96 protein-coding genes and 4 pseudogenes (2 of these 100 cut by a window edge) are annotated in these 115343 nt (G+C 68.6%); 42 read left to right on the forward strand and 58 right to left on the reverse strand.

The annotated features are described in order from the left end of the window. The 6 genes from ACP26O_RS29325 to ACP26O_RS29350 form a co-directional block, all read left to right on the forward strand. Window positions 1-557, forward strand: the 3' portion of a protein-coding gene (locus ACP26O_RS29325; RefSeq protein ID WP_105830626.1) for an amino acid ABC transporter permease. It extends 100 nt beyond the left edge of the window; only the last 557 of its 657 coding nucleotides appear in the window; its start codon lies off the left edge, out of view; its stop codon occupies window positions 555-557. Then, complete coding sequence (locus ACP26O_RS29330; protein WP_011660484.1) at window positions 554-1300, forward strand: amino acid ABC transporter ATP-binding protein; 747 nt, start codon at window positions 554-556, stop codon at window positions 1298-1300. The genes ACP26O_RS29325 and ACP26O_RS29330 overlap by 4 nt, the downstream gene beginning before the upstream one ends. 8 nt (window positions 1301-1308) lie before the next feature. Continuing rightward, window positions 1309-2607: an NAD(P)/FAD-dependent oxidoreductase gene (locus tag ACP26O_RS29335; RefSeq protein ID WP_175664726.1), complete on the forward strand. Its 1299-nt coding sequence runs from the start codon at window positions 1309-1311 to the stop codon at window positions 2605-2607. 541 nt (window positions 2608-3148) lie between these two features. Continuing rightward, window positions 3149-4633 carry a benzaldehyde dehydrogenase gene (locus ACP26O_RS29340; RefSeq protein ID WP_175664725.1) on the forward strand — a complete coding sequence of 495 codons (1485 nt, stop codon included), beginning with the start codon at window positions 3149-3151 and terminating at the stop codon, window positions 4631-4633. Between the two features lie 14 nt (window positions 4634-4647). Continuing rightward, window positions 4648-5775, forward strand: a complete 1128-nt coding sequence (locus ACP26O_RS29345) for an NAD(P)-dependent alcohol dehydrogenase (protein ID WP_175664724.1) — start codon at window positions 4648-4650, stop codon at window positions 5773-5775. 167 nt (window positions 5776-5942) lie between these two features. Continuing rightward, complete coding sequence (locus ACP26O_RS29350) at window positions 5943-7112, forward strand: helix-turn-helix domain-containing protein (protein ID WP_175664723.1); 1170 nt, start codon at window positions 5943-5945, stop codon at window positions 7110-7112. A gap of 321 nt (window positions 7113-7433) precedes the next feature. Here the strand turns inward: ACP26O_RS29350 and ACP26O_RS29355 are convergent, their stop codons facing one another. After that, entirely contained in the window at window positions 7434-8618 is a 1185-nt protein-coding gene (locus tag ACP26O_RS29355; protein ID WP_175664722.1) for a sugar transporter, read from the reverse strand. A 193-nt stretch (window positions 8619-8811) separates the two neighbouring features. Between ACP26O_RS29355 and ACP26O_RS29360 the strand changes: the two genes are divergently transcribed. Next, complete coding sequence (locus ACP26O_RS29360) at window positions 8812-9486, forward strand: HAD family hydrolase (protein WP_006753754.1); 675 nt, start codon at window positions 8812-8814, stop codon at window positions 9484-9486. Between the two features lie 120 nt (window positions 9487-9606). On the opposite strand, the gene ACP26O_RS29365 is transcribed toward ACP26O_RS29360, so the two are convergent. Beyond that, a complete protein-coding gene (locus ACP26O_RS29365; protein ID WP_166723829.1) occupies window positions 9607-9849 on the reverse strand; it encodes a DUF6566 family protein in 243 nt (80 codons plus the stop codon). A gap of 210 nt (window positions 9850-10059) precedes the next feature. Between ACP26O_RS29365 and ACP26O_RS29370 the strand changes: the two are divergent. From ACP26O_RS29370 to ACP26O_RS29390, 5 genes and pseudogenes are all read left to right on the forward strand, one after another. Continuing rightward, a pseudogene (locus ACP26O_RS29370) lies at window positions 10060-10266 on the forward strand (MgtC/SapB family protein); the annotation flags it as partial. Further along, complete coding sequence (locus ACP26O_RS29375) at window positions 10263-10601, forward strand: hypothetical protein (protein WP_006753757.1); 339 nt, start codon at window positions 10263-10265, stop codon at window positions 10599-10601. The pseudogene ACP26O_RS29370 and the gene ACP26O_RS29375, both read left to right, overlap by 4 nt. Then, on the forward strand, window positions 10598-12817 hold the full coding sequence (locus ACP26O_RS29380; RefSeq protein WP_175664721.1) for a VTT domain-containing protein: 2220 nt from the start codon (window positions 10598-10600) through the stop codon (window positions 12815-12817). Before ACP26O_RS29375 ends, ACP26O_RS29380 begins: the two co-directional genes overlap by 4 nt. After that, window positions 12808-13617: an endonuclease/exonuclease/phosphatase family protein gene (locus tag ACP26O_RS29385; protein ID WP_105832414.1), complete on the forward strand. Its 810-nt coding sequence runs from the start codon at window positions 12808-12810 to the stop codon at window positions 13615-13617. Before ACP26O_RS29380 ends, ACP26O_RS29385 begins: the two co-directional genes overlap by 10 nt. A 12-nt stretch (window positions 13618-13629) precedes the next feature. Next, a complete protein-coding gene (locus ACP26O_RS29390; RefSeq protein ID WP_175664720.1) occupies window positions 13630-14118 on the forward strand; it encodes a phage protein NinX family protein in 489 nt (162 codons plus the stop codon). Window positions 14119-14191: 73 nt separating this feature from the next. On the opposite strand, the gene ACP26O_RS29395 is transcribed toward ACP26O_RS29390, so the two are convergent. Genes ACP26O_RS29395 through ACP26O_RS29415 form a run of 5 tightly spaced genes read right to left on the reverse strand, consistent with a single transcriptional unit; the run spans window position 14192 to window position 22437 of the window. Continuing rightward, window positions 14192-15631, reverse strand: a complete 1440-nt coding sequence (locus tag ACP26O_RS29395) for a hypothetical protein (protein WP_175664719.1) — start codon at window positions 15629-15631, stop codon at window positions 14192-14194. A 26-nt stretch (window positions 15632-15657) separates the two neighbouring features. After that, window positions 15658-15945 carry a PAAR domain-containing protein gene (locus tag ACP26O_RS29400; RefSeq protein WP_175664718.1) on the reverse strand — a complete coding sequence of 96 codons (288 nt, stop codon included), beginning with the start codon at window positions 15943-15945 and terminating at the stop codon, window positions 15658-15660. Between the two features lies 1 nt (window position 15946). Beyond that, on the reverse strand, window positions 15947-17422 hold the full coding sequence (locus ACP26O_RS29405; protein WP_426356430.1) for a hypothetical protein: 1476 nt from the start codon (window positions 17420-17422) through the stop codon (window positions 15947-15949). A 1-nt stretch (window position 17423) separates the two neighbouring features. Then, on the reverse strand, window positions 17424-18842 hold the full coding sequence (locus ACP26O_RS29410; protein ID WP_175664716.1) for a hypothetical protein: 1419 nt from the start codon (window positions 18840-18842) through the stop codon (window positions 17424-17426). Further along, window positions 18832-22437 (reverse strand): type VI secretion system Vgr family protein, encoded by a 3606-nt coding sequence (locus ACP26O_RS29415; protein WP_175664715.1) that lies wholly within the window; start codon window positions 22435-22437, stop codon window positions 18832-18834. Before ACP26O_RS29415 ends, ACP26O_RS29410 begins: the two co-directional genes overlap by 11 nt. Before the next feature lie 413 nt (window positions 22438-22850). On the opposite strand from ACP26O_RS29415, the gene ACP26O_RS29420 reads away from it, so the two are divergent. The 7 genes from ACP26O_RS29420 to treY are packed head-to-tail and all read left to right on the forward strand — an operon-like array spanning window position 22851 to window position 40889. After that, window positions 22851-26252, forward strand: a complete 3402-nt coding sequence (locus ACP26O_RS29420; RefSeq protein WP_175664714.1) for a maltotransferase domain-containing protein — start codon at window positions 22851-22853, stop codon at window positions 26250-26252. Beyond that, complete coding sequence (gene treS, locus ACP26O_RS29425; protein WP_175664794.1) at window positions 26252-29662, forward strand: maltose alpha-D-glucosyltransferase; 3411 nt, start codon at window positions 26252-26254, stop codon at window positions 29660-29662. Before ACP26O_RS29420 ends, treS begins: the two co-directional genes overlap by 1 nt. Beyond that, window positions 29659-31860 carry a 1,4-alpha-glucan branching protein GlgB gene (gene glgB, locus ACP26O_RS29430; RefSeq protein WP_175664713.1) on the forward strand — a complete coding sequence of 734 codons (2202 nt, stop codon included), beginning with the start codon at window positions 29659-29661 and terminating at the stop codon, window positions 31858-31860. Before treS ends, glgB begins: the two co-directional genes overlap by 4 nt. Window positions 31861-31894: 34 nt before the next feature. Further along, complete coding sequence (gene glgX / locus ACP26O_RS29435; protein WP_175664712.1) at window positions 31895-34009, forward strand: glycogen debranching protein GlgX; 2115 nt, start codon at window positions 31895-31897, stop codon at window positions 34007-34009. A gap of 9 nt (window positions 34010-34018) precedes the next feature. Continuing rightward, entirely contained in the window at window positions 34019-35890 is a 1872-nt protein-coding gene (gene treZ, locus ACP26O_RS29440) for a malto-oligosyltrehalose trehalohydrolase (RefSeq protein ID WP_175664711.1), read from the forward strand. Next, window positions 35887-38118, forward strand: coding sequence for a 4-alpha-glucanotransferase (malQ, locus tag ACP26O_RS29445; RefSeq protein WP_175664710.1), 2232 nt, complete (start codon window positions 35887-35889; stop codon window positions 38116-38118). Before treZ ends, malQ begins: the two co-directional genes overlap by 4 nt. Then, entirely contained in the window at window positions 38115-40889 is a 2775-nt protein-coding gene (treY, locus tag ACP26O_RS29450; RefSeq protein WP_175664709.1) for a malto-oligosyltrehalose synthase, read from the forward strand. Before malQ ends, treY begins: the two co-directional genes overlap by 4 nt. A gap of 91 nt (window positions 40890-40980) precedes the next feature. Here the strand turns inward: treY and arsH are convergent, their stop codons facing one another. The 5 genes from arsH to ACP26O_RS29475 form a co-directional block, all read right to left on the reverse strand. Then, on the reverse strand, window positions 40981-41703 hold the full coding sequence (gene arsH, locus ACP26O_RS29455) for an arsenical resistance protein ArsH (protein WP_105832405.1): 723 nt from the start codon (window positions 41701-41703) through the stop codon (window positions 40981-40983). Window positions 41704-41723: 20 nt separating this feature from the next. Next, the gene (gene arsB, locus ACP26O_RS29460; protein WP_175664708.1) at window positions 41724-42794 is read right to left on the reverse strand and encodes an ACR3 family arsenite efflux transporter; all 1071 of its coding nucleotides are present in this window, start codon (window positions 42792-42794) and stop codon (window positions 41724-41726) included. Between the two features lie 66 nt (window positions 42795-42860). Beyond that, window positions 42861-43355 (reverse strand): arsenate reductase ArsC, encoded by a 495-nt coding sequence (locus ACP26O_RS29465; RefSeq protein ID WP_175664707.1) that lies wholly within the window; start codon window positions 43353-43355, stop codon window positions 42861-42863. Window positions 43356-43377: 22 nt separating this feature from the next. Further along, window positions 43378-43713, reverse strand: coding sequence for an ArsR/SmtB family transcription factor (locus tag ACP26O_RS29470; RefSeq protein ID WP_175664706.1), 336 nt, complete (start codon window positions 43711-43713; stop codon window positions 43378-43380). Between the two features lie 127 nt (window positions 43714-43840). Continuing rightward, the gene (locus ACP26O_RS29475) at window positions 43841-44092 is read right to left on the reverse strand and encodes a hypothetical protein (protein ID WP_175664705.1); all 252 of its coding nucleotides are present in this window, start codon (window positions 44090-44092) and stop codon (window positions 43841-43843) included. Window positions 44093-44225: 133 nt separating this feature from the next. Here ACP26O_RS29475 and ACP26O_RS29480 point away from each other — a divergent pair, with 133 nt between their 5' ends. After that, window positions 44226-45473, forward strand: a complete 1248-nt coding sequence (locus ACP26O_RS29480; protein ID WP_175664704.1) for a phosphatidylserine decarboxylase family protein — start codon at window positions 44226-44228, stop codon at window positions 45471-45473. 67 nt (window positions 45474-45540) lie between these two features. On the opposite strand, the gene ACP26O_RS29485 is transcribed toward ACP26O_RS29480, so the two are convergent. From ACP26O_RS29485 to ACP26O_RS29505, 5 genes are all read right to left on the reverse strand, one after another. Beyond that, window positions 45541-45750 carry a hypothetical protein gene (locus ACP26O_RS29485; protein WP_105832399.1) on the reverse strand — a complete coding sequence of 70 codons (210 nt, stop codon included), beginning with the start codon at window positions 45748-45750 and terminating at the stop codon, window positions 45541-45543. Between the two features lie 270 nt (window positions 45751-46020). Further along, window positions 46021-46362 carry a DUF1488 domain-containing protein gene (locus tag ACP26O_RS29490; protein WP_011660510.1) on the reverse strand — a complete coding sequence of 114 codons (342 nt, stop codon included), beginning with the start codon at window positions 46360-46362 and terminating at the stop codon, window positions 46021-46023. 3 nt (window positions 46363-46365) lie between these two features. After that, the gene (locus tag ACP26O_RS29495) at window positions 46366-46914 is read right to left on the reverse strand and encodes a type 1 glutamine amidotransferase domain-containing protein (protein WP_011660511.1); all 549 of its coding nucleotides are present in this window, start codon (window positions 46912-46914) and stop codon (window positions 46366-46368) included. A 241-nt stretch (window positions 46915-47155) separates the two neighbouring features. Then, entirely contained in the window at window positions 47156-47521 is a 366-nt protein-coding gene (locus ACP26O_RS29500) for a DUF3022 domain-containing protein (protein ID WP_012372653.1), read from the reverse strand. Between the two features lie 91 nt (window positions 47522-47612). Next, window positions 47613-48032, reverse strand: a complete 420-nt coding sequence (locus tag ACP26O_RS29505; RefSeq protein WP_175701350.1) for a hypothetical protein — start codon at window positions 48030-48032, stop codon at window positions 47613-47615. A 144-nt stretch (window positions 48033-48176) separates the two neighbouring features. Between ACP26O_RS29505 and ACP26O_RS29510 the strand changes: the two genes are divergently transcribed. Both ACP26O_RS29510 and ACP26O_RS29515 read left to right on the forward strand, forming a co-directional pair. Beyond that, window positions 48177-48533: a DUF3175 domain-containing protein gene (locus ACP26O_RS29510; protein ID WP_011660514.1), complete on the forward strand. Its 357-nt coding sequence runs from the start codon at window positions 48177-48179 to the stop codon at window positions 48531-48533. 42 nt (window positions 48534-48575) lie between these two features. Then, a complete protein-coding gene (locus tag ACP26O_RS29515) occupies window positions 48576-49901 on the forward strand; it encodes a cation:proton antiporter (protein WP_175664702.1) in 1326 nt (441 codons plus the stop codon). Between the two features lie 5 nt (window positions 49902-49906). On the opposite strand, the gene ligD is transcribed toward ACP26O_RS29515, so the two are convergent. From ligD to ACP26O_RS29570, 11 genes are all read right to left on the reverse strand, one after another. Beyond that, on the reverse strand, window positions 49907-52705 hold the full coding sequence (gene ligD / locus ACP26O_RS29520) for a DNA ligase D (protein WP_175664701.1): 2799 nt from the start codon (window positions 52703-52705) through the stop codon (window positions 49907-49909). A gap of 24 nt (window positions 52706-52729) precedes the next feature. After that, window positions 52730-53737: a Ku protein gene (locus ACP26O_RS29525; protein WP_175661213.1), complete on the reverse strand. Its 1008-nt coding sequence runs from the start codon at window positions 53735-53737 to the stop codon at window positions 52730-52732. A 57-nt stretch (window positions 53738-53794) separates the two neighbouring features. Continuing rightward, a complete protein-coding gene (katE, locus tag ACP26O_RS29530) occupies window positions 53795-55903 on the reverse strand; it encodes a catalase HPII (protein ID WP_208446710.1) in 2109 nt (702 codons plus the stop codon). A 160-nt stretch (window positions 55904-56063) separates the two neighbouring features. Further along, window positions 56064-56450 (reverse strand): DUF3022 domain-containing protein, encoded by a 387-nt coding sequence (locus ACP26O_RS29535; RefSeq protein WP_006753988.1) that lies wholly within the window; start codon window positions 56448-56450, stop codon window positions 56064-56066. Next, complete coding sequence (locus ACP26O_RS29540) at window positions 56447-56608, reverse strand: DUF1328 family protein (protein ID WP_006498332.1); 162 nt, start codon at window positions 56606-56608, stop codon at window positions 56447-56449. The genes ACP26O_RS29535 and ACP26O_RS29540 overlap by 4 nt, the downstream gene beginning before the upstream one ends. 54 nt (window positions 56609-56662) lie before the next feature. Continuing rightward, window positions 56663-56845 (reverse strand): DUF3008 family protein, encoded by a 183-nt coding sequence (locus ACP26O_RS29545; RefSeq protein ID WP_011660519.1) that lies wholly within the window; start codon window positions 56843-56845, stop codon window positions 56663-56665. 69 nt (window positions 56846-56914) lie between these two features. Beyond that, entirely contained in the window at window positions 56915-58354 is a 1440-nt protein-coding gene (locus ACP26O_RS29550; RefSeq protein WP_165754626.1) for an RNA polymerase factor sigma-54, read from the reverse strand. Between the two features lie 392 nt (window positions 58355-58746). Beyond that, the gene (locus ACP26O_RS29555) at window positions 58747-59055 is read right to left on the reverse strand and encodes a hypothetical protein (RefSeq protein ID WP_006753985.1); all 309 of its coding nucleotides are present in this window, start codon (window positions 59053-59055) and stop codon (window positions 58747-58749) included. Between the two features lie 49 nt (window positions 59056-59104). Beyond that, window positions 59105-59416, reverse strand: a complete 312-nt coding sequence (locus ACP26O_RS29560; RefSeq protein ID WP_012372661.1) for a hypothetical protein — start codon at window positions 59414-59416, stop codon at window positions 59105-59107. Beyond that, entirely contained in the window at window positions 59413-59670 is a 258-nt protein-coding gene (locus ACP26O_RS29565) for a hypothetical protein (RefSeq protein ID WP_105832392.1), read from the reverse strand. Before ACP26O_RS29565 ends, ACP26O_RS29560 begins: the two co-directional genes overlap by 4 nt. Window positions 59671-60043: 373 nt before the next feature. Continuing rightward, complete coding sequence (locus tag ACP26O_RS29570; RefSeq protein WP_011660522.1) at window positions 60044-60349, reverse strand: hypothetical protein; 306 nt, start codon at window positions 60347-60349, stop codon at window positions 60044-60046. Between the two features lie 151 nt (window positions 60350-60500). Between ACP26O_RS29570 and ACP26O_RS29575 the strand changes: the two genes are divergently transcribed. The 5 genes and pseudogenes from ACP26O_RS29575 (at window position 60501) to ACP26O_RS29595 (ending at window position 64250) form a co-directional block, all read left to right on the forward strand. After that, window positions 60501-60752: a hypothetical protein gene (locus ACP26O_RS29575; protein WP_175664699.1), complete on the forward strand. Its 252-nt coding sequence runs from the start codon at window positions 60501-60503 to the stop codon at window positions 60750-60752. 94 nt (window positions 60753-60846) lie between these two features. After that, window positions 60847-61278, forward strand: a complete 432-nt coding sequence (locus ACP26O_RS29580) for a CBS domain-containing protein (protein WP_011660523.1) — start codon at window positions 60847-60849, stop codon at window positions 61276-61278. A gap of 90 nt (window positions 61279-61368) precedes the next feature. Continuing rightward, a complete protein-coding gene (locus ACP26O_RS29585; protein WP_006753979.1) occupies window positions 61369-61851 on the forward strand; it encodes a PRC-barrel domain-containing protein in 483 nt (160 codons plus the stop codon). A 253-nt stretch (window positions 61852-62104) separates the two neighbouring features. Then, window positions 62105-63404, forward strand: a pseudogene (locus tag ACP26O_RS29590) (MFS transporter). A gap of 63 nt (window positions 63405-63467) precedes the next feature. Continuing rightward, window positions 63468-64250 carry a substrate-binding domain-containing protein gene (locus tag ACP26O_RS29595; protein WP_175664698.1) on the forward strand — a complete coding sequence of 261 codons (783 nt, stop codon included), beginning with the start codon at window positions 63468-63470 and terminating at the stop codon, window positions 64248-64250. 24 nt (window positions 64251-64274) lie between these two features. Here ACP26O_RS29595 and dctA read toward each other — a convergent pair. The 3 genes and pseudogenes from dctA to ACP26O_RS29610 all read right to left on the reverse strand — a co-directional run bounded on the left by dctA (window position 64275) and on the right by ACP26O_RS29610 (window position 67584). Further along, window positions 64275-65605, reverse strand: a pseudogene (gene dctA / locus ACP26O_RS29600) (C4-dicarboxylate transporter DctA). Between the two features lie 52 nt (window positions 65606-65657). Further along, on the reverse strand, window positions 65658-66593 hold the full coding sequence (locus ACP26O_RS29605) for a LysR family transcriptional regulator (RefSeq protein WP_175664696.1): 936 nt from the start codon (window positions 66591-66593) through the stop codon (window positions 65658-65660). A gap of 97 nt (window positions 66594-66690) precedes the next feature. Then, complete coding sequence (locus ACP26O_RS29610) at window positions 66691-67584, reverse strand: LysR family transcriptional regulator (RefSeq protein WP_175664695.1); 894 nt, start codon at window positions 67582-67584, stop codon at window positions 66691-66693. Between the two features lie 220 nt (window positions 67585-67804). Here ACP26O_RS29610 and ACP26O_RS29615 point away from each other — a divergent pair, with 220 nt between their 5' ends. Beyond that, entirely contained in the window at window positions 67805-68068 is a 264-nt protein-coding gene (locus ACP26O_RS29615; RefSeq protein WP_175664694.1) for a DUF4148 domain-containing protein, read from the forward strand. Between the two features lie 47 nt (window positions 68069-68115). After that, complete coding sequence (locus ACP26O_RS29620; RefSeq protein ID WP_175664693.1) at window positions 68116-69330, forward strand: MFS transporter; 1215 nt, start codon at window positions 68116-68118, stop codon at window positions 69328-69330. 85 nt (window positions 69331-69415) lie between these two features. Here ACP26O_RS29620 and ACP26O_RS29625 read toward each other — a convergent pair whose 3' ends face one another. Continuing rightward, complete coding sequence (locus ACP26O_RS29625; protein WP_175664692.1) at window positions 69416-69892, reverse strand: response regulator; 477 nt, start codon at window positions 69890-69892, stop codon at window positions 69416-69418. A gap of 233 nt (window positions 69893-70125) precedes the next feature. On the opposite strand from ACP26O_RS29625, the gene ACP26O_RS29630 reads away from it, so the two are divergent. After that, entirely contained in the window at window positions 70126-70788 is a 663-nt protein-coding gene (locus ACP26O_RS29630; RefSeq protein WP_175664691.1) for a UdgX family uracil-DNA binding protein, read from the forward strand. After that, the gene (locus ACP26O_RS29635; RefSeq protein ID WP_426356431.1) at window positions 70785-72230 is read left to right on the forward strand and encodes an NRAMP family divalent metal transporter; all 1446 of its coding nucleotides are present in this window, start codon (window positions 70785-70787) and stop codon (window positions 72228-72230) included. The genes ACP26O_RS29630 and ACP26O_RS29635 overlap by 4 nt, the downstream gene beginning before the upstream one ends. A gap of 135 nt (window positions 72231-72365) precedes the next feature. On the opposite strand, the gene ACP26O_RS29640 is transcribed toward ACP26O_RS29635, so the two are convergent. The 7 genes from ACP26O_RS29640 to ACP26O_RS29670 form a co-directional block, all read right to left on the reverse strand. Next, the gene (locus ACP26O_RS29640; RefSeq protein ID WP_006754835.1) at window positions 72366-72977 is read right to left on the reverse strand and encodes a DUF892 family protein; all 612 of its coding nucleotides are present in this window, start codon (window positions 72975-72977) and stop codon (window positions 72366-72368) included. A 59-nt stretch (window positions 72978-73036) separates the two neighbouring features. After that, a complete protein-coding gene (locus ACP26O_RS29645; RefSeq protein WP_175664689.1) occupies window positions 73037-73648 on the reverse strand; it encodes a DUF4142 domain-containing protein in 612 nt (203 codons plus the stop codon). A 27-nt stretch (window positions 73649-73675) separates the two neighbouring features. Further along, on the reverse strand, window positions 73676-74533 hold the full coding sequence (locus ACP26O_RS29650) for an SDR family oxidoreductase (protein ID WP_175664688.1): 858 nt from the start codon (window positions 74531-74533) through the stop codon (window positions 73676-73678). Between the two features lie 130 nt (window positions 74534-74663). Further along, window positions 74664-75230: a hypothetical protein gene (locus ACP26O_RS29655; RefSeq protein WP_175664687.1), complete on the reverse strand. Its 567-nt coding sequence runs from the start codon at window positions 75228-75230 to the stop codon at window positions 74664-74666. 88 nt (window positions 75231-75318) lie between these two features. Then, window positions 75319-75618, reverse strand: coding sequence for a DUF2795 domain-containing protein (locus tag ACP26O_RS29660; protein ID WP_011660539.1), 300 nt, complete (start codon window positions 75616-75618; stop codon window positions 75319-75321). Between the two features lie 37 nt (window positions 75619-75655). After that, window positions 75656-76684 carry an SDR family oxidoreductase gene (locus tag ACP26O_RS29665; RefSeq protein WP_175664686.1) on the reverse strand — a complete coding sequence of 343 codons (1029 nt, stop codon included), beginning with the start codon at window positions 76682-76684 and terminating at the stop codon, window positions 75656-75658. Between the two features lie 27 nt (window positions 76685-76711). Beyond that, a complete protein-coding gene (locus ACP26O_RS29670) occupies window positions 76712-77116 on the reverse strand; it encodes a BON domain-containing protein (RefSeq protein WP_175664685.1) in 405 nt (134 codons plus the stop codon). A 241-nt stretch (window positions 77117-77357) separates the two neighbouring features. Between ACP26O_RS29670 and ACP26O_RS29675 the strand changes: the two genes are divergently transcribed. Next, entirely contained in the window at window positions 77358-78674 is a 1317-nt protein-coding gene (locus ACP26O_RS29675; RefSeq protein ID WP_011660542.1) for a glycosyltransferase family 4 protein, read from the forward strand. Then, window positions 78674-79720: a UDP-glucuronic acid decarboxylase family protein gene (locus ACP26O_RS29680; RefSeq protein WP_175664793.1), complete on the forward strand. Its 1047-nt coding sequence runs from the start codon at window positions 78674-78676 to the stop codon at window positions 79718-79720. The genes ACP26O_RS29675 and ACP26O_RS29680 overlap by 1 nt, the downstream gene beginning before the upstream one ends. Window positions 79721-79788: 68 nt before the next feature. Here ACP26O_RS29680 and ACP26O_RS29685 read toward each other — a convergent pair whose 3' ends face one another. Then, on the reverse strand, window positions 79789-82095 hold the full coding sequence (locus tag ACP26O_RS29685; RefSeq protein ID WP_175664684.1) for a hybrid sensor histidine kinase/response regulator: 2307 nt from the start codon (window positions 82093-82095) through the stop codon (window positions 79789-79791). A gap of 140 nt (window positions 82096-82235) precedes the next feature. Between ACP26O_RS29685 and ACP26O_RS29690 the strand changes: the two genes are divergently transcribed. Together ACP26O_RS29690 and ACP26O_RS29695 are read left to right on the forward strand one after the other, a co-directional pair. Beyond that, on the forward strand, window positions 82236-82943 hold the full coding sequence (locus ACP26O_RS29690) for a PIG-L deacetylase family protein (protein ID WP_175664683.1): 708 nt from the start codon (window positions 82236-82238) through the stop codon (window positions 82941-82943). Then, complete coding sequence (locus tag ACP26O_RS29695; protein WP_175664682.1) at window positions 82922-83845, forward strand: glycosyltransferase family 2 protein; 924 nt, start codon at window positions 82922-82924, stop codon at window positions 83843-83845. Before ACP26O_RS29690 ends, ACP26O_RS29695 begins: the two co-directional genes overlap by 22 nt. 17 nt (window positions 83846-83862) lie before the next feature. Here the strand turns inward: ACP26O_RS29695 and ACP26O_RS29700 are convergent, their stop codons facing one another. Further along, window positions 83863-85230: a sigma-54-dependent transcriptional regulator gene (locus ACP26O_RS29700; RefSeq protein WP_011660547.1), complete on the reverse strand. Its 1368-nt coding sequence runs from the start codon at window positions 85228-85230 to the stop codon at window positions 83863-83865. A 353-nt stretch (window positions 85231-85583) separates the two neighbouring features. Between ACP26O_RS29700 and ACP26O_RS29705 the strand changes: the two genes are divergently transcribed. Next, entirely contained in the window at window positions 85584-86657 is a 1074-nt protein-coding gene (locus ACP26O_RS29705) for a sigma-54 interaction domain-containing protein (RefSeq protein WP_175664792.1), read from the forward strand. Window positions 86658-86706: 49 nt separating this feature from the next. Here ACP26O_RS29705 and ACP26O_RS29710 read toward each other — a convergent pair whose 3' ends face one another. The 11 genes from ACP26O_RS29710 to ACP26O_RS29760 form a co-directional block, all read right to left on the reverse strand. Beyond that, complete coding sequence (locus tag ACP26O_RS29710) at window positions 86707-87657, reverse strand: glycosyltransferase (RefSeq protein WP_175664681.1); 951 nt, start codon at window positions 87655-87657, stop codon at window positions 86707-86709. Then, a complete protein-coding gene (locus ACP26O_RS29715) occupies window positions 87647-88723 on the reverse strand; it encodes a glycosyltransferase family 9 protein (protein ID WP_175664680.1) in 1077 nt (358 codons plus the stop codon). The genes ACP26O_RS29710 and ACP26O_RS29715 overlap by 11 nt, the downstream gene beginning before the upstream one ends. Continuing rightward, window positions 88720-89721 carry a glycosyltransferase family 2 protein gene (locus ACP26O_RS29720; protein ID WP_175664679.1) on the reverse strand — a complete coding sequence of 334 codons (1002 nt, stop codon included), beginning with the start codon at window positions 89719-89721 and terminating at the stop codon, window positions 88720-88722. The genes ACP26O_RS29715 and ACP26O_RS29720 overlap by 4 nt, the downstream gene beginning before the upstream one ends. Then, window positions 89718-91463, reverse strand: a complete 1746-nt coding sequence (locus ACP26O_RS29725) for a carbamoyltransferase family protein (protein WP_175664678.1) — start codon at window positions 91461-91463, stop codon at window positions 89718-89720. Before ACP26O_RS29725 ends, ACP26O_RS29720 begins: the two co-directional genes overlap by 4 nt. A gap of 3 nt (window positions 91464-91466) precedes the next feature. Then, window positions 91467-92669, reverse strand: coding sequence for a glycosyltransferase family 9 protein (locus ACP26O_RS29730; protein ID WP_175664677.1), 1203 nt, complete (start codon window positions 92667-92669; stop codon window positions 91467-91469). Further along, window positions 92666-93277, reverse strand: coding sequence for a D-glycero-alpha-D-manno-heptose-1,7-bisphosphate 7-phosphatase (locus ACP26O_RS29735; protein WP_175701351.1), 612 nt, complete (start codon window positions 93275-93277; stop codon window positions 92666-92668). Before ACP26O_RS29735 ends, ACP26O_RS29730 begins: the two co-directional genes overlap by 4 nt. After that, on the reverse strand, window positions 93268-94017 hold the full coding sequence (locus tag ACP26O_RS29740) for an SDR family oxidoreductase (RefSeq protein ID WP_105832425.1): 750 nt from the start codon (window positions 94015-94017) through the stop codon (window positions 93268-93270). Before ACP26O_RS29740 ends, ACP26O_RS29735 begins: the two co-directional genes overlap by 10 nt. Before the next feature lie 187 nt (window positions 94018-94204). Next, window positions 94205-94732, reverse strand: a complete 528-nt coding sequence (locus ACP26O_RS29745) for a hypothetical protein (RefSeq protein WP_105787588.1) — start codon at window positions 94730-94732, stop codon at window positions 94205-94207. Next, window positions 94674-97475, reverse strand: a complete 2802-nt coding sequence (locus ACP26O_RS29750; RefSeq protein ID WP_425101076.1) for an ABC transporter transmembrane domain-containing protein — start codon at window positions 97473-97475, stop codon at window positions 94674-94676. The genes ACP26O_RS29745 and ACP26O_RS29750 overlap by 59 nt, the downstream gene beginning before the upstream one ends. Before the next feature lie 47 nt (window positions 97476-97522). Next, entirely contained in the window at window positions 97523-98371 is an 849-nt protein-coding gene (locus ACP26O_RS29755; protein WP_175664675.1) for a BON domain-containing protein, read from the reverse strand. 274 nt (window positions 98372-98645) lie between these two features. Further along, on the reverse strand, window positions 98646-99011 hold the full coding sequence (locus ACP26O_RS29760) for a hypothetical protein (protein WP_011660559.1): 366 nt from the start codon (window positions 99009-99011) through the stop codon (window positions 98646-98648). Between the two features lie 293 nt (window positions 99012-99304). On the opposite strand from ACP26O_RS29760, the gene ACP26O_RS29765 reads away from it, so the two are divergent. Further along, window positions 99305-100891: a PAS domain-containing hybrid sensor histidine kinase/response regulator gene (locus ACP26O_RS29765; RefSeq protein ID WP_175664674.1), complete on the forward strand. Its 1587-nt coding sequence runs from the start codon at window positions 99305-99307 to the stop codon at window positions 100889-100891. A gap of 76 nt (window positions 100892-100967) precedes the next feature. On the opposite strand, the gene ACP26O_RS29770 is transcribed toward ACP26O_RS29765, so the two are convergent. From ACP26O_RS29770 to ACP26O_RS29795, 6 genes are all read right to left on the reverse strand, one after another. Next, complete coding sequence (locus ACP26O_RS29770; protein WP_012372709.1) at window positions 100968-101300, reverse strand: ferredoxin; 333 nt, start codon at window positions 101298-101300, stop codon at window positions 100968-100970. Between the two features lie 28 nt (window positions 101301-101328). Next, the gene (locus ACP26O_RS29775) at window positions 101329-102534 is read right to left on the reverse strand and encodes a zinc-dependent alcohol dehydrogenase (protein WP_105832369.1); all 1206 of its coding nucleotides are present in this window, start codon (window positions 102532-102534) and stop codon (window positions 101329-101331) included. Between the two features lie 299 nt (window positions 102535-102833). Next, the gene (locus tag ACP26O_RS29780) at window positions 102834-104372 is read right to left on the reverse strand and encodes an FAD-dependent oxidoreductase (RefSeq protein ID WP_175664673.1); all 1539 of its coding nucleotides are present in this window, start codon (window positions 104370-104372) and stop codon (window positions 102834-102836) included. A gap of 293 nt (window positions 104373-104665) precedes the next feature. After that, window positions 104666-106090 carry a PLP-dependent aminotransferase family protein gene (locus tag ACP26O_RS29785; protein WP_175664672.1) on the reverse strand — a complete coding sequence of 475 codons (1425 nt, stop codon included), beginning with the start codon at window positions 106088-106090 and terminating at the stop codon, window positions 104666-104668. A gap of 546 nt (window positions 106091-106636) precedes the next feature. Further along, window positions 106637-107092 carry a DUF1269 domain-containing protein gene (locus ACP26O_RS29790; protein WP_175664671.1) on the reverse strand — a complete coding sequence of 152 codons (456 nt, stop codon included), beginning with the start codon at window positions 107090-107092 and terminating at the stop codon, window positions 106637-106639. A gap of 163 nt (window positions 107093-107255) precedes the next feature. After that, window positions 107256-107708, reverse strand: a complete 453-nt coding sequence (locus ACP26O_RS29795; RefSeq protein WP_006755571.1) for a phosphate-starvation-inducible protein PsiE — start codon at window positions 107706-107708, stop codon at window positions 107256-107258. Between the two features lie 523 nt (window positions 107709-108231). Between ACP26O_RS29795 and ACP26O_RS29800 the strand changes: the two genes are divergently transcribed. From ACP26O_RS29800 to ACP26O_RS29820, 5 genes and pseudogenes are all read left to right on the forward strand, one after another. Then, window positions 108232-109302 carry a Dyp-type peroxidase gene (locus tag ACP26O_RS29800; protein WP_426356432.1) on the forward strand — a complete coding sequence of 357 codons (1071 nt, stop codon included), beginning with the start codon at window positions 108232-108234 and terminating at the stop codon, window positions 109300-109302. After that, complete coding sequence (locus tag ACP26O_RS29805) at window positions 109295-110110, forward strand: family 1 encapsulin nanocompartment shell protein (protein ID WP_006755574.1); 816 nt, start codon at window positions 109295-109297, stop codon at window positions 110108-110110. Before ACP26O_RS29800 ends, ACP26O_RS29805 begins: the two co-directional genes overlap by 8 nt. Before the next feature lie 100 nt (window positions 110111-110210). Beyond that, window positions 110211-110480 carry a hypothetical protein gene (locus ACP26O_RS29810; protein ID WP_175664669.1) on the forward strand — a complete coding sequence of 90 codons (270 nt, stop codon included), beginning with the start codon at window positions 110211-110213 and terminating at the stop codon, window positions 110478-110480. A 508-nt stretch (window positions 110481-110988) separates the two neighbouring features. After that, a complete protein-coding gene (locus ACP26O_RS29815) occupies window positions 110989-113847 on the forward strand; it encodes an AAA family ATPase (protein WP_426356433.1) in 2859 nt (952 codons plus the stop codon). Between the two features lie 99 nt (window positions 113848-113946). Next, window positions 113947-115343 (forward strand): annotated as a pseudogene (locus tag ACP26O_RS29820) (FdhF/YdeP family oxidoreductase) (it continues 890 nt past the right edge of the window).

Below are 115343 nucleotides of genomic sequence, written 5' to 3' on the forward strand. Positions count from 1 at the left end.
TCGGGTTGCTGCTCGCGCTGATGCGCGTGTCCGACAACCGCGTCGTGTCGAACACGGCCGCAACTTTCATCAACGTGATTCGCGGACTGCCGATCATCGTTCAGCTCTTCTATATCTACTTTGTGCTGCCCGATCTCGGTGTGCAGTTGTCCGCCTTCCAGGCCGGGTTTATCGGCCTCGGTATTGCGTACTCGGTGTATCAGGCGGAGAACTTCCGCGCGGGCATTCAGGCGATCGATCACGGGCAGATCGAAGCGGCGCAGTCCATCGGCATGCGCGGCACGATGATCATGCGGCGCGTGGTGCTGCCGCAAGCGTTCCGGATCGCGCTGCCACCGTACGGCAACACGCTCGTGATGATGCTCAAGGATTCGTCGCTCGCCTCGACGATCACGGTCGCCGAAATGACGCGTGCCGGGCAGCTCATCGCATCGTCCACGTTTCAGAACATGACGGTTTTCACGCTGGTCGCGCTGCTATATCTCGGACTCAGCCTGCCGCTCGTCTATGGATTGCGGCGGCTCGAACGCCGCCTTGGACTGAAGGGAAAACGATGATCAAGGTCGACTCGATTCACAAGCGATTTCACGATCAGCACGTGCTGAAGGGCGTCAGTCTGAATGTGGAACGCGGCCAGGTGGTATGTCTGATCGGTCCATCGGGCTCGGGCAAATCCACGCTATTACGCTGTATCAACGGGCTGGAACGGCATGACGCCGGAGAGATCACCGTCGAGGGTCGCACCGTCGACGCAAAATCGAAACAGATCCACGAACTGCGCGCGCAGGTCGGCATGGTGTTCCAGCGTTTCAATCTGTTTCCGCATCGCACGGCGCTGGAAAACGTGTTCGAGGGTCCCGTGTTCGTGAAGAAGCAAGCGCGCGCTCAGGCACGCGAGCACGCGCGGCATCTGCTCGACAAGGTCGGGCTTGCGCATCGTATGAACGCGCATCCGGCGGAACTGTCGGGCGGACAGCAGCAGCGCGTGGCGATCGCGCGAGCGCTGGCCATGGAGCCCAAAGCGATTCTCTTCGACGAACCCACCTCGGCGCTCGACCCGGAACTGGTCGGCGAAGTGCTCGGCGTGATGCGCCAACTGGCCGACGACGGCATGACGATGATCGTCGTCACGCATGAAATGGCGTTTGCGCGCGAAGTGGCCGACCGTGTGTGTTTTCTTCACGACGGCGCGATCCATGAAGAAGGCAGCGCGGCCGAGTTGTTCGACCGTCCCCGCCATGCCCGCACGCGCGAGTTTCTCGGCAAGATGCCCGCGCTTGCCGAAGCGCCCCGGATTTGAAGACCATCATGAACCTGGCTGAAGTTGAAGTCGCAAAGCCGTTGCCGCCCTCGCTGTGGGCAGCGACGGCGGAACCCGCAGTTGTAACGCCTCGGCTCGATAGCTCGACGGTCGTAGACGTGACGATCGTCGGCGCCGGCTATACCGGGTTGTCGACGGCGTTGCATCTGGCGGAGCAGGGCTTGCGCGTCTGCGTGATCGACGCCAACGAGCCCGGCTGGGGAGCGTCCGGCCGGAATGGCGGCCAGGTTATTCCCGGCCTGAAATACGATCCCGATGAACTCATCCGACGCTACGGTCCACACGACGGCAACGCGCTCGTGCAAATGGCGGGCGGTGCTGCTGATACGGTTTTCGATCTGGTCGCGCGCCACGGCATTCGCTGCGATGCAACGCGCGCGGGCTGGATTCAGCCGACCCATTCGCACAAGCTGCTGAAGACGCTGTACGCTCGCGCAGGACAGTGGGAAGCGCGTGGCGCGCCGGTCGAGTTGCTCGACCGTGCGCAGGTATCGAAACGGCTCGGCACTGACGCGTTTGTCGGCGGCTGGGTCGATCGGCGCGCAGGCAGCGTGCAACCGCTGAGTTATGCACGCGGCCTTGCGCGCGCGGCGCAAGCGGCGGGCGCTGAGATTCATGGCGGGACTCGCGCCGCGGGCGTCGAGCGCGGCGCGAACGGATGGCGCATTCGCACGGCGCATGGTCCGGTCATCGAGTCGAAACAGGTGCTGCTCGCCACCAACGGCTATACCGACGGACTCTGGCCGCGACTGGCGCAATCGGTGATCGCGGCAAACAGCTTCATTGTCGCGACGAAGCCGCTGGCGGACGATGTCGGCGCAACGATTCTGGCGGGCGGCGAAGTAGCTTCCGATTCGCGGCGTCTGCTGCTGTACTTTCGCAAGGATGCGGATGGACGTTTGCTGATGGGCGGGCGTGGACCTTTTCGCGACCCTCGCAGCGCCGGGGATTGGGTGCATCTCGAGCGTGCGGCCCAGTTGATGTTTCCACACATCAAGGACATCGAGTTTGAATTCCGATGGGCTGGTCGCATCGCCATCACACGCAATTTTTTGCCGCACGTGCACGTGCCGGCAGAAGGCATGACTATCGCTCTCGGTTACAACGGACGCGGCATTGCGATGGCGACAACGCTCGGGAAGCATCTGGCCGCTTTAATCGGCGGGACGACGCGCGGATTACCGCTTCCGCCGACGTCGATTGAGCCAGTTCCATTTCACGCGTTGCAGCGGCTCTATATCAGTGCGGGAGTGGCGTGGTATGGACTGCTCGACGCGCTGTCATGAGCGCTCCGATTGATAAACGGCGCGCTGACGCGCGTCGTTTGGTGACAGTGCTGGAACTGGCGGCCAATGCCGACGCCTGCCGCGCTTGCCAAGCGACGACGGTGCTCGCTGGAGCCCATTGTCGATGGTTGCCGCGATGGCGATGATACGCACCGAGCTTGCCGGGTCGAGCGCGTTGCCGTCGATGCGCGGGAATGCCTGCCACGCCTGAAGTGCGGTGGGTCTCGTCAAACCAGTGCTACCGAGGCAGGCGATTTGCCCGTTTTTGCCCGTTGAGTCTTGTCAGACACGACGCAAGTACCGCTTCACCACCAACCCCCACCGCGTCATCAGCCAGCGTGCACAACAACCCGCGCAACAACTGTCCAGTTTCCGCACACATAATCACAAACGCCCCACGCTCCGCGCAGCCCCGCCGGGTGGGAACAAACCCGTATAGCCCCGTTTCGCCGCCCCTGCCTACCCTCGCCCGCATGCCGGTCAACCCCCAAGCGCCCAGCAACGCCCGATCCGGCCGATCCGAATTTCCCCAGGAGCGTAAATGGATAGCAGCACCAGCACCACCACCAACACCGCCCTCTTCGACACCGACGTCTGGCGCGGCAAGACATTCAACGGACGCTGGCACCCGAGCGCACACGCCGCCGACGTGATCGAACCGGCGACCGGCAACACGCTCGGCCGCGTCGGTCTCGCCGACGGCGCAGCCATCGCCGACGCATCGGCCGCCGCGCATCGCGCGCAGCCCGCATGGTTCGGCCTGCCGTACGACGAGCGCGCGGCGGTCCTGCGTCGCGCGGCGGCCGTCGCCGAAACGCACTTCGACGCAATCGTCGACTGGCTCGTGCGCGAAAGCGGCTCGACGCGCGCGAAGGCGTCGTTCGAAACCTCGGTCACGATCAAGGCACTACATGAAGCGGCCGGGTTGCCGTCGCGCGCGGCCGGCGAGGTGCTGCCGTCGGCGGCCGGCCGGCTGTCGCTCGCGCGTCGCCGCCCGCGCGGCGTGGTCGGCGTGATCTCGCCGTTCAATTTCCCGCTGTACCTCGCGATGCGCGCGGTCGCGCCGGCGCTCGCGCTCGGCAACGCAGTCGTGCTGAAGCCCGATCCACGTACCGCCGTGTGCGGCGGCGTCGCGATCGCGCGCGTGTTCGAGCTCGCCGGCTTGCCGGCAGGCGTGCTGCACGTGCTGCCCGGCGACGGCGCGGCCGGTGCCGCGCTGGTCGCCGACCCGCATGTCGCGATGATCCAGTTCACCGGCTCCACCGCGGCCGGGCGCAAGGTCGGCGAAGCGGCCGGCCGCCATCTGAAGAAGGTGTCGCTGGAACTCGGCGGCAAGAATTCGCTGATCGTGCTCGACGATGCCGATCTCGACCGCGCGGTCGCGAACACCGCATGGGGCGCGTATCTGCATCAAGGCCAGATCTGCATGGCAACCGGCCGCGTGCTGGTGCAGCGCGCGATTCACGACCGCTTCGTCGCGAAGCTCGTCGAGAAGGCGCAAAGCCTGCGCGTCGGCGATCCGGCCAGCGGCGACGTCGGCCTCGGCCCGCTGATCAACGCCGCGCAACGCGACCATGCGGCGCGCGTGGTCGACGCGGCTCGTCGCGCCGGCGCACGCGTCGAGACGGGCGGCGGCCATCGCGACCTGTTCTTCGAGCCGACCGTGCTCAGCGGCGTCGCGCCGGGCAATCCGGCGTTCGACGAGGAAATCTTCGGGCCGGTCGCGATCGTCGTGCCGTTCGATACCGACGAAGACGCGATCGCGCTCGCGAACCGCACCGAATACGGGCTGTCGATGGCGATCCTGTCCGCCGACGTCGGCCGCGCGCTGAGGATCGGCGAGCAGCTGAATACCGGGCTGCTGCACATCAACGACCAGACGGTCAACGACGAAGTGATCAACCCATTCGGCGGCGTCGGCGCATCGGGCAATGGCTCGAGCATCGGCGGTGCGGCAAACTGGGAAGAATTCACGCAGTGGCAATGGCTGACGATCAAGGGCGAAGCGCCGCTGTATCCGATTTGACGAGGAAACCGACCATGTACACCGAAAACGATACGCGCGCCGTCACCGCGGCCGTCGCCCGCGCCGCCGGCGCTCCCTTCTCGATCGAACCGGCCCGGATCCGCGCGCCGCGCGGCGACGAGGTGCTGGTGCGCGTCGTCGCGACGGGCCTGTGCCACACCGACCTGATCGTGCGCGACCAGTACTATCCGGTGCCGCTGCCGGCCGTGCTCGGTCATGAAGGCGCCGGCGTGGTCGAGGCGGTCGGCCCGAACGTGAAGACGCTCGCCGCCGGCGATCACGTCGTGCTGACCTACGGCGCGTGCGGCCATTGCGCGTCGTGCGTCGGCGGTCACGGCGCGTATTGCCGGCAGTTCTTCGCGCTGAACTTCGGCGGTGCCGATGCCGACGGACAGACGGCCCTCCGCGACGCAGCCGGCGAACCGCTGCACGATCATTTCTTCGCGCAGTCGTCGTTCGCGAGCTACGCGCTCGCGCGCGAGAACAACGCGATCAAGGTGCCGAAGGAAGCGCCGCTCGAACTGCTCGGCCCGCTCGGCTGCGGCATCCAGACCGGCGCGGGCGCGGTGATCAATTCGCTCGCGGTACGCACGGGCAGCAGCTTCGCGAGCTTCGGCGCCGGCGCGGTCGGGATGAGCGCGGTGATGGCCGCGCGCATCGCCGGCGCGACGACGATCATCGCCGTCGACATCGTGCCGTCGCGGCTTGCGCTGGCGCTGGAGCTTGGCGCGACGCACGCGATCAACAGCAAGGAAGTCGACGTCGTCGGCGCGATCCGCGAGATCACCGGCGGCGGCGTCGACTACGCGCTCGAATCGACCGGGCTGCCGGCCGTGCTGTCGCAGGGGATCGATGCGCTCGGCTCGCGCGGCACGATGGGCGTGGTCGGCGCGCCGAAGCTCGGCACGAAGGCCGAATTCGACGTGAACAGCCTGCTGCTCGGCGGCCACACGATCCGCGGGATCGTCGAAGGCGACAGCGTGCCGCAGACCTTCATTCCGCAACTCGTGCAGTTGCATCTGCAAGGCCGGTTCCCCTTCGACCGGCTGGTGAAGTTCTATCCGCTCGAGCAGATCAACCAGGCCGCCGCGGACAGCAGCAGCGGCATCACGCTCAAACCGATCCTGCGGTTGCCGCATTGAGCGCGGGGCGCCGCCGGCGGCACCCCGATGCAAATCGGCGGCACGCGGCGTGCACCCTTGCACGGCACGACGATACCCCGCTTCGGGCGCCGGGCTATATTACGCATTCGCGCGACACGCCGGCCGGCATGCCCGGCCCGGCCATTCGACCCACATGGAGCGCATGTGTGAATACAGCCCCTGAATCTCCTGCACGGCTGGTCGACCTCGACCGGCTCCGCGCCCGGTTCGCGGCGGGCGAGCCGCTGCCCGAAACGGCTTTGCCGGCCAGCGTCGCGCGCTCGTGGCTGCGTTCGCGCGACGCCGGGCTGCGGCCATGGCAACACGCCCGCTATGAAATGCAGCGCGAGCTCGACGAATCGCGCGCGGACCGGCGGCTCTACCGTTGCGTCGCGCAGGAGATCGAGCCGCTGTGGGCGGCGTTCGGCGGCCGCGATTGGACGATCTTCTGCGTCAATCCGCGCGGCACGATCGTGCATGCGCGGCGCAGCCCGCAATGCGACGACGCGCTGCTGACGCCGATCGTGGCCGGCCGCCGGATCGTCGAACCGAACATCGGCACGACCGCGCCGAGCTGCGTGATTCACGATGGCGCCGAGGCCGTCGTCGCGGGCGCCCAGCACTATCTCGACGAGTTCTCGCGGGTATTCTGCCTCGCGGTGCCGCTGGTCGGCCTCGACGGCGAAGTGATCGGCGCGCTCGACATCACCGGCATCGGCCGGCGCAACGTCATGCAGCTGCGCGAGCAGTTCCGGCACGCGGCGCTGTCCGCCGAGCAGCGGCTGTATGCGATGTTGCGCGACTGCCATCTGCTGCAGGTCCAGCACGATCCGCGCTGGCTCGGTACGCCGCTCGCCGGCGTCATCGCGCTCGACGGAGCGGGCCGCGTGCGCGCGGTGAGCCGGCTTGCCCGGCAGATGCTCGATCTCGCGCCCGCAGGGCCGGTCGTGCCGTACGACCTGCGGCAACTGTTTCCCGGCGCGACGCCCGCGCAACAGCGTCGTTTGCTGACACCGGCGCGCACGCCGCAGCGAATCGCGCGCGACGATGGTAGCCACGTATGGGTGCGCACGCTGCGCGCGCCGCTCGATCGGGCGACGATGGCGCGCCACGCCGATGTGCTCGATGACGCCGCCGATGTATGCACCGCCGCGCCGGCCGCGAGCCCGCAGGCAAGCCTGCGCGAACAGTCGCTCGAAGCGATCCGCCGCGCGCTCCGCGAACACGACGGCAATGTGTCGGCGGCCGCGCGACAACTCGGCATTTCACGCACGACGCTGTACGCGAAGCTCAAGCGGCTCGAAGCTGCGGGGATCGGGACTGACGGGCTGCATTGACGCGGCGTAGAACGTGCGGCCGTGCGGCGTGCGGTGTGCGGTGTGCGGTGTGCGGCGTGCGGTGTGCGGTGTGCGGTGTGCGGCGTGCGGCGTGCGGCGTGCGGCGTGCGGACGATAAGCATGAAACGATGGCGGCCACGCCATCGCCCGGCCCAATTCCTTGCGAACCCGATCGCCGCCGGCGCATCCCCCGCCGCGAATGGCTTACTCGGATCGCCGCCGGTTCATCGCGCACCCGCCGCCGCGATCGTCGAGCACGACAGGTCAATGCCGCCATGGCGGCGTGATCGTCAATCGCCTGCGCGACGGTGAATCGGCCCGCTACGCCACCGCCCGCCGCTCATGCAGCCGCAACGCGGCCCACGCGATCCCGGCCGAGAAGATCCCGACCACCCCGCCGAACGTGCCGATCCACGGCAGCCCGAACGCGCCGGCGATATGGTTGCCGAGCAGCGCGCCGGCGCCGATCCCGACGTTGTACAGCCCGGAAAAGATCGACACGGCGAGATCGGTCGCCTCGGGCGCCAGCTTCAGCACCCACGCCTGCATCGCGAGACCGAAGCAGACGATCGCGCCGCCCCACACCAGCGTGTGAACGGACAGCGTGACGATGTTCAGCGCGCTCGGGAACAGGATCAGCAGACAGGCCGACAACGCGATGATCGACGCGATCAGGAAATCGGCCGGCCGCTCCGGAAACACGCGATTGAAGCAGAGCGCGGCCGGCACGCCGGCGACGCCGAACAGGATCAGCACGTAGGTAATCCGGCTGCTGCTCGCATGATTGACGCTCTGCACGAACGGCTCGATGTACGTATACGACGTGAAGTGCGCGGAGATCACCAGCACGGTGATCGCGTACAGCGCCACCAGCGCCGGCTTGCGCAGGAACGTGCCGATGCTCGCGAGCGAGCCGGCGCCCTGGCTGGGGAGCGTCGGCAGCGTCATGCGCAGCGCCAGCAACGCGACGGCCGCCGCGCCGCCGATCACGAGGAACGTGACACGCCAGCCGAGCGCCTCGCCGATCACGCGCCCGAGCGGAATGCCGGCGACCATCGCGGTCGCCGTGCCCATCGCGAGCAGGCCGAGCGCGCGGCTTTTGCGGTCGCTCGGCGCGAGCCGCACGGCCAGCGGGACGGAAATCGACCAGAACACCGCGTGCGCGCACGCGATGCCGAGCCGGCCGAGCATCAGCACCGTGAAATTCCACGCGACGCCGGTGACGACATGGCTGCCGATGAACACCAGCAGCGCGCAGCTCAGCAGCTTGCGGCGCTCGACGTGACGCGTGACGAACGTCAGCGGCAGCGACACGACGGCGACGGCCCACGCGTAGATCGTCAGCATCAGGCCGACGGCGGTCGGCTGCATCTGCAGGCTGTCGCCGATCGCGCTCAGCAGCGCGACGGGCACGAATTCGGTGGTATTGAAGATGAAGGCAGTGAGTGCCAGGGCCAGAACGCCCCACCACGACTGTTCGGAACTGACGGCGTCCGGGGTTGCCATACGGGAATTCGACGAAGGTTGGTGGCGCGGGCAGCCGGCCCGGCGCATCGGCGCGATTGTACCAGCGGCGCTTGAAACGCCGCTCCCGGCCGCGATGCGCGAACACGGCAATGACACGGCCGTGCGCCGATAATGTGTCGAATCCACTTTCCCCGAACGAATCGCCCGAACGCCATCGGGCCAGGAGATTTACATGCGCATTGAAACGTCATTTCTGTTCGATCTCGACGGCACGCTCGTCGACAGCGTCTATCAGCACGTGCTCGCGTGGAAGGAAGCGCTCGATGCCGAGGGCATCGAGCTGTCGGTGTGGCGCATCCACCGCAAGATCGGGATGAGCGGCGGCCTGTTCCTGAACCAGCTGCTGCGCGAGACGGCCGGCGACATCGACGCCGAGCGCGTCGAGCGGCTCGCGCGGCTGCATGCGGCCGCGTACCAGCGGCTGCGCGCGCAGGTCCGGCCGCTGCCGGGTGCGCGCGAGCTGCTGGCCGCGCTGACGAATGCCGGCATTCGCTGGGCGATCGCGACCAGCGGGCGGATGGAAACCGCCGCGATCAATCTGGAGGCGCTCGGCGTCGATCCGGCGAAGAACGTGGTTGTCACGCGCGACCAGGTGAAGTACGCGAAGCCGGACCCCGACCTGTTCCTGACCGCCGCCGCGAAACTGAACGTGCCGATCGAACATACGGTCGTGGTCGGCGACAGCATCTGGGACATGCTCGCCGCGAGCCGCTGCCGGGCGCTCGGCGTCGGGCTGCTGTCGGGCGGTTACGGCAGCGACGAGCTCGAACGCGCGGGCGCGCTGCGCGTGTATGACGATCCGGCGGATCTGCTGTGGCATCTGGATGAGATCGCGGCGCGGCCGTAACGCCTGAATCGTCCGCCTGACCCGCATCGGCCGGGTCTCCGCGCGCGCCTTCCCCGACTTCCCTCCCGTCGGGCACGCGTCTCCACGCCGGAGGCGCGTGCCAACACGGTGCCGGTGCGGTCAGTCGTCGTCCACGCGCTTGTCGACCAGATAGCGCCCGCGCTCGACGCCCGCCCGCAGCGCCTCGTCCTCGGTCAGCCATTCGGGGCCGGCCGGCTCCGGTACGTACAACTCGATGCGCGCGCCGTCGACATACACCTGCACCTCGTCGTCCCACGCGCCGCGCGCGTTGCGGCGCGCCCATACGCGAATCTCGTGGCCCCGATATGGGTCGCGAACCTGTGCGTCCTGCTGATGTTGCATCCTGGCCCCCTGTACTTATCTGCGATGAAGATGCAAAAAATGCGCGCCGCATGATCGCCGCGCGCGCCGCCGGCCCCGCGCGCACGCGGCGTGCCCGGTATCGGCCGATCCGGCACGGGGCTTGCGTCCCTATTGAGCAGCGAACCGGACACCAAACCGCGTATCAAACCACTCTAGTACGCCAAACAAGAGGAGGCCACGATGATCGACACGCGGCACGACACGCTCGGCACCGGCCGCGTGCGCGTGAAGCGATTCATCGTCCCGCAGTTGAACGACGATCCGGGCACGGGTCACATCCCGGTGTCGTTCTCGCGCACGAGCGGCGCGGAATTTGCGGCGATCTGCGCGGCGCTGCAAAACCTCGCCGGCGTACGGACCTGTCGCCCCGATACTTCTTCAAGGAGTTTTGCGTGACTCAGACCGACCTGCTCTCCTACCTCGTAACGAGCCAGCTGACGGCGCGCATGCGCGGCGGCGCGTGGATGACGGCCAGCCAGACGGTCGGCGCGCTGCGCGCGTGGCTCGCGTGCCATCACGCCGAATGCGGCTGGCTCGACCGGATCAGGATCGCGGACGCATCCGCCACGATTGCGCAAGGCATCTACGAGATCGCGTGCGCGTATGGCGATCCGGACAGCGGCGAACGCATCCGGCTCGACGCCGATTCGCCGGAACTGCAGGCGCTGCGCGCGCGTTGCGACGTGCTGCTGCAACGCATCGACGGCGACCGGGACGTCGACGCCCGATGATCGTGCCGGGACGCATGACGCGCGCCAGCGTCGCGACGGCCCGCTCCGATGGCGTGACAGCCGACCCGTCGCGCATGGACGAGCCGCTGCGCCACGGGCTGCTCGAGCACGGGCGCAACTGCGACACGATCCGCCACGCGGACCGCTTCGCGATGCTGGTGGACGGCGACGCGTATTTCGCGACGCTGCGTGCCGCGCTGCTGCGGGCGCGCCATACGGTCTTCATCGTCGGCTGGGACGTCGACAGCCGCATGTACCTGCCGCCTGCCGACCCCGGCGACGGCCTGCCCGACACGCTCGCCGCGTTTCTGCACGCGCTGGCATCGTCGCGGCACAACCTGCGCATCTACGTGCTCGCGTGGGACTTCGCGATGATCTATGCGCTCGAGCGCGACTGGCCGCCGGTCTATCGCGCCGCGTGGCGCGCGCATCGCGGCATCCGGTTCCGGCTCGACGACACGCATCCGCGCGGCGCATCGCATCACCAGAAGCTCGTCGTGATCGACGATCGACTGGCGTTCGTCGGCGGGCTCGACCTGACGCGCGCACGCTGGGATACGCCCGCGCATGCGGCCGACGATCCGCGGCGCCGCGACGCGCACGGGATGCCGTACGGGCCGTTTCACGACGTGCAGGCGATGTTCGACGGCGACGCGGCCGCCGCGATCGGCAAGCAGGCGCGCGCGCGCTGGTTCAATGCATGCGGGCGTCCGATCGCGATCCGCGCGCAGCGGCATCTCGATCGTGAGGAAGACGTCGATCCGTGGCCGCCCGATGCGCGCGTCGACCTGCGCGACGTGCGGCTCGGCATTGCCTACACGGCGCCGCGCCACCGCGATCGCGAACCGGTGCGGCAGGTGTCCGCGCTCGTCGAGGACACGATCCGCGCCGCGCGCCGGCACCTGTATATCGAGAACCAGTATTTCACCGCGGCGGTGGTGCGCGAAACGCTGTCCGAGCGGCTCGCCGATCCGGAGGGGCCCGACGTGACGGTCGTCGCACCGCGCGTGCAGAGCGGCTGGCTGCAGGAAGCGACGATGGGCGTGTTGCGCGCGCGGCTGCATGGCACGCTCAAGGCCGCCGACCGCTTCGACCGTTACCGGCTGCTGTATCCGCATGTCGACGGGCTTGGGGACGCATGCGTGAACGTGCACAGCAAGATCGCGATCGCCGACGACGAATGCATCGTGATCGGCAGCGCGAACCTCAATAACCGGTCGATGGTGCTCGACACCGAATGCTGCATCGCGCTCGTCGCGGCCGGCGAGCCGCGCATCCGTACCGCGATTGCCAGCCTGCGCGACCGGCTGCTGGCCGAACATCTCGACACGACGCCGGCCGAGGTTGCCGCCGCGCTCACGCATGACGAACGTCCGAATACCGTGCTCGACCGCTTGCGCGACAAGCCCGGCCGCACGCTGCGCACGCTCGAGCCGGTCGTGACGCCGCAACTCGACGCGCTGGTGCCGGTCAGCGCGCGGCTCGACCCCGAGCAGCCGATCGAGCCGGACCGGTTTGTCCGCGAGTTCGTGCCACGCGAGCAGCACCGCGTGCTGACCGCGCGCTTCTTCGTGCTCGGCGCGGCCGTGCTGCTGGTCGCGGCGCTCGCGCTCGCATGGCGCTTCTCGCCGCTCGGCAAGGAACTGAACATCGCGTCGCTCGCGCGAATGGCCGCTCACGCCGCGCAGCTGCCCGGTGCGCCCGCGCTGCTGCTGGCCGGCTACGTGATCGCGGCGACGCTGTCGGTGCCGATCACGCTGCTGATCACGGTGACGGGCCTGGTGTTCGGCGCGTGGCCGGGCTTCGCGTATGCGGCGCTCGGCACGATGGCCGCCGCCGCCACGACGTACGGGATCGGACACTGGCTCGGGCGCGACGCGGTGCGCCGGCTCGCCGGCGCGCGCGCGAACCGGCTCAGCGAACACCTCGGCCGGCGCGGCGTAGTCGCGATGGCCGTGCTGCGGCTGCTGCCGATCGCGCCGTTTACGATCGTGAACCTGGTCGCCGGCGCATCGCACATCGGCCTGCGCGACTATCTGGTCGGCACCGCGATCGGGATGCTGCCCGGTATCGTGCTGACCGTCACGTTCGCGCACCAGCTGACCGCCGCGTTCAGCCATCCGGGGCCCGGCGCGTTCGCGTGGCTCGCGGCGATCGGCGCCGTGCTGGTCGGCGTGTCGGTGCTGCTCGTCAGGGTGCTGCGACGATGGCGCTGAGCGTGCAACCGGCCCCGCCGCCGGACATCGTCACGTCCGACGGGCCGCCCCCCGCCGCGCCGGGCGGGCGCGACCTGCGGATCGCGACGTACAACATCCGCGGCGGCTACGGCAAGTGGCACACACGCGCGGCCCACCGGATCGCGCAGGTGATTCACGAACTCGACGCGGACGTGATCGCACTGCAGGAAGTGCCGCTCGGTGGCACGCACGCGCCCGACGTGCTCGCGCACCTGCGCGACGCCACCGGCATGCACGCAGTGGCCGGCCCGACCATCGACACCCCCGAGCGCCGCTACGGCAACGCCGTGCTGTCGCGCTGCCCGATTCGTGCGGCGCGCACGCTGGACCTGTCGTTTCACCAGCGCGAGCCGCGTGGCGCGCTCGATGCGGACATCGACAGCAGCGCGGGCATGATCCGCGTGGTCGCGACCCATCTGGGGCTGTCGGCGAGCGAGCGCAGCGCGCAGGTGCAGCGGCTACTCGCCGCGTTCGACACCGGCGCGATGCCGGTGATCCTGATGGGCGACATCAACGAATGGTTCGTGCGCGGCCGCGCGCTGCGGGCGCTCGTCACGCGGTTCCGGCGCGCGCCGGCGCCGCGTACGTTCCCGACGCTGTATCCGGTGTTCTCGCTCGACCGGATCTGGATCCATCCCGGCGAGTGGCTCGTCGACGTGAACGTGCATCGCAGCATGCGCGCGCGGCGTGCGTCCGATCACTACCCGCTCGTCGCGCGCATGCGTGCGACGCCGGGCACGCCGCTTGCGCGACGAGCGCCCCACCCTGACGAAACCTGACGGAGCTTGCCGATGCGAACCGACGAACTCGCCGGAACCGCCCTCGATTACTGGTGCGCACGCGCGTTGTGCGCGGATGATGAAGACACGCTGTGCTTCACGGCCGTCGACCCGAAGGTGATTCTGACCGGCGCGTGTGATGCGTTGCGACGCCTGGACGCGCATTTCGCGCCGTCGGCGTCGTGGGCCGATGCGGGTGCGGTGCTTGAGCGCGTGGCCGACCTGCGGATCACGCGGCGCGGCGATGGCGTCGAATGCGACGCCAGCTTCGTCGACGGCCCGTCGACCTGCGCGGCACGCGCGCCGGACGTGCGCACCGCGGTGCTGCGCGCGTTCGTGCGGGCGCGCTTCGGCGACGAGGTCGACGCTCCGCCGTCGTTCGCGCATCGGATCGAGCATGGGGCGGCGGTGCGCTACGACCCTGGGGTGCCGATTCCGGAAGCGGACGATGATGCGGCGACGGGAGACAGTTCGGATATTCGGTCGATTCCGCGGATGTGAAGGGTGGGTCGTGGGGGCGAAGTATCGCGACGATGTCACGCGTTTGTAAAACTGACAGCGCCCGGGGCGCGAGTTACCCGTAGTCGCGCAAAACCTCGTTCGTGTAGAGGCGCGGCCCCAAATAGATGCGCCACGCAAAACTCAGCAAGGCCAAGATACCGATCACAATCGTAAGCACCGTCTCAAAGGTGTCCCACCTCTCGTGGGGTGACATCAGGATCGTGAACGTCCACACGCCCATGCAGCCGACCAATTCGGTCCGCGGGAACAACGAATAGTCATAGGCGGATTTCCACGGTACGTCCACCGCCGGTTTATCCTTGACGACGACATTCAGCGCAGCGCCGTTCGGCCTCGGTAGTGCGACGAGTTGCGCGCCTTGACCAAAATGCGCCATCTTCGCCGCCAGCGCCTGAAGGAACCACCGTGCGACGGGTGCCTGCGGACCGACTGCCGAATCGAGTGCATGTTTCTCCACTTTCAGCTCGGTTTCCTTCACGGCTCCCAGTGTCGCGTGCAGCGCCAGCCCCTTGAGGCGTCCATACCAGAAATGACGGATCCGCTCATGCGGCACCTGTTCCGCCGCGAGCAGCAGTGCAAGCGCCTTGTCCACTTCGTCGGCATCCGCGACGATCTGGCGCAACAGCCACGCCTGGCATTTCAGTTGCGGTTTTTCCTGCATGAGCGCAGGGGAACCGAGCAGCAATGCGACCGCCGCCTCGGAAGTGTCCGGCTGAACCTCGGGTGCCGCGCCGTTGAGATGCCAAGCCAGCACCAACCGGTATTTGGGGCTCGTGGCGGGTGCGAATGAGTCCGCATACGCCGTGTCGGGGTCACCCTCGAACCAGGTATCCGCGAATCCCGGATCCTTATCGTTGCTCAACCACCTGATGCGCGGTTTCCCCGGTAATTGCAGTTGCGCCCAAACCGCCTGCACGTCGACATACGATTCGGCACGTTCGCATTGCATCACGATGTCGAACGAGCCGCCGCGCATCGCGTGGGCCAGCCGCGCCGCCAGTGGCGTCAGCAGCCTTTCGATCACCGCCCGCTCCCGGGACACGCCATCGGCTCCTTCGATACCATCAAGCCGCATCACCCTGCCGGGATTTTCCGGCGGGCTGCCCTCGAGCTTTAACATGCGTTCCGCAAGATCCGGCTCCGGCGCAAGAATGACGCTATCGAGAACGGCCACGCCCGAACGGACCTTCCGTTTCCATCGCGTGAGCAGATGCCAGCGCACTGTGTTCTTGATCGCCGCTTCAAACGCACGGCTGTCGTACATCGACGCATAGAGCACACAGCTGACCGCAATCCAGAGCACGAACGGAGCGACTAGTGCAGTTCGCAAGAAGTCGTCCGAGACAATCGGCTTTTCGTTTGGCGACGTCGCGACCGTGCCGGCCACGAACGCGAATTCGATCAGGAAAAACAGTGCGACATATAGCCAGACGGGAGGCGGTTTGCCGGCCGACCACTCGTCGCGAACAGGCGGTGCCCAGTGGAATTTCATCGTGCCTCCATCAAGAGCACGTTACGTTATTCAACAGTCCAGTCGCGCCGCGACGCGACCAGTCGGGGCGGCGGCGTGCAGGCACACCGGCAGAGGTCACCTTCCAGCGCATGCTGCTTGCCGGCGACATCATCCGCTCGTGGGGTCGAGCCGTCAGATTCGATATGACCAACGGTGTTGCACGCCGGGCATCGAACCCTCGCACCCAGGTAGCTCAGCTTTCGGTCGTCGAGGCCGATGTCGTCGAGACCGTCGAGCACGACGCCATTCGCGGTGGTCCGGTCATGCTGGAAGATGCAGGCGCGTTCGGTCATGTCACACGCCAATCCATTCCCAGTCGGCGTCATCGCTGGCACCTTTCACTGCTGGCATCGGGTGCCCGTACCGCAAGGTGACGATACCCGCCAGGTCGTAACGAGTGGAATTCCAGCTCTCGCGCACGCGCGGAAGCCACCGGCCACTACGCGGACATACCGCGCCCGGCTTGCAGAACTGTCGAGTCTCGTCGACGATGTCGAACGAGTACTGGGCAACCGGTGTCGGTGCGCTGCCTTCCCATAGCCATTGCACCGGGCCGTCGAGCTCGATGCCATCGGCTGTAGCCATCAACATCTTGACGTTGTCCGTAGTCGCAATATCGCCGGCCTTGAACGGCTTGAGCTGGAGACTGCGATAAGCACCGCCGCCAGTCGTTCGCACGGCTCGGTACAGGCCGTCCTCCGTGAACGTCTCGCCGGGATTGACCGGATGGGACGACATCGTGGCTCGGTGCGTTGCCTCCCATTGGTCACGCTCCTGTGGAGTCGAGGGGTAGTCGTGGTCGAAAGTTATATGGCTTTTGATTGGCTTAAAGTCTACTTGCGTTGAAAGACCCCATCCGTTCCCTTCGTACTCGATTCTCATAAAGGCAATCCCTGAAAATTCGTATTGTCCTTTCTCCGCCCTGTAATCCGGCGTTGTTTCTATTTTTAGAACCTTGTCTTGCCCTGGGTGTAGGGTAACAATTCCATCCGGAAACTCACCTCGGTTAACCAGTTTCTTGCCACCCAGCCCAAATGCCCACGATTTGGCACTCTCTTCAATACTGCCGCGCTGACTTAATTTTCCAACAGCACCCACCCCCAAGCGCCCACCAATAGCTGTCCCGTCCCACATGTCCGGTGTCTTGAATCTAATCCAGCGGGTTCCAGAATTAATAAACCTGACCGAAACAATGTAGCGATCGCCCTTGCTCTCGATACCTACAGCCGAGAAGTCCAACTTAATGATCTTTTGACCATCCGAGCGCGCCTGATCAGATAGTCTGAACGGCGCATCAAACACTTGACGTCTGAGACGCTCTGGAATCAGACGCAATGAGCCCGATCTCCGGATGGCTTTCCCTTCGTCCAGACAGACAACGCTGAAAGTTGCGGCAGGATCATGCGTTTCTGGCCCGCCGCTCTGAATATCCGCGCGACATAAGGCGCGAGCCACGTCGTTCAGTTCCAGCACATCACTATTTTTCAAGCCGAGAGCAAAGACCCCCACGCCCGTATGTGGATCGTCATTAATGGTGTCTCCTTTCGCAAAATAGAATTTTCCATCACCGTCGAAAGTCATCTTTCTCGAACCATATTGAAGACCGCCGGACCAAGAAAGAGAAAACGCGCCGGGGCTCACTGAATTGCTGTCGAGATCACTCGCCATCACGCGGCTATTTCCCATCGATACAATGGTCAACAACAATGTCAGCGTTCGCACGATGTTGGAGTACTTCGCTCCTTTGCACGACAAAAGTAATCTGCGCATGTCATGCACCGATCCATTCCCAGTCGGCGTCGCCGCCGGCTCGTTTCACTTCCGGCATCGTGTCCCCGCGCCGTAGGGTGACGATATCCGCCAGCTCGTAGTGGACGGAGTTCCAGCCCTCGCGCACGCGCGGAAGCCATCGGCCACTACGCGGACATACCGCGCCCGGCTTGCAGAACTGCCGAGTCTCGTCGACGATGTCGAACGAATACTGCTTGACCGGCGCTGGCGCGCTGCCTTCCCACTGCCACCGCACCGGACCGTCAAAACTGATGCCGTTACCACCATCCATCAGCATCTTCACGTTGTCGGCCGTAGCAACGTCTCCTGCCTTGAACGGAACGAGCTGGAGGCTGCGATGAGCGCTGGAGTTCGTGCGTACGGCTCGGTAAAGGCCGTCTTCCGCGAACGTCTCGCCGGGCTTCACAGGGAAATACGACAGGCGAGTCCGCTGGTATGCCTCCCACTGCTCGCGCTCTCGCGGGGTCGACGGATAGTCACGGTCAAAGGTAATACGGGTGGGTTTCTTGTAGTCCGAATGGAAATCGACACGCAGCAGGCTGGACTCGATTCCAGTGACCTTGATGTTCATGAAGGCGCCTGCATATAAATCGTAGGTACCAGCGGTGAACTTGCCAACACGCGCAGTTTTGATTTTCACAACTACGGCACTATGTGGCGCAAGAAGCACTTCGCCGTTTGGAAATTGAGCCGGATCAGCAAGTGGCTGACCTGCTAGTGCAAAACCGACTTTCCCTCCCATGCCACTCTTTGAATCATATACCGCCAAAATATCCATGTATTTTCCCATTTTTGTCTCCCACCCATCCGGTGTCTTGAACTGGATTGGGTAGTCGCCGCTGTTTTCAAATCTCAGAGACACCAGAAATCCGTCAACCGCACGATCGATCGAAACGAGAGAGAGATCCAGCTTGACGAGCTTACGCCCATCCAGCACCCCTGCATTCGTAAGTTTTTCCGCGAAATTGGAGATTTTTGATCTAACATCCCGACCAAAATCGCTTACATAACCGTTCCGAATCTCGCCATCACACTGCGCGTTGTAAATAATTGGAATTATTACATCACTTTCCGAGTATCGCGGGGAACACAGCAGTTCCACCATCTGCTTGGCGGCATCGAGACTTTCACCACCCAACTTCAATTCATATATGCCAATTCCATCAATATTCCGATTCCGGCTCGAATTTCCAATTTGAACTTGCAACACACCTTCGAAAACCGAGATTGAATTATTCCCATAGGTGTTGACGCTACCGTCCGCCCCGCCATTTGTCGTATAGCTAAATTGCATTTTCTGATTCTCCAGGCTCACAGTTTCAGCATGGGCGGCGCTCCCAAGCAGGAGCAAGCAGACCACAGCATTGCGCAAATACGGAATCAACGAACTACGCGTCATAACCGACCCTCCATAACTTGTTCGTCGCAATCGAGAACTGACGTCGCACGTATTCAAGATAATAGGGCTTCATACTCGCGGTGACGCGACCCGGCTGCAATGGAGCATTAGCACCGTCACCCATCACATTGCTGGCGGAATGTCCCTGCCAGAACTGGCCTCCAGCCTTCGCCCCAACCAGTGAAAAATCGATCTGCTCGTTCTTGATATACGACTCGTGCACCCAACCACCAAGGGCGTAATACTCGTCAGGAAAATTAAAATAGTGGCCACATTCATGCGCCTCCACATTCGCATCGGGATAGGGGTGAATGTTGAATTGATCATCCTGCCATTTTTGCTCCTCGCCCCAGGACCCCGTATCTGCCCGCAGCACTTGGGGAAATAGCTTGAGCGTGACATGGGGCTTGAATCCGTCAATCGGAGCACCCTTGATCGATACGCGAACATCGACCTTGAACTCGACCTTTACCCGGCAGCCGCACGCCGCTCCCTTGGGGCAGCCGTCCAGAATCAGCTTGTAACTCCCCTGATTCAGCACGGCCTCGATGCGGCTAGTCAGAGCCCCGACATCGAATTTAGGTCCGACCGAATCACGAAATTCCATTTTCACGCCTTGTTTCAACGTTCCCGGCAACATGTCCGAATGAGCGAAATATTCGTATGGAATCGTCAACTGATCGTCCGGCACCGACATATCACGCTCGCCTTTCAGATCGACCGGAAAAAGATCCATCGGAATCAGCATGGCGCGAACCGTACAGGTAATCGCCTTGTCGTGTTCGCTATAGGAAAATTCGAAATGCGAGGATCTCGAACCGCCGCCCCTATATTGAGCGCCTGTCTTAGGGTCCCGCCAAGGTGTCCGGTCGTTCAGCACACCCCAATACGAAACGGATTCAATACGCCCCTTTACGTCGGCCTTCAGGTCCGATATTTTCCAATCGCAGGGCACCGCATTCGCCAGCTTGATCGGATCGGGCGCCACCAGGGTTTGCTCCTGATCATCCGGACTGTTCAGTGTGACCTTGGCTTTGGGAATGTCGGTATCCACGTTTGACGGCTTGCCATCAAACGGAGAAAAGGCAGACGCCCCCGGCGGCACGGCGCTGCCAGAAAGACGCGAGAAAAAGTCGCCAAGCGGCGACGGCGCGACCCCGGCCGCATCAGGTACGGGCGCCACCGTTCCCGCGTTCTCCGGCGCGACCATCTCGGTCGCGGGCGCGTGCGGCGGCACGAACGCCGGATTGGTGCGCCAGACGTCGCAGCCCGTCGTATACGGCACAAACACCGGCGCGAATGCCGCGCCCCCAAGATCCATCTGCGCCGGCCCGGTCTTTTTCAGGGTGCTGGTCTTGAACAGCACGCCGCCGCGCGTACCCATCTCGATGCCCCCGGGTGTCATCCGGAAATACGAGCCGCCGACGTTCATCACGATTTCCTTCGGCGACTTGACGTGGAGCACCCCGTTCACCGTCTCGACCGTCATGTCTTCGTGGGAGGCAAGCTGCATGCGGCCGCGCTGTGCCTGCACGACGACCGCGCCCGCGGCCGCAATCAGGCTCATGCCTTTCTGCGTGAACAGCGACACCATGTCGTGCGCGGCCACCGTAAAGCGCTTCCAGACACTCCAGCTCGCATCGCCTTTCGCGATGCTCATGATGTTTTCGCCCGCGACGACCTGCACGCTCTTGCCGGCCACCACGCCCGCCGACGCCGGCGCTGTCACCAGCACACCGGGCTGCTGAAACTGATCGAGCGCCTCGTTCGCGGCCCGCTGACCGTCGATATCGGCCGCTTCGGCCTTCGACGCCTGAGCGGAGGACGCCAGCGCTTTCGCCAACGCCAACGCGTCCTCGAGCTGTGCAACGGCTTCCTGCATGTCGAGTTGCGTGCCGGACGCGCCATTTCGCGCATGGGCCGACACCATCACGCCACGACCACCGCGCAGCACAGCGGCCCCATCCGACCTCAATTCGGCACCGCTGCCGCGCTCGCTCTGGCCGCGATCCACCATGTGCCCGAGATTGAGCTGCGACTTGCCGTGCTCCGTCGCAACCTTGATGTGCTCGCGCCCCTGCCGGTCGTCCATCTCCAGCGTATTGTTCGAACGCGTGCGGAGGGTATTCCGCGTGCCCCATGGGACGCCCGCGACGATCGGGTCCGAGTGTTGGGCGGTATGCAGCACGTGGCTGATGAACGGCAAATCCACGCAGCCCCACAGGAAGCTCACGCCGACCACCGTGCCTTCGACGAGCCCAAAGTGAAAACCGGTCTGGTTCGGCCCCGCGAACGGTTTCGCGAGCCTCATCGGACAGCTTTGCAGACCGGGCGTCCGCGTGTCGCGGTCCAGATGAAGATCGACGATGTATTTGCCCTGGCTATCGAGATAGGGGTCTTTCTCGCCGCTGGACGACGCGACCGTCCCGGTGATGACCCCGTCGATCCTCGGCCACGTTTCTTCCTTCAACGGCATCCGATACTGGCGATCGGATGGAATCGCGTCGAACGTCACGTGATAGCCCTTCTTCCGGCTCGCGCCGCACGTCACCCGCACGACAACGAGCCCGTGCTTCGCATCGGGCAATTCCCGGTTCGACAGTTTCAGCACCGAGCCGGGCACGAGGTCCAGCATGTCGCACTCGCCGCGATACTCGACCTGGCCGGCCAGCGCTGCCTCGCGGCGCAGTCGTGCCTCTTCCCTCGCCTCGTCCTCGCTCTGATCCGGCGTTCCCCAGGTATACGCTTCGCCATACGTCGTGCGGTCGTCGCGGACGGGACTGACCGCCTCGATCGGATCCGATATCGCCGTTTCCGTGTTGAACGTGCGTACCGCGTAGGCCGCCGGCAAGGTCTTCGCGTGCATTTCGAGCGCGCTGACCGACTCGATACCGCAGGCTTCCAGCCCGCTGTGCGGCCGATACGCAACCGTCAGGCGCGCGGGATCGCGCCGATAGTGCGCATAGTCGTCGCCGAAACGCACCTGCTCGCACCGCTCGCCTGCGTCGCACACGAACCAGATACCCGAGCGCCGGCACAAGCGCGTAATGAACGCCAGATCGTCCTCGCCCCATTGCATGACGAAGCTGCGCTTGCGGTAGGTTCGATTCAACCGGAATTCGAAGTCGGCGAAGATCTTGTTGAACTCGTGCTCCCGCAGAATCCGCTCGATGATCTCGGGAATGCTCATGTCGAGGAAGAACCGACACTTCGGCGCATTGCGCAACAGCGCCAGTCGCGACTCCAGCACGATTTCGTACAGCGACTGATCGCGGTTCGCAGCCTTCAACGCAAAGCCCGTCACGACGCCCGGCACGCGCCGCGCGTCGTCCGGCTGACTCCATCGGTCTCGGGGCGGCGGCTGAATCACGAATGCGCCCATGCGGTTCAGGAACTCGCTGCGCGACAGGTCATGACGGGGATGCGTGAACCGGATCGTGTACTTGGTCGGCTCGCCGATGCCGCGTGTGCCTTCGAACTCGTACACGTCGGCGAGCGCGGCGGCCGGCGCTCCCTTGATATCGAGGCTGTAGAACTGGTGGATGTCGATGCCCGCGCGCGCGGGTGTATCGGAAATGGCCGTGCTCGCGGTCAAGGCGCCCCCGTCTCGGTTTGTTGGAATATCGCGAGCGATCCTAACCGTGCTGGTACTGGTGCGGCCATAGGACCAGTATGATTTTGCCGACGGGGAATCGGCACGAACGTTTTTACCGGGCGCAGAACTTGCGCACCGCACTTCCAACGACCAACACCTCGGCCACCGCACGCGCCGAGTTTTTCATTGGTATCTCGACGCCATTGGCAAAAGTTTCACTCTGCCGGCCTCCCTCCTTGATCACGCGCTCCTGCGTAAAAACACCGCCACCGCGCCCCAGGCTGCAAAAAACGACCATCCAAACCGCCGCGAATCGCGCGTGCGCGTTTGCAACCCGCCCGCATCCCAGCAGGAACACGCATTGCGACAAGCACACCTGTTGCCGATCCGGCCGCCGCCCGCACACGCTACCCATGAACCCCACACCGCCCTTCGCTCCTCACATCTACTTCTGCGACGCCCGCCTCGTCGGCCCGCTCGATGCATGGCCCGACACGTTCCAGCACATCGCCGGCATGGGCTTCGACCACGTGCTGATCGGCGGCTTCTGGGCCGCCAGCGTCGCGGGCTTCCCGCGCCACGTCGCCGACTTCCACCGGCCGGCGGCGACGTTCGCGACGCGCGCCGGCGCGCTCGAGACGTTCTCGCGGCTCGCGCAGCTCGCGCACGGCCACGGGCTGCGCGTGCTGCTCGAAGTGGTGCCGGACCGCATCGCGCGCGACAACCCGCTGCGCGCCGAGCATCCGGACTGGTACGTCGAGCGCGCGCACGACGACGCGTTGATCGATCCGCGCAGCGCCGCCCATGAAATGGACGTCGCGCATGCCCAGGTCGGCGAAGACGCCGCGCACGACGCGCTGTCCGCGTGGTGGTGCACGCATCTCGCCACGTTCGCGGATGCCGGTGCGTCGGGTTTCCTGATCGACGCGCCGCATCACCTGCCGGCCGCGTGGTGGCCCGGCTGGCGCGCGGCACTGCGCCGCGCGCGCCCGGACGTCGCGGTGCTGGCCGGCGTGCCCGGCCATGCGCGCGACGCGCTCGCCCAGCTCGAGGCGGCCGGCTTCGATGCGGTGTTCTCGTCGGTACGCTGGTGGGATCTGCACGCGCCGTGGTTCGTCGACGAACACCGGCTGCTGCGGCGCATCGGCTCGCCGATCGCGTTTCCCGATGCGATCGACGGCCCGCGCCTCGCCGACAACTGGAACACCGCGCCGGACGAGACGGTCGCCCGCGCGTACCACCGCGCGCTGTGGACCGCCGCCGCGGTCGGCACCGGCTGGCTCGTGCCGATGGGCTTCGAGCGCGGCGTCACGCTGCCGCTGATGGCGCGCGACGCGGACGCCGCACGCTATCGCGCCGCGCTGGACGACGCGCGCTTCGACCTGTCCGGCGCGATCGCCGACGCGAATGCATGGCGCCGCGCGACACCGATCGCGGCCGAGCGCGGCGAAATCGCGCAACTGAGCGCGCCGGGCGCGCGCGCAACGGCGCTGCTGCGCGGCAGCGGTCCGTCGCTCGAACACGACGACACCGCCCTGCTGATCGCGTTGAATCCCGATCTCGATGCGCCGACGCACGTCGATCCCGCGACGATCCTGCCCGGCGTGCCGGGCGGCTTCACGCACGTCTCGCCACCGAACGGCGCGCGCAAGCCGGCGCCCGCCGCGCCGGTCGCGCTGCAAGCTTTCACGTTGGAGCCCGGCGGCTATGCGCTGCTCGACGCGCGGCGCGCGCCGCCCGCGCTCGCTCGCACCGATGCCGCGGGCGAGCGCACCGCGCTGTCGGCCGCGCTCGCGGCCGACCGGATCGCGATCGAGCGCGTCGAGCCGGCGGTCGACGGCGGCCGCTTCGCGATCAAGCGTGTGATCGGCGAAACACTGGTTGTGCACGCATCGATCTTCACGGACGGCCACGCGCATCTCGCGGCCGCGCTGCAATGGCGGGCGGACGACGAGGACACATGGCGAGAAGTGCCGTTCGTCGCGGAGCCGAACGATCGCTGGCACGCGCGCATCACACTCGACCGGCTCGGCCGCCACGCGTTCCGCGTGATCGCATGGCGCGACGACTGGGCATCGCTCGTCACCGACATCGCGAGGAAGCGCGCGGCCGGCCAGGACGTGACGCTGGAGCTACGCGAGGCGCAGCTGCTGCTCGCGACCGCGTTGAAGCACGCCGATCCGGCCGACCGGCGCGCGCGCACGCGGATGGAACAGCTCACGGCCGAATTCAACGACGCATCGCCCGACAAGCGGCTCGAACTGCTCGGCGCGCCCGCACTCGCCGACGCGTACGCGGCGCTGCGCTACCGGCCATTCGTCACGCACGACGATGCGGTCTACCCGGTCGACGTCGAACGTCGCGCCGCGCGCTTCTCGAGCTGGTACGAGATGTTCCCGCGCTCGGCGAGCAACGACCCGCACCGGCACGGCACGTTCGACGACGTGATCGCGCAATTGCCGCGCATCCGCGACATGGGTTTCGACGTGCTGTATTTCCCGCCGATCCATCCGATCGGCACGACGGCGCGCAAGGGCCGCAACAACACGCTGACGGCTGGCCCCGACGACGTCGGCAGCCCGTACGCGATCGGCTCGCCCGAAGGCGGCCACACGGCCGTGCATCCGCAGCTCGGCACGCTCGCGTCGTTCCGCACGCTGGTCGACGCGGCGCATGCGCAGGGGCTGGAAATCGCGCTGGACTTCGCGATCCAGTGCTCGCCCGATCATCCGTGGCTCGCCGCGCATCCGGGCTGGTTCGCGTGGCGGCCCGACGGCTCGCTGCGCTATGCGGAGAATCCGCCGAAGCGCTATCAGGACATCGTGAACCCTGATTTCTACGCGCCGGATGCGCTGCCCGACCTGTGGGTCGCGCTGCGCGACGCGGTGCTGTTCTGGGTCGACGCCGGCGTGCGGATCTTCCGCGTCGACAATCCGCACACGAAGCCGCTGCCGTTCTGGGCGTGGATGATCGCCGACGTGCGCGGCAAGCATCCGGACGTGGTGTTCCTGTCGGAGGCGTTCACGCGGCCGGGGATGATGTACCGGCTCGCGAAGATCGGCTTCTCGCAGTCGTACACGTATTTCACGTGGCGCGAGACGAAGCGCGAATTCATCGACTACCTGACCGAGCTGACGGCCGGCCCCGCACGCGAGTTCTTCCGGCCGAACTTCTTCGTGAACACGCCCGACATCAATCCGCGCCACCTGCAGAACGCGCCGCGCTCGCAGTTCGTGATCCGCGCGGCGCTGGCGGCGACGCTCGCCGGGTCGTGGGGCCTGTACTCGGGCTTCGAGATCGGCGAATCGGCGCCGCTGCCCGACAGCGAGGAATACGCGGACGCGGAGAAATACGAGCTGCGCGTGCGCGACTGGCGCAAGGCCGCGCACATCGGCGGCGAAATCGCGCGGCTGAACCGCGCGCGGCGCGACCATCCGGCGCTGCAGACCCATCTCGGCCTCACCTTCGTCGATGCGGACAACGACCAGGTGCTGGTGTTCGTGAAGGCGACGCCCGCGCACGACAGCGTCGTCGCAGTGGCGATCAGCCTCGACCCGTGGCATCCGCAGGCCGCGAATTTCACGCTCGATGCGGCGCTGTGGCGCGGCTTCGGGCTCGTCGACGGCGAACCGCTCGACGCGCTCGAACAGGACGCCGCGCATGCCGAAACCTGGCGCGGGCATCGCCAGTACGTATCGCTCGACCCGCACGTGCGGCCGTATGCGATCTGGCGGCTCGCGCCGTCTCCCGGCGCCGCGCGAGCGGCGGCGCCCGACCCGGCCGATGCCCGGGGCCATTCCGGAGCACACGGATGATGAAACGCGAAGATCCCCTCGACGACGTGCGTCGCGCGCAATTCCCGTCCCTCGCACCGGCCGGCACGCCGCGCCGGCGCCGTTCACGGCGACGCGCGCCCGCGCTCTGCGCGGACGATCCGCTGTGGTACAAGGACGCGATCATCTACCAGGTACACGTGAAGTCGTTCTACGACTCGAACAACGACGGGATCGGCGACTTCCCGGGCCTGATCATGAAGCTCGACTACATCGCCGAGCTCGGCGTCGACACGATCTGGCTGCTGCCGTTCTACCCGTCGCCGCGCCGCGACGACGGCTACGACATCGCCGACTACCGCGACGTGCATCCCGACTACGGCACGCTCGCCGACGTGCGGCGCTTCATTCGCGAAGCGCACGCGCGCGGCATCCGCGTGATCACGGAGCTCGTGATCAACCACACGTCGGACCAGCATCCGTGGTTCCAGCGCGCGCGGCGCGCGAAGCCCGGCTCGATGCATCGCGACTACTACGTGTGGTCCGACACCGACACGAAATACGCGGGCACGCGGATCATCTTTCTGGATACCGAAACATCGAACTGGACGCACGACCCGATCGCCGGCCAGTACTACTGGCACCGCTTCTACTCGCACCAGCCGGACCTGAACTTCGACAACCCGGCTGTGGTACGCGAGGTGATCCAGGTGATGCGCTTCTGGCTCGATCTCGGCATCGACGGGCTGCGGCTCGACGCGGTGCCGTACCTGGTCGAGCGCGAAGGCACCAACAACGAGAACCTGCCGGAAACACATGCGATCCTGAAGCGGATCCGCGCGACGATCGACGCCGAGTATCCGAACCGGATGCTGCTCGCGGAAGCGAACCAGTGGCCGGAGGACGTGCAGGAATATTTCGGCGAGGAGAACGAATGCCACATGGCGTTCCACTTTCCGCTGATGCCGCGCATCTACATGTCGATCGCGAGCGAGGACCGCTTCCCGATCATCGACATCATGCGGCAGACGCCGGCGCTCGCGCCAAGCAACCAGTGGGCCGTGTTCCTGCGCAATCACGACGAGCTGACGCTCGAGATGGTGACCGACTCGGAGCGCGACCTGCTGTGGCAGACCTACGCGAGCGACCGCCGGGCGCGGATCAACCTCGGGATCCGGCGCCGCCTCGCGCCGCTGATGGAGCGCGACCGGCGCCGCATCGAGCTGATCAACTCGCTGCTGCTGTCGATGCCCGGCACGCCGGTGATCTACTACGGCGACGAGCTCGGCATGGGCGATAACATCCACCTCGGCGACCGCGACGGCGTGCGCACGCCGATGCAATGGTCGTCCGACCGCAACGGCGGCTTCTCGCGCGCGGACCCGGAACTGCTGGTGCTGCCGCCCGTGATGGGCGCGCTGTATGGCTATGACGCGGTCAACGTCGAGGCGCAGACGCGCGACCCGCATTCGCTGCTGAACTGGACCCGCCGGATCCTGTCCACGCGCCGCGCGACGCAGTCGTTCGGCCGCGGCTCGATCCGCTTCCTGCGTCCGGACAACCGCAAGGTGCTCGCATACCTGCGCGAGCTCGAAGGCCACGAGACGGTGCTGTGCGTCGCGAACCTGTCGCGCGCGTCGCAGGCGGTCGAGCTCGACCTGTCCGAATTCGCGGGCCGCGTGCCGATCGAGATGACGTCGGACTCGGCGTTTCCGCCGATCGGGCAGCTCACGTACCTGCTGACCTTTCCGCCATACGGCTTCCTGTGGTTCGTGCTGTCCGAGCACGGCCGCGAGCCGTCGTGGCGACAGCCGCACGCGGAGCCGCTGCCCGAATACGTGACGATCGTGATGCGGCGCGGCGATGCGCGGCCGGACGTCGGGCAACTGCACACGCTCGCGCACGATGCGCTCGCGTCGTGGCTCACGCGGCGGCGCTGGTTCGCGTCGAAGGATCGCAAGATCGGCGACGCGTGGTTGAACGTCGTCACGCCGATGCCGGACGAACCGTTCCAGTACGCGGAGGCCTGGGTGTCCGCGAGCGACGGCGGCGTCGAGCGCTATGTCGTGCCGCTCGCCACCGCATGGGGCGGCGAGACCTCGCATCCGCTGTTCGCGCAGCTCGCGCTCGCCCGCGTGCGGCGCGGCCATACGGTCGGCTACCTGACCGACGCGTTCGCGCTGCCGGCGTTCGCGCGCGGGATGCTGCACAAGCTGCGCGACGGCGCGACGGTCCCGACGTCCGACGGCGGCCGCCTCGACTTCCTGCCCGAACACGCGCTCGCCGGGCTCGATCCCGGCGACGAGGCCGAGGTGCGCTGGCTCGCGGCCGAGCAGAGCAACAGCTCGCTCGTGATCGGCGACGCGATCGTGCTGAAGCTCGTGCGCAAGGTCGCGCACGGCATCCATCCGGAAGCGGAGATGAGCCGGCACCTGACGCGGATCGGCTATGCGAACACCGCGACGCTCGCGGGCGAGGTCGTGCACGTCGATCCGGACGGCACACCGCATACGGTCGCGATCCTGCAGCGCTACGTCGACAACCAGGGCGACGCGTGGACGCGTTCGTTCGACTTCCTGCGGCGCGCGATCGACGAACTCGCGCTACCGGCCGCGGGCGACGGCGACGCAACCGAAGTCGACGACGAACCCGATGCGCTGCTCGGCTACGCGGCGTTCGCGGGCATCATCGGCACGCGGCTCGGCCAGTTGCACGTCGCGCTCGCGCAACCGTCCGACGATCCCGCGTTCGCGCCCGAAGCCGCGACGCCCGAGCACGTCGACGGCTGGTGCGTCGATGCGATCGCGTCGTTCGAGCGCGCGCTCGACGTGCTGCGCACGCAGCTCGACAAGCTCGATCCGGTCAACCGCGCGGCGGCGGACACGCTGCTCGCGTCGCGCGACGCGGCCGTGCAGGCCATCGGCGAACTCGTGCCGCGCACGCTCGATGCGCAATGCACGCGCATTCACGGCGATTTCCACCTCGGCCAGGTGCTCGACGTGCAAGGCGACGCGCTGCTGATCGACTTCGAAGGCGAGCCGGCGCGCGCGCTCGACCGGCGCCGCGCGAAATCGCATCCGCTGCGCGACGTGGCCGGCCTGCTGCGCTCGCTGTCGTACGTGAGCGCCACCGCGCAGTTCGCGATCGAGAAGGCGCCGCCGCAGACGGCCGGCCGCAAGCGCGCGCTGTTCGACCGCTTCGGGCAGGCCGCCGCCGACCGCTTCGTCGAATGCTATCGCGCGGCCGCCGATCAGGCGCCCGAGCGCTTCGTCGACCCGCGTTACGCGGACCGCCTGCTCGCGCTGTTCCTGATCGACAAGGCGTCGTACGAGCTGTGCTACGAAGCCGCGAATCGCCCCGACTGGCTCGGCGTGCCGGTCGGCGGCCTCGCCGCGCTGATCGAACGCCTGCTCGCGACCGACCGCGCGCCCGACCACGGAGGCAACCGATGACCGACATGCTGTTCGACCGCACCGACATCGACGCGCTGCTCGCCGGCCGCCATCCGGACCCGTTCGCGTGTCTCGGCCCGCACGCCGACGCCGGCCGCGTCGTCGTGCGCGCGCTGCTGCCCGGCGCGCAGCGCGTGCGCGCGGTGACGCCCGACGGCGACGAACTCGGCGCGCTCGCGTGCGTCGACGACGCCGGCTGCTTCGCGGGCACGCTCGCGCACGACGGCCGCTACCGGCTGGCCATCGACTGGCCGGACACGCGCCAGATCACCGACGACGCGTACGCGTTCGGCACGCTGCTCGACGAGGCCGAGCTCGCGCGTTTCGCGGCCGGCGACCCGGCCGCCGTGCTCGACTGCCTGGGAGCGACGCCCACGCGCGTCGACGGCATCGACGGTGTGCGCTTCGCGGTGTGGGCGCCGAACGCGCAGCGCGTATCGGTCGTCGGCGACTTCAACATGTGGGACGGTCGCCGGCATCCGATGCGGCTGCGGCGGCCGTGGGGCGTCTGGGAGCTGTTCGTGCCGGGCATCGGCGCCGGCGAACACTACAAGTACGAGCTGCGCGCGGCCGACGGACACGTGCTGCCGCACAAGGCCGACCCGTGCGCGCGCGCGACCGAAGCACCGCCGCGCACCGCGTCCGTCGTCGCCGACACCGCGGCGCTCGACGCGTTCGCATGGCACGACGACGGCTGGCTGCACGCGCGGCCGCCCGCGGACCGGCGCTTCCGCATGCCATGGTCGATCTACGAGGTACATGCCGAATCGTGGCAGCGCGTGCCCGAGGAGATGGACCGCAGCGCGACCTGGGACGAACTCGCCGAGCGGCTGATCCCGTACGTGCGCGGCATGGGCTTCACGCACGTCGAGTTCATGCCGATTTCCGAATACCCGTTCGGCGGCTCGTGGGGCTACCAGCCGCTCGCGCAGTTCGCGCCTTCCGCGCGCTTCGGGCCGGTCGACGGCTTCGCGCGCTTCGTCGACCGCGCGCATGCGGCCGGCATCGGCGTGATCGTCGACTGGGTGCCCGCGCACTTCCCGAACGACGCGCACGGCCTCGCGCAATTCGACGGCAGCGCGCTGTACGAGCACGCCGATCCGCGCGAAGGCATGCACCCGGACTGGAACACCTGCGTGTTCAATCTCGGACGCAACGAGGTCGGCGCGTTCCTCATCGCGTCCGCGCTCGCGTGGGCGCGCCGCTATCACGTCGACGGAATCCGCGTCGACGCGGTCGCGTCGATGCTGTATCGCGACTATTCGCGCAACGAAGGCGAATGGGTGCCGAACATCCACGGCGGGCGCGAGAACCTCGAATCGGTCGCGTTCCTGCGCACGTTGAACGACACGCTGCACGGTGCGCTCGCGCCGCCGGGCGTCGTCACCTTCGCGGAGGAATCGACCGCGTGGCCGGGCGTCACGGCGTCGACCGGCGACGGCGGGCTCGGCTTCGACTTCAAATGGAACATGGGGTGGATGCACGACACGCTGTCGTATGTGCGCGAGGATCCGATCCATCGCCGCTATCACCACGACCGGATGACGTTCGGGCTCGTCTATGCGTTCTCCGAACGATTCGTGCTGCCGCTGTCGCACGACGAGGTCGTGCACGGCAAGGGCTCGCTCGCCGTGAAGATGCCGGGCGACGCGTGGCAGCGGCTCGCGACGCTGCGCGCGTACTTCGGCTTCATGTGGGCGCATCCGGGCAAGAAGCTGCTGTTCATGGGCAGCGAATTCGCGCAATGGGCCGAGTTCGCGCACGATGCGACGCCGCACTGGGACCTGCTCGACGCACCCGCGCATCGCGGCGTGCAGCGGCTCGTGCGCGACCTGAACCGCACCTACGCGGCCGAACCGGCACTGCACGCGCTCGACTGTCACGCGTCCGGTTTTTTCTGGCTGATCGGCGACGATCGCGACAACAGCGTGTTCGCGTTCGCGCGCCGCGACGATACCGGGCGCCTCGTCGTCGCGATCTGCAACTTCACGCCGGTGCCGCGCCCCGGCTATCGCATCGGGCTGCCCGCGCCCGGGCACTGGCGCGAACTGATGAACACCGATGCCGCCGTGTATGGCGGCACGAATGCCGGCAACGACGGCGCCGTGTGGACGGAGGACGTACCCTCGCACGGCCAGTCGTGGTCGGCCACCTTGCGCCTGCCCCCGCTCGCGACCCTATGGCTGAGCCCGGCCTGACGCCCGGCGCCCTCGACACGGAGACAATCCCCCCATGCCGACCGCCCTGCCTTCCCGTCTCGAACCCGGCCGCTGCTATCCGCTCGGCGCCACGTGGGACGGCCTTGGCACCAACTTCGCGGTGTTTTCCGCGCACGCGCAGCGCATCCAGCTGTGCGTGTTCGATCCGACCGGCCGCAAGGAACTCGCGCGCCTCGACCTGCCCGAATGCACCGACGAGGTGTGGCACGGCTACCTGCCGAACGCGCATCCGGGCACCGTATACGGCTTTCGCGCGGATGGCCCGTACCAGCCGCAGCACGGCCATCGCTTCAACCCGACCAAGCTGCTGCTCGACCCGTATGCGCGCAAGCTGGTCGGCCAGTTCCGCTGGTCCGACGCGCTGTTCGGCTATCGCGTGCATTCGAACCGCGCGGACCTGTCGATGGACCGCCGCGACTCGGCGCCCGCGATGCCGAAGGCCGTGGTCGTCGACGAGGCGTTCGACTGGCGCAACGACCGTCGCCCGGACGTGCCGTGGCGCAGTACCGTGATCTACGAGACGCACGTGCGCGGCACGTCGATGCGCCGCGCCGGGCTGCGCGTGCCGGAGCGCGGCACGTTCGCGTCGCTGTCGCATCCGGCATTCATCGATCACCTGCTGTCGATCGGCGTGACGACGATCGAGCTGCTGCCGGTGCACGCGTTCCTGCAGCAGCGGGCGCTGGTGAACCGCGGGCTGCGCAATTACTGGGGCTACGACACGGCCGCGTTCTTCGCGCCGGAGCCGTCGTACCTGACGACGCGGCGGCTTGACGAAATGCGCATCGCGATCCGGCAGCTGCACGCGGCCGGCATCGAGGTCGTGCTCGACGTCGTCTACAACCACACGTGCGAAGGCAACGAGCTCGGCCCGACGCTGTCGTGGCGCGGCCTCGACAACGCGAGCTACTACCGGCTGCGGCAGGACGACCGGCGTTACCACGTCGACGAGACCGGCTGCGGCAACACGCTGAACCTGTCGCATCCGCGCGTCGTGCAGATGGTGATGGATTCGCTGCGCTACTGGGCCACCGCGTTCAACATCGACGGCTTTCGCTTCGATCTCGGCGTGACGCTCGGCCGCGAGGATCACGGCTTCGAGCCGGGCGCGGGGTTTTTCGACGCGTTGCGGCAGGATCCGGTGCTCGCGCAGCGCAAGCTGATCACCGAACCGTGGGATCTCGGCCTCGGCGGCTATCAGCTGGGCCGTCATCCGCCCGGCTTCGCCGAATGGAACGACCGCTTTCGCGACACGGTGCGGCGCTTCTGGCGCGGCGATGCGGGCCAACGTCCGGAACTCGCCGCGCGGCTCGCTGGCTCGGCCGACCTGTTCAACCACCAACGGCGCCGGACCTGGGCATCGGTCAATTTCGTCACCGCGCACGACGGCTTCACGCTCGCCGATCTGGTGTCGTATGCGCACAAGCACAACGAGGCCAACGGCGAGGACGACCGCGACGGCCGCGACGACAACTGCAGCGCGAACTGGGGCGTCGAAGGCGCCACCGACGATGCGTCGATCCTCGACCTGCGCGCGCGTGTCGCGCGCTCGATGCTCGCGACGCTGTTTACCGCGCTCGGCACGCCGATGATCGTCGCCGGCGACGAATTCGGCCGCACGCAGCGTGGCAACAACAACGCGTATTGCCAGGATAACGAAATATCGTGGCTCGACTGGGACCTCGCGCACAGCGAAGAAGGCGTCCAGATGATCCGTTTCGTGTCGCGGCTCGCCGCACTGCGGCGCATGTACCCGGTGATGTCCGCGCCGCGCTATCCGTCGGGCGACCGCGACGGCGCGCCGGGCATGCGCGAGATCGGCTGGTTCGACGAACACGGCCTCGAGCTGAGCGTGCCCGCGTGGGAAGACGGCGAGCGCCGCGCGCTGACGATGCGGCGCGTCGGCACCGGCCGCACCGGGCGCACCGAGGCGTTGCTCGTAATGCTGAACGCGTCGGCCGGCACCATCAAGTTCAAGCCGCCCGCGCCGGTGCTCGATTACCGCGTGCTGCTCGACACCGCGACGCCCGACTCCGGCCCGCGCTCGTGGCCGGAGGCCGGCCTCGACGTCGCCGCGCACACGGCCGTGATCGCGGTCGCGGCCGTGCCACCCGACCTGCCCTCGTGAGGAACCGCCATGTCGTCACGTACCGCCCCACCAACCGGCACGCACGCGTTCGCGTCGTCGTTCGGCGCGACCTGCGTCGACGCGCAGCACACCCGCTTCCGGCTGTGGGCGCCCGCGAGCCGCACGGCCGCGGTCGAACTGCACGGCGACGAGCGCATCGCGATGCAGGCCGCCGGCGACGGCTGGTTCGAGATCGTCGCGCGCTGCGGCGCCGGCACGCTGTACCGCTTCCTGCTCGACGACGGTCTCGCGGTGCCCGATCCCGCGTCGCGCTTCCAGCCGTCCGACGTGCACGGCCCGAGCCAGGTCGTCGATCCGGCCGCGTACCGCTGGCGCAATGACGCGTGGCGCGGCCGGCCATGGCACGAGACGGTGCTGTACGAGCTGCACGTCGGTGCCTGCGGCGGCTATGCGAGCGTCGAGCGGCGCCTGCCCGACATCGCCGCGCTCGGCGTGACCGCGCTCGAGCTGATGCCCGTCAACGCGTTCCCCGGTGCGCGCAACTGGGGCTACGACGGCGTGCTGCCGTTCGCGCCCGCTGCGTCATACGGCCGGCCCGAGGAGCTGAAGGCGCTCGTCGACGCCGCGCACGGGCTCGGACTGCAGGTGTTTCTCGACATCGTGTACAACCACTTCGGGCCCGACGGCAACCTGCTGCCGCGCTATGCGCCTGAATTTTTCCGCGCGGACCGGCAGACGGCGTGGGGCCCGGCGATCGATTTCTCGCGCGCGCAGACGAGCGCGTTCTTCATCGACAACGCGCTGTACTGGCTCGACGAATTCCGTTTCGACGGCCTGCGCATCGACGCCGCGCATGCGATCGACGACGATGCGTGGCTGCGCGAGCTGGCCCGGCGCGTGCGCACGCATTTCGGCGATGCGCGCCACGTGCATCTGGTGCTCGAGAACGAACGCAATACCGCGAGCCTGCTCGGGCCCAACGGCTTCGATGCGCAGTGGAACGACGACTTCCACAACAGCGCGCACGTGCTGCTGACAGGTGAGCACGAAGGCTACTACCGCGCGTATGCCGACGCGCCGCTGCGCCGTCTCGCGCGCACGCTCGGCGAAGGCTTCGCGTATCAGGGCGAGCCGTCGCCGCTGCATGACGGCGCGCCACGCGGCGAGCCGAGCGCGCACCTGCCACCGACCGCGTTCGTCACGTTCCTGCAGAACCACGACCAGATCGGCAACCGCGCGTTCGGCGAACGGCTGCGCGCGCTCGCGAACGACGACGCGGTGCGCGCCGCGACCGCGTTGATGCTGCTCGCGCCGCAGATCCCGCTGCTGTTCATGGGCGAGGAAGACGGCAGCACGCAGCCGTTCCAGTTCTTCACCGACTATCGCGACGAGCTCGCCGATGCGGTGCGCGAAGGCCGTCGCCGCGAGTTCGCCGCGTTTTCCGCGTTCGCCGATCCCGCGCATCGCGATGCGATCCCCGATCCGAACGACGTCGCCACGTTCGTGCGTTCGTCGCCGGCCCACGCGGACGACGATGCGTGGCCCGACGCCGATGCATGGCGGCACTTCTATCGCAGCGCGCTGACGGTGCGCGCGGCGCTGGTGACGCCGCACCTGCCCGGCGCGCGCGCGCTCGGCGTCGAGTTGCTGGCTGGTCACGTTAGCCCCGAACCGGAGGCGCTCGTCGCGCGCTGGCGGCTCGGCGACGGCAGCACGCTGACGATCGCGTTCAATCCCGGCTCGCATGACGCGGTGCTGCCCGCGCTGCCGGTCGGCAAGATCGTGTTCGAGACGCCGCCGCGCGCGCGCGACCGGCTCGCCGACCAGCGGCTGCCCCCTCGCACCTGCATCGCGTGGCGCGACGGCGCGGTCAACCACGATGCGCTGAAACACCGCGCGAACGGGCACACGCGACCATGACGACCGACGTACCGATCGCCGAACTCGCGCGCGCGGCCGGGCTCGAACCCGACTGGATCGACGCGGGCGGCGTCGCGCGGCGCGTGACCGACGATTCGCTCGTCGCGCTCGTCGATGCGCTCGGCTGGCCCTGCGGCACGCCGATCGAGCGGGTCGACAGCGCGGCCGCGCTCGTCGATGCGCACGACGCCGCGCCGCCGGTCGTGACGGGCGATGCGGGCGTGCCGCTGACGCTGCCGCGCAGCGTCGCGCCGCGCGGCGCGCGCTGGCGGATCACGCTGGAATCGGGCGAGCACATCGACGGGCGCGTGGCCGGCGCGGGCGAATACGGCAGGCTGCCGCCGCTCGCGCAGCCCGGCTATCACACGCTCGACATCGGCGAGCACCGCATCGGGCTCGCGATCGCGCCGCCGCGCGCGCGGCCGTTTGCGGCTGCCGACGGCCTGCCGGATGCGCCGCGCCGCTGGGGTATCTCGGCCCAGCTCTACGGCCTGCGGCGCGCGGGCGACGACGGCTCCGGCGACTACACCGCGCTCGCGCGCCTCGCCGCGCAGGCCGCGCGGCACGGCGCCGACGCGGTCGCGATCAGCCCGACGCACGCCGGCTATCCGGCGTTGCCCGACCACGACAGCCCGTATTCGCCGTCGTCGCGGCGCTGGCACAACGTCGCGTATCTCGACTGCGATGCCGTACCGGGGGCCGATGTCGTGCGGCGCACGAACGGCGCGGCGGCGGGCGTCGCACCCGCGCCGGAAACGCCGCTGATCGACTGGCCACAGGTGCTGCCGCTGAAACTGCGCCGCCTGCGCGCGTGCTTCGATGCGTGGCGTGCGAACGGCGAGCCTGCGCGCGACGCGTTCGAGCAGTTTCGCGCGGCGGGCGGTACGGCACTCGACGCGCATGCGCGCTTCGACGCGCTGCAGGCGTTCTGCGTCGAACACGGCATTGGCGCGGACTGGCGGCAATGGCCCGCGCAATGGCGGATGCCAGCCACGGCCGAGGTCGACGCATTCGCGCATGCCCATGCCGACGCGATTGCGTTCCATACGTTCCTGCAATGGTGCGCGTCGCGCGCGCTCGGCGGCGCGCAGCAGGCGGCGCGCGATGCCGGGATGGCGGTCGGGCTGATCGCCGACCTCGCGGTCGGATCCGATCGCGCGGGCAGCGACGCGTGGGCGCACGGCACGACGCTGTTGCGCGGCGTGTCGGTCGGCGCCCCGCCCGACCTGTTCAATGCGGACGGCCAGGCGTGGGGCGTGACGACGTGGACACCCGCCGCGCTGCGCGCGAACGGCTTCACGCCGTTCATCGACCTGTTGCGCGCGGCCTTCGCCCATGCCGGCGGAATCCGCATCGATCATGTGCTCGGCTTCGCGCGGATGTGGATCGTGCCGGAAGGCGGATCGGCGCGCGACGGCGCGTACCTGCGTTATCCGCTCGACGATCTGGTGAGGCTCGTCGCGCTGGAGGCCGCGCGGCACCGGGCGGTCGCGATCGGCGAGGATCTGGGCACGGTGCCGGCGGGTTTTCGCGAGCGCCTCGGCGCGCAGGGCATCGCCGGGATGCGCGTGCTGTGGTTCGAACGTGACGCGGACGGCGCGTTTCGGCCGCCGTCCACGTGGGATCGCGACACGATCGCGATGACGTCGACGCATGACCTGCCGACCGTGGCCGGCTGGTGGCGGGGTGTCGATCTCGAATGGCGGAAGGTTGCGGCCGAGGCCGCTGCGGCGCCGGCCAAGCCGCACCCTGCCGGTGACGACGTCGGCCGCGCCGCGGCCGCGCACGACACCGGCCACGACGCACGGATCGATCCGGTCCTGCGCAGCGATGCGCCCGCCGCGGATGACGGCCACGACGCGCTGCCCCCCGCTTCTTTCGACCTCCGCGCCGCCCAGGCCGAACGCACCACCGACCGCGCGGCGTTGTGGCGTGCGTTGCAGCACGCCGGCTGCGCACCGGCCGGCGATCCGATTCCGTCCGCCGACACGCCGCCGGTCGGCGCCGTCCTCGCGTACGTCGCGCGCAGCCCGTCGCCGCTCGCGATCGTGCCGCTCGAGGATCTGCTCGCGCTCGACGAGCAACCGAATCTCCCCGGCCCGCCATGCGGCCATCCGAACTGGCTGCGCCGGCTGCCGCGCGCGGTCGACTCGCTGTTCGACGCCGACGTGCGCACACGCATCGCGGCGATCGAGCACGCGCGCCGAGCCCCGGAGGACGACGCATGACGCCGCGCGCGACCTTGCGATTGCAGTTGCACGCGGGCTTCACGTTCGACGACGCGGCCGCACACGCCGACTATTTCGCGCGCCTCGGCGTGAGCCACCTGTACCTGTCGCCGATCACGACGGCCGAGCCCGGTTCGCTGCACGGCTACGATACCGTCGACCATCGCGCGATCAGCACGGAACTCGGCGGCGAAGCCGGCTTCCGGCGCCTCGTGGATGCGCTGCGTGCGCGCGGCCTCGGCGTGATCGTCGACATCGTGCCGAATCACATGGGCGTCGGCGGCGTGTCGAACGGCTGGTGGAATGACGTGCTCGAATGGGGACGGGCGAGCCCGTACGCACGCTACTTCGACATCGACTGGCACCCGCCCGATGCGGCGCTCGACGGCAAGGTGCTGCTGCCCTGCCTCGGCGCGCCCTACGGCGACGCCCTCGCGTCCGGCGACATCACGCTCGGCGCCGATCCATCGGCCGGGCGCTTTTTCATCGCGTGCCCGGGCAGGCGGCTGCCGGTCGCCATCGCGACCTACGCGGAAATCCTGCGCATCGCGAACCGCGCGGACCTGAACGCGCTCGCCGAGCGTTTCGCCACCGCGTCGGCGCGTGGTGGCCCGCGTGTCGCGGCCGCGCACGCGGCGCTGCGCGACTACGCCGCCGCCCAAGGCCCGCATGCGTTCGACGCGATATTGCGCGGCGCCGACCCGCGCCGCGCACGCTCGCGCGCGTGCCTGCACCGCTTGCTCGAACGCCAGCACTACCGGCTCGCGTGGTGGCGCACCGCCGCCGACGAGCTGAACTGGCGGCGCTTCTTCGACATCGCGACGCTCGCGGCCGTGCGCGTCGAGGACGATGCGGTGTTCGACGCGGTGCACGCGCTGCCGTTGGGCCTCCATGCGGCCGGCTACATCGACGGCCTGCGCGTCGATCACGTCGACGGCCTCGCCGATCCGCGCGCGTACTGCCGGCGCCTGCATGCGCGACTCGCCGCGCAGCGCGACGAGCGGCCGTATGTCGTCGTCGAGAAGATCCTCGCGCCGGGGGAGACGCTGCGCGACGACTGGCGCGTCGACGGCACGACCGGCTACGACTTCATGAACGACGTCGCCGCGCTGCTGCACGATCCGGCCGGCGCCGCGCCGCTCGCCGCGCACTGGGCGGCCGCGTCGGGGTCCGCGCGCTCGTTCGCGCAGGAAGCGGTGGCCGGCAAGCGGCGGGTACTGAAGCGCCAGCTCGCCGGCGAGCACGCGCGCGTCGCGCGAGCGTTGCATCGCATCGCGCGTGCGGTGCCCGCGACGCGCGACGTCAGCCAGATTGCGATCCATCGCGTGCTGGGCGAACTGGCCGTGCATCTGCCCGTGTACCGGATGTACCCGACGCCAGGCGACGAGCCCACCGGCGCCGATGGTCGCGTGCTGACGCTCGCGTACGACGCGGCATGCGCCGCAGTCGACCCGTCCGATCGTTACGCGCTCGATCGCGTCGCCGGCTGGCTCGGGCTGCCGGGCATGCGCGCGCCGCGCGCGGATGCCGCGCTGCTGCACGCGGCGCGTGTCGCGTTCGCACAGCTCACCGCGCCGCTCGCCGCGAAGGGCGTCGAGGACACGGCCAACTACCGGTACGGGCGATTGCTGTCGCGCAACGAGGTCGGCGCCGACGCGGGCGACTTCAGCCTGTCGCGCGGCGCGTTCCATGCGCGCAATCGGCGTCGCGCGCGCACCGTTCCCCATACGCTCGTCGCGACCGCGACGCATGATCACAAGCGCGGCGAGGATGCGCGCATGCGGCTCGCGGTGCTCAGCGAAATGCCCGACGCGTGGCGCGCGGTGTCGCTCGACTGGTCCGCGCTGAACCAGCCGCACCGCGGCGGCGCGCATCGCGATCTCGCGTGGGCGCCGGGGCCGGCCGCGGAAGCGATGCTGTACCAGACGCTCGTCGGCTGCTGGCCGCCGGCGCTCGCGCCCGACGATGCGACCGGGCTTGCCGCGCTGGCGGAGCGCGTGGTGCGCTGGCAGACGAAGGCATTGCGCGAAGCGAAACAGCATACGGACTGGCTCGCGCCGGACGCCGACTACGAGCGCGCTTGCGAGCAGTTCGTGCGCGCGATCCTGACGCCGCGCGGCATCGGCGATTTCGTGCATCGGCTGCATGCGTTCGTCGCGCGGATCGCGCCGGCCGGCGTCGTCAACAGTCTCGCGCAGGCGGCGCTGCGAATGGCGTCGCCGGGCGTGCCCGATCTGTACCAGGGAACCGAGTCATGGGATCACTCGCTCGTCGATCCGGACAACCGGCGCGACGTGCCGTTTGCCGCGCTCGCGGCCGAACGGGTCGACGAACCGGTCGCCGCGTATCTGCGGCACTGGCCCGATGCGCGCGTGAAGCGCGCGCTCGTCGAGCGGATGCTCGCGCTGCGCGCACGCTGGCCCGCGACGTTCGCGGATGGCGCCTATGTGCCGCTGCGCGTGCGCGGCCGGCTCGGCCGGCATGCGGTGGCGTTCGCCAGGCGCGACGAAAGCGCAACGATCGTGGTGATCGTCACGCGGCTCGCGTGCGGCTGGCTGGGCGAAGCGCCGGAATTGCCGCGCGTCGAGCCTCGGGAATGGGGAGATACGGCCGTGGTGCTGCCGCGCGGCGCCGGCGAGCGGTGGATCGACTGGTTGAATGACGGCAGCGAAGTCGAGACGCCGGACGGCACGATGCGGCTCGCTCGCTGTCTGGCCGCATTGCCGGTTGCGGTGCTGGTGGCAGTCGATGCGAAGCGCCGCGAGTTGTAGTCGGTTTCGTGCAAAGGCGGCCTTCACACGGCGGCTGCCGAGCGAAGTAGCATGACATCGACTCCCGATTGGATTGACGGCACGTTGCGTGTCAGATCGCGCGCTGATTCACCCGCTTCGACAATTCCTCCGCGCTTTCCTTCCTTTCGCTGTACCGGTCGACCAGATACGGACCGATATCACGCGTCAGCAGCGTGAACTTCACCAGTTCCTCCAGCACGTCGACGACGCGATCGTAATAGGCCGACGGCTTCATCCGCCCCGCTTCGTCGAATTCCATGAACGCCTTGGCCACCGACGACTGGTTCGGGATCGTCAGCATGCGCATCCAGCGCCCCAGCACGCGCATCTGGTTCACCGCGTTGAACGACTGCGAGCCGCCGCTCACCTGCATCACCGCGAGCGTCTTGCCCTGCGTCGGTCGCACGGCGCCGACCGACAGCGGAATCCAGTCGATCTGCGACTTCATGATGCCCGTCATCGCGCCGTGTCGTTCCGGCGAGCACCACACCATCCCTTCCGACCACATCACCAGTTCGCGAAGTTCGACGACTTTCGGATGGCTCTCCGGCGCATCGTCGGGCAGCGGCAGGCCGCTCGGATTGAACACGCGTACCTCGGCCCCCATCGCGGTGAGCAGGCGCTCGGCTTCCTCGACCAGCAGGCGGCTGAACGAACGCTCGCGCAGCGAACCGTACAGCAGCAGAAAACGCGGCGGATGGGTGGACGGCGACGCCGGCCGCAAGCGGCTCGCGTCCGGCACCTGGAACAACGCGGGATCGAGTTGCGGCAGGTCGGTCAGTCGGTCGGTCATGGAGGGATTCCGGAGTTGGCTCACACGCGCTCGTACCAGCCCTTCGACCGGTTCACGATGCGCACCACCAGCAGCATGACCGGCACCTCGATCAACACGCCGACGACGGTCGCCAGCGCCGCCCCGGAGTGAAAACCGAACAGGCTGATCGCGGCCGCGACGGCGAGCTCGAAGAAATTGGATGCGCCGATCAGCGCGGACGGGCACGCGACGTTGTGCTTCTCGCCCACCGCGCGGTTGAGCCAGTACGCGAGCGCCGCATTGAAGAACACCTGGATCAGGATCGGCACCGCGAGCAACGCGATCACCAGCGGCTGCTTGAGGATCGCTTCACCCTGGAACGCGAACAGCAGCACGAGGGTGGCGAGCAGCGCGGCGATCGACCACGGGCCGATCCGCGCCATCGCGGCGTCGAACGCGCCCTGCCCGTTCCTCAGCAGCCGCTTGCGCCACAGCTGCGCGAGGATCACCGGAATCACGATGTAGAGCACGACCGACGTGAGCAGCGTCGCCCACGGCACGGTAATCGCCGACATCCCGAGCAGCAGCCCGACCAGCGGCGCGAACGCGATCACCATGATGCTGTCGTTCAGCGCGACCTGCGACAGCGTGAACAGCGGATCGCCGCCCGTGAGCCGGCTCCACACGAACACCATCGCCGTGCACGGCGCGGCGGCCAGCAGGATCAGGCCGGCGATGTAGCTGTCGAGCTGGTCCGCCGGCAGCATCGGCGCGAACAGCTGCCGCACGAACAGCCAGCCGAGGAACGCCATCGAGAACGGCTTGACGAGCCAGTTCACCGCGAGCGTGACGCCGATCCCCTTCACATGCCGGCGCACTTCATGCAGCGCGCCGAAGTCCACCTTCACGAGCATCGGCACGATCATCACCCAGATCAGCAGCCCGACCGGCAGGTTGACCTGCGCATACTCGATGCGGCCGATCCGCTGGAACAGGCCGGGCAGCAGCTGGCCGAGCGCGATGCCGGCGACGATGCACAGCGCGACCCAGAGCGTCAGGTAGCGTTCGAAGAAGTTGATCGCGGGCCTGACGGCGGCGTTGCGAGGCGGGACGACGTTGGACGTGTTCATCGGACGTGGCTCGGGATGGAGGAAGGCACGCGGCATGCAGGTTCGTGCATGCCGCCGCGCGACCGCTCAGTTTTGCGCGATGGCGGTCAATGCCGCCTGGAGTTCGGCGTTGCTCATGCGTTCGAGCGGCAGCGCCAGCAGTTGCAGCATCCGGTAGCCGAGCGCCTCGCGCGTCAGTTCGAACGCGAGCTGCTTGCCCGCATCGCCGCCCGTCGCATTCGACGGATCGGCGTAGCCCCAATGCACTTTCACCGGGCTGCCGGGCCAGTACGGGCAAGTCTCGGCGGCCGCGCTGTCGCATACGGTGATGACGATGCGCATTTCCGGCGCGCCGTCGCCGACGAATTCGTCCCAGCTCTTGCTGCGGTATCCGCTGACGTCGACGCCGGCGCGCGTCAGCGCGTCCAGCGCGAACGGATTGAGCCGGCCGCTCGGCGCACTGCCGGCGCTGTACGCGCGCACGTCGCGGCCGACCTTCGCGGCCCAGTGATTGAGCATGCCCTCGGCGAGCACGCTGCGCGCCGAGTTGTGGGTACAGAGGATCAGGACGTTGGTGGTCATCGGCGGGGGCGTGAACGGGTGCTTAGGTCGGGTCGGAGCAGGCGGGCGAACAGGCGGACACCGGCGTGCACGGATTGCCGCCGCAGCAGTTCTCGGTGAGGTAGCCGACGAGGCCGTTCATCGTCGCGAAGTTCGCGCAATAGAACACGAAGCGGCCTTCCTGGCGGCTCGTGACGAGCTGCGCGTGGGCCAGTTCCTTCAGATGAAACGACAACGACGACGGCGGCACGTCGAGCAGCGTCGCGATTTGGCCGGCCGCCAAGCCCGACGGGCCGGCCTGCACGAGCGCGCGGAAGACGGCGAGGCGGGATTCGTGCGCGAGCGCAGAGAGCGCGGCGATGGTCTGGTTCGTTTCCATGTTTCGATAATACTCGAAATGTGGAAATGATGGAACTTCCGCATCGCAAAAAAAGCCTGGGCCATGCCAGAACCGGGCGGTTGAGCCACCGGCACCGCACCGGCCCCGCCCGGCCCCCGTTACATCATCACGACCATTCTTCCGGCGGCATCTCGCCGCTGTCGTCCTCCCAAAGCGGCTTGCCTGTCGCGTCATTCCCGCCCGTCGTCACCGGCCCGTTGTCGCTCCTGCGCTCGCTGCGCCGCGTCGGCTCACGCGACGTCGCCGCGCGCACCCGCGCCCGCGTGCGGGTCGGTGCCACGGTCCGCTGCTCGCCGCCGCGGCGCTCGCCGGTCGAAGCCGCATCGTTGGTCTGTCGTCCATTCGAATCCGCATTCATGTTTGCCCTCCTGAGTCATCGAAAGAAGAAAAAGAAGAAACCATCGTCCGGGCGCCGCAATTTCGGTGCCGCGCGTCGGGCAAGCGCCTTGCTCTTTCTTGCTATCCGTTTCGTACCCCAACCGGAGGTGACCATGCCGACCGACCGCAGCACGCCCGCCACCCGCCATCGCCTCGGCGGATGGATGGCCAGCGAGGAAGCGCACATGGCCGCGTATCGTGAAAAAATTGCGGGCGAAGCGCGCGCGCATGCCGGCGAACGGCTGCGCACGCCGGCCGTGCAGGAACTCGCGCGGCTGTTCGACGACAATGCCGTGCTGCGCATGAGCCTCACGCGCGCGATCGACGAGGCGCTCGAATCGGGCCGCAAGCTCGGCTACGCGTCGATCGGCGAGTTGATGACCGTGATCGACCACCTGATGACCTACACGCCGCCGTTCAGCGAATCGAGCCTGATCGTGTGCCCGCTGAACGCATTCCTCGACTGGCCGATGTGCATGCCGTCGGGCCACGCGGTGTTTCGCGACGCGGCGGTCAACGCGCACCTGAAGCAGGTGCTGAACGTATGGTGCGACTTCCTCGGCGGCCCGCATTCGTGCACGCATCTCGACACATCGGCGCCCGACGGCTGGTTCTGCGACGAAGCGCGCGAGCGGCTGGGCCTGTCGCAGTTCCAGTATCAGGAAGATCAGCCGCACTGGGGCTTTGCTTCGTGGAACGACTTCTTCACGCGCCGGTTTCGCGCGGATGCGCGGCCTGTCGCGGCGCCGGGCGATCCGCACGTGATCGTCAGCGCGTGCGAGGCCCAGCCGTATCACACCGAGTCCAGCCTGAAGATCCGCGACAAGTTCTGGATCAAGGGGCAGCCCTATTCGCTGCGCGACATCTTCACGCCGGCGCGACTGCCGCTCGCCGAACGTTTCGTCGGCGGCGACCTCTATCAGGCATATCTGAGCGCGTACAACTATCACCGCTGGCACGCGCCGGTGCGCGGCACCGTCACGCATGCGTACCGCGTCGACGGCACCTACTATTCGGTCGCGGAAGCCGAAGGCCCCGATCCGGCCGGGCTCAACGATTCGCAGGGCTACATGACGGCGGTGGCCGCGCGCGCGGTGATCGCGATCGACTGCGACGATCCGGGGATTGGGACCGTCGTGGGCGTGTTCGTCGGGATGGGCGACGTGTCGTCGTGCGTGATCGAGGTCATGCCGGGGCAGCGCATCGACAAGGGCGAGGAGATCGGCTATTTCCAGTACGGCGGCTCGACCTACTGCCTGCTGTTCGAACCCGGCGTGATCGACCACTTCGTGCACGCGCCGCCGTTCGACGACGATACGCCCGTCGTGCAAGTCAACGCGCCGGTCGCGCTCGCGCGCTGAGCCGCGTGCCGGCCGGCGCCGGCGCCGGCGCCGGCGAAGGATGGTGCGATCGCGTTACGCGATTGCCTCACGCGTCGGAGCCGCCGTGCCGTTGCATGCACTGCACGATCGACAATCCGTCGGGGGTGAGCGCGGGACGGCTCGCGCCCGACGCGTCACAACGTATCTCGATCAATTGTTGTTCGACCAGCGCGACGACGTCGTCGCGGTCGCTCTGAATCTGCTCCGGCGCGCGGTGCACCAGGAACAGCGCGGCAAATTCATGGGCTGTCAGCATGTTCGTCTCCCCCGTGTCCAGCTTCGTGCGATGCGGCAGCGCACCGCGTCGGCGCGGGCGCGCATCGGGCGCCTACATCGGAAGCTACATGCAGGGAGCATGCCAGTATGTGGAACATAGCCGCGCCGCGCGCGGCCTGCGCGCGGCGCGATGTGTCCCTGCGAGTCGCGTGACGGCCGCTGCAAAGTTTTCAACCGCGTGTAACGGAGCGGCAACGCCGGCGCGACGGCGAGGCCGATACGGCGTGCGCGCGACCTCGCCCCCGGCGGCTTACGATTTCCGCGAGCGGGCCATGCCGGCGCGGGCCGTATTGCCCGCCGCCTTGTCCTGCACGCGGAAGTAGCCGCTGTGCAGCTCGGTGCCGCCCTTGCCGTCGGCGAGCACTTCCGCGCACGCGGCTTCGATGCGTGCACGGCCGCGTTCGAACGCTTCGCGCAGGTCGGCCTCGAGCGCGGAGCGCGCGCCGAAATGATCCTCGAGCGCCTCGACCGTGATCGCGCAGATCTGCGGCTTCCCGTCGAACTCGACGACGAAGCGCATCTGCATCACCGCGCCGTCGAATTCCGGCGGCGCGTCGGTCAGTCTCGCGCGGTGAACGGATTCGGTCGGCATCGCTCACGCTCCTCGCGACGCGAGGGACTGCACCAGCGCGCCGTTGAATGCAGGCAGGTCGTCGGGCTTGCGGCTCGTGATCAGGTTGCCGTCACGCACCACCTCCTCGTCAACCCACTTGCCGCCCGCGTTGCGGATGTCGTCCTGAAGGCTCGGCCAACTCGTCATCGTGCGGCCTTCGACCAGCCCCGACGACACGAGCAGCCAGCCGCCATGGCAGATCGCCGCGATCGGCTTGCCCGCGCCGACGGCCGCGGTCACGAATTCGCGCGCGGCCGGCAGCATCCGGATCGCGTCGCCGTTGACGACGCCGCCCGGCAGTACCACCGCGTCGTAATCGCCGATGCGCGCATCGTCGAACGTATGGTCGACCTTCACGCGATCGCCCTTGTCGACGTGCCTGAACCCCTGGATCTCGCCGGGCTTCTGCGAGATCACGTCGACCTGCGCGCCTTCCGCCTTCAGCGCGCGCTGCGGCTCGACGAGCTCGGCTTCCTCGAAGCCGTCGACCGCGAGTATCGCCACCTTGCAATGGTCCAGCTTGCCTGTCATGGAATGCTCCCTGTTATGTTGCGGCACCGGTCGTGCCATGCCCGTCGCGAAGCAAACGGCGTGCCGCGGCCTCGTCGAGGCAAATCGTACGAGCCGATTTCGACAGGGCACGACCCCGGTAGCGGCCAACGATGGCCCCCAGGTCTGCCGCCGCATGGTGCGCGTGGTTCGCCGCAGGTCGGGCGGCGCGGCGCCTGCAAAGATTTCAACGGAATATGTAACGCGACTGCGCGCGCCGCGCTCATTGCAGGTGACGCGCGGCGTCGAGCATCGCATCGGTCAGTTCGACCGTCACCGTCAGGTCCTCGGTGGCGTCCGACAGCGATTCGAGCGTGGCCTGCACGCTGTCGTGCAGCATCGCGTGCACGCGCATCCGCGCGCCGTCGTCGAGGTCCGCGTAGCGCGCCATCGTGTCGCAGTCGAGCGCGAGCACGACCGAGTGCCGCGCGATGCCCTGCGGTGCATGGGGCGCAAGCGCCCACGCCGCATGAAAGGTGATCCTGCCGGTCTCGACATCGAGATTCACCGCCGTATCGAGTTCGTCGCTATCGACGTCGTCGGTATCGAGGTCGATTGCGTCGAACGTAGTTCGGTAATTCGATTGCATGATGTTCTCCTGCGTGGTGGCGGCGTGACGGCCGGGGGGCCGCCGGCCGCCATCGCGCCGCGCCGGCCATGCCGGCGCGACACGGGAATCGTCAATAACCGCTGGAACCCGCGCCGCCGGTGCCGCCCGCGCCGCCGCCACCTGCGCCTGCGCCACCGCCGCCTGCGCTGCCGCCGGCAGCGCCACCGCCGCCCGTGCTGCCGCTACCGCCGGTTCCGGCACCGCTCGGGCCGCCCGGCTTGGTCCGTACTTGCGGACGGACGTGCGAGCGGGTGCCGCGCGGCTCCTGCATGCGGGTCCCCGGCGGCGGCGCCGCGGTATTGCCGTTGGACATGCCGCCCGTTCCCTGCGCCGACGTGTCGTCCGGCGGCGACAGGATGGGCGCGCCGGTGCCCTCACCCGGGCGTTGCGAATTCTGTGCCCACGCGGCCGGCGCCGCGGCGATGAGCGCGACGGCCGCGCATGCGGCGATCCGGCGCGCGGCGGCTTTCGATTCGGATGCTGGTTTCATGGAGCGTTCTCCGTCAATGGAATCGCTGGTCGTGGAATGTCTGTCCTGCCCATGCGATTCAGCAAGGCCCGTGCCGGTCAGCCGGCGCGGCACGCGGCTTGCGGCCCCGTCACCCGTCATCCCGAACCCGTACGGAGCCCCGCCATGCCTTCAGCTTCCGCTTCCCATCCGCACGGTAAACGCGCGACCCGCCGTCCGGGACGCACCCGCGGCCACGCTTCGCATCCGCGCAAGCGCTGGTCCGCGGACGTCATGCAAAAGAGCGATGCGCTCGACATCGAGCCCGACATCTTCAAGTCGGACGATCCCGGCGAGATCGCCGCTTCGCTCAAGCGCTCCGCCGAACATAGCCGCCGTCGCAAGGCCACGCCGTTCCAGTCGGCGATGTCGATGCTGAACTTCTACGTGAATCGCGCCGGCCGCACGCTGCCGAAAACGCGCCGCACGACGCTCGAACGCGCGAAGCGCAAATTGCGCGAGGCGTTCGGGCGCAAGCCGTGACGGCGCCCGCCTGCCTCGCATCGACCCATTCCGCTTCCTCGCATGCATGAAACGCTGTGGTATCTGATCATCGGCGCGGTGCTGATGGGCATGGGCATCGCGACGTCGGCGCTGCGCCGTCTGCCGTGCAGCACCGCGATGATCTATCTCGTGCTCGGCGTCGCGCTCGGTCCGTCCGGCGTCGGGCTTCTCCACCTCGATATCGAACGCGACGCGCGGCTGCTGCGCGAGATCGTCGAGGTCGCGCTGCTGGTGTCGCTGTTCGCGATCGGGCTGCGGCTGCGCGTGCCGCTGTCCGACAAGCTGTGGCTCGTGCCATGCCGGCTCGGCCTGCTCGCGATGATCGTCACCGTGCCGCTGCTCGCCGGCTGCGCGGTGCTGACGCTCGGCCTCGGCTGGGGCCCCGCGCTGCTGCTCGCGGCGATCCTCGCGCCGACCGACCCGGTGCTCGCGCACGACGTGCAGGTGCACGATCCCGGCGACCGCGATCTGGTGCGCTTCGCGCTGTCCGGCGAAGGCGGGATGAACGACGGGATCGCGCTACCGTTCGCGCTCGCGGGCCTCGCGCTGTGCGGCGTGCCCGATACGCCGCACGGGCCGCCGCCGTTGTCCGGCACGTTCGCGCTGGCCGTGCTGTGGGGCATCGCGGGCGCGGCCGCGATCGGCGGCCTGCTCGGCGCGGCCACGACCAAGGCGATCGGCCGGTTGCGCACCCGCTATGCGCAGGCGCTCGGCTTCGAAGGCTTCTTCGCGCTCGCGCTGATCGTGCTGTCGTTCGGCGCCGCGCAGTTCGCGCATACGTTCGGCTTCATCGCGACGTTCGCCGCGGGCGTCGCGATGCGCCGCGTCGAGCATCGTGCGAGCGGCGATCGTCCGCCGCGCGAGGTGATCGGCCAGGTCGATTCGGAAGACGTGAGCGCGACCGAGAAACATCCGGAGAAAGTCCACGCGTTCATGGCCGAATCGGTGCTCGATTTCACGATCGAGCTCGAGCGGATCGCCGAGGCGCTCGTGATGACGATGATCGGCAGCGTGCTCGGCACGCTGTCGGCTCCGCTCGTCACGTGGGGCGCGATTGCGCTGGCCCTCGTGCTGTTCGTCGCCGTGCGGCCGTTCGCGGTGCTGCTGACGCTCACCGGCTCACACGCAACGCTTGCGCAGCGGCGGCTGATGGCCTGGTTCGGGATACGCGGGATCGGTTCGTTCTACTACCTGCTGTTCGCGCTCGAACACGGGCCATCCAGCACGGTGCGGCCGCTCGCGGCGCCGGTGCTTGCCGTCGTGGTGGCGTCGGTGATCGCGCACGGGATCTCCGCGACGCCGCTGATGGATTGGTATTACCGTCTGCAGCACCGGCGCGGACCCTGACTGAGTCACGACGTGCCGAGCCGCGCGCGCATTTGTGCGGTGATCCGCTGGCGCGTGTCGTCATAGCCGTCCCACGGATCGCGCTTCAGTCGATCGAGGCGCTCGTGCAGCGTGTCGATCGTCCATTGCGCGCCGCCCGTCGTGTCGGGCACCTCGTCCCAGCGCAGCGGCACCGACACGCCGAGGCCCGGCCGCGCGCGCACCGAATACGCGGCGATCGTGCTCGCGCCGCGGCCGTTGCGCAGATAGTCGATGAAGATCTTGCCGCGCCGGTGCTTCGGCCCCATCGTCGCGGTGAAGCGATCGGGCAACGCACCCGCGACATGCTGCGCGACCGCGCGCGAGAAGTCCTTCACTTCGTCCCATCCCATGTGCCGCGTGATCGGCACGACGACGTGCAGGCCCTTGCCGCCGCTCGTCTTGCAGAACGAGATGAGGCCGAGTTCGTCGAGCAGCCCGCGCACGAGCTGCGCGGCGTCGATCATCGCGCTCCACGGCAGCGCCGGATCGGGGTCGAGGTCGAACACGATCCGGTCGGGGCGCTCGATGTTCGACGCGTGCGCATTCCACGTATGCAGCTCGATCGTGCCCATTTGCGCAGCGCCGAGCAGCGCATCGACGCTGTCGAGCGACAGCAGCGGGCCATGGCCCGGATCGAGCCCGTCGTGTTGCGTGACGAACGGGATCTCGCGGCGCTCCGCGTGCTTCTGGAAGAACAGCTCGCCCGAGATGTCGCCCGGTGCGCGCACGAGCGACACGGGCCGGCCTTTCAGGTCCGGCAGCAGCCACGGCGCGACCCATTGCCAGTAGCGCGCCAGATCGATCTTGCGCGTGCCGCTGTGCGAGTCGATCACGCGCTCGGGATGGCTGATGCGGACGCGGCCGAGCTGGTCGGGGCCGGTATCGTCGGCCTCGGCGCGACGGGAGCCGCGTGAGCGCGCGGGGTGCTTGCCGTCGCTGATGTCGCTCGTGTCGCGCTCTGCGTGCGCCGTGCCCTTGGATTTGTGCCTTTCGTGCTGCGTGGTTTGACGCTGATCCATCTGCACCTCCGTTTCCGTATGCTTCGGCACCTCGCGGACGATCCGTGCCGCCGGCTTGTCCTCGCGCAGCGCGATGAACGCGGCCTGCCGCACGATGCCGTCGCCGGTCCATTCCGCGAATTCGCATTCGGCGACGAGCACCGGCTCGATCCAGTGCACGGGCGTGCGCGAGCGTTCGCGCGGCGGCGGATCGAACGGCATCGTGTCGCGCTCGTGCTTGCGCAGGATGGGGGTAAGCCGGTCGAGCATCCGCGTGTCGAAGCCGGTGCCGACGCGGCCGACGTAGCGCAGCGGCCCCGGCCCGCGCCGCCGCTTGCCGTCCCCGGCTGGTTCGTGCACGCCGAGCAGCAGCGCGCCGAAGCCGTGCCGGCTGCCCGACGGCTCGGTATAGCCGCCGATCACGAACTCCTGCCGGCGCCGGCACTTGAGCTTGATCCACGCGGGCGAGCGTCCGGCGCGATAGCGCGACTCGGCGCGCTTGCCGATCAGCCCTTCGAGGCCGGTGTCGCATGCGCTCGCGATCAGCGATGCGACGTCGTCGCCGAGATCGGGCGAAAAGCGCAGCCGCGTGGGATCGCTGTCGGCGAACAAGGGTTCGAGCAACGCGCGGCGCGCGGTGAGCGGCGCGTCGCGCAGGTCGTAACCGTCGAGATACGGCAGGTCGAACACGAACAGCGTGATCTCGTCCGAATGCCCGCCGCCGAATGCGTTCTGCAACGCCTGGAAATCGGGCAGGCCGTTCTTGCCGAGCACGACGGCCTCGCCGTCGAGCCACGCGGCGTCGACGTCGAGCGCCGCGAGCGCATCGCGTTGCGCGCGCAGCTTCGCGGTCCAGTCGCGGCCTTCGCGCGTCATCAGCTTCACATGCCGGCGCGCGCCCTTGCCGGAAATGCGCGCAAGGATCCGGTAGCCGTCGAACTTCAGTTCATAGCACCAGTCGCCCTGCGTCGGCGGACCGTCGACCAGCGTCGCGAGTTGCGGCGCGACGTGCTCGGGCAGCGGCGCGCGTACCGCGCCTTCGATCCGGGAAGGGTCGATGGGCGCGCCGGCGTGGCCGTCGTGCCGGTGATCGTCATGCCGCGCCGCGGATGTGCTGGACTTCTCGCGCTGCCCGCTTCGCGACCCGCGCGCCGAGCCATTCTTCGCGTCCGCACGCGCCGACGCCGCGCCGTCGTGCACACTGCCCGGCCGCTCGCCGACGACGTCGAATTCATCCATGCTGCGCGCGTCGTCGTCGCGCTCCTTGATCAGCAGCCACTGCTCCTGCCGGCCCTCCTGCCGCCCGCTGCGCACGAGCGCCCAGCCGCCGTGCAGCTTTTCGCCGTCGAGCCGGAACGTCAGCTTGCCCGCGCGATAGCCTTCGCGTGCCTGCGCGAGGCCGCCATCGGGCGTCCACGTGCCTTCGTCCCAGACGACGACCGAGCCCGCGCCGTAATGGCCCTCCGGAATCTGGCCTTCGAACGACGCGTATTCGAGCGGATGGTCCTCGACGTGCACGGCAAGGCGCTTCACCGACGGATCGAAGCTCGGCCCCTTCGGCACGGCCCACGACTTCAGCGTGCCGTCGAGTTCGAGCCGGAAGTCGTAATGCAGTCGCCGCGCGTGGTGCTCCTGGATCACGAAGCGCAGCGGGTGAGCGCCCTGTGCGCTCGCGCGCGCGGCGGGCTTCGCACCGGCCTTCGCACGGTGCCCGTGCGCGCCTTCGGGTTCCGGCGTCGCGCCGAAGTGGCGCTTGCGCCGATACGGATCGAGCTTGCCGGCCATCGCATCACCTCGCGTCGTGCGGCATCATGCGGCGTGCTTGCCGCGCACGGCGGTTTTCTTCGCCGCATGTGCGCCCGTCGCCGCGCGTTTCGCGGCCGGCCGCTTCGCCGCGGTCTTTGTGGCCGCGCCTTTCGACGCGGATTTCGTGGCCGGCTTGCGGCGTGCGCCGGCGGGCGGCGACGTCTCGGCCTCCTCTTCCGCGCGTTCGTCGCGCAGGTCCGATGCGCGCGCGCCGCCACCGCCCTTCAGGCTGCGCTTGAGCAGTTCGGTGAGGTCGACCACGTTGGTCGCGGCGCGGCCCGTCTGCGCCGGCCGGTCCTCGATTTCCTCGATCTTGCCCGAGCGCACCTTGCGCTCGACCAGTTCGAGGATGTCGTCGCGGAACGTGTCGTGATACTCGTCGGGCGTCCACTTGCCTGCCATGTCGTCGATCAGCTTCTTCGCCATCGTCAGCTCGCGCGCGGTCACGCCCGCGTGCTTCGCGTCCTCCGTCGGCACCGACAGTTCGTCGAGCGGACGCAGTTCCTCCTGCCAGCGCAACGTGTCGAGCGCGAGCAGCGGCCCGACCGGAATCAGCGCGCCGAGATGCTGGCGGTCGCGCATCACGACGAGCGCGATGCCGATCTTGCCGCTGTCCTTCAGTGCCTCGCGCAGCAGCGCATAGACCTTCTCGCCCTTGCGGTCCGGCACGAGGTAGTACGGCGTGTCGAGATACAGGAACGACACCGCGTCCGCGTCGACGAACGTGAGAATGTCGACCGTCTGCGTCGATTCGGGGTTCGCCGCGCGAATTTCTTCGTCGGTCAGTACAACGTAGCGCTCCTTCTCGTACTCGTAGCCGCGCACGATGTCCTCGCGCGTGACCTCCTTGCCGGTGCGCTTGTTGATCTGCCGATAGCCGACCGGATCCATCGAGCGCTTGTCGAGCAGCCGGAACGACGGCTTCACGGTGCGTGTCGCCGGGAACAGCTGCACGGGCACGTGAACGAGCCCGAAACTGATCGCGCCTTTCCATATCATCCGCGGTGCCATGCCTGTCCTCCTTGCCGCACCCGCGCCCGCCTCCGAAGGGGCAGGCGCCGTGCGACGCTATGCCGGCAGCTCGGCCGCCTGCTGCTCGCGCGACCAGACCCGATGCCGGCCGATCTCGGCCGAAAACGTGCGAAGCAGCGCGTCGAGATCGGCCGCTTGCGCGACGCACACGCCTTCGGCCGGATCCGGCAGATGCGCGGCGCTCAGCAACTGGCGCCCGGAGCCGACCGCCGCGATCGGCTTCAGGTGCTTGAACGCCTCGCGCACGAAGTGCCGCGCGTCGGCACTGTGCGCGAGATTTCGGCCATCGCCGTCGCCGCCGCACACGAACACCGCGTCGAACATCACCGACGGCATGCCGGCGAGCGTCGCCTGCGGCACGATGCTGCCGATCGGCGCGAGGGTCGGCGCGACAATGGTCGGCACCGCACCTGCGGACGTCAGCGCGCCGCGCACCTGCTCGATCAGCGTCTGGCTCACACCGGGCGTCGCGATCAGCGCGATCTTGCGTGAGCGCATACCGGGCTTCGACCGGCCGATCAGGCTCAACGACGGCGCGCGCTGCTTGACTGCCGGCGTCGTGGCCGTTTGCGGGGCCGGCAGCCCGAGCCGTTCGGCGACCTGCGCGGCCAGCCCCGCGTCGAACCGCGCGATGATCTCGTTGACCACGCGTTCGCGAATCTCCGGCTTCGTCACCTTGCCGAGCTCGAAGCAGTACGCGTCGCGGATATGCCGCTGCTCGATCTCGGTCATGCTCTGGTAGAACAGCGCCGGTTGCGAGAAATGATCGGCGAACGTTTCGCTGCGCACACGCACCTTGTCGCCTTCGAGCGGTTCGTGCACCGTCTCGAAGCCGCCGCCGGACGGCGCGGGCGGCGTCTCGCGCGGCCAGCCGCCGTTCAGCGAATTCGGTTCGTACGACGCCTGCCCGACCGCGATCGTCTGCCGGTGCATCGCATCGCGCTGGTTGTTCGCGAACGGGCACACCGGCCGGTTGATCGGAATCTCGTGAAAGTTCGGGCCGCCGAGCCGGCTCAGCTGCGTATCGGTGTACGAGAACAGGCGCCCCTGCAGCAGCGGATCGTTCGTGAAGTCGATGCCGGGCACCACGTGCCCCGGGTGAAACGCGACCTGCTCGGTCTCCGCGAAGAAGTTGTCCGGGTTGCGGTTCAGCGTCATGCGGCCGATCGGGCGCACCGGCACTAGTTCTTCCGGCACCAGCTTGGTCGGGTCGAGCAGGTCGAAGTCGAACTTGTTCGCGTCGGCGGGATCGATCAACTGCACGCCGAGTTCGAACTCCGGATAGTCGCCGCGCTCGATCGCCATCCACAGGTCGCGCCGGTTGAAATCGGGGTCGTGGCCGGCGATGCGCTGCGCTTCGTCCCACAGCAGCGAATACGCGCCGCTCACGGGCCGCCAGTGGAACTTCACGAAATGCTCGGCGCCGGCCGCGTTCACGAAGCGGAACGTGTGCACGCCGAAGCCGTCCATCGCACGAAAGCTCGCAGGCAGCGCGCGGTCGGACATCAGCCACAGCACCGTATGCGTGGTTTCGGGCACGAGCGATACGAAATCCCAGAACGTGTCGTGCGCGGACGCGCCGGTCGGCATCTCGTTCGGCGCCTCGGGCTTCACCGCATGCACGAAGTCGGGAAACTTGATCGCGTCCTGGATGAAGAACACCGGCATGTTGTTGCCGACCAGGTCGTAGTTGCCCTCTTCGGTATAGAACTTCACCGCGAAGCCGCGCACGTCGCGCACCGTGTCGGCCGACCCGCGCGGGCCCTGCACGGTGGAAAAGCGTACGTACACCGGCGTTTCGGCGGCCGGGTCCTGCAGGAACGCAGCCTTCGTGTAGTCGGCCATCGGCTCGTAGACGCGAAACACGCCGTGCGCGGCCGAGCCGCGCGCATGCACGACCCGTTCGGGAATCCGTTCGTGATCGAAGTGCGTGATCTTCTCGCGCATGATGAAGTCTTCGAGCAGCGACGGGCCGCGCGCACCGCCGCGCAGCGTGTTCTGGTTGTCGGCGATGCGCACGCCCTGGTTGGTGCGCAGCGCCTCGCCGTCGGGCCGCAGCCGATTCTCGTCGAGCTGGCGCGACTTCGCGCTGTCGGGTTGCGGCGGGTTGGGCGTCGGATTGCCGGATTGCGGGGGATTCGTCATGCGCGCGTCCTCTCGTATCGGTTCGGTTTCGGTTCTGTGAAGGGCGGCGTGTACGGGCGCGTAGCGGCGCACACGGCTGCCGGCACGTAAAACGGGCGAGCCGCGCGGCGTATGCCGCGGCGGCCCGCCTGCGGTGTCGCTGCAGGCTGCGGCGCCTGCGTCAGGGCGCGCGCAACGCGCTGTCGAGCTCGTCGCGCGTCACGTCGAGCGCGACGTTGCATTCGATCTCGGCGTCCTCGACACGCGGCTTTTGTTCGTCCACCGCGCGCCGCGCGAGGTCGCACAGCCGGGTGCGCACGCGCAGCCGGTCGTCCGCGCCGAGCGACGCATAGCGCGTGAGCACGTCGGGATCGAAGCGCAGGTCGACCACGCAGCGCCATTGACGCGCGTTTTCATCGGCCGGCACCCGCACCCATGACACCTGAATCGTGAGCCGGCCCGATGCGTCGTCGGTATGCACGACGAGGGTCGACTCCGATGGAAAGCCGTTCGCGAGCGCAGTCTCGAGTTCCGCGATGCGCTGCGAACGGTCGGGGGTGGCCGTCATCGGCGTACGACACCCAGCAGCAACGTGACCAGGAAGATCACGACGAAGATGTAGAACAGGATCTTCGCGATCTCGGCCGCACCGGCCGCGATGCCGCCGAAGCCGAACACGGCCGCGATGATCGCGATGACGAAGAAGATGATGGCATATCTCAGCATGAATTCCTCCTGGAGTCCTGAAGAACGACGATCGTCGGCGCGGGTCGCCGTCGATCAATGTTTGTGCTTGGGTTTGCCGTGGGCCGGCGTCGAAGCCATTTTCTCGAGCTCCTTCTCGCTCATCGATTTGGCCATCGACTTCGACGGCGCCTTCAGATCCTTCATTTTGGTGTCACCGCGCTTGGCCGACAGGGCGGCCCCCGCCGCGCGCTGCTGGGCCTGGGATTTGGCTGGCATGATTTCCTCCTTTCGGTGGCGCGCGCGACGGTCGCAATTCGCGGGCCGCGCGCGGTTTGGACGGTATCGTCAGGCGGCGTCGCGCCGACGCAATTCGGCCGGCGGGATCTTCATGGCCTGGCGATACTTGGTCACCGTACGACGAGCAAGAAGGATGCCGCGCCCCGCGAGGTTCTGCGCGAGCGCGACATCGGACAGCGGGTCGGTATGGCGCTCGGCCGCGATCATGTCGCGGATCAGCACCTTCGCGGCCGACGCCGAGCACACGCCCTTGCCGGCCGCTTCCAGCTTGCGCGGGAAGAAGTGCTTGAACTCGAACGTGCCGTGCGGCGTGGCCATGTACTTGTTGCCCGTCGCACGCGACACCGTCGATTCGTGCAGGTCGAGCTCTTCCGCGATGTCGCGCAGCACGAGCGGCTTCATCGCGATCTCGCCGTAGCGGAAGAAGTCGCGCTGCCGCGCGACGATGCATTCGCCGACGCGCTGGATCGTGTCGAAGCGCTTCTGCACGTTGCGGATCAGCCAGCGCGCTTCCTGCAATTGCTGGCCGAGCGGCGAATCGCGCTCGCCGCTCGACTGCGCGAACAGCGTCGCATAGCGTTCGTGCAACCGCGCGCGCGGCAGCACGGCCGGGTTGATCGTCACGATCCATTCGTCGCGCACCTGGCGCACGATCACGTCGGGCACCACATAGTCGCCGCGCGTGCTGCCGTAGTGATTGCCGGGGCGCGGATCGAGCCCGCGTACCAGCGCGCACGCGGCCTGCATCGTCGCCTGGCTGCAGCCGACGCGCCGCTGAATTTCGGCGGTCTCGCGCCGCGCGAGCCGTTCGAGATGTTCGCGCGCGATCACCTTCGCTTCCGCGAGCGCCGGCGTGCCGGCGGGAATCGCGTCGAGCTGCAGCAGCAGGCATTCGGACAGCGAGCGTGCGGCGATCCCCGGGCGGTCGAGCATCTGCACGAGCCGCAACGCAACCCCGAGATCCTGTTCCGACAGCAGCAGCGCGGGATCGGCCGCGACCAGCAGCTCGGACAGCTCCTGACGCAGGTAGCCGTCCTCGTCGAGCGCGTCGATCACGATGCGCGCGGCCTCGCGGTCGCGCCGGTTCAGCGGATAGAGACGCAGCGCGTCGTGTAGCTGCTGGTGCAGCGACGGCTCGGCGGCCATCCATTCGCCGGGCGACAGGTCGCTGACGTCGTCGCCCTGCCGGCCCGTGGTGCGCGGCGCCGGCGCGGCCGTGTACGACACGTCGCCGTCCGGCGGGCGCACGTCGTCGCCATCGGGCACGGGCTCGGGCGCGGCGGCCTCGGCCGGATGTTCGGGCGCGTCGGCCTCCGCGACGGCTTCGTCGTCGCCCTGGCCATCTTCGAGAAACGGATTCGAGTCGAGCGCCTGCCGCAATTCCTGCTGGAATTCGAGCGAAGACAGCTGCAGCAGACGCAGCGATTGCTGCAGCCTCGGTGTGAGTGCCAGATGCTGTCGCATCTGGAGCGCAAGCGTGACGGACATCGATGCCCCTCCTGACTGTGTGCGAAATTCACGTGCAGGAATTCATGCACCTTTCATGCCAGGGCGGCGAACCCCCGTCCGGCGCGGCTTTCGCCGCTTCGCACCACATGATCCGGGCGCTTCGGAGCCGCTTTTTTACAAGCGCCGGGAAGTTAGGGGGCACGAAATTCGCGCAGGGCGCGCGCGCCGGAATGAATGGACGGCATCGCGTCCTTCGGTGCTTCGGTGCTTCGATGCTTCGATGCTTCGATGCTTCGATGCTTCGATGCTTCGTCGCTTCGTCGCTTCGTCGCTTCGTCGCTTCGTCGCTTCGTCGCTTCGTCGCTTCGTCGCTTCGTCGCTTCGTCGCTTCGTCGCGCGGCAGCCTCCCCCGCGATGCGTATCGCGTCAGGTCAGTACTGCATCAGCGGCGGCGTGCCCGGCAGCGGCCGGTCGCCCTCCACGCCGTTCGGCCCCGGCTGCGGCACGTCGACCGCCGCGCCGCCGGTCGCGCCCGGGGGCATCGTGTTGTGCGGCGAGGGACGCGTGTCGTAGCGCGTATTCGCGTCCGGCATGGTCGTGGTCGGCGACGCGCCATGCGCGCCCGGCGGCGCCGGCGGCGCGCCGCGCGGGCCATAGGTTTGCGGTTGCGTGCATGCGCCCAGCGCGCACGCGGCGGCGAACGCACATGCGCCTACGCGTATCGTCTGGATCGGCTTCATCGGAATCCTCCGTGGAATCGGCGGCGCCGGCCGGCCATCGCGGCACGGCTCAGAGCCGGTTGAAATGGAAATCGCCCGCGTACGCGGTCGGCGCGCGACGCGCCATCATCGTGTCGAATTCGGCCGCGACGCGCGTCAGTGCGCCGCGTTGGCGGTCGGTGCCGGCCTGTTCGAGCGCCGCGAACGCGTCGGCGTCGAAGGTGACGGTCAGCGACGCCGGATGGCCGTCGACGCGGAAGCCGAAATGCAGCGCGCCGGACGGCTGCTCCTCGACATGGAACGGCATCGCGCGCGCCTCGAAATGGCGGCCGAGGGTCTCGGCCACGTCGCGCAGCATGCCGGGTTTCACGCTGATGCTCATCGTGGGCCCTCCATGGATGGGGTGAACGCGGCCGGCGGCACACCCGTCGGCCGCGCGTGAACCGGCGGCTCCCGGGTCGGCGGCTCACGTTCCGGCGGCGGGTGCACCGGCGGGTCGCCCTCCGGATCGTGAAACGGTTCCGGCGTGCCGGGCGGCACGATATCCGGCTCGGGCGGCTCGGGCTCCGGCGTGATGCCGGGCGGCGGCGGCTCGGGGCGGTGCAACGACTGGGCGGGGTGTCGATTCATGGGCATTCGATCGTGTCGCTCCTCAACGGCCCGGACCGGTGGTGCGCGGGCGCACGCCGCTCGAGGGTCTATGCACTCGTGATCCGCAAGCCGCATGCCGGGCGGGGCGTCCGCGTGGTGTCCGCGTGGTGTCCGCCTGCCGGCCGTGTGCCGTCCACGTGCCCGCCGCGTGCCGTCCGCGTGCCGTCCGCGTGCCGTCCGCGTGCCGTCCGCGTGCCCTCCGCGTGCCGTCCGCGTGCCGTCCGCGTGCCGTCCGCGCGCCCTCCGCGTGCCGACTGCGTGCCGTCGAGTCCCGCACCGTCCGCATGCACACGCATGCCCCCACACAGCCCGCCGTGCATTCGCTACACCGTGCGCTGCAATTCTTTCAAGAGAGTCGCTACGCTTCGTATGCGGCCATCACGAGCCACAGCTCGCGGCCGTCGTCGCGCACCCGCGCGGCGAGCGCATACGGATCGTGCGGGTCGCACGCGCGCTGCAGGGCCAACCGTGCCGGCTCAGTCGAGCCGAACGTCTCGTCGCCCAGCGGCCGCACGTCGGCCTTGCCTTCGAACATCCTGCGATCGGGCCGGTAGATCAGCGGCTCGTGTTTCCACGTGCTGAAATGGCTCTTCACCGAATCGAACCCGCCGCCGCATACGTTGACTTCATAGCGCACCCCTGGTCGCTGTTTGGGATTGGTCATCGTGCCTCCTGCTTGCTGTGCGTGTGTGCATGTGCGGCATATCGGGCCGCGCGTCGTCGTCGCCGCCCAAGCGGCAAATCGCGTGCCGCATTCCGCCGCGGGCACGGCCGTTGCGCTGAATGGTTCATCGTCACCGACACGGAGGCTTGCCATGAAGGATTCGACCCGGTCCGGCCGCGACGCGCCGGCGCACGAGCAACCGGACACGTCGCCGCCGCTGAAGCATCAGGATCAGACGAAAACGCGCCACTCGGAGCGGCACATCGACAAGCAGCTCGAGGACACGTTTCCCGCCAGCGATCCGCCCGCGACCGGCGGCGTCACGCGCATCGAACCCGACACGCCGCCGGGGACGCATGACGACGGCCCATGGCAGGACCCGGGCAAACGTCGCGACAAATGACGGATGACGGCCGGGAAGGTGCGGTGGCCGCGCGCGACGCGGCACGCCGCTTGCTGAATCGAATGGCCCCGCTTCAACCTGGAAGGAGGACCTGATGCATCGCGTCAACGAAATCATGTCGCAGGACGTCGTGCATATCGCGCCGACCGACTCGATCCGGCATGCCGCGCAACTGATGGAGCGCTACGACATCGGCGCGCTGCCCGTGTGCGACAACAACCGGCTGGTCGGGATGGTCACGGACCGCGACCTCACGGTGCGCGCGATCTCGGTCGGCAAGCCGCCGGAAACGCGGATTCATGAAGTCGCGTCGGGCCCGATCGAATGGTGTTTCGAGGACGATCCGCTGGACGAGATCCAGCATTACATGGCGGACGCGCAGTTGCGCCGCCTGCCGGTCGTGGATCACGACCAGCGTCTGGTCGGCATGCTGTCGCTCGCGGACATCGCGACGCGCACGGCCGGCCCGATACGTGACGAAGTCGCGAACACGCTCGAAGGCGTGTCGCAACCGAAGCGGACGTGACGGGGCGATCCTCGCCTCGCCCGATAACCCGCGCGACCCGGAGGGCCCATCCCGGGCACGGTCGCGCCCCATGCAGCCAGGAGGACAACCATGCAGACTCCCGATCAAGGACGGACCCGCATCATCGGCAAGGGCGCCGCGACGGCGGCGGGCCCCGGCCCCGACGTGATGGCGGCCGACACGCTGGAAGGCGACAAGGTCTATACGACCGATGGCGACGACGTCGGCAAGATCAAGGACATCATGCTCGACGTGCGCTCGGGCCGCATCGCGTATGCGGTGCTCTCGAGCGGCGGCCTGCTCGGCATCGGCGACAAGCTGCTCGCGATTCCATGGAGCGCGCTGACGCTCGATACCGAACGCAAATGTTTCCTGCTGTCGGTATCGTCAGAGCGGATCAAGAACGCACCAGGCTTCGACAAGGATCACTGGCCGGCGATGGCCGACCCGCAATGGGCCGAGCCGCTGCACGAGTACTACGGCAGCACGCCGTACTGGAGCGCGGGCGATGAGCTCGGGCTGACCGATCCGACCGAAGACCTCAACGATCCGCGTACGCGCGGCACGCATTAAAACGGCTTACGATTTGCCGGTGAGTTAGCCGACGGAGCCCCGCTCGATGCGGGGCTTTTTTTGCGCGTCACTTGAGCTTTTTCGCTGAATTGCGGTGACGGCCCGAGCCGCCCAATCCCGCCATTCATTGATAACCAAACAACATCAATCCTTCCAAAAATCGCACTTATCGTTTCCCCGTCTCCGGGCGAACATGGCGAAAACGACAATCAACCGCTCCCGCGCATTTTCCCGATTTACTGGAGACACCCAGATGCACCCCTCGCCCAGCCTTCCGACCGGACGTTCGAAGGCCGCCGCGGTATTCCGCGTGACGGCCGGCAACTTCCTCGAGCAATTCGACTTCTTCCTGTTCGGCTTCTACGCCACGCAGATCGCCGCCGTGTTCTTTCCCGCCGCGAGCGAGTTCGCGTCCCTGATGATGACGTTCGCCGTGTTCGGCGCCGGCTTCCTGATGCGGCCGCTGGGCGCGATCGTGCTGGGCGCGTACATCGACGACGTCGGCCGCCGCAAGGGCCTCATCGTGACGCTGGGGATGATGGCGCTCGGCACCATGCTGAGTGGCGTTGGTGCCGGGCTACGCGACGATCGGCCTGCTCGCGCCGGCGCTCGTGCTGCTCGGGCGCCTGCTGCAAGGCTTTTCGGCGGGTGCCGAGCTGGGTGGCGTGTCGGTCTATCTGGCCGAAATGGCCACGCCCGGCCGCAAGGGCTTCTTCACGAGCTGGCAGTCCGCCAGCCAGCAGGTCGCGATCGTGTTCGCGGCGTTTGTCGGCGTCGCGCTGAATCGCTTGCTGCGGCCGTAGGACATGACCGCGTGGGGCTGGCGCATTCCGTTCTTGATCGGCTGCCTGATCGTGCCGTTCCTGTTCATGATGCGTCGCTAACTGAAGGAAACGGAGGAGTTCATGGCACGCGTCATCGTCCGACGATGAAGGAAGTCTTCATACGTTGATGCTAGAACTGGGGTGTCGTGATCGCCGGCATGGGATGGTGATCGCGATGACGACGGTGTGGTTCTATCTGATCACGGTCTATGCACCGACCTTCGGCAAGACCGTCCTGCACCTGAGCACTGCCGACAGCCTGCTCGTGACGCTGTGCGTCGGCCTGTCGAACTTCGTCTGGCTGCCGATCGGCGGCGCGCTGTCCGATCGCATCGGCCGCCGGCCGGTGCTGATCGCGTTCACGGTGCTCACGCTCGCTGTCGGCCTATCGCCGTGCTGTGGCTGGTGGCTCATGCACCGTCGTTCGTCAACATGCTGCTCGTGCTGCTGTGGCTGTCGTTCATGTACGGGATCTACAACGGCGCGATGGTCGTCGCGCTCACGGAAGTGATGCCGGTGGAAGTGCGCGTCGCGGGCTTCTCGCTCGCCTACAGCCTCGCGACGGCCGTGTTCGGCGGCTTCACGCCCGCCATCTCGACCGCGCTCATCCACATGACCGGCGACAAGGCCGCACCGGGCTACTGGATGAGCCTCGCCGCGGCGTGCGCGCTGCTCGCGACGTTCGCGCTCTATCGCCGCCACCCGGCGACGCTCACGCCCGCGCACTGACGCGTGATGCCGAACGAACTGCCCCGACTCCGTACGACCCGGACCATGACAACGACCCTGACGATGAAAAACCTGCTTCTGAAACTGTGCGCGACCGCGCTCGTCGCCACCAGCGCGGTCAGCGCGAACGTGCAGGCCGCCGACCTGCACGTGATGAGCTCGGGCGGCTTCACCGCCGCCTACAAGCTGCTCGGCCCGCAGTTCGCGTCCAGCACGGGCAACACGCTCGCCACCGCGCTCGGCCCGTCGATGGGCAAGTCGCCCGAAGCGATTCCGAACCGGCTCGCGCGCGGCGAGCCTGCCGACGCGGTGATCATGGTCGGCTACGCGCTCGACGATCTGATCAAGCAAGGGAAGGTAGTCCCCGGATCGCGCGTCGAGCTGGCCGATTCGCGCATCGGCATGGTCGTGCGCGATGGCGCGGCGAAACCCGACATCAGTTCGCCCGACGCGCTGAAGCAGGTGCTGCTGCACGCGAAGTCGATCGCCTATTCGGACAGCGCGAGCGGCGTGTACATCGAGCGGGAATTGTTCAAGAAGCTCGGCATCGAGGATCAGGTGAAAGCGAAAGCGAAGATGGTCCCGCGGATTCCGGTCGCGTCGGTGGTCGCGAACGGTGACTACGAAATCGGCTTCCAGCAGGTCAGCGAACTGCTGCCGGTTAAAGGCGCGACCTTCGTCGGCAAGATTCCCGAATCGCTGCAGTCGGTCACGCGTTTCGCCGCCGGCATCCCCGTCGGCGCGCAACATCCGCAGGAAGCGAAGGCGCTGCTCGACTATCTCGCGTCGCCCGACGTGCAGTCGGAAGTGAAATCGACCGGGCTGGATTCCGTCTCCGCACACTGAGCCCGCACCGAGGGAAGGCGTGCGTCAGATCGCCTTCCCGTCGCGCGCGGCGTCAGCCTCCGCATCGTCGGCGCCATTCGGGCCCGCGGGCCCGGCCGCGTTCAGCATCCGTGCGAGACGCGAGCGATCGCACGCCCCTTCCCACGTCGACACGAAGATCACCGCACACGCGTTGCTGATCACGCTCGTCAGCGCGCGCGCCTCCGACATGAAGCGATCGATGCCCACCAGAAGCGCGACGCCGGCCACGGGCAGATCGGGCATCACGGCGAGTGTCGCGACGAGCGCGACGAGCCCGCTGCCGGACACGCCCGCCGCGCCCTTCGACGTCAACAGCATCACGGCCAGCATCGCCGCGATTTGCGGCGCGGACAGCGGCACGTCGCACGCCTGCGCGATGAACAGCGCCGCGAGCGTCAGGTAGATCGCGGTGCCGTCCAGGTTGAACGAGTAGCCGGCCGGCAGCACGAGGCCGACCGACGATCCTTGATGCAACCGATGTACTCGAGCTTGATGATCACCTGCGGCAGCACCGGGTCCGAGGACGCCGTGGCGAGCACGATCGACAGTTCCTCGCGCAGATAGCGCAACAGCCGCCACAACGCGAAGCCGTGCAGCCGCGCGAGCGGCGCCAGCACCAGCGCGACGAACAGCACGCAGGCCACGTAGAACGCCACCATCAGCCGCGCGAGCGAGCCGACCGAGCCGATGCCGAAGCGTCCCACCGTGAACGCCATCGCACCGAATGCACCGAGCGGCGCGAGCCGCATCACCATCGCGAGCACGCGGAAGACGACCTGCGCGACGCCGTCGATCAGCGCCAGCACGGGCCGACCGGCCTTGTCGCCGATACGCAGCGTCAGCGCGAAGCCGAACAGCAGCGCCAGCAGGAGGATCTGCAACATGTCGCCCTTCGGGAATGCGTCGAGCGTGGTCTCGGGGATGATGCTCAACGCGTAGTCGCCGTGTCCTTGAGGTTGCGCGTGCGGTGCATATTGCGCGAGGATGCTCGCGTCGAGATGGTGGACGTCGACGTGCATGCCGGCGCCCGGCCGCAGCACGAACGCGGTGACGAGCCCGAACGCGAGCGCGACGGCGGTCAGCAGATAGAACAGCACCAGCGCGCGGACGATCGTGCGCCCGATGGCCTTGCCGTTCGCCAGCGACGTGATACCGGAGACGATCGTGCAGAACACGATCGGCGCGATCATCATCCGCACGAGGCCGACGAATGCATCGCTGAGCGGCTTGAGCATCGCGCCCACCGACGGCCAGAAGTGCCCGACGCCCACGCCGAGCACCATCGCCAGCAGCACCTGCACGTAGAGCGAACGAAGCGGTCTTGCCCACCTCACGATGCTGTCTTCCTCGATGTTCCTGTTGTATTCATCGGATATTTTGGATGCGTCACGTCGATCCGTCGCTGCGTGCGGCACCAGTGCCGGCGCCTGCACGTTTGGCGTCGACGATCGCGCGGTGAAACTCCTCCGCGGCCGGCGTCAGCGGGCGCCCGCGTCGTTTCACGATGCCGACCCGGCGCTTCACCACCGGTTCGACGAGCGGCACGCTCGTGAGCAGCGGATGGTCGTGTCCGGGCATTGCCATCGACGGCACCGCGGCCACGCCGAGCCCGGCTTCGATCAACCCGAGCAGCGTCGTCACGTGGCGCGTCTCGCACACGCTCGGCGCACGCGGCGCGACGGTCGTCAGCGCCTGGTCGAGCAGCAGGCGGTTGCCGGACGTCTTGTCCACCGACACATACTCGTACTCGTACAGCTCGTTCCAGGTCACGCGCTTCTTGCGCGCGAGCGGATGGTCGCGCCGGCATGCGGCGACGAAACGCTCCTGCAGCAGCAGCTTGAAGTCGATCTCGGGCTCCTGGCTGCCCATGAAGCTCACGCCGAAATCGGCCTCGCCGCTGATCACCGCGCTCAGCACCTCGTTCGCGCCGGCATCCAGCAGCTTGACGCGGATGCGCGGAAAGCGGCGATGATAGCTCGCGATCACGTTGGGCAAGAAGTAGTAGGCCACCGACGGCACGCACGCGATCGTCACATGACCGAGGCGGCTCGTTGACACGTCGCGGATGCCGAGCAGCGCGACGTCGAGATCGTCCAGCAGCTGCTCGGCGCTCGGCGCGAACACGCGCCCGACGGTGGTCAGCGTGACGCTGCGCGTGGTGCGCTCGAACAGGCGCACGCCGAGCGCTTCCTCCAGTTTGTCGATCCGCCGACTCAACGCGGGTTGCGAAATGCTGATCGCGTCGGCGGCCTTCCGGAAGCTGCCGAGTTCCACCACCGCGCGAAACGCCTGCAAGTCGGTCAGATCGAAGTTGATTCCCACGGGCCGGTCTCCCCATCTCAGTTGCCGCGTATTGTGCATGATCCGGGCAAAGCCCAGCCAGCCGGCGGATGCCCGGCTCGACCATCCCGCCCTCCCACTACGCCCGATGCCGCAACGCATCGATCACGATCGAGAACGCGCGCGATGCCTGGCGGCGGCTCGGATAGTACGCGTGATAGCCGGGAAACACCGGGCACCAGTCCGGCATCACGATCCGCAGCTGCCCGCTGCGCACGTGGTCGAGCACGATGTCCTCGGTGACGAACGCAATGCCGAAGCCGTCGAGCGCCGCCTGCACCATATGCGGCTGCGTATTGCACGTGATGCGGCCGTTCACGCGTGCCTGGATCTCGTTCCTGCCCTTCTTCAGTTCCCACGCATAGATGCCCTTCGCGGTCGCGAGCCGCAGCGTCACGCAGTCGTGATCGAGCAGGTCCTGCGGCGTCTTTGGCGGCTTGCGGCCGTCGAGATACGCCGGCGACGCGACCATCGTCATCCGGATGTCCGGGCTGATGCGCACCGCGATCATGTCCTTCGCGACCTGGTCGCCGTAGCGCACGCCGATGTCGTAGCGCTCCTCGACGATGTTCGCCAGCCCGTAGTCGACCGACAGCTCGACGCGGATGTCGGGGTATTCGGGCAGCACCCGCCTGAGCTTCGGCCAGATGATCGTGTCGATCGGATGCTCGGTGGCCGTGATCCGCACGACGCCGGCCGGCTTGTCCCGGAAATCGGCCACCGCGGCGAGCTTCATCTCGATCTCGTCGATGCGCGGCGCGACGGCCTGAAACAATTCCTCGCCCGCTTCGGTCGTCGACACGCTGCGCGTCGTGCGCGTGAGCAGCCGCACGCCGAGGCGCGTCTCGAGATCGCGGACCGTCTGGCTCAGCGCCGATTGCGACACGCCGAGCCGCGCCGCCGCGCGCGTGAAGCTCCGGTCGCGCGCCACCGCCAGAAACACGAGCAGATCGTTGAGGTTTTCGCGCGGCATGTCGGGCGGCTCCTGTCGAAACGGACGCCCATCGTAGCACCGACACCGCCCCGCGCCGCCCGCCGCGGCCTCGGTCGATTCATCGGCGCAGCTTATAAGTCCAAGCGTGTTGCGCTACTTAATCGATCGGGCACGGGCCGATAGACTGCGAAGCGTTCAGGCTCCCGTGCGCCTTCCCAGCCTCGGGATCCTTCCACGTATTCTCCCCGGAGTCCTTCTCATGAAATCCCTTGTTCGCCTCTTCGTCGCCGCGCTTGCCGTTTCCGCTCCGTTGCTCGCCCATGCGCAGGGCCTGACGCGCGAGCAGGTGCGCGAAGACATGATTCGCTACGAAGCCGCCGGTTTCAATCCGGCGCGCGCCAATCCGCGCACGTGGGTCGACGATGCGCGAGCTGCATCCACGCACGTAATGGCGGCGCGCGATGCCGACGGCCGCACGTCGTTGGCCGATCGCGGCACGGCTGTCGACGCGCATTGCGACTGACGCGCCCATCGCCGCCGCCACCGATCCGCATTTTTTCCGATTCCACGATGCAAGCCGTTTCCCCTTCCGATCGCGGGCCCGCGCCGGTTCACGCCGCCGCGTGGGGCGCCGTCCTCGCGATGGCGCTCGGCGCGTTCGCGCTCGTCGCATCCGAATTCATGCCGGTCAGCCTGCTGACGCCGATTGCGCACGATCTGCGGATCAGCGAAGGACAGGCGGGCCAGGCGATCTCCGTATCGGGCGCGTTCGCGCTGCTCACGAGCCTGTTCATCTCGTCGCTGGCCGGCCGGCGCGACCGCAAGCGGGTGCTGCTGTCGCTGACGCTGCTGATGATCGTGTCCGGCACGGTCGTCGCATTCGCGCCGAACTATCTGGCGTTCATCGCCGGGCGCGCGCTGATCGGCCTCGCCATCGGCGGGTTCTGGTCGATGTCGGCGGCCACCGCGATGCGCCTCGTGCCGGACCGGCAGGTGCCGCGCGCGCTGGCGATCGTCAACGGCGGCAACGCGCTGGCCACCGTCGTCGCCGCGCCGCTCGGCAGTTTTCTCGGCGGCATCGTCGGCTGGCGATGGGCGTTCTTCTGCGTCGTGCCGGTCGCCGCGATCGCGTTCGGCTGGAAGCTCGCGAGCCTGCCGCGGATGCACGCCGCGCACGGCAGCGCCTCGCCCGGGCGCGCATTCGCGCTGCTGGGGAGCGCGCCGGTCGCGCTAGGCATGGCGGCGGTCAGCGTCTTTTTCATGGGGCAGGTCACGCTGTTCACATACTTGCGGCCGTTCCTCGAAGCCGTGACGCATGCGGGCGCCGCCGGGTTGTCGGTGCTGCTGCTCGTGATCGGCGTCGCGGGGTTCGCGGGGACGATCCTGATCGGCACGTTCCTGCAACGCGGGCTGTACCGGACGTTGATCGTCATCCCTGGCCTGATGGCGGCGGTCGCCGTCGCGCTGATCGCGTTCGGCCACTCGATCGGCGCGACCGCCGCGCTGCTGGCCGTCTGGGGGCTGCTCGGCACCGCGGCGCCGGTCGGCTGGTGGACGTGGCTGGCCCGGGCGCTGCCGCGCGACGCGGAAGCCGGCGGCGGCCTGATGGTGGCGGTCGTGCAGCTCGCGATCGCGCTCGGCGCGACGGCGGGCGGCGTGCTGTTCGACCTGCACGGCTATCGCGCGACGTTCGGGCTGAGCGCGGGCCTGCTCGCCGCCGCCGGCGTGTTCGCCGCGCTGGCGGCGCGGGCCGCGTTGCGCGCCGAGGCCGCCGCGCGCGCGTGACGGGCCCAGCGCGCCGTCGCGGGCCGCGCTGCGCGCCGAGGCCGCCGGCCGCGCGTGACGACCGCAGCCGGCCGCCGCGGTTTTTTTACACACCCCGTGTAACGCCCGCGTCCTGCCGCGCGCCGCCGTAGGCGGCGTCCAGATAACGCAGCAGCCGGTGCGGCGTCAGCGGCTTCGCACAATGTGCGTCGAAGCCGGCTTCGCGCGCACGCTCGCGATCGCTCTGCGACGCGAACGCGGTGCATGCGATAAGCAGCATGTCGGCGGTGTGCGGATCGCCGCGCAGCCGCTTCGCGAGTTGCAGGCCGTCGAGGCCCGGCATCGCGATGTCCAGCACGATCGCGAACGGCTGCCAGTCCCCCGCGAGATCGCAGACGGCGAACGGATCATCCGCGACGCGGCATTCGAAGCCGCGCGCCTGGAGCAGCAATCGCAGCGCATCGGCCGCGTCGCGATAGTCATCGACGACCAGCACGCGGCGCAGCCGGCGCGGCACGCTATCGGGCGGGCGCCACAGCAGCACGTCGTCGGCGGCCGGATCGTCGCCGGAGAGGATTTGCATCGCGTTTTTCCCTGTGATCGGACACGGCCCCGGCGCAAACTGCGCGCCCATATTGACGCGATCGGCTGCACGGGGCATGCCGGTTGCTGCAAATGGTCGAAATCGTCGATATGGGAGCCGTCGATGCGCGCACCGCCGCTGTTCCGACCCGGTAGGGACTTGAATCCACCTGCAGCCCGCTGGCGGACGCACCGTGACACAGGGGCGGCACCGGCCCGCGCGGGAGGCCGCGCATGACGCGCCACGCGCCCGCAAAGCCGGCCGCGCCCGACGACCAAGCGCCGGCCACGCTCGACGCGTGCCGCCGCTGCGGGCTGTGGGAACACGCGACGCAGCCGGTGCCCGGCGCGGGGCCCACGAACGCGCGCATCATGCTGGTCGGCGAGCAGCCGGGCGATCAGGAAGACCGCACGGGCATCCCGTTCGTCGGCGCGGCCGGCCGCATGCTCGACCGCGCGCTCGACGAAGCCGGCATCGAGCGCGCGAGCGTCTACGTGACCAACGCGGTCAAGCACTTCAAATGGGAGCCGCGCGGCAAGCGGCGGATGCACAAGACGCCCGCGCAGCGCGAGGTCGCCGCGTGCCATTACTGGCTCGAGCGCGAGCTCGCCGCGCTGGGCCCGCGCGTGATCGTCGCGCTCGGCGCGACGGCGCTGCGGGCCGTGCTGCAGGACAACGACGCGACGCTGGAGCGCACGCGCCAGCCCGTGCGCTCGCCCGACGGCTGTCTCGTCGTCGCGACCTATCACCCGTCCTACGTGCTGCGCACGCGCGGCGCCGATTCGCGCGAGCAGGCTTATCGGACGCTCGTCGACGCGCTGCGCACCGCGTCGCGCCTCGCGCGCGGTGGCGGCAGCGGCGGCGGCACGCACCGCGCGCGGGGAGACGCCGAATGAACGATCTGCGCGGCGACGACGCGTCGCGCGAGGCCGGTGCTGGTGCTGGTGCTGGTGCTGGTACTGGTGCCGGTGCCGGTGCCGGTGCCGGTGCCGGTGCCGGTGCTCGTGCTCGTGCTCGTGCTCATGCTCGTGCCAATGCTGATGCCGGTGCCGGTGCCGCTGCCGCCCCCGCCACCGCCGCCCCCGCCGCGAAGCCGTGGTACCGCCGGCTCGGCCCCGGCCTGCTCGCGGGCGCGTCGGACGCCGACCCGAGCAACATCGCGGTCTACGCGCAGGCCGGCAGCCAGTTCGGCTTCCACATGCTGTGGATGACCGTCGTCGCGCTGCCGATGATGGTGGCCGTGCAGCTCGCGTCGGCGTTCATCGGACGCACCAATCGCGAAGGCCTCGTCGCGGGCATCCGCAAGCAGTTCTCCGACCGGCTCGCCAAAGGGCTGATCGTGATGATCGTGATCGTCAACGTGATCAACGTCGGCGCCGATCTCGCCGCGATGGGCGACGCGACCGCGCTCGTCGCCGGCGGGCGCAGCTACTGGTATGCGCCCGTCTACGGCCTCGGGTCGCTCGCGCTGCAGGTGCTGCTGTCCTACGAGCGCTACGCGCGCTGGCTGAAATGGATGACGCTCGGCCTGCTCGCATACGTGCTCGAACTCGGCTTCGTGCACATCGACTGGCGCAACCTGCGGCATGCGCTCGTGCTGCCGCATGTCGCGTTCACGCACGAATACGCGACCACCGCGGTCGCGGTGCTCGGCACGACGCTGAGCCCGTACCTGTTCGTGTGGCAGGCCGCGCTCGAAGTGGAGGAAACCCAGGCCGAGCGCCGCAACGGCGACACCGCGTGCGCGCCCGGCGCGCGCCGCGAGGCCGAACGACGCATCACGTTCGATACCTGGACTGGCATGATCGTGACCAACGCGGTGTCGTTCTGCATCATGGTGATCGGCGCGGCGGTGTTCTTCACGCACGGCAAGCACGACATCGGCTCCACCGCGCAGGCCGCCGAGGCGCTGCGCCCGATCGCCGGCGAAGCGGCGTTCCTGGTGTTCGCGTTCGGCATCGTGGGCTGCGGGCTGCTCGCGATCCCCGCATTCGCAGGCAGCGCCGCGTACGGCTGCGCGGAGGCCTGGCGGTTCCGCGAAGGCCTGAACGAGCCGGTGCGGCGCGCGCCCGCGTTCTATGCGGTGCTGGCGGCCTGCGTGCTCGTCGGCATCGCGATCTGTTTCAGTCCGGTCAATCCGATCAAGGCGCTGTACTGGAGCGCGGTGCTCAACGGCATCGCGGCGGTGCCGATGCTCGTGCTGGTGATGCTGCTGTCGCAGCGGCGCGACGCGGCCGGTCAGCCGGGCAGCGGGATCGTGTCGAAACTGTTCGGATGGCTCGCGGTCGCTCTGATGGCGGCGTCGGTGGTCCTGATGACGGTGGACATGCTGAGCTGAGCGTGACGATGCGATTGGATTCGGTTGCGTGCGCAACCATTTAAGCGGAAACGGGAAAGTGAGAACACAGAGAAAAAAAGCCAGCCAACCGGGCGGCCGCACGTGCGACACAGCCCGGTTGCCGGCCCGGCGCGGTTACATCATCTTGCCGCGCGAACGTTCGGCACGCGCCGCATCGGCCGCCGATTCCACCTTCTTCACTTCCTCCGGCGGCGGCAGCACGGCCTTGAAGCCCATCGACTCGATCCACATCTCGCGCGCCCAGCCGCGGGTGTGATACAGGTGATGGTCCTCGTCGGCCTCGACCTCGTCGTGCGCGGCCTTCAGCGCCTTCGCCGCGTCGCTGTCACGCAACTGGTCGGCCGCGTAGCCGATCAGCTCCCAGTTCAGGTGATCCTTCGTTTCGGCGAGTACCACGCACTCGGCCGCGACGACCTGCGCGACCGCCGGGTCGGCCTGCTTCTTCGCCTGCTCGATCACCTGGACCAGCGACTTGCCGGTCGCCGCCACCGCGGCACGCCCCGGTGACTGCGTGTCCGGATCGAGACCGAGCGTTTCGAACACCTTGCGCAGCACCTCCTGGTGATGCATCGTCTCGCGGTGGTACTTCTCCCATTCCTTGTGCAGGTCCGCGTCGGTCGCGCACTTGATCGCGGCCTCGTAGATCTTCGCCCCGCCAAGCTCGGTCTCGTATGCCTGACAGAGCAGTTCGAGGATGCCTTCGTGCTTCGATTGCCGTTGGGCCATGACTGCTTCTCCGAAAATGCGGGCCGCCCACGCGGCCCTGGGGTTGAACCGGGCGCGCGTTACTGCGCGCCCACCTTGCGTTGGAGCGCCTCCGCCATGCTCAGGTGATGCTTGAGCGTCGGCAGCGTGGCTTTGGCGAATGCGCGCAGCTGCGCGTCCTTGCCGTCGCGCGCCTCGCCTTCGAACAGCGCGACCGCCTTGCGGTGCGCGTCGGGGCCGGCCGCCGCGACATACGCGGTGTCGAAGTCGTGGCCGCTCTTGCCGCGCAGCGCCTCGACGTCCGGATCCGAGATCTGCTCGACCTGCGGCTTCATGCCCTTGCGCGCGGCGATCTGGGTGAGCTTCGCGTTCGCCTTGCCGTGATCGGCCACCATGCGTTTCGCGAACGCGCGCACGTCCGCCGACTGCGCCTGCTTCAACGCGAGCTGACTGGCCTGCACCTCGGCCTTGCCGGCCATCGCGGCCTTGTCGATGAATTCCGCGTCGCCGCCCTGCGGCGCCTTCGCCATGCCGGCGTCTCCCATGGCGGCGCCCGACGACGGGTTGATCACGCCGCCCGGCACATGCGAATTCGAGGCGGGCGGCTCGCTCGGCATCTGTGCGTGCGCGAGTCCCGACACGGCGAGCACGCCCGCGGCGAGCGCCGCGATCGTCCAGTTGGGTTGCTTCATGCGCTTTCTCCTTGTGTGGGGGAGCCGTCAGCCGCCGACGATCGAGCCGCCGTTCGGATGCAATGTCTGTCCCGTCATGTAGCTCGCGCCTTCCGATGCGAGCAGCACGTAGCAGCCGATCAGCTCGTCGGGCTGCCCCGGCCGCTTCAGCGGCACGTTCGAACCAAACTTCGCGACTTCGTCGGCGCTGAAGGTCGACGGGATCAGCGGCGTCCAGATCGGCCCCGGCGCGACGGCGTTCACGCGAATGTCGCGCTCGGCCAGCTCGATCGACAGCGAACGCGTGAACGCGACGATCGCGCCCTTGGTCGCCGAGTAGTCGAGCAGCTTCGGGCTGCCGTGATACGCGGTGACCGACGCGGTGTTGACGATGCGTCCACCGGGCTTCATGTGCTGAAGCGCCGCCTGCGTGCAGAAAATCATCCCGTACACGTTGGTGCGGAACGTGCGCTCGAGCTGTTCCTCCGTCACGTCCTCGATGCCGGGTTGCGGATGCTGTTCGCCCGCGTTGTTCACCAGCACGTCGAGCCGGCCGAACTTTTCGACGGTGCGCGCCACGGCGTCGCGCGCCTGGCGGCGGTCGCCGATGTCGCATGCGATCGCCTCGCAGCGCCGGCCGGCCTGCTCGATCAGCCGCTTCGTGTATGCGGCATCGTCCGATTCGTTCAGGTAGACGATCGCGACGTCCGCGCCCTCCTTCGCGAAACCGATCGCGACCGCGCGGCCGATGCCGCTGTCGCCGCCGGTCACGAGCGCGACCTTGCCGGCGAGCTTCCCGCTGCCGACGTAATCGGCCGCTTCGTCGCGCGGCTTCGGATGCATGTCCCGCTCGCTGCCCGGCTGTTGCGTCTGCTTCTGGGGCGGCGGGGTCTTTGCCGTGGTCATGGGTTCCTCCTTGAACGGGTGTCGGCGACACGTGTCGCAATCGGCGTGCCACGTCCGGCACGCCGGCTCGGGCAGGGTGACAGGGCCCGAGCGCCACACCGCATTGCAAGCACGTGCAGAAACGACCTGCTCAATGCGGCGCGCCCTGCGTGGTGCCGTTCGGCCGGCGCACCGGATCGAAGTCGCGCCACTGGCCGTCCTGCCAGTCCCCTTCGACGCGCTCGATCGATTGCGCGCCGGTCGCGCGCAGCACGTCTTCCGCGGCGGCGGCGGTCGTCGCCGTCACGCGCGCGGCCAGGATCACGCCGGTTTCGGTGTGCGCGAGCGTGCCCTTGCCTTCGGCCTGCTGGCCGCGCATCCGGCCGAGCGCGCCGCCGAATGCGCCGAGATACGCGCCGGCGAGTGCGCCCGCGGCCGGCACGAACCAGTAGTGCACGCCGATCGCATAGACGATCATCCCGACGACCGCGCCGATCGCCAGCCCACGCAGCGCGCCGACCATCGCGCCGCGCCCGCCCGGCTTCGCGGCCGTATCGGCATACACGTCGCCGCCGATCGGAAAACGCGCGTGCTGGCCGCCCGGGTTCAGGAAGAAGATCGACACGTCGTCCGGGCCGAACGCGCGCTCGTACAGGTGGCGCGCCCCACCTTCCGCTTCATCGAACGTCGTGAAGCGGCCTGCGACGATCATCGCCATGCTCATGCTCCTCCTCGTGACGGTGACGGTAATGGTGATGGTGACGCGCCGTGCACGCGACGGCGCGCACGGCGTGACGCGGCAGCGCTCACATCAGCCGCCCGAGTTCCTTCGAGACCGACGCGGGCGTGCCGTATTCGCGATCGGGGATCTTTCGCAGCATGTCGAGCACGCCCGGATCCGCGTTCGAGCGTTCCGCGCATTCGACGATGTCCGACTTGCTGGCCGGATAGTCCATCCCCTTCAGCGCCTTCTGCACGTCGACGGGGCTGGGCGCCTTGCCGTGCCCGGTCTGATGTCCGCCCTTGTCGTGGTCCTGCTGCACCCGCTCGCCTTCGTGCGCGCGCGAGTGGCTGTATTCGTGGCCCGTATGTTGTCGGGATGACATGAAAACCTCCTTCAGATGAAATAACGGAAAGGCGCGATCAGGTCGGCGCGCGGCGCGCGCGCGCCAATGCGGCAACCGCCAGCGCCGCCGCGCCCAGCGCGATCGCGCCGACCACCTTCGGCCGCTGCACCACCGCGTTGTACGCGCAGCCGCGCAGCACGTGGCCCTCCATCCCTTCGCGCTCGTGCAACACGTGGCGCGACTCATACAGTGCGTTGTCGTCGCGCGGGCGCGCCGGGCGCACCGTGCGCTGGCCGCGCGAGAACAGCGTGGCCGCGACGCGATCGAACAGCCGGGGCGCGTGGTACGCGCTGGCCGACGTAAACTTCGCGGCGCCGCCGACGAACAGCGTGCGCCGCGGATGCGCGGCCGCGAACAGGATCGCGTCGGCGACGAGGTCCGGGTCGTAGATCGGCGGCGGCAGCTTCGCCTCGACGTTCATGTAGTTCTTCGCGTGCATCACGAACATCGTGTCGATCGCGGCCGGCTTGATCAGCGTGACGGATACCGGCAGGTGATCCGACTCCAGCTCGAGCCGCAGCGAATCGGTGAAGCCCTTCACCGCGTGCTTCGATGCGGTGTACGCGCTTTGCAGCGGCAGCGGCGCGTCAGATGCCTCGCTGCCCATGTTGATGATCGCGCCGCCGTGGAAATCGCTCTTGCGCCGAAAATGATCCGATGCGACGAGCGAGCCATGCACGACGCCCCAGTAGTTGGTGTCGAACAGCCGGCGCTGATCCTCGAGCGGCACCGCGGCTGCCGTACCGAAGATCGACACGCCCGCGTTGTTGACCCACGTGTCGAAGCCGCCATAGGTATCGGCCGCCTTCGCGGCCGCGCGCTGCAGATCCTCGACATTGCCGACGTCGCCGGCGACCGGCACCGCGAGGCCGCCATGCTGGCGAATTTCCTCGCACAGCGTGTTCAGCGCGTCCTCGTTGCGCGCGAACAGCACCAGCTTCGCCCCGCGCCGTGCCGCCTTGCGCGCGGTGACGAGGCCGATGCCGCTCGTGGCGCCCGTGATCACGATCGTCTGCTCGCCGACCGGTTTGAGCATGCACTTCATCAGTGGACTCCTTTCACGGGGCCGCGGTTATTTCGGGCGGATGGTCAACTGGTCGCGCACGTCCTGCACGCCCTCGATCTGCTTGACGACACTCACCGCCTGCGTGCGCTGCTGTTCGTCCGGCACGCTGCCGGTGAGCATCACGATGCCGCGACGCGTCTTCACGTGAATGTCGCCGGCCGACAGGCCGCTCGTGCCGACCAGTTCGGCCTTGGCCTTGGTCGTGATGGTCGCGTCGCGGATCTTCGCGCCGGTGCTCGTGTGCGTCGACGACGACATGGATGACGATGCGCCGTCGTCGCCGGCGGCGAACACGTTCGGCGCGACGGCCGTGCACGCGACGGCCGCGGCGATCGCGACCGCCATGCCGAGGCGCGTCGCGGGACGACGGCGAAAGCGCGGTGCGCGGGCTTGCAGCGGGAATACCTTCATCGTGACCTCCTTTCGTGGGGCCGGCATGGCCGGCGGGTATCGACACGGCGCAAATCGCGTGCCGCGCGCTGTCCGCCGGATGGGCGTGCGACGCGCCGATCAGACGCCCTTTCATCCAACGCGTTGTAATTTTTTCGGCGCGTCGACGGGGGGGTTCGCCCGCAAAACCCCGGGCATGCCGATTGCCGAATCGGGACGCAACGGGGCCCGTCGGCGCGGCCTCGACCACCGGAGCAACACCATGCAGAGAATTGCGTTGATCAGTGAACATGCGTCGCCGCTGGGGGTGATCGGCGGCGTGGATGCGGGCGGACAGAACATCTACGTCGCGAACGTCGCGAAGCAACTGGCCGAGCGCGGCCTCGACGTCGATGTCTACACGCGTTGCGACAATGCGCACCTGCCGGAAGTCGTGGAGATCGGCCCGCGCATGCGCGTGATCCACGTGCCGGCCGGCCCGCCGGTCGACGTGCCGAAGGAGAGGCTGCTGCCGTACATGGGTGCATTCGCCGACTACATGATCGCGCGCATGCGGCGCGAAGCCGATCCGGTCGACGTGATGCACGCGAACTTCTTCATGTCGGGCGAGGCCGCGCTGCGCGTGAAGAAGCGCCTCGGCATTCCGCTCGTCACGACGTTCCATGCGCTCGGGCGCGTGCGGCGGCTGCATCAGGGCGCGGCCGACGGCTTTCCCGATGAACGCTTCGCGATCGAGGACACGCTCGCGCGCCGCTCCGACCGGTTGATCGCCGAATGCCCGCAGGATGCGTTGGATCTGACCACGCACTATCACGCGGACGCCGCGCGCATCGAGATCGTGCCGTGCGGGTTCGATGCGCGCGAATTCCGGCCGGTGCCGCGCGCCGACGCGCGCGCGCAGCTCGGCTGGCCGCAGCACGCGTTCGTCGTGCTGCAGCTCGGGCGGCTCGTGCCGCGCAAGGGGATCGACACCGTGATCGACGCGCTCGCGCGCATGCCGCGCGATCCGCAGCGGCCGACGCGGCTCTATATCGTCGGCGGAAGCCACGCGACGCCCGATCCGGCCCGCGATCCGGAACTCGCGCGGCTCGCCGCGCTCGCGCACGACACCGGCATCGCGGAGCGCGTGATCTTCGTCGGCCGGCGCGAGCGCGATGTGCTGCACCTGTACTACAGCGCGGCCGACGTGTTCGTGACGACGCCGTGGTACGAGCCGTTCGGCATCACGCCGGTCGAGGCGATGGCCTGCGCGGCGCCGGTGATCGGCAGCGACGTCGGCGGCATCCGCACCACGGTCGACGACGGCGTGACCGGCTACCTGGTGCCGCCGCGCGATCCGGCCGCGCTCGCCCAGCGGCTCGTGCAGCTGCGCGCGCGACCCGACCTGTGCGACGCGCTCGGCCGCGCCGGCTACCTGCGCGCGCACCGCTTCTATACGTGGCGCGGCGTGGCCGATCGCCTCGTCGACATCTACCGCGACGTCGCGCATCCGCAGCGCGCCGGCACGGCGGCCAGCAGCCGGCGCACCCCCGTCGCCGCGACGCCGGCCGTCCTCGCGAACCGCAAGGAGAATGCATGATGAAGGGCTACGATCGCAAACGCGTACTCGTCACCGGCGGCGCCGGCTTTCTCGGTTCGCATCTGTGCGAACGCCTCGTGACTGCCGGGCACGACGTGCTGTGCGTCGACAATTTCTATACGGGGACGAAGGACAACATCGCGCACCTGCTCGACGCGCCGAACTTCGAGCTGATGCGCCACGACGTGACGTTTCCGCTGTACGTCGAGGTCGACGAGATCTACAACCTCGCGTGCCCCGCGTCGCCGGTGCATTACCAGCGCGACCCCGTGCAGACGACCAAGACCAGCGTGCACGGCGCGATCAACCTGCTCGGCCTCGCGAAGCGCGTGAAGGCGCGCATCCTGCAGGCGTCGACCAGCGAGGTGTACGGCGACCCCGACGTGCATCCGCAGGACGAGCACTACTGCGGCCGCGTCAACCCGATCGGCGTGCGCGCGTGCTACGACGAAGGCAAGCGCTGCGCGGAAACGCTGTTCATGGACTATCACCGGCAGTACGGCGTCGACGTGCGGATCGCGCGCATCTTCAATACGTACGGGCCGCGCATGCATCCGGCCGACGGGCGCGTCGTGTCGAACTTCATCACGCAGGCGCTGGCCGGCGAGCCGCTGACCGTCTACGGCGACGGCCGACAGACGCGCTCGTTCTGCTATGTCGACGACATGGTCGACGCGCTGATCCGTCTGATGAACGAGCCCGGCGACGCGTGCGAGCCGGTGAACCTCGGCAGCGACGACGAGATCGCGATGATCGATATCGCGCGGGAGGTGGTGAGGATCGTCGGCGCGACGGTCCCGATCGAGTTCCGCCCGCTGCCGTCCGACGATCCGCGCCAGCGGCGGCCCGATCTCGAGGTCGCGCACCGGCGCCTCGGCTGGCGTGCGACGACGCCGCTCGCGACCGGGCTCGCGCATACCGCGCGGTATTTCATCCATCGGCAGGCGATCCATCACGAGCCGGGCGACCTCGTGCGCAGCACGCAGATCGCGTCGCACATGCTCGCGCAGATCAGCACGCAGAACCGGCCCGCGGCGGCGACATGAGGATCGATACGATGACTTGAACCGCCGTTACCGCGCGCGCCGCAGTGACGGCCGATGCGCACCACGCATCAGCCGTCGCGCTGCGTCACGTCCGCGATCTTGTGCGCCAGTTCCCGCACGTCGACCGGCTTGCACAGAAAGCCGTCGAACCCCGCTTCGAGCGCGCGCCGCTCGTCGGCGGGGCCCGCGTGGGCCGTGACGGCCAGCACGCGCAGGTCGCGCGGCGTCGCGCCGTGCGCACGGCCGTGCCGCAACGCGTCGAGCAGCCAGAAGCCGTCGCCGTCGGGCATCGCGAGATCGGACAGCACGACGGTCGGCTGAAGATTGGCGACCACCGCGAGCGCTTCGCGGCCCGACGACGCGATCGACACGGCCGCGCCGAGCGTCGTCAGCGCGGCCGTCAGGCTCGCGCGCGTGGTCGCGTCGTCGTCGACGATGAGGATGCGCTGCGCATCGAGCATCAGCCGCTCGCGCCGGCCATCGGCCTGCGCGATGCCCCACGCCATCGCGCCGGTCGGCTGCCAGCCGGCCGGCAGCGTCACCGTGAAGGTCGCGCCGCGATTGCGGCCCGCGCTTTCGACCCGCACCTGGCCGCCGTGCAGCCCGGCGATGTGGCGCACGATCGACAGGCCGAGCCCGAGCCCGCGCCGCGGCGACGCGGGCGAATCGTCCGCGCGGCGGAACATGTCGAATACATGGGGAATGAACGCGGGCGGAATGCCCTGCCCGGTGTCCGCGACGACCAGCACCGCGTGCGCGTCGTCGCGCGACAGCGTGACCGTCACCGCGCCGCCGCCCGGCGTGAATTTCAGCGCGTTCGACACGAGATTCGCGAGCATCTGCCGCAGGCGTTCCGCGTCGCCCGACACCACGCACGCGCTCGCCGCGCACTCGAATTCGAGCACGATGCCGGCCGACGACGCGGCCGTCTGGAACGCGCCAACCGTATCGGAGAAGAGCCGCACCACGTCGACCGGCATCGGATCGATCCGCAACTTGCCGGTCGCGAGCGACGACGCATCGAGGATGTCGCCCACCATGCGCGTCAGCGACCGCGCGCTGCGGTCGATCGCATCGATCGCCTGCTGTTCCAGCGCGTCGTCGCGCGTATTGCGCAGCACCTCGATCCAGCCGTAGATCACGTTCAGCGGCGTGCGCAGTTCGTGCGACACGGTCGCGAGCAATTCGTCCTTCAGACGATTCGACGTATCGGCCCGGTCGCGCGCGTCGCGTGCGCCCTGCAGCGAGCGCTGCGTGCGCAGGTCGCGCCGGCGCTGCGCGCCCGTCTCGCGCAGCGTCAGCGACAGCGCGACGCAATTTCGGGCCTCGCCGCGCACCGGGCCCGCGGACACCGTTGCGCGAAAGCGCCGACCGTCGCGGCGCACGCACAGCAGTTCGAGCGGGCCGACCGCTTCGCGCATCGCGTCGAACGAATCGGCGAGCGGGTTGCGCCGCAGCCAGCGCATCGCGACCAGCGTTTCGAGCGGGCGTCCGCGCGCGTCGGCTTCGTCATACCCGAAGATCCGCTGCGCGGCCGGGTTCCAACTGACGATGCGGCCCTGCCGGTCTATCCCGACGATCGCGTCCGGCGACGCGTCGACCACCGCGCGCTGCAGGCGCGACACCTCCGCCAACGCGCGCTCCGTGCCCGCATCGCGCAGCAACAGCACCGCGCCGTCGAGGTTGCCGTGCGCGTCGACGATCGGCGACGCGGCCTCGACGATCGGTACCGGCGGGCTGCCGTCGGCGCCGTGCAGCCAGTGCCGGTCGGACAGCGCATGCGCGCCGGCGAGCGCGCGCTCGAGCGGCGTCGGCTGCACGCGCCGGTCGTCGCGATCGAACACGTGAAGCACGTCGCGCACCGGGCGGCCCGTCGCATCGTCGAGCGCGCCGCCGGCCAGCGCGATCGCCGCCGCGTTCACGTAGGTCACCCGGCCTTGCGCATCGGTCGCGATCACGCCGTCCGGCAACGCCTGCAGCACGGCGTCGAGCTGCCGCCGCGCGGCGGCCTCGTTCCGGTATGCCAGACGGTTCGTGACCCGCGCGTGCCGCAGCCTCGCCGCGATCGCGCACACCAGCACGCCGACCAGCATGAAGATGCCGAGCCGCACGAGGCGGTCGGGCAGCGGCCCGGTATACGCGGACGCATCGGACAGGAACAGCGTCCACACCAGCAGCCCGCTGAGCACGGTCGACAGGATTCCGAACAGGAACGACGTCGCCCACGCGGCGCCGGCGAGCAGCGGGTAATACAGGATCAGCGGCAGGTTCACGCCGCCGAAGCGGATCGCCAGCGTTTGCAGCACGGTCGCGGTCGCGACGAGCATCACGGCGGTTGCGTAATTTCCGGCCTGCGGCCGTGCAATTTCACTCATCGGACACGCTCCTGCCGGAAGCTCGACGGCACCCGGCAACGGGCGAACACACGGGCATGCCGCCTGCTTGTCCGCATGCCCGCCGGCCGGCTCCGCCCGCTCGGCCGCTTACATCGGATACCAGGGAGACTTTGAAAAACATGACCGCTCCGACACGCTGGCTCGTCATCTCGCCGCATCTCGACGATGCCGTCTTCAGTTGCGGGCAGTTGCTCGCGCAGGCGCCGGGCTCGGTAGTCGTCACCGTCTTCGCCGGGATTCCCGCGCGCGGATCGGACGCGCCGCCATGGGATCGCCGGGCCGGCTTTCGCACCGCCGACGAAGCGGTGCGCAGCCGCCGCGACGAAGACCGCCGCGCGCTCGCGATGCTCGGCGCGCAGCCGGTATGGCTCGACTTCCTCGACGATCAGTACGGCACGCGGGCCGCGTCGACGGCGATCGCCGCGCGCCTCGCCGACACGATCGACGCGCACCCGGGCTTCGGCGTGCTCGCGCCGGCCGGCCTGTTTCACCGCGATCACATCCAGGTGCAGCAGGCAGTGTTGACGCTGCTGCGCGACAACAGCCGCACGGGCGACGCGGCGCGCGTCTGGCGCTTCTACGAGGACGTGCCGTATCGGCGGATCAACGGCTTGATGGCGAAGCGCGTGATCGACTGGCGCGAGCATGGCTGGATCGGCCACCCGGTCGGCCCGCCGGCGGGCAATCGCACCGACGGCGCGGCAGCGAAGGCCGCCGCCGTCGACGCGTATGCGAGCCAGATTGCGCTGTTCGAGCCTCATATGCGCGCCGATCTCCGTGAACCCGAAACGTACTGGCGGCTCGAATGCGACAACGTGTCCGCGTAACGCCGCCGCGCGTCGCGCTGCCGCCGCGCGAAGCGCGCGTGACCGCGGTCGTGCTGACCTACCGGCGCGCGACGGAGCTCGCGCGCACGCTCGCGCGGCTGTCCGACTTGCCCGACCGGCCCGCGATCGTCGTCGTCGACAACGGCTCGGACGACGATACCGCCGCGCTCGTGCGCCACCGCTTCCCGCACGTGGCGCTCGTGCATGCGCCGGCCAATCTCGGTGCGGCCGGCCGCAATCTCGGCGTGGCCGTCGCGCGCACGCGCCACGTCGCGTTCTGCGACGACGACACGTGGTGGGCGCCCGGCTCGCTCGCCGAAGCCGCGAACCTGCTCGATGCGTATCCGCATGTCGCGGCCGTCACCGCACGCGTGCTGGTCGGCCCGGAACAGCGCGAAGACCCGACCTGCCGGCTGATGGCCGACAGCCCGCTGGATGCGAGCGTCGCGCTGCCCGGCCGCCCGATCCTCGGGTTGCTGGCCGGCGCGACCGCATTCCGGCGCGACGCGTTCATGAAGGCCGGCGGCTATCACCCGCGCTACTTCCTCGGCGGCGAGGAAGCGCTGCTCGCGCTCGACCTGTACCGTGCGGGCGCGTGGCTCGTGTATGCACCGCACCTGACGGTTCATCATTACCCTTCGAAGCAGCGCGACGTGCACGCGCGCGCGAGCGTATCGACCCGCAACGCGGTATGGACCGCATGGCTCCGATGGCCGGCCGGCGCCGCGCTCGCGCATACGCTGCGCATGCTGCCGCGCCTGTGGCGGGAACGCGGCGTCACGCCTGCGCTCGCCGGGCTGCCGTGGATCCTGCGCGAGCGGCATGCGATTCCGCCGGAAGTCGAGCGCATGCGCCGCCGCGTGGACGACGCCGAGCGCCGCCGCACGCGCGCACGCGCATGAGCGCAGCGCTCGGCGCATCAGGAGTCCGGCTTTTCCGTTTCGTCTTCCAGTTGCGCGAGCCGGTTGTAAATCGTTTTCAGGCTGACGTCGAGCACCTCGGCGGCCTGCGCCTTCACGCCGCCGCATTGCGCGATCGTGCCGAGGATCAGCTTGCGATCGACTTCCTCGAGCGGCGTGCCGAACGGCACCGTCACGCGATCTTCGTGCGACTCGACCATGCTCGACAGTTCGTCCATGATCGGCGGCGGCAGCGTATCGATCACGTCGGCGTCGCTGAAGATGCTCGCGCGCTGCACGAAGTTGCGCAGCTCACGCACGTTGCCGGGCCATGCGTACGACTTCAATGCTTCGCGCGCGGCCGGCGCGAAGCGCAGGTTGCGGCCGCTTTCCTCGTTGTAGCGTTGCAGGAACGCGTCGGCGAGCATCGGGATGTCGTCGCCGCGCTCCCTGAGCGACGGCAGCGGGATCGGAAACACGTTGATCCGGTGATACAGGTCGGGCCGCAGCTTGCCGTCCGCCATCGCGGCTTCCGGATCGCGGTTGGTCGCGGCGACGATGCGCACGTCGACGTCGATCTCGCGCGTCGAGCCGAGCCGCGTGAGCCGCCCCGTTTCGAGCACGCGCAGCAGCTTGACCTGCGATTCGACCGGCATCTCGGTGATTTCGTCGAGGAACAGCGTGCCGCCGTCCGCGCGCTCGAAGAAGCCCTTGTGCTGCCGCTCCGCGCCGGTGAAGCTGCCGCGGTCGTGGCCGAACATTTCGCTCTCCACCAGATTCGCGGCGATCGCGCCGCAGTTCACCGCGAGGAACGGGCCGCGGCGGCGCAGGCTGAGGTCGTGCACGGTTTGCGCGGCGAGCTCCTTGCCGGTGCCCGATTCGCCGGTGAGCAGCACCGACGCTTCGGTGCGCGCGACGCGGCCGATCGCGTCATAGACGGCCTGCATCGCCGGCGAGCTGCCGAGCATCCGGCCGAAACGGCCGAGGCGCTGCAATTCGGAGCGCAGCTCGGCGATTTCCTCATGCAGCGCGGTGGTGCGCGGCACGCGCGCGAAGATGCTGTTCAGCCGCTGCATGTTGAGCGGCTTCACCAGGTAGTCGGACGCGCCGCGCCGCAATGCGTCGATCGCGGTTTCGAGGCTCGCGTGACCGGTGGTCAGCACCATTTCGCAATGCCCGCGCTTGGGCAATGCGTCGAACAGATCCATTCCGTTGCCGTCCGGCAGCACCAGGTCGCACAGCACCAGATCGGGGGTATTCGTCGAGACGAGCGTGCGCGCTTCTTCGAGTGTCGCGGCCGTGTCGCATGCAAGCTGCTGCGACTGCGCAAGTGCCGCGAGCATCGCGCGCGTATCGGCGTCGTCTTCGACAATCAGGACATAAGGCATCGAAGCTCCTTGTGATGCGGCCGGCTCGAACATCAGCCGAAACCGCGGCGGGCATGCGATGCGGGGTACGACGCCGGGCACCCGGCAACAGGCAATCCGTCGCACCGCATACGAACAAGCAGACAAGTTGTCCTGCCATGACAAACGACTGTTTAGCAGTATAGAAGAGGCGTGTCATGCATTCGCCGCTCATCGAATAAATCTATCCGCCCGCGACGATCGCATTGCCAGATTCAATCTGCGGTCTCTCGTATAAGAGGTATGCTTTCTACGTGAAAAACGGCGCATGTCGCGTCATTTTTTCATCTTGTCTCGACGGCTTCGGTCAAAACTTCCCAAATGCGATATCACTCATGTCGAAATCCGACGATGACGGCACGCGGCTGTTCGGCCGTTCGCGAACAATCCAGGACCTGCTGCTGAAAATTTCGCGCGTGGCCGCAACGCGCGTGAGTGTGCTCGTGGTCGGCGAAAGCGGTGCCGGCAAGGACATCGTCGCACGGCTGATCCACGACATGAGCCCGCGCCGGCGCGGCCCGTTCGTGCCCGTCAACTGCGGTGCGATTCCGAAAGACATCGCAGAGTCCCATTTGTTCGGACATGAAAAAGGCAGCTTCACGGGCGCCGTTGCACAACATGTGGGCATGTTCGAAGCGGCACGCGGCGGCACGCTGTTTCTCGACGAAATCGCGGAAATGCCCGCGGAATTGCAGGTGAAACTGCTGCGCACGCTCGAATCGAACACGATCGTGCGCGTTGGCGGCCACGAGGCGATTCCGCTCGACGTGCGGATCGTCGCGGCCACCCATCACGATCCGGTCGAGGCCGTGCGCAGCGGCCGGCTGCGCGAGGATCTGTTCTACCGGATCGCGACGATCGCGCTGCACGTGCCCGCGCTGCGGCAGCGCGAGGACGACGTCGGCGACATCGCGCTGCAGATCGTCGAGCGGCTGAACGCGCGGCACCGCACGCGCAAGCGCCTGTCGATGCAGGCGATGAAGGCACTGCGCGCGTACACGTGGCCCGGCAACGTGCGCGAGTTGCGCAACGCGCTGGAACGTGCGTTCATCCTCGCGGACGACCAGATCGAACTGCAGCTGCCGCGCCGCCTGCCGCCGCGCGAGGAAGTGCGTCACAACGCGATGACGCTGCATATCGGCACGACGCTCGCGCATACGCAGCAGCGCTTCATCGTCGCGTCGCTGCGTCACTTCAACGGCGACAAGCCGCGCACCGCGAAGGCGCTCGGCATCAGCCTGAAGACGCTGTACAACCGCCTCGCACTGCTGCCCGAACACGAGCGCAACGCGACGAACGGCAACTCCGCGTCGACGTCGGGCGCGAGTAGCAGCGCCAACGGCACGAGCAGCACCAGCACCAGCAGCGCCGCGAGCGCGCCCTCGCCGGCGAGCCCGTCGAGCGCCTAAGCGCACCCGCTTCAAGGGCTGCATCGCGTCGATCAGGGCCCCGCTCACGCTACGACGCAACGTCGCGCAATGCGTTGTCCCAGTCGCGCGCGAAGCGCTCGATCCCGAACCGCTCGCACGCGTCGCGCTTCGCCGCCGCGCCCCACTCGCGCGCGAGTTCCGGATCGCGGATCAGCATGCGCATCGCGTCGATCAGCACGTCGGGCCGCGTATCGGCGACACCATTCGAACCGCTCTTCACGAGCTGCGCCATCTCGGTCGTCGCGAGCGCGACGATCGGCAGCCCGATCATCATCGCCTCGATCACCGCGAGCCCGAGGCTCGTGTAGCGGATCGGATTGAAGAAGAACCGGTAGTGCGACAGGAACTGCGGCAGCGCCGGGTTCGGCACTTCACCGATGCCGCCGAGGTCGGTCGAGCCCATCCCGACCAGATCGAGCGGCACGCTGTGGCGCACGACCTCGAACAGGTCCGCGCCGAGCCGCCGCCCGCGCCGCGCGAGGTTGTTCACGACCGTCACGCCCTTCGGCAGCGTGCCGCGATACTCGATGCCGTCGGGCAGCAGCACGCCATGCTCGATCACGCGCGTCGGCGTGACGCCGTTGTCCCACATCAGCGCGTTGAACGGCGTCACGTGCACCAGCAACATGTTCGGGTCCTGCACCGGATGCAGCGTGTCGGTCGGATGCTTGCGCGGCGGATCGTGCTCGACGAACAGCGCGGGCAACGCACGCTGCGCGTCGCTCAGCAATCGCAGCCGGTCTTGCTCGTAGTGCCGGTGATGCTGGTACAGCACGCAGTCGAACTCGGTGTCGCGCACGCATTCGACGCTCACCTCGTGCACGTTGTCGCCCCACGGCAGATGCCCGACCCGCCCCGCATAGCCGGGCGGATGCTGCGGCTTCGTCACGAGGTAGAAATCGTGCGGCGCCTGCGACAGGTAATACAGATAGTTGCCATGCACGTGCCAGGTCAGCACGCGCAACCGCTTACGTGACATGACGTCTCTCCTCCGCGAGCAGTTCGCCCGCCCGTTCCATCACGTCGTCGACGCCGATCGCGCTCGCGCATTCGTGCCCGTACGGGCAGGTGTCGAACATGCACGGCCGGCAAGCCGGGTAGTTCGCGATCACGCGATGACGTTCGGCATCGAGCGGCGCCCAGCGCGCCGTATCGCTGCCGCAGGCGACAACGATGCTCGGCGTGCCGAGCGCCGCCGCGACATGCGACACGCCCGTGTCGTTGCACAGCAGCAGCCGCGCGCGGCCAATCAACGCAGCCAGCGCGCCGAGCGGCGTGCGTCCGCACAGGTTCACGCACGGTCGCCCGAGCTGCTCGGCGAATGCGGCGGCCAGCGCGATTTCCGCGCGCGTGCCGGTCAGCACGATCTGCCAGCCGTCGGCCGCGAGCTGCCGCGCGGCGCTCGCGAAACGGTCGACCGGCCAGCGCCGCGACGCCATCCGCGCGCCCGGATGGACGATCACATAGCGGCCCGGATCGAGCGCGTGTTCTTCGCACAGCACATGCCAGAGCGCGTAGTCGAGGCCGCCGAGCGGGAATTCGAGGTAGTCGCCCCAGTCCGGATAGCCGAGCTTGCGCGTGAGCGACAGGCAGTGCGTGACCTCGGGCTCGCCGTCACGCCAGGGGACCTGACAGTCGAGCGCCGTCGTGCCGCCGTCGGCCGGCACGAAGCCCGCGGTGCGCGTCGCGCCGAGCGACGCGACGATCGCGTTGGTCTGCGCGCCGCTGCCGTGCAGCTGGATCGCGAGATCGAAGTCGCGCGCACGGCATTCCGCGACGAACGCCTCGCGCGCGGCTGCGTCGGCTTCCGGCTGCTCGCCGAGGCCCGGCGCGCCGGGAAACGCGATGAAGTTGTCGATGTAGTCGGAGAAGCGCGACGCGAATTCGCGCGCCCACGGCAACCCGATCAGCGTAATGCGCGCATCGGGCTCGCCGCGCCGCAGCGCGCGCAGCGCCGGCACCGCGCACAGCATGTCGCCGAGCTGCAGCGCGCGAAATACCGCGATGCGGCTCGGGCCGGACGATGAAGCGGAATCGAACATCATAGGAAGAACACCCGGAAGTGAAGCGCGCCGCGCATGCGCCAGTACAGCGACACGGGCGGAATCGCGATCGACGTGACGATCATCTCGGCGACATGCGACGGCGTGAGCCGCGTGCCGCGCAGCCGCTTCGCGCAGAACGCGGCGGTAATCACCCCCCACGCGAGCGCGCACGCGATGCCCGCCGTGCGCCAGCCGGCCGCGAAACAGCCGATCGCGCCGAGCGCGAACAGCACGGCCGCGTAGTAGTTCCATGGCGGCATCGGCCGGATATGACGCCGGTAGGTCGTGCGATGCTTCTTGTACAGCAGCGCGTCGAAATACACCTTCGACTGCTGGCCGATGCTCGCGCCCCAGCGCGCGGGGCGCACCGGATGCACGATCCGCGCGGCGTCGACCTCGACGATCGGCCCCGCATGCTCGCGCAGCGCGAACATCAGGTCGGCGTCCTCGCGCCACGCGCGCGTGAAGCGTTCGTCGAAACCGCCGACGCGTTCGAGCGCCGCGCGCCGCACGAAGCAGTTCGCGGTCGCGAACTCCGCGTGCGCGAGGCCGGCGGCATCGCGTTCGTAGTCGGTCGGGCGCGGCCGCAGCGGCACGTCGATGCGCCCGGCCGCCGCGGCCGCCGACGGCTCGGCCTGCAACGCGGCCGCGCCGTGGCGCAGCCAGGCCGGATCGGGAATCGTGTCGTCGTCGGTGAACGCGATCAGCGCGCCGCGCGCGCTGCGCCAGCCGACGTTGCGTGCGCCGGCCGGGCCCTGCGTATCGGGCGCGGTCATGTAGCGGATCACCGGCACGTCGGCCACGCGCGTGCGACAGGCGTCGACGACGGCCCGCGCGCTGCCGGCCGGGTCGTCGTCGACGACGACGATCTCGTAGGTCGTCGGATCGAACACCTGCACGCACAGCACGTCGAGGCAGCGCTCGAGCAGGTCGGGCCGCCGGTAGGTCGGCACGACGACCGATACGACCGGCGGCAGTTGCGTGGCGCGCATGTTCATCTCGGCTTCTCCAGCAGGAATGAACCGATCACGAGCGCGTCGAGCGGCGACGTCCAGAAGCATTCGATCGCGTCGCGCGGCGAACAGACGATCGGCTCGCCGCGCGTGTTGAACGACGTGTTGACGAGCACCGGCACGCCGGTGAGCGCGTCGAACTCGGACAACAGCGCATGCAGCAGCGGATGCTGCTGTTCGTCGACGGTCTGCACGCGCGCGGTGCCGTCGATGTGGCGCACCGCCGGAATCTTCGCTTCCGCGCCGGGCGCGACGTCGTACACGAACAGCATGAATGGCGCGCGCAGCGGCGTGCGCCGCCCGCCGATGAACCACTGATGCGCACGGCTTTCGAGCACGACCGGCGCGACCGGCCGGAAGTCCTCGCGATCCTTGATCCGGTTCAGCTTGCGCTGCATGTCCGGATCGATCGGCGACGCGAGGATCGAGCGGGCGCCGAGCGCGCGCGGCCCGAACTCCATGCGGCCCTGGAACCAGCCGATCACGCGGTTCGCCGCGAGCAGCGCGGCCGTCTGCGCGGCGACGTCGGCCAGCCGCCGGTACGGCAGCTGCGCCTCCTTCAGGAACGCCTCGATCGCGTCGTCGCTGTACGACGGTCCGAGATACGCATGGTCCATCCGCCACTCGCCGCGCCTCCCGCGCATCCGGAAGTCGGTCCACAACGCGGCGCCGAGTGCGGTGCCCGCGTCGCCGGCGGCCGGCTGCACCCACACGTCGTCGAACGGCCCGCGATCGCGGATCTTCGCGTTCATCACGCAGTTCAGCGCGACCCCGCCCGCCATCGCGAGCTGCTTCTCGCCGCTCTCGGCGGCGAGCCAGTCGACCGCCTGCAACACCGTTTCCTCGAGCACCACCTGCAGCGCGTGCGCGATGTCGCAGTGATGCGGCTCGATCGGGCCGCCGCGCTCGCGCGGCGCGCCGAACCGCGCGGCGAGATCGGCTTCGACGACCTCGTAGCGGCCTTCGCCGTTGTAGCTCACCAGCTTGCGCATCTCGTCGGCGAGCACCGGCTTGCCGTACGACGCGAGCGCCATCACCTTGTACTCGTCGGACGAATGCAGGAAGCCGAGGTAGCGCGTCACGTGCTCGTACAGCAGGCCGAGCGAGTGCGGCAGGTTGATCTGTCCTAGCCGCCGGTAAGCCTGGCCGTCGAACACGCCGTAGCTCGTCGTCGCACGTTCGCCGCGCCCGTCCAGCGTCATCACCGCGCAGTGGTCGTACGGCGCGGCGAGAAACGCGCTGGCCTCATGCGCGAGATGGTGCTCGATGAAGTGCCAGCGAAACGGCCCGTCGTGCGCGACGCCGCGAAAGCGCCGCTGCAGATGATGCGGCGCGCCGCCCGCGAGCTGGCGCGGCGCGTTCACGATCGACGACAGGAACAGCGGATGCCACGGCGATGCGCCGTCGGCACGCGGCGCGTGCGCGGACGGCGCCAGCGGCAGCGTCAGCTCGGGCGTGTTGCCGTGCCGATCGAGTTCGAGCCACGGATCGTACGAATACGCGACATGGTCGACCTCGGCCAGCGTGATGTCGGCTTCCGCGAGACAGTAGTCGATCGCGTGATACGGCAGCTCCCACGTCGAAAACGGCACCGGCCGCTTCGCGTGCTTCACGTGCGTGAAGCGTTCCTCCTCGGCCGCGGCGAGCACGACGCCGTCGCGCACGAGGCACGCGGCGCTGTCGTGGAAGGCGGCGTTGATGCCGAGCGTGTAAGTGGAGTCGGGCATGCGTCAGCTCCTGGTGATGACGTGCGCGAAGGGAATCACGTTCGACGCGTTCGCGGCGACCGGCTCGACGCCGCGTACGGCGGCGCGCGCGGCCGCGCGTTGCGCATGGCGCTCGCTGCCGCGCAGCAGCGCGTGCGTCGCCGCGACGACGTCGTCGACGCTCACGCCGAGCAGGCACGGATGCCCCGGCTGGTTGCATACGCTGCGATAGCAGTTGCGACACGGCACATCGACGTTCAACGCGCGATGCGGCACACGCCACGGCGTGTGCTGGGGGTTGGTCAGTGCGTACAGGTCGACGACCGGCGTGCCGAGCGCGGCCGCGAGATGCACGGGGCCGCTGTTGTTCGACAGCAGCAGGTCGGCCGTCTCGATCAGCGCGCCGAGTTCGCCGAGCGGCAGCGCGCCGGCGAGCGGCACCGCGCGCGGCCCCGCGCGTTCGCACACGGCCTCGACGAGCGGCCGCTCGTCGGCGCTGCCCGTCACCGCGATCCCGTCGAACAGCGGCGCGAGGCGCGCGGCCGCGGCGCCGAAGCGCTCGGCCGGCCAGCGCCGCGACGCCGCGCTCGCGCCCGGATGCACGACGAGCCAGCGCGCGCGCGCCGACCCCGGCCGGCGCGGGCCGCCGATGCGCTCGAGCGCTGCACGCAGCCGGGCGTGCAGCGCATGGCGCGCCGCGTCGCCGGGCTCGAACGCCATCCGCCAGTCGGACGTCTTCGCGCCGATCGAGCGCACCAGCGCGAGCTGGCGCGCGACCTCGTGGCGCACGAACGATTCCGGCTCAAGTTCCGGCACACGGTCGGTCAATAGTTCATACGGATTCTCGCGACAATGCGCGAGCCGCAGCGGGATGCCCGCGAGCCAGCACATCATCGCGGCCGGCAGCGGGCTCTGGCTGTACACGGTGAAGATCACGGCCGCGTCGAAGTGGCCGGCCAGCAGCCTGCCGATCATGTCGAGATCGACGACCGGATCGCCGCGGGCCTCCGGATGCTTGACCCAGGGCGCGTCATACGTCCACACGTCGTCGACCATCGGCAGATGCGGCGCGAGCGCGGCGCCGGTGCGCGAGGTCAACAGCGTGAGCCGGCGGCCGTGGCCGCTCTCCTTCAGCGCGCGCAGCGCGGGCGTCGTCATCAGCACGTCGCCGAGGCTGTCGAGCCGCACGCACAGGATCCGGCGTGCACGATCCCACGCCGCGCTCATCGCCGCACCCACGAGCCGTGACGGCGCACGGCCTCGCGCACGACGATGTCGGCGGCGAGGTCGAGACGGGTGACCACGTGGAGCGGCGTGCGCGTCGCATCGATCCGCCATTCGGTCTCGTTGCCGCAGTCGACCAGGATCGTGCCGCAGCGTGCGGCGCGTCCGGCCTCGACGTCATCGAGGATGTCGCCGATCATCCAGCTCCATTCGGCGACCGCGCCGAGCGTGGCGAGCGCGCGGCGCACCATGCCGGGGCGCGGCTTGCGGCAAATGCAGTCGCACGTATAGCGCGGCACGCTGCCCGCCGGGTGATGCGGGCAGTAAAAAAAGTCCGCCAGCACCGCGCCGTTCGCTTCGAACAGTTCGGCGAGACGCTGGCGGACCGCGCCAAGCTCACGTTCGGTAAAGCGGCCGAGCGCGACGCCCGGCTGGTTCGACACGACCGCGATCGGCATGCCGGTCTCGCCGAGCGTGCGCAGCGCGCGCGCCGCGCCCGGCGCGAGTGTCATCCGCGCGGGATCGACGTTGTACGGCACGTTCTCGAGCAGCGTGCCGTCCTTGTCGAGCAGCACGGCGCCCGGCAGCCGCCGTTCGCGCTTCAGGGCCATGACGTCTCCTTCATCGGCAGCACCATCAGCTCCGGCACGACGGTTCCCGGCGGCTGCGTCAGCACGAACCGCACGGCGGCCGCGACGTGCTCCGGCGGCTGCAGCGTGTCCTCGTCGATGTCGGGGAAGCGGTCGAGCAGGAACGGCGTGCGCATCCCGCCCGCGACGATCGCCGACACGCTCACGCCGGCCGGCCGCAACTCCGCATGCAGCGCATGCGACAGCCCGAGCAGCCCCCACTTCGTCGCGTGATACGCGGACGCATTCGGCCACGCGCGCTTCGATGCCGTCGACGCGATGTTGACGATATGGCCGCTGCCGCGCGCCTTCATCATCGGCACGGCCGCGTGGCACATCAGGTACGGGCCGAACAGGTTCGTCATCATCACCTGCTGCCACGCTGCCACGCTCACGTCGTCGATCGGCGCGGTCACGTCGATCGCCGCGTTGTTGACGATCACGTCGAGATCGCCGAGCGCCTCGCGCGCGTCGTGCACCACCTGCAGCACCGACGCTTCGTCGCGCACGTCGAGCGGCCGTCCGACCGACTGGCCGCCATGCCGCTCGAGTCGTTGCGCGACGGCCGCCGCGCGGTCGCCGTCGAGATCGGCGACGATCACGTGCGCGCCGTGTTGCGCCAGCTCCTCGCAGATGGCCTCGCCGAGGCCGCGGCCGCCGCCCGTCACGAGCGCGGTGCGTCCGGCAAGAGATTGGCGGGCGGGATCGTGAGTCGCGTTCACATGCACCTCCTGTATGCGTCCGAAGAATCGTCGGAATCGTGGCCGTGACACTTGTCGCGACAAGCGTCGGTACAGGGGTACAGCGAGAAGCATGCCCGTGCGCGCGCGCCCGTGCCGTGTCGGCGGGCGGCGCGCGGTCGCTGGCTTTTTTATAACGGGCTGTAAAAACGTGCCCGCGCGCCCGGGCTCAGATCGCGAGCGCGTCTGGCGTCGCCTGCGCGCGGTGCTTCGCGAGCGCGCGCAGGCAGTGCGCGATGCAGCCCGCGAACGCCTCGTCGAACCACGGTTGCGCGCCCGACACGCCGACCACGATCCCGTGCTGCGCGACACCGCCCCACAGGTTCGTGTCGCCCGCGCGCAGCCGGTACGGCTCCAGCGCCTGCACGACGTGGCCGTCGCGGCCGGTTTCCCACGACAGCCGCGCCTTCGCGCGCGCGTAGGCGCGATAGTCGGCATCCCAGTCCTTCGGGTCGGGCAGCGAGAACTCGTAGAGGATGGCGTCCTCGAATGCAGCGTCGCGCGGCCCGAGCGCCGGATCCATGATCACGATGTGCAGGCAGCCGCTGTCGCCGACGAAGTCGCTCTGCAACGCGGCCGACAACGTCGGCAGCAGCAGCTCGACGGCCGCGACCGCGGCCTGGCGATCGGCGAACGCGCTACCGCCGCGGCGCTGGGTCAGGGTTTCGGGGGGCGTCGGATTCAGAAGGTTCGGCATGGAGTTCTCCGGAGGAAAACGCGAGCGCGCGCAGCGCTGCGATCAGGTCGTCCGCCGCGGCGGGCTTGGTCAGGTATGCATGGAAACCCGCTTCGACCGCGCGGGCGCGGTCGCGTTCGCGCGCATGGCCGGACAACGCGAGCGCCTCGAGCGGCGCGCGGCCGTCGCGCGGGCGTTCGGCATCGAGCTGGCGGACCCGGCGCATCACCGTGTAGCCGTCCTCCTCGTCGTCGCCGAGGTCGATGTCGCACACGAGCAGCGCCGGCCAGTCCGCGCGGCGCGCGTGCCACAGGTCGTCGAGCAGCGCCTGTCCGGACGCGAACGCGCGCACGTCCGCCCCGGCAAACTTCAGCAGCGCGGTGAGCGCCTCGCGCGCCTCGTCGTGATCGTCGACGCAGGCGATGCGCACGCCGTCGAGCGGTTTCGTCGGCACGGTTGCGCCGGCGCCGGCCGCCTGTAGCGATGCCGGCGCCACCGCGCACATCGGTAGCGACAGGTGCAACGTCACGCCGTGGTCGTCGCGCTCGCGCACGACGTAGCCGCCGGCATCCTCGATCGTGTCCTGCAGCCGTTCGAGATCGAGCAGCGACAACTCCGGCGCCTCGACGCCCGCGCAGGTGATCGTGATGCGCGCTTCCGGGTCGTGGCGCGCGGTGCGCACCTCGACCTGGCCGCCGCCGCTCACGTCGATCCCGCCGCGGCACAGCTCCCACACGAAGCGGCGCAGCACGGCAGGATCGGCCTCCACGACGAGATCCTCGTTCGACAGTTCGCGAAATACCGGCACGCCGCGCCGGGCGGCCGCCTCCGCCAGCGAGTCGAGCACGTGCGCCACGAGCGGATTGATCCGCACCGGCTGCCGCGCGAATTTCGCTTCGGTGCGCTCCAGCTCGCGCTGCTTCGCCTGCAGCGACCACATCTGCGCATACACGCCGTCGCTCGCCAGCAGCTCGTCGTGCGTGCCCTGCTCGACGAGCCGGCCGTGCTCCATCACGAGGATCCGGTCGGCATCGACGATCGTCGACAGCCGGTGCGCGATGATCAGGCTCGTGCGGTGCCGCGCGACGCGCATCAGTTCCTGCTGGATCGCGCGCTCCGAGCGCGTGTCGAGCGCCGACGTCGCCTCGTCGAACACGACGATCGGCGGCGCCTTCAGCAGCGCACGCGCAATCGCGACGCGCTGCCGCTCGCCGCCCGACAGCCGCACGCCGCGCTCGCCGACGCGCGTGTCGTACGCATCGGGCAGCCGCTCGATGAACGTGTCGAGTTGCGCGCCGCGCGCGGCCGCGATCACGTCGCCGCGCGTCGCGTCGCGCCTGCCGTACGCGATGTTGTAGGCCAGCGTGTCGTTGAACAGGATCGTGTCCTGCGGAACGATGCCGAGCGCATCGCGCAGGCTGCGCTCGGTCACGAGCCGCAGGTCCTGCCCGTCGATCCGGATCGTGCCGGCATCGGGCTGGTACAGCCGGAACAGCAGCCGCGCGAGCGTCGACTTCCCCGAGCCGCTGCCGCCGACCACCGCGATCGACTGCCCGGGCTCGATGCGAAACGATACGTCCCACAGAATCTGCCGGCTCGGCTCGTAGCTGAAGTCGACATGCTCGAACTCGATCGCGCCGCCGCGCACCACGAGCGGCTGCGCGCCGGGCGCATCGCCGTCCTCGCCCGGCAGGCCGCGCGCATCGAGCAGCCCGAACAAGCGCTCGATGTTCGTCATCGCGTCGTTCGCCTCGCGGAACACGAAGCCGAGCGCGTTCAGCGGGAGGCTGATCTGGATGATGTACGCGTTGATCAGCACGAGATCACCGACCGTCATCGTGCCGCGCGCGACATACTGGCCGGCCAGCAGCATCACCGCCGCGATGCCCGCGCCGATGCACGCGCTCTGCCCGATATGCAGCGTCGACAGCGCGTACTGGTTCTCGACGCCGGCCTCGCGCCAGTCGTCGAGCACGCGTTCGAGCCGGCTGCGCTCGACGTCCTCGCGCGCGAAGTACTTGACGGTGTCGACGTTGAGCAGGCTGTCGACCACGCGCGAGTTCGATTCGGCCTCGAGCGCGTTCACGCGGCGCTGGTAGCGCGTCCGCCGACGGGTGAACACGGTCGTATACGCCGCGTAGACCGCGAACGTGACGAGGATGATCGCGGTAAAGCCGCCGCCGTATTTGCTGATCACGATCACCAGCACCGAGCCGATCTCGATCGCGGTCGGCACGATCGTGAACACCGCGACGCCGAGCAGGTACGCGATGCCGGCCGTGCCTTTCTCGAGATCGCGCACGACCATGCCGGTCTCGCGCTGCGAATGAAAGCGCGCGCCGAGCCGGTGCAGGTGGCCGAACGTGCGCACGGTAAACGACGCGACCGTGTGCTGCGTGACCTGCACGAAGGTCATGTCGCGCACTTCGTTCAGCGCGTTCGCGGCGAAGCGCACGACCGCATACGCGAACAGCAGCAGCACCGGCAGCGCGATCGGCTGGCCGGCCGCGCGGCCGAATCCGTCGACGATATCCTTCAGCAGCAGCGGCACCGATACGGCCGCCGCCTTCGCGAGCACCAGCAGCACGATCGCGGCGAACACGCGCGTGCGGTAATGCCGGATCGCGCGCCACAGCTCGAGCGCGATGCGCATGCGCAAACCGCGCACGTCGTGGTCGCGGGAATCGTCGCGGCGGTCGTGGCGCGCGCCGTTGCCGCGCGGGTCGCGGCCGTCGCGCGCCAGCTCGTCGGTGCCGGCCGTCATGCGCGCGATGCCTGGGTCCGTGGTCGGGTCGTCCCGCGCATCGGCCGTCAATGGTGCGATTCGCGGTCGCGGCCGGTGCCGCTGCCCGGTTCGGGGTCGCGCACGGCGGGCTGCGTCGGCGTGACGGTGCGTTGGGACGGATGCAGCACCGTGCCCGGTTGGTGTTCGTCGTCGTCGCGGCGCACCCGCACGCGGTTCTCGACGTCGCGCACGCACATGCAGCCGTCGGCGATGTCCTCGATGTCGTGCTTCATCCAGCGCGACGGCACGGTGCCGTCCAGTTCGACGCGGCCTTCGCGCACCTGCACGCTGACGTCGCTCACGTCGATGTCGAGCGCGTGCGCCAGCCGCTCGCAGACGTCCTCGCGAATGCGCTCGTCCGAGCGCGTATAGCCTTTTGGACCACGGCGCTGGCGCATGGCTTCGCGTTGCGCCTCGGTACGGCGCGGATCGTATGGATCGCGCGGATCATGGTCGCGCTCGCCGCCGTACCCGCCCATCCGGTAATGCTCGCGGAATCCCGGCTGATCGCCACCATACCGGCCTTCACGGCCCTCCCCACCTTCCATGCGACGACCGCGGTTGCCGTAGCCGCGTTGGGCTTCCCATTCGGGGTCGCGCGAGCCGCCCGGCGCGTCGCGCCAGTCGCCGACGTCGCCCGGACGCCGCTCGGCCGACGTGCGCGCCGAACGTTCGCTCCACTCGCTGCCCCAGTCTTCCGGGCCGACGTTCTCGCTCGCGAAGCGCCGGTACGCGGATTCATAGTCGGCGTCGTGCCGCCGGGTTTCGTCGCCGCGAAAGTCGCGCTCGCCGCCCCGGTACGCACGTTCGCCGCGTTCCTGCCAGTCGGGCGGCCCGCTGCGTTCGGCTTGCCGTCCCGGATATCGTCGTTGCATCGTGTCCTCCTTGCGCGCCCCAGTGCCGCGCACGGCTCCATGCCGCAGCGCGGCGCGCGTCGTTGGGTCGGTTGCAAATCGCGTGCCGCGTTCGTGGCAAGGCCCGACACGGCGACGCGCGTTGGCGACTCGCCGCGGCTCGTCGGTTTACGCCGCCCGCGGCTTCCCCGTGTTCTTGGGCGCTCTCCGGTCGAACGCCGGTCGCCGGCGCCGGCTGCCGCCCCTATCTGCAACGCGATTGCAGTTTTTGCGCGGAACCGCGCCGTATCGGGCCCTATGCGCCACCGGTGCCCGGGCCTGTCGGCTCGTCCGGGTCTTCAAGGCCGCCGGCCTCGTCGAATCGTTCCGTGCGGTCCGGCTCGATATCCGCGGCGTCCTCGAGCCCCGCATCGCCGTCCGCAGATGCGCGCTCGCCGGTGCCCGCGCGGTCCGTATCGCTGTCGAGCGCCGCGTCGCCGCGCTCCAGCGCGTGCTCGTCGAGCGGCGAATCGATGTCGAACGGATGGCGCCGCGCGCCGGCCGTGTCGCTGCCGCTGTCGGACGAGTCGCTCGGGCCCAGCGCGCGGCCGTCGCGCCCGCGCGACGCGTTCTCGTCGTCCGGGCCGACCGGCTCGTTGTCGGGATTCAGTGTACTGTTCATGTCGATGTCCTCGTGTTCCGCCGGGCCGCAGGACCGCCTGCCTGCCCGATGCGCCCGTGTAGCGCGGGTCGGACCACGACGCAATCGGCATGCCGCATCTGCTGCGATCGGGCGGCCGGCAACCCGATCGACCGCGTCATCCAATAGGCGGCATGCACAATGCGCACCCATTGATCAGGTGAATCGGGTTCCCGTATGCTTTCGAGCGACTCAATCCGGTTCGAATCGCCGCCGCCGGTTCCGCCAGGCGCGGCCGGGTTGGCCCGAGGCCACCCTCATTAGACTCAGGTTCGATGAACAAAGACGACGCCATTTCCGAATTGCCTCCGCCGCTCGGCCCCGCCGATGCACGCGATCTGCTGCATCGCTTCGCCGAGTTCCGCTTCGAAACCGTAGTCGGCGCGATCACCGACTACGCGGTGTTCATGCTCGATCCGCAAGGCAACGTCGCGACCTGGAACGCGGGCGCGGAGCGCATCAAGGGCTATCGCACCACCGAGATCATCGGCCACCATTTCTCGCGCTTCTATCCGCCCGACGCGATCGCCGCGGGCCGGCCCGCGCTCGGGCTCCGCGAAGCGAGCGTGCACGGCCGTTTCGAGGACGAAGGCTGGCGCGTGCGCAAGGACGGTTCGCTGTTCTGGGCCAGCGTGACGATCACGGCCGTGCGCGATCATGGGGGCCAGTTGGCCGGCTTCATCAAGATCACGCGCGACATGACCGAGCGCAAGCGGCTCGCCGAACTGGAAATGTCGACGCACCGGCTCAGCGTGTTCATCGCGATGCTCGCGCACGAACTGCGCAACCATCTCGCGCCGCTGCGGCACTCCGTCAGCGTGCTGCAAACGCTACCCGATCCGGCGCCGATGCTCGCGCAATGCCGCGACGCGGTGCACCGTCAGGTCGGACAATTGACGCGGCTCGTCGACGATCTGCTCGACGTCGGGCGCATCACGGCCGGCAAGGTCGAACTCGACAACGCGCCGGTGACCGTGCGCGACGTCGTGTGCCGCGGCGTGGAGAGCATCCAGCCGAAACTGGCCGCGCGCCAGCAGCATCTTCGCGTCGAACTGCCGCCCGAGCCCGTGGTGGTGCGCGGCGACGCCGCGCGGCTCGTGCAGGTGCTGCACAACCTGCTCGACAACGCGTCCAAGTTCTCGCCGCCCGGCGAGCGCATCGACGTTTCCGCCGACCGCGAAGGGTCGACCGTCGCGATTCGCGTGACCGATCACGGCGTCGGCATCGCGGCGGGTTCGCTCGAGACGATCTTCGACCTGTTCGACCAGGACGGCGTGCCGGGCCGGCGCCCGTCCGACGGCTTCGGGCTGGGCCTCGCGATCTGCCGGTCGTTCATCGAGCTGCATGGCGGCAGGATTTCCGCCGAAAGCGACGGCCCCGGCCACGGAGCGACGTTCACGGTACGGTTGCCGGTCGAGCACCACGTGGAAACGGCACGCACGGAAGCGCCCGCGCCGCGCGCCGCGAAGCCGGCCGCCGCGCCGCTGAACATCGTCGTCGTCGACGACAACCGCGATTCGGCCGACACGCTCGCCGTGCTGCTGCAATTGAAGGGGCACGTGCCGCGCGTCGCGTACAACGCGAGCGATGCGCTGGCGCTGGTGCGCGAAGCCGTTCCGCACCTGATGCTCATCGACCTGTCGATGCCGGACGTCGACGGCTACACGCTGCTGCACGAACTGCGCGCGATCGACACGCCGGGCGGCATGATCTGTGTCGCGCTGTCCGGTCATGCCAGCTCATCGGATCTCGCGCGCACGGCGCGCGAGGGCTTCGACGATCACCTCGTGAAACCCCTCGAGATGGCCGTGCTCGACGCACTGCTGCAGCGTGTCGCGCGCACGGTGCATGGCACGCCATGACCGTGGGCGCGATCGCTCACAGCAGCGTTCACGCCTTCACTCGAGCCGTCACGCAGGCCCGCGCGTAGGCCCTCGCTCAAGCCATCGCGCGGCACATCGCCGCGCACGCGTCGCACGCCAGCGCGCAGCGCCGGCAATGTTCGTGCAGATGGCGCAGGCATTCGACCGCGCACAGCTCGCATACCTGCGCGCACAGCGCACACACGCGCGGCGCGACCACGCTGCCGCGCGCCATCACGCCCGACGCGAAGCGGCACAGCTGCGCGCATTCGATGTCGAGCGCGATGCAGTCGGCCAGCTTGTGTGCGTCGGGCTCCGCCAGGCACGCGGCCATGCACGCGTCACAGGCGTGCGCGCACGCGTCGCACGCGGCCATGCAGTTGTCGTAGCGAGTATTCGTATCGCTCATCGCAGTGCTCCTCGTTCCAGTGGGATCGTCATGGCGTCAGCTTCACTTTCATCCAGCCGGGCTCGCGCACATCGAACGCGCGGTACGCATCGATCGCGTTCGTCAGCGGCTCGCAGCGCGTGAGCACCGACACCGGGTCGAACGCGCCGCTGCGCACCAGCTCGATCAGGTGCGGCGTAATGGTCCGGTGATTGCAATTGCCCATCTTGATCGTGAGATTGCGGTTCATCGCCTCGCCGATCGGAAACACGCGCGCCTGCGGCGGATACACGCCGATCACCGCGACCGTGCCGGCCTTCGCGACCGCGCGCACCGCCCATTGCAGCACCTGCGACGGCCCGTCGCCCGGCGTCCAGTAGCGGCCGTCCGGCTTGCGGCGCGGCGCGACGGCGTCGACTTCCGCATCGAAGGCGCGCGCCGCGTCGCGATCGGCCGCGGCCGGCCCGTGCGTCGCGCGCATCGCGTCGACGCCCACCGCGTCGATCACGCGATCGACGCCGATGCCGCCAGTCAGGCGCAGCACCGTATCGACCGGGTCTTCCTCGGAGAAGTCGATCGTTTCCGCGCCTTGCGCGCATGCCATGTCGAGGCGCGACGCGATGCGGTCGATCGCGATCACGCGCCCCGCGCCCAGCAGCTTCGCGCTCGCGATCGCGAACTGGCCGACCGGCCCCGCGCCGAACACGGCCACCGTGTCGCCCGGCTTCACCTCCGCTAGCTGCGCGCCGAAATAGCCGGTCGGGAAAATATCGGACATCAGGATCGCGCGGTCGTCGTCGATTGCGTCGGGCAGCCGGATCAGGCTCGCGTTCGCAAGCGGCGTGCGCGCATATTCGGCCTGCAGCCCGTCGAACGGGCCCGTGTCCGCCGGCCCGCCGAAGAACGCGGTGCCCGCGCGCGGGCCGCCCGGGTTCGCGACGTCGCATTGCGCGGTGTAGCCCGCGCGGCAGTACGCGCAGCTTCCGCACGCGATCGTCGACGGAATCAGCACACGATCGCCGCGCTTGAGGTTGCGCACGTCGCGCCCGACCGCCTCGACGATGCCGACGCCTTCATGGCCGAGGATCGTGCCCGGCTTCATTCCGCCGAGCGTGCCGCGCACCATGTGCAGGTCGGTGCCGCAGATCGCGCTGGCGGTCAGGCGCACGACCGCGTCGGTCGGTTGCGAGACTTCCGGGTCGGGTACCGTATCGATGCGAATGTCGCCGATGCCGTGAAATACCACTGCTTTCATGTCAGGCCCTCCTTGTCGAAAGCGGGGACGGTGAAGTCACCGTCGCGCTTTCGAGCAAGGTGCGCGCCTGTCGGGGCGTGCTGTGCTTGTCGTGCTTGTCGTGCTTGTCGTGCTTGTCGGGCTTGTCGGGCTTGTCGGGCTTGTCGGGCTTGTCGGGCTTGTCGGGCTTGTCGGGCTTGTCGGGCTTGTCGGGCTTGTCGGGCTTGTCGGGCTTGTCGTGTGCACGTGCGCAGTAGGTGGGCCTGAGGTCGCGGGTTCAGCCACCTCGCGACGCAGTCAACGCGCCACGAGCGCGACCATCAGCGCGACTTTGCAGCGCCCTGCTGCTCGAGCGCCTCTTCCGCCTTCAGGCAGTCGAGATCACGGCCGATCGTCGCGACCGCGAGCCGCTTGTCGCCGCGCCAGTACGTCACCGAGCCGTCGTGCGCGCGCAGGTCGCCGTCGATCTCGACGCGGTCCCATTGCTCCGCATGTCCCACATAGCGGACGGTCAGATCGTAGTGCTGGGTCCAGAAGAACGGCACCGCGTCGAACGGCCGCTGCTGGCCGAGCATGTTGCGCGCCGCCGCGATGCCTTGCCGCTCCGCGACGACCCAGTGCTCGACGCGAATGCGCTCGCCCGTCAACGGATCGGGCCAGCGCGCGATGTCGCCGGCCGCGTAGATGTCCGGTGCGCTCGTCTGCAGGAAACGGTCGACCGTCACGCCGCGATCGACGGCCAGCCCCGCGTCCTGCGCGAGCGCGACGTCCGGATGCACGCCGATGCCGACCACCACGACGTCGGCCGGCAGCACGTCGCCGTTCGACAGCGTCACGCCGTCCTGCGTGATCTGCGCTGGCGTCACGCCGAGATGGAACGTCACGCCGTGCGACTCGTGCAGCGCGCGGAGCGTGTCGCCGAGCGCGTCGCCGAGCACGCGCGCCATCGGATGCGCATCGGGCGCGACCACCTGCACGACGAGCCCGCGCGTGCGCAGCGCGGCGGCCGCCTCGAGGCCGATGAAGCTCGCGCCGACCACGACGCAGCGCTGCGCATGCTTCAGCGTGCCGATCAGTGCATCGCAATCGGCGCGCGAGCGGAGCACGCGCACGTGCGGCAGATCGGCGCCCGGCACAGTCAACCGGTTCGGCTCGGCGCCGGTCGCGAGCAGCAGCGCGCCGTAGCCGACGCGGCTGCCGTCCGCGAGTTCGACTGCGTGCCCTGCGGGATCGATCCGCGTAACGCGCGTGCCGCAGCGCACGTCGATGCGCTGGTCGGTATAGAACGACGCACCGCGCAGCGGCAGCCAGTCGGCTTCGGCCGTGCCGGCCAGATAATCCTTCGACAGGTTCGGCCGATCGTACGGCGACTCGCTGTCCGCGCTCAGCAGCGTGATCGCGTGCGGATAGCCTTCCTGCCGCAGCGTCACGGCCGCCGCGATCGCGGCCGCGCCGCCGCCGACGATCACCACCGATTCGGGCAGCCCGGCCGCTTTCAGCGCGGGCGGCGACACGGCAGGCTGTGCATCGAGCACGACCGCGCGGCCATCGCGACGCTCGACGCGCCAGCACGTCAGGCCGTCGAGCGCTGGCGCGCGCAGCATTGCGCCGGTGCGCAGACAGAACGCCGCGTGATGCCACGGGCAGCGGATCGTGTCTCCGACGAGCAGCCCGTCGGCCAGCGGCGCGCCGTAGTGCGGGCATTGCCCGGTCACGGCAAACAGTTCGTCGGCGCGGCGCACCAGCAGCACCGTTGCGTCGCCGACCCGGCCTTCGACCATCGCGCCGTCGGCGATGTCGTCGAGCGCGATGCCCTGCGCGAGATCGGGACGTGAAGACGAGGCGTCACTTGCGGACATGGCATGGCTCCCGGAATGTGGGGTAACGGTCCCATTATCGGCGTCCTTCCTGAAAAGAACAGGTACAGACGACCCTGCGGCACACGCAAACGCGGAATGTAGCGCGTATGCGATTTACAACCGGCGTACGACGTCATGCTCGTTGCGGCGCAACACGCGGATACGCATGCGGAGGGTGCGGCGACGCGCGCAATCCGCATGCCACGCCCTTCTTCATCCCGTCACGCGAAGCGACGTGATGGCGATGTGGGACGTGACCCGACGTGACTTCGCGTGATGCGCCTGGCGCGCCGTCAATCCATGCAGCCCGCCGCGAGCTTGCCGACCGTGACGATCGCCCGCTCGATCTCCGGCGACCACGGGCTGCTGTAGTTCAGCCGGATGAAATTGCGGTAGGTGTCCGCGATCGAGAACATATAGCCGGGCCCGATCGTGATGCCCTGCTCCAGCGCGAGCTGGTACAGGCGCATCGCGTCGACCTGTGCCGGCAGCTCGACCCACAGCACGTAACCGCCCGCCGGGCTCGAGATGCGCGTGCCTTCCGGGAAGAACCGCGACACCATCGCGCGCATCAGGTTCGCCTGCTGCGCATACGCCTTGCGAATCCGCCGCAGATGATGCTCGTAGCCGTCGCGTTCGAGAAACTCGGCGATCGCGAGCTGCGGCAGCGACGGCGTCGCCAATGTGTTCAGGAATTTCAGCTTCTCGACCTGTTCGCGATAGCGGCCCGGCAATGCCCAGCCGATCCGGTAGGCGGCCGTCAGGCTCTTCGAGAACGATGCGCAGTGCAGCACGATCCCGTTGCGGTCGAACGCCTTCAGCGCGCTCGGGTGTGCATTGCCAAAATACAATTCGTTGTACACGCCGTTCTCGATGATCGGCATGTCGGCTTTCGTTGCGTATTCAACCAGTTCGCGCTTGCGCTCGTCGGGCATCTGGAAGCCGAGCGGGTTCTGGAAGTTCGGCATCACCATGCACGCGGCGATCGGCTGCGACTTTGCGATAGCCGCCAGCGCCGCGATGTCGATTCCGTATTCCGGGTGCGTCGCGACCTCGATCGCCTTCATCCCCATCCGCTCGATCGCGTGCAGCATCGCGTAGAACGTCGGCGACTCCACGGCGATCGTATCGCCCGGTTTCGCGACTGCCTGCAGGCACAGATTGATCGCCTCCGTCGCGCCGACCGTCACGATGATCTCGTTCGGATCGACCGACATCCCGTTTTCCAGATAGCGTCGCGCGATCTGCCGGATCAGGCGCGGATGGCCGGGCGGCAGCCCGTCCGTCACGCCCCACAGCGACTTGTCGCGGCCGGCTGCATACGCATAGCGGTTCAGCTTCTCGAACGGAAACAGGCTCGGGTCCGGATACGGCGAACCGAGCGGCACCGCGTCGTCGGTGCCGATCGCGCGCAGCGTCGACAGCACGAGCCGGCTCATGTCGACCGACGACGAAATCGCGATCGGCTTCGACGGCCGCAGCTCACGCACCGGCGCGTGGTTGTCGTCGCGGCGCAGGTTCACGAAGTAGCCCGACTGCGGGCGGCTTTCCAGCAGCCCACGACTTTCGAGCAGCAGATACGCGTGCAGCACGGTCGTGATGCTGATCCGGTGCTGCTGGCTCGCCTGCCGTACCGACGGCACACGATCGCCATGTCGATACACGCGTTGCCGGATGAGTCTCTCTATGTCGTTCGCGAATTTCTCGTAGAGCTTCATCCGCCTCGCCCCGCCAGCGGTGAACCGGCCCGCGACGCGTGTGCGCGCGTGCCGCGCCGATGCGCGAAGCCGGATAGCCGTGCCCGCTGGCGGGCGTTCTGGTGCGAGCGTCGGCCGTTACCGAAATTGAAGGCGGGTAGCAATGCGAAATCCATCATGACGAGGATCGGCATCCTACTGCGTCAATTCGGCGAATGTAAGTGACAGTTTGGCGGCCAAACGTCAAATTGCGCGGGTGTGGTGAACAGATGGGCGGGCCGTGGCACGCAGCCGCGTGTCGTGTCGTCGGTACCGCCGCGCGCATGCGGTCGTGACGCGAAACGGCACGATGCGATTCGCGTGGCGACCTTCGAGCGTGACGTCGTGCGCGCCAACGCTCGGTATAGCTGATCGTCTAAGTCCCTAAGTCCCTAAGTCCCGCGCACGCGCAATGCCGGTTCGTGCGTCACGATGCGCGGCGTCGCTCGAACGCGCAGGTGCCGTCGATGCGATCCGCGCCGGGCCGAACGCCGGACTTCATGCGGTTCGAACGCCGCGAACCGCAGCCTAGCCGATAACGTGGCGCACGACCTTCCCGCCGAATCCCGTGACGATGTTGTCGACCGAAAACGGCGTCGCCTCGTCCGCCTCGACGATGACCGCGACGCTGCCGGGCGCGAGCCGTGTCGCGACCGATTCGACGAACTGGCCGTCGAGCAGCGCATTGCCGGCTGCGTCCGCGACGATGCCGGCCCCCGCGCCGGCCGCCATGCCGGCGATCGCGCCGAGCGGCCCGGCGAGCATCCCGAGCAAGCCGCCCGCGATCGCGCCGATCAGCCCGCCCTTGAACGGCCGCGACTCGGTGTCGAGCACGGCGAGCTTGCCGTTCGCGTCCTTTTCGACGACGACGCCGTTGTCGACGTGAAATCCCTCGTGTTTCTCCGACAGCGCCTCGAAATCGTTCGCGGCCTGACGGGCCGTGTCGACGCTGCCGAATACGGCGACGATCAGTTGCTTGGTCATGCGACACCTCTCGGGTTGGTGAGCGACGCGAACGCCGCCAGTCGACGGACATCCGCGGATGGGTCGGACCGGCCGCGCGTTGCGTGCCGGGATCCGTGGGTTCGATACGCGCGCCTGCCGCTGCAGCGCGAACACGAGCGGCACGAGCGGCGCGGGCCGCACGTCACCGGCGCGTATGCGCGTCCTCCTCGACATCGTCGACTTCCGCCGGAAAGCGATGCTGGCCGAAGCTCAGAATCAGCACGCCCACCGCGAGCAGCACGATCCCGAACGTGGTCATCAGCATCCGCTCCGGGCCGTCGGTCGCGCCGCGCAGGATCAGGTCGCGCGCGAGCGACGTCATCGCGATGAACAACGGAAAGCGCACCGGCAGCCGGCCGAGCCGCAGATAGCGCACGTTCATCGCGAGCACTTCCAGGTACAGGAACATCAGCAGCAGGTCGGTGAGCGACACCTCGCCCGCGAGCACGACCTTCCACGCTTCCTGCGTCATCGCGAACGCGGTCGCCAGACCGATCACGATCAGGCCGGCCAGCTCGGCCGCATGGAGGAAGTGGCCGAAGCGGCGGCGGATGCGCTCGGCGGCCGTATCGGCGGAAGCAGTGGACGTGTTCAAGGCGATGACCGTTGCAATGAGGTAGGTGCCGCGCTCGACGCTCCGTCGACCCCGTGCTCGTCCCCCGCGACAAAAATTCGCAGCGCTTCCAGCAGGTTCTTCGTCATGAGGGCCCTCGTCGGCAGGTGGAGCGAACCCAATCTACTGCACGCATCGCGCCCGCTCAAGAGCACAGCGGCGCGCGCTTCAGGAGTACAGCTGCACGCATGCGATGCAAAATCGAACCCTGATCAACCCATTCGAATGACAGATCGTCGATACGTGTTCCAAAGACCCGCCGAAGCTGCTAGATTGCAGGCTCGACGACGTTACGCGGTGCGGAGAGGTCACGCGCCGGGCGAACGCGCGGCCATCCTGCCTGCCTTCCCTTTCGCGCCCGGACGGCAGGTCGCCGCCGCTGCGGCCCGTTGCGCGATGCCCGCGCAACGTCCTTCATCCGCATGTCACAAAGAGAACAGTCGCATGACACAGTCCACCCGTTCGTCTTCGCGCGCCGCGGCAGCCGCGGCCCGTCCGTCCCGACATGACTGACCGGCAGGCCGCGATGCAAACCCGTCCCCCGCTTTCCCAGGCCGTTCACAACCCGATCACGCGCAGCGCGATCTTCCTCGTCGCAACCGTCAACCCCGGCGCCGAGCACGCCGACACGATCCGCGCGTGGTGCGGCGACATCGCCGCGCTCGTGCGCTCGGTCGGCAAGCGCGTGCCGAGCGGCAACCTGTCCTGCGTATGCGGCTTCGGCTCCGACGCATGGGATGCGCTGTTCGGCGATCCGCGTCCCGCGTCGCTGCATCCGTTCCGCGAATTCGGCGCCGGCCAGCGCGTCGCGGTCGCGACGCCGGGCGACATCCTGCTGCACATTCGCGCCGACGCGATGGACCTGTGCTTCGAACTCGCGACCCAGTTGCTCGCCGCGCTCGGCGACGCGGTCACGGTCGTCGACGAGGTGCATGGCTTTCGCAACTTCGACCAGCGCGCGATGATCGGCTTCGTCGACGGCACCGAGAACCCGGAAGGCCGCGAGGCGGTCGACTTCACGGTGATCGGCGACGAGGACGCCGAATTCGCGGGCGGCAGCTACGTGCTCGTGCAGAAGTACCTGCACGACATGGCCGGCTGGAACGCGCTCGCGGTCGAGACGCAGGAGCGCATCATCGGCCGCACCAAGCTGTCCGACATCGAGCTCGCGCCGGACGTGAAGCCGTCGTGCTCGCACAGCTCGCTGACCACGCTCGATGAAAACGGCCAGGAAGTGAAGATCCTGCGCGACAACATGCCGTTCGGGCGCCCCGGTTCCGGCGAATTCGGCACCTATTTCATCGGCTACGCGCGTTCGCCGGCGCCGATCGAGCAGATGCTCGAGAACATGTTCGTCGGCCGCCCGCCCGGCAACTACGACCGGCTGCTCGACTTCAGCCGCGCAGTCACGGGCTCGCTGTTCTTCGTGCCGTCGGCCGACCTGCTCGAAACGCTCGCCGATCGCGCCGCACCGGCCGACGCCGCCGCCGCGCCGCCCGCACCCTCATCGCCCGAGCCGCGTCGTGACGGCTCGCTGAACATCGGATCGCTGAAAGGAGCCAAAGCCTATGAATAACCTGCACCGCGAACTCGCGCCGATTGCCTCGTCCGCGTGGGAGCAGATCGAGGAAGAAGTCGCGCGCACCTTCAAGCGCTCGGTGGCCGGGCGCCGCGTGGTCGACGTCGAAGGCCCGGCGGGCCCCGAGCTGTCGGCCGTCGGCACCGGGCATCTGCGCGACGTCACCGCGCCGCGCGAGCAGGTGAGCGCGCGGCTGCGCGAAGTCCGCAACGTCGTCGAGCTGACGGTGCCGTTCGAGCTGAGCCGCGACGCGATCGACAGCGTCGAGCGCGGCGCGCGCGACGCCGACTGGCAGCCGGCGAAGGACGCCGCGCAGCGCCTGGCATTCGCGGAAGACGGCGCGATCTTCGACGGCTATCTGGCCGCGGACATCGTCGGCATCCGCGAAGGCACGTCGAACCGCAAGCTCACGCTGCCGACCGACGTCAGCGCGTACCCGGACGCGATCAGCGACGCGCTGGAAGCGCTACGGCTCGCCGGCGTCGACGGCCCGTACACGGTCGTGCTCGGCTCGGACGCCTACACGGCGCTCAGCGAAGCGCGCGACCAGGGCTACCCGGTGCTCGGCCACATCAAGCGCATCGTCAGCGGCGAGATCATCTGGGCGCCGGCGATCAGCGGCGGTTGCGTGCTGTCCACCCGCGGCGGCGACTACGAGCTGCACCTCGGCGAAGACGTGTCGATCGGCTATACGAGCCATACCGACAAGGTCGTCCGCCTGTACCTGCGCGAAACGTTCACGTTCCTGATGCTGACGAGCGAGGCATCGGTGGCCGTGGCGCCGCAGGCCAGCACGGCCGCCTGACGGCCTGCCCGCGCGCGATGCCCGGCGGGCGTCGCGCACGCCGGCCGCGTTGCCGGCCGCACGTTCGTCGCCGGCTGAACCCTCCTGCATGGAGCGTGACATGAGCGATTCGAATCAAGCATTGCAGTCGTTGCAAGCGTCGGTCGACAGCCTGAAGCAGGCCGTCGACGCGAACACGAGCCGCCAGGCTGCCGACACCGCCGTATTGTTCACCGTGGTGTCGCTGATGCTGGCAGAACTGTCGCCCGACACCCGCAACCTGATCGAGGATTCGTTCACTGTGTGGGCCAATGGTCTGCAGGATGCGGCACTGTCGACCGACGTGAAGCAGATTGCGCGGCAGCGCCTCGCGATGAAACTCTCCGACTGACGCCGGTTCGCCACGGTTGCGCCTGATCCGGCCCGCACCGTGCAACCCGCCCGCTTCGCCATCGGCCCCGCGCCATGCACCGGTTGGCGCGCGTGCGCGGCCCGGCGTAATCCGCCCGCTTCCCTCACCGCACCGCGCGATCTCGCCGCCGCGCGTGCGCCGCGTTTCAGCGCGCGCAGCCCTTCCCGTTTGCCGCCTGCCGTCGCCCTGCGCGCCGATGTCGCACCGCGCTTTGCGCGCGTGGCGCGCCGCGCCGTTCCCCGGTTCCGCCCGCCGCACCCGCATGCGCGCTCGTCTGTACTCCTTGCACCGGACGCACGCGCGCATGTGAGGGTGCAATTCCCGGCCGGGCCGGTGCGGAACTGTGTCTTGGAGGCGTTCGGCCAATTCGCTATTTTGAACGCAGTCGAAGTGATGCCGCGGGCTGAGCGACGCACCGGTGTTGCCGTGCCGTCGCGCATCGGGATTTCCCTTTCGATCCACGTTCATTGACAGGAGCCAGACCACCATGCCCGCACTTTGCGATATCTGTCACGCCCGGCCGGCCGTCGCGCGCGCCACCGTGATGCAGGACGGCGAGCGCAAGACGATCTCGATCTGCGACTACCACTTCCGGCAGCTGATGCGGCATCAGAGCATGCTGAACCCGTTCGATTCGCTGCTGGGTGGTGGCGCGTCCTCATTGTTCGGCGAGGACGGCGACGCGTCGCCGCTGGCCGCCGAGATTCCGCGCGAATCGGTCGACCCGACCGATGCGTTCAGCGAGCAGACGCTCGAACTGCTGCAGCATGCGGCCGAGAAGGCGCACGAACTGCGCCGCAGCGAACTCGACACCGAACACCTGCTGTACGCGCTCGCCGATACCGACGTGTGCGCGGCGCTGCTGAAGGAGCTGAAGCTGTCGCCGCAGGACCTGAAGGCCTACATCGACGAGCATGCGCACACCGGCACGGCTGCCGCGGACGCGTCGCTCGACAAGCTGTCGATCTCGCCGCGCGTGAAGAAGGCCGTGCAGTACGCATTCCAGGCGTCGCGCGATCTCGGGCACTCGTACATCGGCCCCGAGCACCTGCTGATCGGTCTCGCGGCGGTGCCGGACAGCATTGCCGGCACGCTGCTGAAGAAATACGGCGTGACGCCGGAAGCGCTGCGCCAGAAGGTCGTGAAGGTCGTCGGCAAGGGCGCGGAAGATGGCCGCGTCGACGCGCCGACCGGCACGCCGAATCTCGACAAGTTCGGCCGCGACCTCACCGCGATCGCGCGCCAGGGCAAGCTCGACCCGGTGCTCGGCCGTGCGCAGGAAATCGAGAGCACGATCGAAGTGCTCGCGCGCCGCAAGAAGAACAACCCGGTGCTGATCGGCGAGCCCGGTGTCGGCAAGACCGCGATCGTCGAAGGCCTCGCGCAACGGATCGTCAACGGCGACGTGCCCGAAGTGCTGCGCGGCAAGCGCCTCGTCGAGGTCAACATCAACTCGATGGTGGCCGGCGCGAAGTATCGCGGCGAATTCGAGGAACGCGCGAAGCAGCTGATCGACGAAGTGACGGCCAAGCATGACGAGCTGATCCTCTTCATCGACGAGCTGCATACGATCGTCGGCGCGGGCCAGGGCGGCGGCGAAGGCGGGCTCGACATCGCGAACGTGCTGAAGCCGGCGCTCGCGCGCGGCGAGCTGAGCCTGATCGGCGCGACCACGCTCAACGAATACCAGAAGCACATCGAGAAGGACGCGGCGCTCGAACGGCGCTTCCAGCCCGTGTTCGTGCCGGAGCCGAGCGTCGAGCAGACGATCGTGATCCTGCGCGGGCTGCGCGACAGCCTCGAGGCGCACCACCAGGTCACGTTCGCCGACGACGCGTTCGTCGCGGCCGCCGAGTTCGCCGACCGCTACATCACCGCGCGCTTCCTGCCCGACAAGGCGATCGACCTGATCGATCAGGCCGCCGCGCGCGTGCGGATCGGCGCGACGTCGCGCCCCGCCGACATCCAGGAAGACGAAGCGCAGATCGTGCAGCTCAAGCGCGAGCAGGACTACGCAACGTCGCGCAAGCGCTTCGACCAGGCGAAGCAGTTCGAGGAGCAGATCAACGCGAAGCAGAAGTCGCTCGATGAAAAGATGGAGGCATGGCAGCGCAAGACCGGTTCCGAGACGCTGGAAGTGACCGTCGAATCGGTCGCCGAGGTCGTGTCGCGGTTGACGGGCATTCCGGTGTCCGAGCTCACGCAGGAAGAGCGCCAGAAGCTGCTGAAGATGGAAGAGCAGCTGCGCGAGCGCGTGATCGGCCAGAACGATGCGGTGGTCGCCGTGAGCGACGCCGTGCGGCTGTCGCGCGCCGGGCTCGGCCAGACGCACCGGCCGATCGCGACGTTCCTGTTCCTCGGGCCGACCGGCGTCGGCAAGACCGAGCTCGCGAAGGCGCTGGCCGAGACCGTGTTCGGCGACGAGCAGTCGATCATCCGCATCGACATGTCCGAGTACATGGAGCGGCACGCGGTCGCACGGCTGATCGGCGCGCCGCCCGGCTACGTCGGCTACGACGAAGGCGGCCAGCTCACCGAGCGCGTGCGGCGCCGCCCGTACAGCGTGATCCTGCTCGACGAGATCGAGAAGGCGCATCCGGACGTCTACAACGTGCTGCTGCAGGTGTTCGACGACGGCCGGCTGACCGACGGCAAGGGCCGCGTGGTCGACTTCAGCAACACGATCATCATCGCGACGAGCAACCTCGGCGCCGCGATCATCATGGACAACCTCACGCAGGCGAGGCCGCAGGAAGACGACAAGGCGATCCGCGAGCAGCTGATGCAGGTGCTGAAGGGCCATTTCCGCCCCGAGTTCCTGAACCGGATCGACGAGGTGATCGTGTTCCATGCGCTGTCGAAGGAGAACATCCGCTCGATCGTGCAGATCCAGCTCGACCGCGTGGTGCGCACCGCCGCCGCGCAGGACATCACGCTCGTGATGGGCGACGCGCTCGTCGAACACCTGACCGAAGCCGGCTATCAACCGGAATTCGGCGCGCGCGAGCTGAAGCGGCAGGTGCGCCAGATCATCGAGACGAAGCTCGCGAAGGAGATCCTCGCCGACAAGCTGCAGTCCGGCGATCGCGTCGAAGTCGATTACGACAAGGCGAGCGACGCGGTGACGTTCAACAAGCTCGCGCGGCCCGATGCCAAGGACGTCAAGGACACCAAGGACGCGGCCAGGAACGCCGACGGCAAAGCGCGGCCGAACGGCAAGGCGGCGAAGGCGGAATCCGATGCAAAGGATGACGAAGCGAAGGACGAGACGCCTACATCCGCGCCTGTGCCCGCAGCGAAGCCATCCGGCAAGAAGTCGTCCGGTGCGAAGAAGGACGCGCAGTAATAACACGCGGGCCCGCATGCACGGGCCCGCTTGCCCCCAACGCCGCGATGCGGCGCAACCCGAGCCGGCCCGCAGCGGGCCCGGCTGATGGAGATTCACATGACAAATCGACGCGAAGTGCCAGGCATCAGGAAGTACGATGGGCCCGCCGGCGGTTGGGGCGCGCTTCGCGCGACAGCCGAGGCCGTGCGCACGCAGATGGAAACCATCGAGGCGCCGATCGTGCTGATGCGGACCAACCAGCCCGACGGCTTCGACTGTCCCGGCTGCGCGTGGCCCGACAAGGAACACAAGTCGACGTTCCAGTTCTGCGAGAACGGCGCGAAGGCCGTCACGTGGGAAGCGACCACCAAGCGCGTGACGCCCGAGTTCTTCGCGGCGAACCCGGTGTCGTCGCTGCTGCGGATGTCCGACTACGAGCTGGAGAACATGGGCCGGCTCACGCATCCGCTCGTCTACGATCGCGCGACCGACACGTTCCGCGCGGTCGAATGGGACGATGCGTTCGCGCGCATCGGCGAGGTGCTGCGCGCGCTGCCGCCCGAGCAGGTCGAGTTCTACACGTCGGGCCGCGCGTCGAACGAAGCCGCCTACCTGTATCAACTCTTCGCGCGCGAGCTCGGCACCAACAACTTCCCCGACTGCTCGAACATGTGCCACGAGCCGACCAGCGTCGGCCTGCCGCAGTCGATCGGGATCGGCAAGGGCACGGTGTCGCTCGAGGATTTCGACCACTGTGAGCTGATCATCTCGATCGGCCACAACCCCGGCACCAACCACCCGCGGATGATGGGCACGCTGCACGAGTGCGCGCGCCGCAACGGGGCAGATCATCGTGTTCAACCCGTTTCGCGAACGTGCGCTCGAACGCTTCGCGGATCCGCAGGACATGATCGAGATGGCATCGTTCGGCTCGACGCGCATCGCGTCGACGTACTACCAGGTCGACGCGGGCGGCGACGCGGCCGCGCTGAAGGGCATCATGAAGGCGCTGCTGCAGCTCGAGGCCGAACGCGGCGACGTGCTCGACAAGGATTTCATCGCGCAGCACACGAGCGGCTTCGACGCGTTCAGCGCCGACCTGAAGGCCACGTCGTGGGACGACATCGAGCGCGCGAGCGGCTTGAGCCAGGCGCAGCTCGAACAGGTCGCGCTCGCGTATGCGAAGTCGAACGCGACGATCGTCACGTACGGGATGGGCGTCACGCAGCACAACAAGGGGACGGAAAACGTGCATCTGATCGCAAACCTCGCTGCTGATGCGGGGCAACGTCGGCCGCCCGGGGGCCGGCGTCTGTCCGCTGCGCGGCCACTCGAACGTGCAGGGCAACCGCACGGTCGGCATCACCGAGAAGCCGAGGGCTGCGTTCCTGCCGACGCATCGAGCGCGTGTTCGGCTTTCGGCCGCCCGCGCAGCACGGGCACGACGCCGTGCAGGCAATGCAGGCGATGATCGACGGCCAGGCCAAGGCGCTGCTGTGCCTCGGCGGCAACTT

Origin of the sequence: Burkholderia sp. R-40 (assembly GCF_049942845.1) — a bacterium.
GTDB lineage: Bacteria > Pseudomonadota > Gammaproteobacteria > Burkholderiales > Burkholderiaceae > Burkholderia > Burkholderia ambifaria.

Excerpts from the sequence above, each read along its gene's own strand:
- ACP26O_RS29390 (WP_175664720.1), top strand. The coding sequence starts at position 13,630 with ATGCGAACCGACGAACTCGCCGGAACCGCCCTCGATTACTGGTGCGCA.
- ACP26O_RS29810 (WP_175664669.1), top strand. The coding sequence starts at position 110,211 with ATGAGCGATTCGAATCAAGCATTGCAGTCGTTGCAAGCGTCGGTCGAC.
- ACP26O_RS29655 (WP_175664687.1), bottom strand. The coding sequence starts at position 75,230 with ATGGCGATGATCGTCGCAGGCCGCTTCACGACGTTCGATGAAGCGGAA.
- ACP26O_RS29345 (WP_175664724.1), top strand. The coding sequence starts at position 4,648 with ATGTACACCGAAAACGATACGCGCGCCGTCACCGCGGCCGTCGCCCGC.
- ACP26O_RS29690 (WP_175664683.1), top strand. The coding sequence starts at position 82,236 with ATGACCGCTCCGACACGCTGGCTCGTCATCTCGCCGCATCTCGACGAT.
- ACP26O_RS29730 (WP_175664677.1), bottom strand. The coding sequence starts at position 92,669 with ATGAGCGCGGCGTGGGATCGTGCACGCCGGATCCTGTGCGTGCGGCTC.
- ACP26O_RS29360 (WP_006753754.1), top strand. The coding sequence starts at position 8,812 with ATGCGCATTGAAACGTCATTTCTGTTCGATCTCGACGGCACGCTCGTC.
- arsB (WP_175664708.1), bottom strand. The coding sequence starts at position 42,794 with ATGAACACGTCCAACGTCGTCCCGCCTCGCAACGCCGCCGTCAGGCCC.
- ACP26O_RS29645 (WP_175664689.1), bottom strand. The coding sequence starts at position 73,648 with ATGAAGCAACCCAACTGGACGATCGCGGCGCTCGCCGCGGGCGTGCTC.
- ACP26O_RS29815 (WP_426356433.1), top strand. The coding sequence starts at position 110,989 with ATGCCCGCACTTTGCGATATCTGTCACGCCCGGCCGGCCGTCGCGCGC.
- ACP26O_RS29570 (WP_011660522.1), bottom strand. The coding sequence starts at position 60,349 with ATGACCAATCCCAAACAGCGACCAGGGGTGCGCTATGAAGTCAACGTA.
- ACP26O_RS29640 (WP_006754835.1), bottom strand. The coding sequence starts at position 72,977 with ATGGCCCAACGGCAATCGAAGCACGAAGGCATCCTCGAACTGCTCTGT.
- ACP26O_RS29495 (WP_011660511.1), bottom strand. The coding sequence starts at position 46,914 with ATGACAGGCAAGCTGGACCATTGCAAGGTGGCGATACTCGCGGTCGAC.
- katE (WP_208446710.1), bottom strand. The coding sequence starts at position 55,903 with ATGACGAATCCCCCGCAATCCGGCAATCCGACGCCCAACCCGCCGCAA.
- treS (WP_175664794.1), top strand. The coding sequence starts at position 26,252 with ATGAAACGCGAAGATCCCCTCGACGACGTGCGTCGCGCGCAATTCCCG.
- ACP26O_RS29750 (WP_425101076.1), bottom strand. The coding sequence starts at position 97,475 with ATGACGGCCGGCACCGACGAGCTGGCGCGCGACGGCCGCGACCCGCGC.
- ACP26O_RS29565 (WP_105832392.1), bottom strand. The coding sequence starts at position 59,670 with ATGCCCATGAATCGACACCCCGCCCAGTCGTTGCACCGCCCCGAGCCG.
- ACP26O_RS29775 (WP_105832369.1), bottom strand. The coding sequence starts at position 102,534 with ATGAAAGCAGTGGTATTTCACGGCATCGGCGACATTCGCATCGATACG.
- ACP26O_RS29560 (WP_012372661.1), bottom strand. The coding sequence starts at position 59,416 with ATGAGCATCAGCGTGAAACCCGGCATGCTGCGCGACGTGGCCGAGACC.
- ACP26O_RS29700 (WP_011660547.1), bottom strand. The coding sequence starts at position 85,230 with ATGCCTTATGTCCTGATTGTCGAAGACGACGCCGATACGCGCGCGATG.
- ACP26O_RS29500 (WP_012372653.1), bottom strand. The coding sequence starts at position 47,521 with ATGCAATCGAATTACCGAACTACGTTCGACGCAATCGACCTCGATACC.
- malQ (WP_175664710.1), top strand. The coding sequence starts at position 35,887 with ATGACGACCGACGTACCGATCGCCGAACTCGCGCGCGCGGCCGGGCTC.
- ACP26O_RS29535 (WP_006753988.1), bottom strand. The coding sequence starts at position 56,450 with ATGACGGCCACCCCCGACCGTTCGCAGCGCATCGCGGAACTCGAGACT.
- ACP26O_RS29405 (WP_426356430.1), bottom strand. The coding sequence starts at position 17,422 with ATGCGCAGATTACTTTTGTCGTGCAAAGGAGCGAAGTACTCCAACATC.
- ACP26O_RS29515 (WP_175664702.1), top strand. The coding sequence starts at position 48,576 with ATGCATGAAACGCTGTGGTATCTGATCATCGGCGCGGTGCTGATGGGC.
- ACP26O_RS29735 (WP_175701351.1), bottom strand. The coding sequence starts at position 93,277 with ATGGCCCTGAAGCGCGAACGGCGGCTGCCGGGCGCCGTGCTGCTCGAC.
- ACP26O_RS29365 (WP_166723829.1), bottom strand. The coding sequence starts at position 9,849 with ATGCAACATCAGCAGGACGCACAGGTTCGCGACCCATATCGGGGCCAC.
- ACP26O_RS29695 (WP_175664682.1), top strand. The coding sequence starts at position 82,922 with ATGCGACAACGTGTCCGCGTAACGCCGCCGCGCGTCGCGCTGCCGCCG.
- ACP26O_RS29710 (WP_175664681.1), bottom strand. The coding sequence starts at position 87,657 with ATGTCACGTAAGCGGTTGCGCGTGCTGACCTGGCACGTGCATGGCAAC.
- ACP26O_RS29805 (WP_006755574.1), top strand. The coding sequence starts at position 109,295 with ATGAATAACCTGCACCGCGAACTCGCGCCGATTGCCTCGTCCGCGTGG.
- ACP26O_RS29720 (WP_175664679.1), bottom strand. The coding sequence starts at position 89,721 with ATGAACATGCGCGCCACGCAACTGCCGCCGGTCGTATCGGTCGTCGTG.
- ACP26O_RS29510 (WP_011660514.1), top strand. The coding sequence starts at position 48,177 with ATGCCTTCAGCTTCCGCTTCCCATCCGCACGGTAAACGCGCGACCCGC.
- ACP26O_RS29620 (WP_175664693.1), top strand. The coding sequence starts at position 68,116 with ATGCAAGCCGTTTCCCCTTCCGATCGCGGGCCCGCGCCGGTTCACGCC.
- arsH (WP_105832405.1), bottom strand. The coding sequence starts at position 41,703 with ATGACCGACCGACTGACCGACCTGCCGCAACTCGATCCCGCGTTGTTC.
- ACP26O_RS29625 (WP_175664692.1), bottom strand. The coding sequence starts at position 69,892 with ATGCAAATCCTCTCCGGCGACGATCCGGCCGCCGACGACGTGCTGCTG.
- ACP26O_RS29760 (WP_011660559.1), bottom strand. The coding sequence starts at position 99,011 with ATGAACAGTACACTGAATCCCGACAACGAGCCGGTCGGCCCGGACGAC.
- ACP26O_RS29770 (WP_012372709.1), bottom strand. The coding sequence starts at position 101,300 with ATGAGCGATACGAATACTCGCTACGACAACTGCATGGCCGCGTGCGAC.
- ACP26O_RS29665 (WP_175664686.1), bottom strand. The coding sequence starts at position 76,684 with ATGAAGTGCATGCTCAAACCGGTCGGCGAGCAGACGATCGTGATCACG.
- ACP26O_RS29580 (WP_011660523.1), top strand. The coding sequence starts at position 60,847 with ATGCATCGCGTCAACGAAATCATGTCGCAGGACGTCGTGCATATCGCG.
- ACP26O_RS29660 (WP_011660539.1), bottom strand. The coding sequence starts at position 75,618 with ATGTCATCCCGACAACATACGGGCCACGAATACAGCCACTCGCGCGCG.
- ACP26O_RS29400 (WP_175664718.1), bottom strand. The coding sequence starts at position 15,945 with ATGACCGAACGCGCCTGCATCTTCCAGCATGACCGGACCACCGCGAAT.
- ACP26O_RS29715 (WP_175664680.1), bottom strand. The coding sequence starts at position 88,723 with ATGATGTTCGATTCCGCTTCATCGTCCGGCCCGAGCCGCATCGCGGTA.
- ACP26O_RS29675 (WP_011660542.1), top strand. The coding sequence starts at position 77,358 with ATGCAGAGAATTGCGTTGATCAGTGAACATGCGTCGCCGCTGGGGGTG.
- treZ (WP_175664711.1), top strand. The coding sequence starts at position 34,019 with ATGTCGTCACGTACCGCCCCACCAACCGGCACGCACGCGTTCGCGTCG.
- ACP26O_RS29410 (WP_175664716.1), bottom strand. The coding sequence starts at position 18,842 with ATGACGCGTAGTTCGTTGATTCCGTATTTGCGCAATGCTGTGGTCTGC.
- ACP26O_RS29725 (WP_175664678.1), bottom strand. The coding sequence starts at position 91,463 with ATGCCCGACTCCACTTACACGCTCGGCATCAACGCCGCCTTCCACGAC.
- glgB (WP_175664713.1), top strand. The coding sequence starts at position 29,659 with ATGACCGACATGCTGTTCGACCGCACCGACATCGACGCGCTGCTCGCC.
- ACP26O_RS29420 (WP_175664714.1), top strand. The coding sequence starts at position 22,851 with ATGAACCCCACACCGCCCTTCGCTCCTCACATCTACTTCTGCGACGCC.
- ACP26O_RS29755 (WP_175664675.1), bottom strand. The coding sequence starts at position 98,371 with ATGCAACGACGATATCCGGGACGGCAAGCCGAACGCAGCGGGCCGCCC.
- ACP26O_RS29780 (WP_175664673.1), bottom strand. The coding sequence starts at position 104,372 with ATGTCCGCAAGTGACGCCTCGTCTTCACGTCCCGATCTCGCGCAGGGC.
- ACP26O_RS29330 (WP_011660484.1), top strand. The coding sequence starts at position 554 with ATGATCAAGGTCGACTCGATTCACAAGCGATTTCACGATCAGCACGTG.
- ACP26O_RS29340 (WP_175664725.1), top strand. The coding sequence starts at position 3,149 with ATGGATAGCAGCACCAGCACCACCACCAACACCGCCCTCTTCGACACC.
- ACP26O_RS29335 (WP_175664726.1), top strand. The coding sequence starts at position 1,309 with ATGAACCTGGCTGAAGTTGAAGTCGCAAAGCCGTTGCCGCCCTCGCTG.
- ACP26O_RS29630 (WP_175664691.1), top strand. The coding sequence starts at position 70,126 with ATGACGCGCCACGCGCCCGCAAAGCCGGCCGCGCCCGACGACCAAGCG.
- ACP26O_RS29585 (WP_006753979.1), top strand. The coding sequence starts at position 61,369 with ATGCAGACTCCCGATCAAGGACGGACCCGCATCATCGGCAAGGGCGCC.
- ligD (WP_175664701.1), bottom strand. The coding sequence starts at position 52,705 with ATGGCCGGCAAGCTCGATCCGTATCGGCGCAAGCGCCACTTCGGCGCG.
- ACP26O_RS29705 (WP_175664792.1), top strand. The coding sequence starts at position 85,584 with ATGTCGAAATCCGACGATGACGGCACGCGGCTGTTCGGCCGTTCGCGA.
- ACP26O_RS29480 (WP_175664704.1), top strand. The coding sequence starts at position 44,226 with ATGCCGACCGACCGCAGCACGCCCGCCACCCGCCATCGCCTCGGCGGA.
- ACP26O_RS29395 (WP_175664719.1), bottom strand. The coding sequence starts at position 15,631 with ATGAAATTCCACTGGGCACCGCCTGTTCGCGACGAGTGGTCGGCCGGC.
- ACP26O_RS29355 (WP_175664722.1), bottom strand. The coding sequence starts at position 8,618 with ATGGCAACCCCGGACGCCGTCAGTTCCGAACAGTCGTGGTGGGGCGTT.
- ACP26O_RS29680 (WP_175664793.1), top strand. The coding sequence starts at position 78,674 with ATGAAGGGCTACGATCGCAAACGCGTACTCGTCACCGGCGGCGCCGGC.
- ACP26O_RS29800 (WP_426356432.1), top strand. The coding sequence starts at position 108,232 with ATGACTGACCGGCAGGCCGCGATGCAAACCCGTCCCCCGCTTTCCCAG.
- ACP26O_RS29465 (WP_175664707.1), bottom strand. The coding sequence starts at position 43,355 with ATGACCACCAACGTCCTGATCCTCTGTACCCACAACTCGGCGCGCAGC.
- ACP26O_RS29635 (WP_426356431.1), top strand. The coding sequence starts at position 70,785 with ATGAACGATCTGCGCGGCGACGACGCGTCGCGCGAGGCCGGTGCTGGT.
- ACP26O_RS29505 (WP_175701350.1), bottom strand. The coding sequence starts at position 48,032 with ATGAAACCAGCATCCGAATCGAAAGCCGCCGCGCGCCGGATCGCCGCA.
- ACP26O_RS29385 (WP_105832414.1), top strand. The coding sequence starts at position 12,808 with ATGGCGCTGAGCGTGCAACCGGCCCCGCCGCCGGACATCGTCACGTCC.
- ACP26O_RS29475 (WP_175664705.1), bottom strand. The coding sequence starts at position 44,092 with ATGAATGCGGATTCGAATGGACGACAGACCAACGATGCGGCTTCGACC.
- ACP26O_RS29650 (WP_175664688.1), bottom strand. The coding sequence starts at position 74,533 with ATGACCACGGCAAAGACCCCGCCGCCCCAGAAGCAGACGCAACAGCCG.
- ACP26O_RS29790 (WP_175664671.1), bottom strand. The coding sequence starts at position 107,092 with ATGACCAAGCAACTGATCGTCGCCGTATTCGGCAGCGTCGACACGGCC.
- ACP26O_RS29470 (WP_175664706.1), bottom strand. The coding sequence starts at position 43,713 with ATGGAAACGAACCAGACCATCGCCGCGCTCTCTGCGCTCGCGCACGAA.
- ACP26O_RS29765 (WP_175664674.1), top strand. The coding sequence starts at position 99,305 with ATGAACAAAGACGACGCCATTTCCGAATTGCCTCCGCCGCTCGGCCCC.
- ACP26O_RS29610 (WP_175664695.1), bottom strand. The coding sequence starts at position 67,584 with ATGCCGCGCGAAAACCTCAACGATCTGCTCGTGTTTCTGGCGGTGGCG.
- ACP26O_RS29670 (WP_175664685.1), bottom strand. The coding sequence starts at position 77,116 with ATGAAGGTATTCCCGCTGCAAGCCCGCGCACCGCGCTTTCGCCGTCGT.
- ACP26O_RS29550 (WP_165754626.1), bottom strand. The coding sequence starts at position 58,354 with ATGTCCGTCACGCTTGCGCTCCAGATGCGACAGCATCTGGCACTCACA.
- ACP26O_RS29490 (WP_011660510.1), bottom strand. The coding sequence starts at position 46,362 with ATGCCGACCGAATCCGTTCACCGCGCGAGACTGACCGACGCGCCGCCG.
- ACP26O_RS29555 (WP_006753985.1), bottom strand. The coding sequence starts at position 59,055 with ATGAAGCCGATCCAGACGATACGCGTAGGCGCATGTGCGTTCGCCGCC.
- ACP26O_RS29575 (WP_175664699.1), top strand. The coding sequence starts at position 60,501 with ATGAAGGATTCGACCCGGTCCGGCCGCGACGCGCCGGCGCACGAGCAA.
- ACP26O_RS29685 (WP_175664684.1), bottom strand. The coding sequence starts at position 82,095 with ATGAGTGAAATTGCACGGCCGCAGGCCGGAAATTACGCAACCGCCGTG.
- ACP26O_RS29485 (WP_105832399.1), bottom strand. The coding sequence starts at position 45,750 with ATGCTGACAGCCCATGAATTTGCCGCGCTGTTCCTGGTGCACCGCGCG.
- ACP26O_RS29595 (WP_175664698.1), top strand. The coding sequence starts at position 63,468 with ATGAAAAACCTGCTTCTGAAACTGTGCGCGACCGCGCTCGTCGCCACC.
- treY (WP_175664709.1), top strand. The coding sequence starts at position 38,115 with ATGACGCCGCGCGCGACCTTGCGATTGCAGTTGCACGCGGGCTTCACG.
- ACP26O_RS29785 (WP_175664672.1), bottom strand. The coding sequence starts at position 106,090 with ATGAAGCTCTACGAGAAATTCGCGAACGACATAGAGAGACTCATCCGG.
- ACP26O_RS29540 (WP_006498332.1), bottom strand. The coding sequence starts at position 56,608 with ATGCTGAGATATGCCATCATCTTCTTCGTCATCGCGATCATCGCGGCC.
- ACP26O_RS29615 (WP_175664694.1), top strand. The coding sequence starts at position 67,805 with ATGAAATCCCTTGTTCGCCTCTTCGTCGCCGCGCTTGCCGTTTCCGCT.
- glgX (WP_175664712.1), top strand. The coding sequence starts at position 31,895 with ATGCCGACCGCCCTGCCTTCCCGTCTCGAACCCGGCCGCTGCTATCCG.
- ACP26O_RS29525 (WP_175661213.1), bottom strand. The coding sequence starts at position 53,737 with ATGGCACCGCGGATGATATGGAAAGGCGCGATCAGTTTCGGGCTCGTT.
- ACP26O_RS29545 (WP_011660519.1), bottom strand. The coding sequence starts at position 56,845 with ATGCCAGCCAAATCCCAGGCCCAGCAGCGCGCGGCGGGGGCCGCCCTG.
- ACP26O_RS29380 (WP_175664721.1), top strand. The coding sequence starts at position 10,598 with ATGATCGTGCCGGGACGCATGACGCGCGCCAGCGTCGCGACGGCCCGC.
- ACP26O_RS29745 (WP_105787588.1), bottom strand. The coding sequence starts at position 94,732 with ATGCCGAACCTTCTGAATCCGACGCCCCCCGAAACCCTGACCCAGCGC.